Consider the following 111332-nt stretch of genomic DNA (forward strand, 5'->3'; position numbering starts at 1 on the left):
CAAGTAGAATAATATCGGAAGACTCTTTTGCAATATCAGTTGCAGTATCAACAGATATGCCAACGTCAGCTTCCCGTAACGCTACGGCGTCGTTAATGCCATCTCCCATATAACCTACAGTGTGTCCGTTTCCTTGTAATACTCGTATAATGCGAGATTTTTGCATTGGATTTAGTTTAGCAAAAACAGTTGTTTCTTCGGCTAGCTTTGCTAATGCTTTATCAGGTAAAGCATCGATTTCGTAACCAAGGATAGGCTCGCCAATATTTAATCCAACTTCTTTACATACCTTTTTTGTCACGATTTCGTTATCACCAGTTAAAATTTTTACTTGTACACCATGTTTTTGTAATGCTTGAATGGCAGTAGCGGCAGATGGTTTCGGTGGATCTAAAAAGCCAATATATCCAGCGAGAATCATATCATTTTCATCTTGTACGGCGTACTCTTTATTATTTGTTGGTCTATTTTTTTTATAAGCTACAGCAATAACGCGCATACCTTCACTATTCAAAGTCTCACTTAGTTGTTTTACATGTAAGCGCATGTCATCGGTAAGAGAAGCAATTTTGCCATCTATTTCAGTGTAGTTGCAAATAGATAAAATTTCTTCTACAGCCCCTTTACAGACCATTGTATGTTCACCTGAATTGTCTTTTACAATGACGGACATACGCCGACGAGCAAAGTCAAATGGAATTTCATCTAGTTTTTGAAAAACAGATGGATCAAATTTTTGCTTTTCTTCTGTATGTTTTATAACGGCTTTATCTATTAAATTTTTCAATCCTGTTTGATAGAAGCTATTTAAATAGGCAAAGTGTAATACACGATTACATGTATTACCATTAGGATCTAAGTGCCGAACAAGTACAACTTTATCTTCTGTTAAAGTTCCTGTTTTATCGGTACAAAGAATGTTCATAGCACCTAAGTTTTGAATAGAATTCAGTTGTTTTACAATTACTTTCTGTTTAGACATGTTAACGGCACCTTTAGCTAAATTAGCAGTCACAATCATTGGTAACATTTCAGGTGTTAGACCAACTGCGATTGCAATAGCAAAGAAGAAAGCTTCTTGCCAATCCCCTTTTGTGAATCCGTTAATGAGAAGAACGATAGGTGCCATAATAAGCATGAATGTAATTAAGAGCCAGCTTACTTTGTTTACACCTTTATCAAAGCTTGTTTCTACGCGCTTACCGATTACTTTATTTGCTAAAGAGCCAAAATACGTATCAGTACTTGTGGAGATGACAACCGCTCTTGCGCTACCACTTACAATATTTGTCCCCATGAAGCAAAGATTTTCCATATCGAGTGGATTGTAATTTTTTTTCGTGCTTTTCGGTAATAGATGTTTATTTTCTGTATGGTAGCAGTTTTCGTATTTTTCTACAGGAAGTGCTTCTCCTGTTAAAGAAGATTGGTTCACAAATAAATCTTTAGCCGATAAAATACGCACATCAGCTGGAACAATGTCTCCGGCTGAAAGTGAAATAATATCGCCAGGTACAAGTTCCTCAATTGGAATTTCCGTTGTATCAGTTTGTTTCAAAATTTTTACATTTTTTGTTTCGTGTACAAATCCATCTATTCTAAAGACACTCGCCGTTGTTCGAACCATAGCCTTTAACTGATCCGCAGCTTTTTGAGAACGAAATTCTTGTAAAAAGCGAATCGTTGCACTTAGCATTACCATTACAGAGACGACAATAGTTCCTTGTATGTCATCTGTGAAAAAAGAAAGTGCGCCGAGAGCTAATAAAACAAAAATAAATGGATTTTTAAATGCCAGTAGAAATTGAATGTACCACGGTGATGTTTTATTATGAGCTATTTCATTAAGGCCATATAAAGAAAGTCTACGAGACGCTTCTTCATTAGAGAGTCCATTTTTTGTTGTTTCTAAAAGTCGTAACGCTTTGTTTGCATCCTGCGTTGCGACTTCCACTAATAATTTGTTATTTGTTTTCATACAATCTTGATCGTATGAATGTTTCGTTTCTTGTCTTTGTAAATTTAACATCGGTAGTTCCTCCTTTTTCATGAAGGAGGAAACAAGCTGTTACTCGACTATTTAAAATTAGGAGGAACAGTTTCTTTCCTACCTACATGATGAAATATTAACGTAAAACATATGGGTATCTGGGCCGAATCATCAATTGCCAACTGTTCCTCACCTCCGTACAATTTAGTAGTTTCTGAATATGCTATGTTTGTTTCATAGTAAGGTGCATATAGACGTAAAAAGACCTTTACTCAAAACGAGTAAAGGTCTGAATTCGCAGTTAAAAGAGTCCACAACAAAGACTGATAGTAAGCATAAATCAAAACAGTTTTTGTGTATGACAAAATACATGCACCTCTCCCTCGTTGAGTTTTAGCACTGTATAGCATAGGTACTGAAACCAGCTACGTTAAAAAAGGCCTTCATTCCGACCTTTCTTGTTGACCCATTGGCGTCTCTCGACATTTTTGGGCAGCAGCGTTTCTCTATACAGGAGCCTCACCTAACAGAGACCATATTCAATTACAATTTGAATGTTAGCACTGTAAATTTATAGTGTCAATATATTTTTTTGAAAAATCAAATAGGTTTATGATGGCTATATAGTAGGAAATAAGCGGAGTTTTTTTGAAATAAGGTTGGAAAATAAATATTGTAATGAACATAAATAAAAAGCACTGATCACAGTGCTTTTTGTTATAGATTATGAGATTGTAGCATTTTCAAAAATAACAATCTCTGAACTGTTTGCAGTTGAAACGCGTTGTGCATAATATGTTAGAGCTGAAGAAATATATGTTGGTAACGAATCATTTGTATGTGTTGTTGTATATTCATGGATTAACTCTTTCAAAGTCGTCCATTCTAATTGTGCTGGGTGATCAGACACGAAAGAACTTACCCAGCGATCAAATGAAGATGAAAAATCAGTTTGTAAACGAAATGCTTCTTTCATAATAAAACGCTCCCTTAAAATGTAGTATAATCATTTTAACATAAAACACGAACGATATCCAAGTTTTTTGAGTATAATGTTCGTGATATATAGTTGTCTAGATGATTGGTTGTGTAAATTCGATTTGCCATTTGAAATAACATTCCGTAAGATGAAAGGTAGATTATATAAAGAGCTGGAGGAAAGAAAGTGGAATTTGTATTTTTAGGAACTGGTGCAGGTGTTCCTTCGAAAGGAAGGAACGTTTCAGCAATTGCTTTGCAATTGTTAGAAGAACGAGGACAAACTTGGTTATTTGATTGTGGCGAGGCGACGCAACATCAAATATTACATACATCAGTACGTCCACGCCGCATTGAAAAAATATTTATTACGCATTTACATGGTGATCATATTTTTGGATTGCCTGGCTTATTAGGAAGCCGTTCGTTTCAAGGAGGGACTACACCTTTAACAGTGTATGGACCAAAAGGAATTAAACAATTTATTGAAGTAGCATTATCAGTAAGTACGACACATGTAAAATACCCACTTGAAATTGTTGAGATAACAGAAGAAGGTACTGTGTTTGAAGATAATGAATTTCATGTGGAAACGAAAAGATTGTCACACGGTATTGAATGTTTTGGGTATCGTATTATAGAGAAAGATATACAAGGCGCCCTTTTAGTCGATAAATTGCTGGAGATGGGTGTGAAACCAGGTCCACTCTTTAAGCGTTTAAAAGATGGAGAAGTGGTTGAATTGGAAAATGGTACGATACTAAACGGACAAGATTTTATCGGCCCACCTCAAAAAGGAAGAATTATTACCATTTTAGGTGATACAAGATTTTGTGAAGCGAGTAGAGAGCTGGCACAAGACGCTGACGTACTAGTTCATGAAGCAACTTTTGCGGCAGAAGATGAACAACAAGCGTATGATTATTTTCATTCCACATCTAAGCAAGCTGCGAGTATTGCACTTCAGGCAAATGCAAAACGATTAATATTGACTCATATTAGTTCTCGTTATCAAGGGGATACGTATAAGGAATTATTGAAAGAGGCAAGAGAGCTATTTTCTAATACAGAAATAGCAACGGATTTAAAATCATTTCCAGTAGAAAGATAATAATGATATGAAAAAATGGCGACGAGAGGTTGCCATTTTTTTCGAAAAAAATAAAATAAAACTGTTATCATTTTATGCTTATATTAGATGAAACAGAAAGTTTTAATGATGTGAAGATATAGGATAAAAATACATAGTATCGATTATTTAGAAAAACTGTTATACAAGTCAGACGACATACGAATGATACAAATAGCAAAAACGGAATTTTATTCAGAACTTTTAAAATTCATTAAAAGTAAGCGTTTTATTAAAAACAAGTTATAATGAGGGCAGATTATAATTTATCCCACTTTAATGGGCAGTAAGACTCTACCTCAAAATTCGCGAATGCGAGGAATTTAGGCGAGAGATAACTGCTCGTAAAAGCACGATTGTTGTGGGCTAATAATTATTGGGAATGGACAAAACTCCCACTGATTATAGTTTCACTTGTTTATGCTATCCTTGTAAGTGGTTCTGTGTTAAACTTTGGATTGCTACCAGACTTTATTGTGGATTAGCTTATATTATTTTTAAATGAAGGTAATGCTAAGTTTCTTATTTATTATGACAACTAGTATTATTTCAGGATAGATTGTTTCATTGTTATTCAAAAACGATCCAATTCGTATAGCGGAACAAATTCGTAGTACAACTGGAAAAGCAACCGATTTGGTAGCTTAATAGAATAGTAAAAAATTTTTTCATAGAGGTTTAGGGGGAGTTATGATGAAGTATCGCTCAGTATTTGATATTATCGGTCCAGTTATGATTGGTCCATCAAGTTCACATACAGCAGGCGCAGCAAGAATGGGGCAAGTTGCTCGCCAGCTGTTTCGTCATGAACCAGAAAGAGTAAGCATTTCATTATATGGATCATTTGCAAAGACGTATCGTGGGCATGGTACAGATGTAGCGCTAATAGGTGGGATATTAGGGTTTGAAACAGATGACTTACGTATTCCAGAGGCGCTAGAGATAGCAAAAGAGCGCGAAATTGAAGTGGAATTCATTGAAGAGGATGCCAATGCACCTCACCCAAATACAGCGAGAATTCGTTTGTATAAAGGTGAAGAAGAAATTGAAGTTGTTGCTTGCTCAATTGGTGGCGGTAAAATTGAAGTTGTAGAATTAAACGGATTCGATCTTCAATTATCAGGCACGAGTCCAGCACTACTTATTGTAAATAACGATCGCTTCGGTGCTATTGCAGCAGTAGCTTCAATCCTTGCGAAACATGAGATTAACATTAGTACAATGAGTGTTTCTCGTAAAGAAAAAGGAAGAAGAGCGCTTATGGTCATCGAAACAGATGAAATATTAGCAGATGAAGTGATTGAAGAAATAAAAGCGCAACAAAATATTTGTCAAGTAACTATTATGGAATAATTGCAGGGGGGACACACCATGTTTCGGAACGCAGCGGAACTAGTGGCGCAAGCTAAAGAACAAAATGTAAAAATCGCAGAAATTATGATTCAATGTGAAATGGAAACAAGAAGTATTTCACGTGAAGAAGTAATTGCTGGTATGGAAAAGAACTTAGTCGTGATGGAGCAAGCGGTAGAACGTGGTATTCGCGGAGTGAAATCACCAACTGGTTTAACTGGTGGAGATGCTGTAAAAGTTCAGGCGTATATGAAGAGTGGAAAAGGCTTATCTGGAGATACGGTTTTGGACGCAGTGAGTAAAGCTGTTGCAACAAATGAAGTAAACGCAGCGATGGGAATTATTTGTGCAACACCAACAGCAGGGTCTGCTGGAACAGTGCCAGGTGTACTATTTGCACTAAGAGAAAAATTGCAGCCTACACGTGAAGAAATGATTGAATTCTTATTTACAGCGGGAGCTTTCGGTATGGTTGTTGCGAATAACGCTTGTATTTCTGGTGCAGCGGGAGGATGCCAAGCTGAAGTTGGTTCAGCAAGTGGAATGGCAGCTGCAGCTGCAGTTGAAATGGCTGGTGGAACACAAGAGCAAGCAGCTACAGCGATGGCAATTTCATTAAAGAACATGCTTGGTTTAGTATGTGATCCTGTTGCAGGACTTGTAGAAGTACCTTGCGTAAAACGTAATGCAGCAGGAGCTGCAAATGCGATGATTTCAGCTGATTTAGCATTAGCTGGTGTAACGAGTACTATTCCATGTGATGAAGTAATTGAGGCGATGTTTAGAATCGGACAAACGATGCCAGTAGCACTTCGTGAAACAGCTGAAGGTGGACTTGCAGCAACACCGACTGGACGCCGTCTGCAAGAAGAGATTTTTGGGAAGACGAATAACTAAAAATATATGTTTATAAAAAATGGAGCTCAAGTAAGATTGAGCTCCATTTTTTATTTTTCTTTTGTTAATTGTTCTAACGTTTTCCCAAGATTATGTGATCGTTGCGCTGCCTGTGTAATACAAGAAATAAGCGCTTGTTGAAATTGGTGTTCTTGTAATACTTCAATGCCCGCTTCGGTCGTTCCACCAGGAGAGGTAATTTCCTTTCGCAAAATAGACGGGTGTTTTTCACTTGCTTTTAGCATTTCAGCAGCACCAATCATCGTTTGGAGAATAAGTGACTTTGCAACATCTTCTTTTAAACCGATTTTTTTTGCAGCTTCTTCCATCGCTTCTACTACGTAATAAATATAAGCAGGCCCGCTTCCGGATAATGCAGTGACAGCATGCATATCTTCTTCCTCTACAACAGAGACGAGACCGATCGTTTCAAATAAAGCTATGGCAGTTTGAATATGTTCCTTTGTTGCATGTTTTGAAGGTGAGATAGCAGTAGCTGATTTTAAAATAGCTGCAGATGTATTTGGCATGGCACGAATAATCGGAACGTCTTTTTGAAGTAGATTTCTAATTGAATGAGTAGAAACACCTGCTAATAACGAAATAATAAGCAGGTTATTATGTATGTCTTCTTTAAAAGGGGTAAGCGCTTCTGCAACATCTTTTGGCTTCATTGCTAGAAAAAGAATATTTGTATTAGTAAGTAGTTCTTTTTTATTATGTGTACCTTTGACACCGTATTTGTTATGTAGCTCCTGTAACCTTGTCTCATTAGAACGATTACTTACAGTAATTTGTTCGCCTTTCACAACATTTGCATGTAACAAGCCACCAATAATCGCTTCGGCAATAGAGCCCGCACCGAGAAAGGAAATGTTTTGAATAGACATGATGTTCCTCCTTTAATTTTGGTTAGAAATTCTTATAAATGTACATACATTCGTTTTTTTCTAGGAAACACCTCTTTTTATCTGAAAATAATGACAAATATATAAGGAAGTTGTAAACTGAAGAAGTATTCATTTTTGAACCGGAAAGAGACAGGGGGGGCTAAGCATGACGGCGATTCACCGAATGGAGATTCCTGTGCCATTTGCAGTTGAAACTGTGAATGTGTTTTTAGTTGAGGGGGAGACATTAACATTAATTGATACAGGGACGAATACAGAAGAGGCAAGAAATGTGTTAGAAAGTCAGTTAGGTACATTAGGATATACGATAGAAGATATTAAAACAGTAGTTATTACGCATCATCATGCAGATCATTGTGGGCTTTTAAATATATTTTCTGAGAAGACGAACATTATTGGACACCCTTGGAATGAGCCGTGGATCACGCAAAATCCAGAATTTTTAAAGCGATATCATGAGTTTTTTAGAGAGACGGCTTTACAATTTGGTGTTCCAGCAGCATTTTTGAAAGACGAGGCTTTATTGACGACAAGGACACTGAAATATTCTTGTAATAGATCGCTAACGCATACTGTGAGAGAGGGAGATCGTATTGATTCAATGCCTGGTTTTACAGTAATTGAAACACCAGGTCATGCTTCCACTCATATTTCATTATATAGAGAATCTGATGGAATACTAATTGGAGGGGATGCTCTCATTAGTCATATTTCTTCGAATCCAATATTAGAACCACCATATGAAGGACAAACAGAAAGGGCGCGCCCGTTATTACAATATAATCAAACGTTAAAGCGTTTAAGTGAAATGAATATTTCACGCATTTTATCAGGACATGGAGAAGATGTTCTAAATGTGAAACAACTTATTGAAACGAGATTACAAAAGCAAGAAACACGTGCATTTAAAGTGCTTGAGTTATTAAAGGAAAAACCAATGACAGCATTTGAAGTATGTGTAAAACTATTTCCAGTATTGTATAAGGAACAATTGCCACTTACTATTTCAGAAACGGTTGGACAATTAGACTTTTTAGCATATAATCAACAAGTGATGATTGATGAATCTTCGCAACAATTGATTTATTATGCAAAGTAGGTGACAGCAATGACGGGACGTTTACAAAATAAAGTAATCGTCATTACAGGTGCTTCTAGTGGAATTGGAGAGCAAGTTGCAATGCAAGTTGCAGAGCAGGGGGCGACTCCAGTATTAATGGCTAGAACAGAAGAGAAATTAAAAGCGTTAGTAGACAAAATTAAAGAAACTTATAATACGCCTTGCTATTATTATGTATTAGATGTAAGTGCAGAGACGGAAGTACAATCTGTTTTTTCAAAAGTATTACAAGAGGTAGGACGTATTGATATATTAGTAAACAATGCGGGATTTGGTATTTTTAAAACATTTGAAGATGCATCAATGGATGAAGTGAAAGATATGTTCCAAGTAAATGTATTTGGATTAGTAGCTTGTACGAAAGCGGTACTACCTTATATGGTGAAAAGAAACGAAGGACATATTATTAATGTTGCTTCACTTGCTGGGAAAATTGCAACTCCGAAATCGAGTGCGTATGCAGCGACGAAACATGCAGTACTAGGATTTACGAATAGTTTACGCATGGAGTTATCTAGTACAAATATTTTCGTAACAGCGATTAATCCAGGTCCGATAGATACAAACTTTTTTGAAATAGCTGATCAATCCGGTACATATGTGAAAAATATGGGACGATACATGTTAAAACCAACATATGTAGCAGAGCAAATTGTAAAATCGATGCAAACGAAAAAGCGTGAAATAAACTTACCGAAATGGATGGGCATTGGTCCAAAACTTTATGCTTTATTCCCAGGTTTATTTGAGCGCGTAGCAGGCAAATCATTAAGTAAAAAATAGGAGATTTCCATATGGAAATCTCCTGTTTTTTTATTTTCCAGTTACATAATCGTAAACGATATCCTCAACCGCCTCGTATACATCAATTTTAGTATTTGAATGAATGATCGTTTGAATATGTTTAACAAGCATTTCCTGATCCTCATTTGACATAGGATTACATTGATATTGCTGAAAACTTTTTATAATCATTTTCTCAATTAATTTTTCATTCATGTTTTCCCCGCCTGTATGTACGTATGTATTGTTTTATTGTACTTGAAGTGAAATGAAAAAACTACTATGCAATATTTGTGTATAAAAATTCTGTTGTGTATATTGTTTTTCTAGTAAAATTAAGTTTTTTAAGTTTATGAAATTTATAAATATTTAATTGACTCTATAAATATACAATATTATAATCATACTTAATTTAAAGAATCGATATGAGGAGGAGCATATGAAAGTCGCGATTATTGGAGCAACTGGGTATGGAGGTATTGAGTTAATTCGGTTATTAGAGCAACATCCATATTTTTCGATAGCATCTCTTCATTCTTTTTCCCAAGTTGGCGAGTGTATAACAAATGTATATCCGCATTTTCAAAATGTTCTTGTTCATACGTTACAAGAAATTGATGCGGAGGAAATAGTGAAAGAAGCAGAAATTGTATTTTTGGCAACCCCGGCAGGAGTATCAGCAGAGCTAACTCCAAAATTATTAGCAGTAGGTTTAAAAGTAATTGACCTATCTGGAGACTTTCGTATGAAAGATCCTTTCATATATGAACAGTGGTATAAAAGGACAGCTGCAAAAGAAGGAGTCCTTAGGGAAGCTGTGTATGGGTTAAGTGAATGGAAAAGGTCCGAAATTCAAAAGGCAAATTTAATTGCAAACCCAGGTTGTTTTGCTACAGCTACATTATTAGCGATATTACCGTTAGTTCGTAGCGGCATAATTGAAGAAGATTCAATTATTATTGATGCGAAATCAGGAGTATCTGGAGCAGGCAAAACGCCAACAACGATGACTCACTTTCCTGAGTTATACGATAACTTACGTATTTATAAAGTAAATGAGCATCAACACGTTCCTGAGATCGAGCAAATGCTTGCGGAGTGGAATAGGGAGACGAAGCCAATCACGTTTAGTACACATTTAATACCGATATCACGGGGAATTATGGTTACACTTTATGCGAAAGTAAAACGAGAAATGGAAATAGAACAACTTCAAAAATTATATGAAGAAACGTATGAACAATCGCCTTTCATTCGAATTCGTACGCAAGGAGAGTTTCCAAGTCCGAAAGAAGTGAGGGGCTCAAATTATTGTGATATGGGGATAGCTTACGATGAAAGAACAGAAAGAGTGACCGTCGTTTCTGTTATAGACAATATGATGAAAGGTGCGGCTGGGCAAGCAATTCAAAATGCAAATATAGTAGCGGGACTAGAAGAAACAACTGGTTTACAACATATGCCGCTTTATTTATAAGGGGGACATGATGATTAAAGTAGCGTCTATTACAAAATTAGAAAATGGTTCGATTGTAACTCCAAAAGGTTTCTTGGCCATTGGCACTGCAATTGGTCTGAAAAAGGAGAAAAAGGATTTAGGGGCAATCGTTTGTGAAACACCAGCATCATGTGCTGCTGTTTATACAACAAATCAAATACAAGCAGCACCCTTGCAAGTAACGAAGGATAGTATAGCGACTGAGGGGAAATTACAAGCTATTATCGTTAATAGTGGAAATGCAAATGCTTGTACAGGAATGAAAGGATTACAAGATGCTTACGAGATGCGTGCATTAGGAGCAGAACATTTTGGATTGAAAGAAAATTATGTTGCAGTAGCTTCAACAGGTGTAATTGGTGTTCCACTGCCGATGGATATAATCCAAAATGGGATTGCTACTCTTATCCCGGCGAAGGAAGAAAGGGAAGCTCATTCTTTTTCTGAAGCGATCTTAACGACGGATCTTATAACGAAAGAAACTTGCTATGAAATGGTGTTTGATGGGAAGAAGGTGCTGATTGCTGGTGTTGCGAAAGGTTCAGGGATGATTCATCCAAATATGGCAACGATGCTAAGTTTTATTACGACAGACGCTCATATAGAGCATGACGTATTACAAACAGCATTATCACAAATCACAAATCATACATTCAATCAAATTACGGTAGATGGAGATACTTCTACGAATGATATGGTCATCGTTATGGCAAGTGGATTATCAGAAACGAAACCAATCAATATGGAACATGCAGATTGGGAAACTTTCGTATTTGCTTTACAGAAGGTATGTGAAGATTTAGCGAAAAAAATCGCACAAGATGGTGAGGGCGCTACGAAGTTAATAGAAGTAAATGTGTTAGGAGCTCGAACGAATGAAGAGGCAAAGAAAATTGCAAAGCAAATAGTCGGTTCGAGTCTTGTGAAAACAGCAATACATGGTGAAGATCCAAACTGGGGGCGAATTATTAGTAGCATTGGACAAAGTGAAGTCGCGATTAACCCAAATACAATTGATATTACTCTTCAATCTATTGCAGTGCTGAAAAATAGTGAACCTCAAATGTTTTCTGAAGAGGAAATGAAAATGAGGTTACAAGAACATGAAATTATGATTGATGTGTATTTACATTTAGGAGAAGAGACCGGATCAGCTTGGGGCTGTGACTTAAGCTATGAATATGTGAAAATAAACGCTTGTTATCGTACATAAGGAGAGGGAAGATGAGCGATTATATTGTAGTGAAATGCGGCGGTAGTATGTTGGATCAATTACATGATGTGTTTTTTGATTGTATAAAGAAATTACAACAGAAGTATAGAGTAGTGATTGTTCATGGTGGTGGCCCAGAAATTGATGCCAAATTAAAAGATTGTAACATCAACGTAGAAAAAAAAGATGGATTACGAGTAACACCAAAAGAAGTTATGGATATTGTTCAAATGGTGCTATGCGGAAGTACGAATAAAAAACTCGTAATGAATTTACAAAAGCATAATTTACTTGCGGTAGGTTGCTCAGGGTGTGATGGCAAGTTACTTCAAGTTCAACCTGTCAGTGAGGAGATAGGATATGTGGGAGAAGTAAGTTATGTCGAAACGGCCTTACTAAAAGGATTAATAAATATGAATTATATTCCTGTTATTGCTCCGGTCGGCATAAATGATAATGAGATTTATAACATAAATGCGGATACCGCCGCAGCTGGAATTGCGGCTGCATTATCTGCAAAAGAACTCATTTTTATTACAGATGTAGATGGGGTATTACATGAAGGAAAGTTACTAAAGAAAACGGATGAATTTGAAATTGTGAATTTAATAGAAAAAGGAGTTATTACCGGTGGGATGATTCCGAAAGTACAGGCAGCACTAGCATCATTAAAAATGGGAGTGCAAAAGGTTAGTATCGTAAATGGGACGAAGGATTTTACCGAGGTTACAGGTGAGTGTATCGGAACGACGGTAACGAGGGGTGTGAGTATTGTATGACAAGTCATCTTTTTCAAACGTATGGAAGAAGAAGGATTGAGTTTGTAAAGGGAAAGGGAACGAAAGTTATTGATCATAACGGTAAGCAATATTTAGATTTTACATCGGGAATTGGCGTATGTAATTTAGGGCATTGTCACCCTACTGTTATGAAAGCTGTACAAGAGCAACTGCATGAAATATGGCATATATCTAACCTGTTTACAAACAGCTTACAAGAAGAAGTCGCGTCATTATTAACAGAAAACATAGCATTAGATTATGTGTTCTTCTGTAATAGCGGGGCAGAGGCGAATGAAGCAGCTTTGAAGTTAGCCCGTAAGCATACTGGAAAATCTCTCGTCGTAACGTGTGAGCAGTCTTTTCACGGTAGAACATTTGGAACGATGAGTGCGACGGGGCAAAATAAAGTGAAAGAAGGATTTGGTCCATTACTTCCATCTTTTTTACATATTCCTTTTAACGATATTAAGGTATTGGAAGAGGTAATGAATGAAGAAGTTGCGGCAGTAATGGTAGAAGTTGTTCAAGGTGAGGGCGGAGTAGTCCCTGCTAATCTAGCCTTTTTGAAAGAGATTGAAATATTATGTAAGAAGTCCGGTTCCTTATTTATTATAGATGAAGTACAAACTGGAATTGGAAGAACTGGGACATTATTTGCTTACGAACAAATGGGAATAACACCTCATATCGTTACTACCGCTAAAGCGCTTGGAAATGGCATTCCAGTTGGAGCAATGATGGGCCGGAAAGAACTTGGAACATCGTTTCCTGCAGGATCACACGGTTCAACGTTTGGTGGAAATTATATTGCAATGGCTGCAGCGAAAGAAGTATTGCAAATAACTAAGAAACCATCGTTTTTAAAAGAAGTAAAGGAAAAGGGCGAATACGTATTACAGAAGTTGCAAGAGGAATTACGACATGTCGAATGTATTCAAAATATACGTGGTAAGGGGCTTATGGTTGGAATTAAATGTACGCATGAAGTTGCAAGTTTTATAGAACAACTAGAAAAAGAGGGACTTCTCGTATTACAAGCAGGGCCTAATGTTATAAGACTATTACCACCACTTATTGTGACGAATGAAGAATTAGAACAGGCAGTATATATGATAAAAAAAGTAGTTTGTACAAAAAACGTATCAATTATATAAGGGGGAAGTTTCATGTCAACTGTACAAGTACCGAAATTAAATACGAAAGACCTTTTAACTTTAGAAGAATTGACGCAAGAAGAAATCATTTCATTAATTGAATTCGCTATATATTTAAAAAAGAATAAGCAGGAGCCTTTATTACAGGGCAAAATATTAGGGCTTATCTTTGATAAACATTCAACTCGTACTCGCGTATCTTTTGAAGCAGGAATGGTACAGCTCGGGGGACATGGCATGTTTTTAAATGGGAAAGAGATGCAAATGGGAAGAGGAGAAACCGTTTCAGATACTGCAAAAGTATTGTCTCATTATATTGACGGGATCATGATACGTACATTCTCACACGCGGATGTAGAAGAGCTTGCGAAAGAATCGAGCATTCCTGTTATTAACGGTTTAACTGACGATCATCATCCTTGTCAAGCATTGGCAGACCTAATGACAATATATGAAGAAACAAATACATTTAAAGGAATAAAATTGGCTTACGTAGGTGATGGAAATAATGTATGTCATTCATTGTTGTTAGCGAGTGCAAAAGTCGGAATGCATATGACTGTTGCAACGCCTGTAGGATATGAACCGAATGAGAAAATTGTAAAAAAAGCGTTAGCGATTGCTGAAGAAACAGGAGCTGAAATTGAAATTTTGCATAATCCTGAATTAGCGGTGAGTGAAGCAGATTTCATTTATACTGACGTTTGGATGAGCATGGGGCAAGAGGGAGAAGAAGAGAAATATACTTTATTTCAACCGTACCAAATCAATAAAGAACTTGTTACGCATGCGAAACAAACATATCGTTTCTTACACTGTTTACCTGCCCATCGTGAAGAAGAAGTAACAGGAGAAATTATAGATGGACCACAGTCTATCGTTTTTGAGCAAGCTGGTAATCGATTGCATGCGCAAAAAGCATTATTAGTAAGTTTATTTAAAAATGTAGAAGAGCTTTCCTAAAGGATGTACACCCCAGTTGTTAGATATAAATAACTGGAGGTGTGCTTTTTTATATTGAAATGTCGTATGTATATTTGGTTAACCATCTTTATATCATTTATAATAAAAAGAGTAAACTAAATTTGTTTTTCATATCATGTAAGGACATACTAGATAAAAAAATATAGTTAAAGAGATGATGAATTTGAAAACAACTAAGAAAACATATTCGTTTTTTCAGCGGATGTGGAGAATATTAAAGTTTCAATATTATAAGTTGCTTCGATCACCAGAAGGAGCGAAGCAAGTATCGTTAGGTTTTGCGATTGGTTTTGGTTTAGAGATGTTGGTTATATATACAGCATCGCTCGTCTATTTAATATTTTATCCAATCGTCAGGTTAGCAAAGGGATCTTTTCCTGCTGCGGTGATTGGCAATATTATTGGGAAAATATCATTTTTACCGGTATTTTTATTTCCATTTGCTTATGCGTTAGGAAAAATGATTTATCCATTTCATGTACAAAAAATACATCATGAACCCTTTACGATATCGGACTTGTTTTCGAGTCACATTTTTACGATATTAAAGAGCTTATTACAGAGTGAAGTGTATGTATTAATTGGAATGACGATTTTAGGGGTTGTGTTTGGTGTAGTTTCATATTTTGTTGTGCATTATTTGTATGAAAAGAACCGTAAGTTACGTTTGAAGAATAGAAAGAAAAAAGTGAGAGAACCACTCGTACAAATATAAAGAATGGCACATTCATTTCCTACTTTGAATATGTTTAAGAAAAAGGGGGAGAGAATGAATGTATTATTACTATGTACCTCAAGTATACCCATATACAAATTATTATCCAGTAAATGATATGAGGCAGCAAGTTGGAGTGTATCAACAGCAACAATTTCAGCAAATACCACAACAACAGCCTACGCAAGAACATAAACCGTATTTAACGACATGGCCATATTCAAATGTATACTATGGTAATTATTACGAATCATAAAGCTGCTTCTATTTGAAGCAGCTTTATACGTTTGTTTTCAAAATTAAATTTTGAATGGTTTGAAGAGAGTGAATGAGTTTTTCACGTTCTTCCTCAGATAACGTTTGGAAATTTTCTTTTAATTTGTCTAAAATGAATTGTTGATACTGATTTACTAACAATTTCCCTTCAGCTGTCAGGGAAATTAAAATGACCCGTCGATCTTTTTCGCTATAATGACGCTCTATTAGTTCTTCTTGGATCAGTTTGTTTAATAGAGGTGTCATGTTAGGCCGTGAAATCGCTAGCCGCTTGCCGATTTCGGAAACTGCTAATGTGCCATTTTCATGCAGAAGCAGTAATACTTGTGTATGTGATGGCGGCATATGTCTTTGAGAAGAAAATTCTCCAGGAAGCATAAATTTGCGATAAAAAAGAGGCACTAGCGAAAGAAGATGATCAACAATACGTTCCCACTCGCGTGATTCCATATAAAGGCCCCCTTCCACTCTCATTGTAACAAAAAAGACATGTTATAAAAATAGAATTGTTTCATGCGGATTTTAATATTTGTAGGCCAACACTTTTTTTGTAAAGGAATCGGCAATAATCGAATAGCCTTTATCATTTGGGTGTACTTGGTCAAAGAGTAATTCTTTCTTATCATTCGATATTAATTTGCGAATTGGTAAAACGATAGATGGTTGATTTGCTTTTGCAATGGAATAAACGGATTCATTCCAGCCGTCTAAAAACATATCTGCATAACTTGCGATGGAGTCATCGAGTTGTAACGGGTTATAGAGTTCAGAAAGAATGAGTAAAGCATGCGGATTTTGATCTCGGACTGTCTTTACAATATTTTTTACATCTGCTTCAAAATGAGCTTTTTCTTTATTTAACATTTTAATACCGTCTATAACACCGACATCACGATTTAAGCGAAACAAATTATTTCCCCCAATATTAATTGTAATAATATTGGCTGCTCTAATTTTTTGCTTTACATCTTCTGATTGAACTTTTTTAGCGAGACGATCTGTTGTAAGGCCGTTTATTCCAAGGTTTTCTACAGTAATTGGTTTATGAATTTGTGCTTCTATTTGTTTAGAGGCTAATTCAGCAAATCCGCCTTGTGTCGATCCATATCCTTTGGCGAGCGAATCACCTAGTACGAGATGATAAAAGGAATCGTTTGTTTGCTTATCAATCCAACTTGGAGTAGATGTTTTTTCTGTTTTTTCTTCGGGTTCATTTTGTTTTGTCTCATCGTTCTTTTCAAAATAAGAATAAGAAATGATTAGAAGGAGGAGACAAACAATTGTTAAGATGACTTTTTTCATAAATTCATCCTCCTTGTAATTGGTAATTGTATCATATTCAGCAGTATTAACAATGTAAGGGCATATTATATGTTTATGAAAAGTTTACAATAACTTTACAGAAAATTTGTAGAAGTATGTCAAAAAATATTGACGATATGAAAGTACATTATATATGATAATGTCAGATAAGGTGAAATTTTAATTAGTAGGGCTTTATTTCCCGATGAGTAAAATCTCACCAATCGAGCGTTTAAGAGGACTACTCATTAGCGCAGGATGAAATGAAAATCTTATCTCCAATAGAAGAAAAAAGGTATGTGATTAGAGACGGATTCATTTCATTATTTTTGGTAATTGTATAAGGGGGATTTTTTGTGAAAAAGTCAAAAAAAATGCTAGCTGGAGCAACTCTTGCTATTGGTGTTATAGCGCCGCAAGTATTGCCAGCAACAGCTCATGCGGATGAGCAAACTGGGGAGAGTACGGTTAACTTACGAATTCTAGAAACATCAGATATTCACGTTAACTTAATGAATTACGATTATTATCAAACGAAAACAGATAATAAGGTAGGTCTCGTGCAAACTGCAACACTTGTGAATAAAGCGCGTGAAGAAGCGAAGAACTCTGTCCTATTTGATGATGGGGATGCATTACAAGGGACACCGCTTGGAGATTATGTAGCGAATAAAATAAATGATCCGAAGAAGCCTGTGGATCCTAGTTATACACACCCATTATATCGTTTAATGAATTTAATGAAGTATGACGTCATCTCTCTTGGGAATCATGAATTTAACTACGGTTTAGATTATTTAAACAAAGTAATTAGTAAAACAGAATTCCCGGTTATTAACTCAAACGTCTATAAAGATGATAAAGATAATAATGAAGAGAATGATCAAAATTACTTTAAACCATATCATGTTTTTGAAAAAGAAGTAGAAGATGAATCAGGTCAAAAACAAAAAGTGAAAATTGGCGTAATGGGGTTTGTTCCACCTCAAGTTATGAACTGGGATAAAGCAAATTTAGAAGGAAAAGTGAAAGCAAAAGATATAGTTGAAACAGCGAAAAAAATGGTGCCAAAAATGAAAGCAGAAGGTGCAGATGTTATCGTTGCACTAGCGCATTCAGGTGTTGATAAGAGTGGATACAACGTTGGCATGGAAAACGCATCGTATTATTTAACAGAAGTTCCTGGTGTAGATGCAGTATTAATGGGACATTCACATACTGAAGTGAAGGACGTATTTAATGGTGTTCCAGTTGTAATGCCTGGTGTCTTTGGAAGTAACTTAGGCATTATTGATATGCAATTGAAAAAAGTAAATGGAAAATGGGAAGTACAAAAAGAGCAATCGAAGCCGCAACTTCGTCCGATTGCTGATAGTAAAGGAAACCCACTTGTACAATCTGATCAAAATTTAGTTAATGAAATTAAAGATGATCACCAAGCGACAATTGATTATGTGAATACTGCCGTAGGAAAAACGACAGCGCCAATTAATAGTTATTTCTCATTAGTACAGGATGATCCTTCTGTACAACTTGTGACAAATGCACAAAAATGGTATGTAGAAAAGTTATTTGCTGAAAATGGACAGTACAGCAAATATAAAGGAATTCCAGTTTTATCTGCAGGAGCACCATTTAAAGCAGGTGGCCGAAACGGTGCTACATATTATACGGATATTCCAGCTGGAACGTTAGCAATTAAAAACGTAGCAGATTTATATGTATATCCAAATACGTTATATGCTGTAAAAGTAAATGGGGCACAAGTGAAAGAATGGCTTGAAATGTCTGCAGGTCAGTTTAATCAAATTGATCCAAAGAAAACAGAAGAACAGCCGTTAGTAAATATAGGCTATCCTACATATAACTTCGATATTTTAGATGGCTTAAAATACGAAATTGATGTAACACAACCGGCGAAATACGATAAAGATGGAAAAGTTGTAAATGCAAATACGAATCGTATTGTAAATATGACATATGAAGGGAAGCCAGTAGCTGACAATCAAGAGTTCATCGTCGCTACAAATAACTATCGCGGAAGCAGCCAAACGTTCCCAGGTGTAAGTAAAGGGGAAGTTGTATACCAGTCACAAGATGAAACGCGTCAAATTATTGTGAAGTATATGCAAGAAACACCAGTTATTGATCCAGCAGCAGATAAAAATTGGACGTTTAAACCGATTGTTGCCGATAAATTACATACAACATTCGATTCTTCACCAAATGCACAAAAGTATATAAAGAAAGATGGAAAAATATCATATGTTGGACCATCTGAAAATGAATTTGCTAAATATGCAATTGATATAACGAAGAAGAACGATGATGATAAGGAAACTGGTGGAGAGAATCCAACAACACCACCAACAGGTGAAGGAGATAATGGAGGAAATCCGACGACACCACCAACAGGTGAAGGGAATAACGGAGAGAATCCAACGACACCACCAACAGGTGAAGGAAATAATGGAGAAAATCCGACGACACCACCAACAGATGAAGGTAATAATGCAGGATCTGGACAAACTACAACGGATAATCAAAATGCAAAAGAAACAACAACTGTAAGTGAAAAGAAAGAAGAACGTGATTTACCGAAAACAGGTACAAGTGTTGCTTCTACAATTGGAGCTGGATTGGCATTTATTGGAGCTGGATTCCTTCTGTTATTTAGAAGAAAAAAAGCAAATAGATAGTGGAGAAATATAAAAAGGATTACCGATTCAGGTAATCCTTTTTAATATATTATGAAAGTGTTACTGCTTTTTCTTTCTTCCATGAAAGGCCAAATCCAGTAAAGCCGACGATAATCGTTACGACTGGACAAGCTAAGCAGAAGATTGCGAATGGAACGTAATCAAAAGTTGGAACGCCAAGGACGTTCGATAAGAACACGCCACTTACTCCCCATGGTACGAGCGGGTTAATAACTGTACCTGCATCTTCTAATACACGTGATAAATTACGACGTTCTAAACCGACTTCATCATATTTATTAGCGAATGCTTGTCCTGTTAAAACGATAGATAAGTACTGCTCACCAAGTAAGAAGTTCACACCGATTGCAGTTGAAGCAGTAGAAATAATTAAGCGTGTGCTAGTTTTTACGAAGCTAGAGATGATATTCATTAGCTGCGTAATAATACCCATTCCTTGTAATAATCCTCCCATACAAAGAGCTAGGAAAATAAGAGCGATTGACATCATCATACTTTGCAGGCCGCCGCGAGATAATAAGCTATCAATATCTTTCATACCAGTTTTAGAAACGTAACCGTCTTGCATAATTTTCATTAAATCAGTTAAAGAAGTACTAGGTTTAAATATAAAGAGGATAATGATTCCTACTATAATTCCAGCAAGTAATGTTGGAACTGCTGGAACTTTTTTAAATGCGAATAGGAACAGTAATAAAATTGGAATAAGTGTAAAGATAGAAATCGTTGCATTTTTCTCTAATGCGCTAATGAAGTTTGTGAAGTCAACGTCTCCACTAGTACCGCTTCCTAAAATGAAAAATGCGATAAAAGCAATAATGAAAGCTGGAACTGTTGTCCAAAGCATGTTACGAATATGCTCAAATAAATCTACACCCGTTACAGCTGGCGCTAAGTTTGTTGTATCAGATAAAGGAGACATTTTATCTCCAAAGAATGCACCAGAAATAATTGCACCAGCGATTAGAGCAGGATCGTATCCGAGAGCACTACCCATGCCCATAAAGGCAAGTCCTACAGTTGCGGCAGTTGTAAAGGCACTACCGATACTTGTTCCAACAATTGCACAAACAACAAAAACAGTTGGAATGAAAATTTTTGGAGATACAAGCTGGAAGCCGTATACCATTAAAGTTGGAATTGTTCCAGCAGCGATCCAAACACTAATTAATACGCCTACAAGTAAGAATATAAAAATAGATGGAATACCAGCTGAAATACTACTTATCATTCCTTTTTCCATCGTAGACCAATCAATTTTTTTCATAAATCCAAATGCTAATAAAAGAACGATACCAAATAAAATTGGGATGTGTGGTGAAACTTCTAATTTGATAACACTAAAGCCAATGCAGAAAAAGATAAATACTGTTAAAAGAACAGATTCAATTTTTGAAACCATTGTTTTCCCCTCCTAAGTAATCTAAAATAGCTCTTTTTTATATAAAATTCGCCAATATTGTTTATTTCCTTCTAAATTTTAGAATTTTGTGACAAATTACCGGTAATTGTTGTTTCTTTAATATGATACGGAAATGATTGGATAAAAAAACGTCCCTGCATATAATTATGCAGGGACGAAGAAATCGCGGTACCACCCTAGCTTGTGAAATGAATGTATCACAAAATAAAGGGTCGTATGGTATGCGCTAATAAAATAAAAACGCCCCTGCAATATATGCAGGGACGAAAAATTCGCGGTACCACCCTAAATTGTGAAACAGTGTCGTTTCACCACTCTTTAGATATAACGGTCTATAACCGTCTTTCACTACTCCTTACGTTTCGCAAAAGAAGCTCCAGGGGGTAATTCATAATTCGCTCTGTACTGGTTCGCACCGACCACCAGCTCTCTGAAATCAGAAATCGAAATACTACTAAATCCTATCAATGCCGATTCATATGATGTTAGTTAAATTTTTATCATATATTCGTCTCACATGTCAATAAAAATATTCAATAATTTTTTAGGGAAATAAAGGAGAACGATTTTAATCCTGGGAAAATGTGCGTTATAATGAATTTGAAAGGGGAGGAAAGAGTGAAGAAAAAAATAATTCTTTTTACCACTTTACTAGTCATTGGCGGAAGTGCTGGAATTTACACAGCTTTTGCAGCTGAATCAGAGCAGGCGAAGCAAAAGCAAATACAGCAGTTAGAAGTGAAGAAAGCGAAAGAAGCTGAAGAGAAGAAGTCGATGGAGAAAGCAGCTACGAAACTAGGGGTTTCTATGGAAGGGAAAACAAAAGAAGAGGTTGCGAAAGAAGTAAATACCGCAAGATTTGAGAAGCGCCATGATTTATTGATTGAACATGCAAAACAACTTGGAATTGAAACAGAAGGAAAAAAAGATGAAGAGATTATTTTAGAAATCGGAAAGATACAACATGGAAAGTAGAACAACTTATCGTATGATAAGTTGTTCTTTTTTAAGAACTACTTGATTTGAAAATAATTGACAGTCATTTAGTTTTAATGTTAACTATATTTATAAACTAGTTAACATTAGGGGTGACAATTGTGACTTTTAGTAAGAGTACGACTGACAAACCATCATATACATATGAAGAATTATCGGAGAAAAATAAAGCCTATGTATGGCATCCGTTTACACAAATGAAGGATTATTTAGAAGAAGATCCTGTCATTATTGAACGGGGAGAGGGAAGAAAGCTATACGATGTAAATGGAAACGAATATTGGGACGGTGTTTCGTCTATTTGGTTAAATGTTCATGGACATCAAGTACCGGAACTAGATGAGGCAATTCGTAAACAATTAAATAAAATTTCCCATTCTACTATGCTAGGGCTTGCTAACGTTCCATCTATTTTATTAGCCGAAAAAATAATTGAAGTTGTACCAGAAGGTTTGAAGAAAGTGTTTTATTCAGACTCCGGTTCTAGCGCCGTTGAAATTGCAATTAAGATGGCCTTTCAATATTGGCAGCATAAAGGAAAACCGAAGAAACAAAGATTTGTTACATTAAAAGAAGCGTATCATGGTGACACAATTGGAGCTGTTTCAGTAGGAGCAATAGACTTGTTTCACCAAGTGTATAGTTCGCTTTTATTTGAAGCAATTAAAATGCCTTATCCATATACATATCGTTCTCCTTATGGAAATAATAAGGAGGAAATTGTAAAAAAACATTTAGAAGAAATGGAAGAGCTGCTGAAAGATAAACATGAAGAAATTGCGGCGATTATTGTAGAACCTTTAATGCAAGGTGCTGGCGGTATGATTACAATGCCAAAAGGATACTTAAAAGGGCTACGTAATTTATGTACAAAATATAATGTTCTATTTATTACAGACGAGGTAGCGACTGGATTTGGGCGTACTGGAAAAATGTTTGCATGTGAACATGAAAATGTAACGCCGGATATTTTGACAGCCGGAAAAGGTTTAACAGGCGGATATTTACCAGTTGCAATTACTGTAACGACAGATGAAATTTATAAAGCCTTTTTAGGAGGCTATGAAGAACAAAAAACATTTTTCCACGGACATAGTTATACAGGGAATCCGTTAGGGTGTGCGGTAGCAATTGCGAATCTAGAACTATACGAGAAAACAAATTTAATAGAAGAGGTGGCACGTAAAACAGAATATGTGGCGACGCAATTAGAAGACCTCTTTGCATATAAACATGTAGGGGATATTCGTCAATGCGGGTTAATGGTTGGAATTGAACTTGTGAAGAATAAGGAAACGAAAGAAGCGTTTGAATGGACAGAGAGAGTCGGTGTTCAAGTATGTAAACGCTCAAGAGAGCTGGGTATGATTTTGCGCCCGCTCGGTAATACGATTGTATTTATGCCCCCTCTTGCTTCTACAATTGATGAGATTGATGATATGTTACGTATTTTGTATAAAGCAATCTCGGATGTTACGGAGGGAGAATAATGAGTGGTTTTTTTATAACAGCAACGGATACTGAAGTGGGGAAAACTGTTGTCGCCGGTGCATTAGCAGGTGTATTTAGAGAACTGGGATATAACATCGGGGTATATAAACCATTGCAAAGTGGACATGTTGCATCAAATCCAGAGGGAGATGCAGCAAGGCTAAAAGCATTATCAGGTGTACCGACAAAAGAAGATGAAATTTGCCCTTACTCTATTGAAGAGCCGCTTGCCCCGAGACTTGCTATGAAAAGAGCTGGAAGGACAGTAACGTTAAAAGAAATTATTCATCACTATAATGAACGATTGAAAGATTTTAATAGTCTACTTGTAGAAGGAGCAGGTGGGTTAGCTGTTCCATATACAGAGGACGCTTTAGTAATTGATTTCGCAAAAGAATTACAACTTCCACTTATTGTAGTAGCACGCCCTACATTAGGAACAGTAAATCATACAGTTTTAACGATCGCTTATGCAAAGGCATATGGTTTAACAGTAGCAGGTGTCATTTTATCTGGCTGCAAAGAATGCGAAATGGAAAGAGTGCATGAAAATAAAGAAATGATTGAAGAGCTAAGTGGGGTACCGGTTTTAGGTTTATTACCATTCTTTGCAGGTGAGTTTACAAGAGAAGAAGTCTTGGAATCTGCTAAAGAATATATAATGATTTCAAAATTAGAGGAGCTTATCCGAAATGAATCAAACGTGGCGCACACATCTTCAATCTAAATTGCAACAATTACATGAGCGAGGGCAGTATCGTAATTTGCATGTAACAGAACAAGCAGAAGAGACATGGCTTATTCGAGATGAGAAAAGGATGCTAAATTTAGCGTCAAATAATTATTTAGGGTTAGCTGGAGATGAAAGGTTAAAAGAAGCTGCTATCGCATGTACAAGAAAATATGGAACTGGGGCGACAGCATCAAGGCTCGTGGTAGGAAACTATTCACTGTATGAAGAGGTTGAGAGAAGTATATGCGATTGGAAAGGCACTGAAAAAGCCTTAGTTGTGAATAGTGGATATACCGCAAATATTGGAGTGATCTCTTCATTAGTGAGTCGTCACGATATTGTGTTTAGTGACAAATTAAATCACGCAAGTATTGTTGATGGAATTATATTAAGTGGAGCAGAGCATAAAAGGTATCGTCATAATGATTTGGATCATTTAGAGAAGTTGTTGAAAACAGCGTCACCTGAAAAGCGGAAATTAATCGTAACAGATACTGTTTTTAGTATGGATGGTGATACTGCGTATTTAAGGGAGTTAGTAGAGCTGAAAGAGAAATACGGGGCAATTCTTATAGTTGATGAAGCACATGCGAGTGGAATATATGGAATTGGCGGAGCTGGATTATCTCATATAGAAGAAGATCTTGCTCAAAAAATAGATATACATATGGGGACGTTTAGTAAGGCTTTAGGGTGTTATGGTGCGTATTTGACAGGTGATGCAATTTATATAGAGTATTTACACAATATGATGAGAAGTTTTATTTTTACTACTGCATTACCACCAGGAACATTAGGAGCGGTACAAAAAGCAATTGAAATTGTAAAAGAAGATAATGAAAGAAGAGAGAGACTTATAGAGAATGGAGCATATTTCAGAAACCATTTACGAGAAGCTGGTTTTGATATTGGAAATAGCTCAACTCACATTGTACCGATTGTAGTCGGTTCAAATGAAACAGCGTTACGGTTTAGTAAAAGGTTGCAACAGGTAGGGATTGCTGCAATTGCAATTCGTCCACCAACGGTTCCAGTTAATAGTTCACGGGTCCGTTTTGCAGTTACGTCCCAACATACAACAGCTGATTTGCAATGGGCTATTCACCATATTATACGCATTGGTAAAGAAGAGGGGTTTTTCGTATGAAAGAGCTAAAGATTATTTTTATTCCTGGGTGGGGAATGGAAGAAGGTGTTTGGACTTTAGTTCTGCCGTATTTTAAAGAGTATTCTGTTCAATGTATCAATTGGCGTAATGTGAAAGAACAAAGTGAATTTGCAGGGCGAATAATAGATGTAGCAAAGGATGAAAATGTCATTTTAGTTGGATGGTCACTAGGGGCGTTAGCGGCAGTTCAAGCACATAAAAAGATTCAGACAAAAGGTATTGTACTAATTGGTGGTACTCCCAAATTTACAAATACGAGCGACTATACGAGTGGATGGAATGCTTTGCATGTAGAGCGGCTGAAAAAGAATGTGGCGAGAAAGAAAGAAGATACGCTCAAGCGGTTTTATGAAAATATGTTTACAAAAGATGAGCTGAAAGAGAATACGAGTTTTGAAGAGATTGCGCTGAATTTTAAAGGAGACTCGATTCAGTCATTACAATTAGGCTTAGATTATTTAATAGAAGCAGATATGAGAAACGAATTAACAGATGTCAAAGTCCCGCTGTTACTTCTTCATGGAGAACAGGATGTGATATGTCCATTATCTGCAGCTCATAGTATGACAGAGAATGCGAATGCTAAGTTAAAAGTAGTAAGTGAGGCTGGACATGCATTATGCGTAACGAATTTCGAATATTGCGCAAATGAAATCATTCAATTTGTAGAGGGGATACGAAATGATCAACAAAACGTTACTACAAAAACGATTTAACGTGGCAGCTGTATCCTACGATCAATATGCAAATGTACAAAAAAAGATGGCGCATTCATTACTTTCTACATTGAATCGGCGATATAGTGCAAATTCATCGATACGTATTTTAGAACTTGGATGCGGGACAGGATATGTTACAGAGCAATTATCAAACTTATTTCCGAAAGCACAAATTACAGCTATTGATTTTGCTGAAAGTATGATTGCAGTTGCGAAAACTAGACAAAATGTAAACAATGTAACATTTTATTGTGAGGATATCGAAAGATTACGACTAGAAGAAACGTATGATGTCATTATTTCAAATGCCACATTTCAATGGCTAAATGATTTAAAACAAGTGATAAGAAATTTATTTCGTCATTTATCTATAGAGGGGATATTACTCTTTTCAACATTTGGGCAGGAAACATTTCAAGAATTGCATGCTTCGTTCCAGCGGGCGAAAGAAGAAAAAAATATACAAAATGAAACATCGATTGGGCAACGTTTTTATTCGAAAAATCAGTTGCGCCATATATGTGAGATAGAAACAGGGGATGTACATGTTTCTGAAACATGTTACATAGAGAGATTTACAGAAGTTAGGGAGTTTCTACATTCTATTCGTAAAGTAGGAGCGACCAATAGTAATGAAGAATCATATTGTCAAAGTCCCTCACTCTTTCGTGCGATGCTTCGCATATACGAAAGAGACTTCACGGGAAATGAAGGGATAATGGCAACGTATCATGCTTTATTTGTGCATATAACAAAAGAGGGGAAGAGATGAAATGAAACAAGTACAAACAAAAAGGGATTGGAAAAAACTTGCATACGACGTAGTAGAAGAGAAAGTGATTACGAAAGAAGATGCAATAGCGATATTAGAGGCTGACGATACAGAGATTTTAGAAATTATGAATGCTGCGTATATCATTCGCCATCATCACTTTGGTAAGAAAGTAAAATTAAATATGATTATTAATACGAAGTCTGGATTATGCCCTGAAGATTGCGGATATTGTTCACAGTCTATTATTTCAGAAGCACCGATTGATAAATATGCATGGCTAACGCAGGAAAAGATTGTAGAAGGGGCACATGAAGCAATTCGTCGTAAAGCGGGTACATATTGTATTGTAGCATCTGGTCGTCGCCCGACAGATAAAGAGGTGAATCACGTAATTGGAGCAGTTAAGGAGATTCGTGAAACGACAGACTTGAAGATTTGTTGTTGTTTAGGGTTCTTAAACGAAGATCAAGCAGGACGTTTAGCCGAAGCGGGTGTACATCGTTATAACCACAACTTAAATACACATGCGAATAATTACGAAAGCATTTGCTCTACTCATACGTATGACGATCGTGTTGATACAGTTCAAAAAGCGAAACAAGCCGGTATTTCACCATGTTCTGGGGCGATCTTTGGAATGGGAGAGACAATAGAAGAGCGAGCTGAAATTGCATTCGAATTACAACGTATAGATGCAGATTCAATTCCATGTAATTTCCTTGTTGCTGTAAAGGGTACGCCGCTTGAAGGACAAAAAGAGTTAACACCAGTAGAATGTTTAAAAGTGCTGGCGATGATGCGCTTTGTAAACCCAACGAAAGAAATTCGTATTTCAGGAGGGCGTGAAATCAATTTACGTTCTGTACAGCCAATCGGTTTATTTGCAGCAAACTCTATTTTTGTTGGGGACTACTTAACGACAGCTGGACAAGAACCGACTGCAGACTGGGGTATGATTGAAGATTTAGGATTTGAGATTGAAGAGTGTGCACTATAAAATAGAAAAAAGCAAACTTGTAAAAGAGTTTGCTTTTTTTTGTAAATAAAATGTAATAAATAGTTGTGAACGTTTGATACTAGTGGCTTTTGAGCGGAAAAAAGAATTTTGGTGGACGAATTTTCCAAGCACCAATTGTACATAGTAAATATGTAATTTATATTGGGTTGGAGGATTTTACATGCACAAATATATATTAGCGATTATGACTTGTCTCATTTTACTAAAAGCAATAAGTGCTGATCCAGTTAAGGCCGCCGAAAATCCTGAACAAAAAGAGATGCAACAACGAATTGAACAACATTTTCGAACGAAAGCTGAACATTTTGGATTGAAAACAGAAGGGAAAGATTTAAAGGAAGTACGAAAAGAAATTACTATTATAGAAGAAGCGAAGAAAAGAGAGAATGTATGGAGAACAGCACAAACGCTTCGTATACAAACAGAAGGAAAAACAATGGATGAATTAATAAAAGATGTACGGAAAAAAGTGAAGAAATAAAAAAGAGGCCGCAGCCTCTTTTTTATTTTTTTATGCCCATTGTTTTGATAAGTGAGCCATTTCAATCGCAGCAACGGCGGATTCATAGCCTTTATTACCAGCTTTCGTGCCTGCGCGTTCAATCGCTTGCTCAATTGTTTCAGTCGTTAATACACCGAAAATAACTGGGATGTCTGTTTGTAGTGATAAAGATGCAACACCTTTTGCTACTTCATTACAAACGTAATCGTAATGTGTTGTAGCACCACGAATGACAGTGCCTAACGTAATAACAGCATCATATTTCCCGCTATTCGCCATCTTTTTAGCGATTAAAGGAATTTCAAATGCACCAGGAACCCAAGCAACATCGATATCAGATTCTTCTACACCGTGACGCTTTAATCCGTCTAAAGCGCCGCCAAGTAATTTACTTGTAATAAATTCATTAAAACGTCCAACAACAACTCCAACTTTTAATCCTGTACCAACTAAATGACCTTCGAATACCATAATAAATCTCTCCTTTAATTATAAGTTTAGTAAATGTCCTAATTTGTTTACTTTCGTTTGTAAATACGTTTTATTCTCTTCTTTTGCTGGCATTTGCAACGGTACACGCTCGATTACTTCTAAATCGTAACCTTGTAAGCCTGCAATTTTTCGTGGGTTATTCGTTAATAATCGTAAATGTTGTAAACCTAAATCTTTTAATATTTGAGCGCCGATACCGTAATCACGAAGATCAGCAGGGAAGCCAAGCTTTTCGTTTGCTTCTACAGTATCGAAGCCTTCTTCTTGTAACTTATAAGCGCGAAGCTTATTAAGAAGGCCAATGCCTCGTCCTTCCTGTCTCATATAAAGAAGAACGCCTTTTCCTTCACGCTCAATTTGAGCAAGTGCAGCATGGAGTTGTGGTCCGCAATCGCAGCGGCACGAGCCAAATACATCTCCTGTTAAGCACTCTGAATGAACGCGTACAAGTACAGGCTCTCCTGTTGAAATATCACCTTTTACGAGTGCGATATGCTCTTTCGAATCTAAGGAATTAGAATAGCCAATCGCATGGAAAGTACCGAAATCTGTAGGTAATGTAATTTCCACTTCTCGCGTCACTAATGTTTCATGGTGGCGGCGATAAGCAATTAAATCTTCTATTGTAATCATTTTTATATCAAATTGTTTTGCGCACTGTAGTAAATCAGGTACGCGTGCCATCGTACCGTCCTCATTAATAATTTCACAAATGACGCCAGCTGGTTCTGCTCCGCAAAGCTGTGCTAAATCGACAGCAGCTTCTGTATGACCAGCACGACGCAGAACACCGCCTTCTTTCGCAATTAATGGAAAGATATGTCCAGGACGACTGAAATCCGCACCTTTTGATGCAGGATTTAATAATTCTTGTATCGTAGTTGCACGTTCGTGCGCGCTAATCCCAGTTGTTGTAGAAACATGATCAATGCTCACTGTAAATGCAGTATGATGCGAATCTGTATTATGAGCTACCATTGGTTCTAATTGTAAACGTTCTGCGTATCCTTCTGTAATTGGTACACAAACGAGGCCGCGCCCATGTGTAATCATAAAGTTAATTGTTTCTGGCGTAATATACTCTGCTAAAGCGATAAAGTCGCCTTCATTTTCACGGTTTTCATCATCACATACGATTACGACTTTTCCTTGTTTTAAATCTTCTAGAGCTTCTTCAATACGATGAAACATCATGCTTCCCCCTTATAGAAATCCGTTTTCTTGTAAAAAGCTTTCGGTCATTGAACCTGTTCGTTTTACTGGTTTAGAAATAAAGCGTTCGATATATTTACCAATCATGTCGCACTCAATGTTTACGATGTCACCGGCGTTCTTTTCCCCAATAGCAGATTCGCTTACTGTGTGCGGGATGAGTGAAATGGTAATGGAAGATTCGTCTATATCAAATATTGTTAAACTCGTTCCATCAACAGCAACGGACCCTTTATGCAAACAATAGCGCAGCAATTCATCAGAAATAGCTATTTTGTAATAGACGGCATTATAGTGTTGTTTTTTGTTTAATATCGTTCCAATGCCATCGATATGTCCTGAAACGAAATGTCCACCGAATCGTCCATTTGCCGCTATTGCACGTTCTAAATTTACTGTGCATTGCGGTTTAAGCATGCGGAGTGATGTTGATTGCATCGTTTCGGGCATTGCATCCACTGTGAATGAAGTTGTTGTGAAACTCGTTACAGTTAAGCAAATACCGTTAACCGCGATGCTATCACCTAAGTGAACATCTAATAAAATTTTATTGGCATGAATCGTTAACTTCATCGCTTCCCCGCTTTGTTGCATGTTTGCAATCGTTCCTAATTCTTCTACAATTCCTGTAAACATTCCGTCACCTCACTTCGGGCATGCGCAACAATTTTTATATCATCGCCAATTTGTTTCATCTTTTGAATTTCCAAGAAAAGTGCATCTTGTAATGTTGAAAAACCATTGCCCCCAAATAAAGTAGGGGCATCATTTCCACCAATTAATTTTGGACTTATATAAGTTATAATTTCATTGAAATACTTTGTTTGTAAGAAACTTGCATGAACGGTTTGCCCCCCTTCGACGAAAAGAGAAAGAATTTGTTTTTCGCCGAGTAGGTGTAAAACATCCTGTATTTCAATCTGTTTCGTTTTCATTTGGAATATAGCTATATTTTCAGATTCATAAGAAGCTATTTTCTTTTTATCTACACCATTACCGACAAAAATCCATGTCGGTGCTAAGCCATCTGTTATGACATGAGAAGATGGTGGCGTTCGTAAATGGGTATCTAAAATAATGCGTATAGGATTTTCCCCTCCGTTAGGAACTCTTGTTGTTAAATGCGGATTATCAGCTATAACTGTATTCACTCCAACGAGAATCGCATCATGTGTATGGCGGTATTGGTGAACATCAGCTCGTGCTTCTTCACCTGTAATCCACTTACTTTCACCGGTTACGGTTGCTGTTTTTCCATCTAAGCTCATTGCTGTTTTTATTGTTACAAATGGACGTTTCGTTTTCATGTAGTGAAAAAAGTAGCGATTTAATAAAATTGCTTCTGCTTCAAGAACACCAGTCGTTACTTCGATGCCAGCTTCTTCTAATCTCCTTTTTCCATTACCAGAAACGAGCGGATTACAATCAAGAGTAGCAATTACAACCCGTTTGACTCCTTTTTTGATGAGCAATTCACAGCAGGGTGGTGTTTTTCCAAAATGGCTACACGGTTCAAGTGTTACATAAACGGTAGCTCCTTTTGCTTTTTCACCAGCCATATGAAGAGCATAGACTTCTGCGTGTTCTTCACCAGCACGCAAATGAGCTCCCATACCGACGATGTTTCCATCTTTTACAACAACAGCACCAACCATAGGATTTGGACTTGTTTGTCCGGATGTTCCTTCTGCTAACTGTAGGGCAATCCTCATATATTCTTGATCTGTCATTCTCTTCACCTCTCCTGAAAAAATCAAAAAACCCCAAGGATTTTATATCCTTGGGGTTTGGGAGACGTGATTTCTAGAAATATAGTTCGAATACGAAAGTATAGGAAAGAAACCTAGCGATGATTGATATTTTGGCATAAGGAAAAAACCTAGCAAAATATCGAATTTTCAAACGCTAGTCGTATCTTTTTATTCCAGTATAGAAACATAAGTATACAAAATAAAACATATATATAGATTTGAATTGAATCTATAAAAATATGCATACTGAAATAAAAGTGTATTCGCTATATAAAATTACTAGAAAACATATCCTTCTCCCATCCAGACTATACTGTCGGCCCTAGAGTTTCACTAGATCCACCGTTTTCGAGTTGAAAACGGGTCACGGACTTAGAAGTTTGCACTTCATCACCGCCGGTTGGGAATTTCACCCGACCCCGAAGGATGTTGTTTGCTCAAATTATAGCACAAAAAAGAAAAAAGGCTAGTAAAAAATGTTCGAATGTGAAGAATTGTGTGAAAATATATGTATGCTGGCATGAGGGCAGAAGTATTAGAAATGTTGTAAGGAGAAGGGATGTAATGGAGTTGATCAAAAGAAAAAACATGCACAAAAAAATGTGCATGTCACATGTGAAATTATTCTGCCTCTGGTGCTCTAACAACAGATTCAAATTTTCCTTTATGCGAAGCATCGCAATAAGGCATATTTTTTGATAAACCACAACGGCATAAAGAAAATGCCGGTTTTGCTGGGAATACATTCCCTTGTGAATCAACTAATTCCACGTCCCCTGTAACGCGAAAAGAGCCATTATCATTTACTTTAATTTGTACTTTAGCCAACGCTATCCCTCCTTCCCAAACGCTTAATTTCATCATATAATCAAGAGAAGTACTTGACAATATGAAAAGAGCACTTTCTTTGGAAGAGAAGAGAGTGTTATAATGTTTTTTATAACTGACTAGAGTAAGGTGACGAAAGATGGATAAACAATTACGTACATTACGAAATATTGCAAATGAGCGCACATGGGCATCATTTTTGAATGATAATCATCCATATAGTTTGTTACATTGGTCCATTGCTGGTGTAGGACAAGAGTCAAAGGATGTTTGGTTACTGCAAGATGAGGTAACATTTCAAACGACAGAATTTCCCACGTTAGATGATGCAATAAAGTGGATTTCTGAAAATATGGAACAAGTTACAGACGTTTTAGCGCAATAAAAAAACAGGCTTATGCAAGCCTGTTTTTTGTTTCTTTTACATATGAGTTTAAAAATTGATCAATGGCTGCTTCATACTCTTCTTTATTTTCGTTATAAGAGCAAGCGTGTGCGCCGTGTTCTGCAATATAAAGCTGTTTATTGTTTTCTTTTGCTTCATAGAGTGCTTTCGTCATATCAGCTAAAATATAATCATCATCTTTACTATGAATAAAGAGGACGGGATTGTTAATGTTTTTTATACAATCGATTGGTGAAACTTCACGAATCGTATAACCGTCACGCACTTTTAAGAAAGCATTTGCTAAAGGTAATAAAGGCCATTTCGGTAAATGGAATTCAACCTTTAAACGGTGCTGTAATTGTCCGTAGAAATCAGAGAAAGGACAATCTGCAATATAGAAGTCAGCACCATCTTCTACAAGTCCTGCGTACTGAAGAAGTGTTGCAGCGCCCATCGATTCACCATGAATACCGAGTATTATATTTGTTCCAAAACGACCTTTTAGCCAGTCAACTACAGATTTTAAATCATGTTTTTCATAGTATCCATAGCTTGTTGTTTTTCCGCCAGTTTTACCATGACGACGATGATCATAAATAACGACATTATATCCTCTGTTTAAAAATAACCTTGCATATTTTACAGAGTTCATTTTATTTACAGTTACGCCGTGACAGAAAATCATAAACTTATTGGAATGACCAGCAGGAATGTAATATCCGTGAAGATCATATCCGAATTGCGAAGGAATATGAATTTCTTCTTTATGAAGAGCATCAAAATCCTCTATACGAAAATGTTTTTTCGTTTCTCTTTCGAGTATTTCTTCCTCTGTTTTTTTCTTTAAGTACATCACCTTATTTGTAAAGAAAATCCCAAGGGCAGTTATCGCACCTAGTATAGTAAACAATGCTGCAAAAAAACGTTTCATACTTTACCTCATCCTCCAAATACCGTTACATGTGATACACTTATATTGTATCACAAGGATAGAAAAGGGGAGAAATAGGAAATGGTGCATATACAAAAAATTACGCCAGCGATGAAGGAAACAATCCGAATGTTCATGTGTGAGAACTGGGGGAGTTCATTGATGGTTTCAGGTGGTAAGGAGCATCAATTAGAAGAGTTGCCAGGATTTGTTGCGCTCTCAGAAGACGGAATAATCGGAATTATAACATATGAATTGATCGGAAATATGTGCGAAATTGTATCGTTAGATAGCTTTGAAGAAAGAAAAGGAATAGGGACAAAACTTGTGGATTGTGTATTACGAGTTGCAGAAGAAGAACAGTGCAGGCAGGTTTGGCTTATAACAACAAATGATAATATGAATGCGTTACGTTTTTACCAAAAACGTAATTTTTTGATGACGAATTTATATGTAAATGCAGTTGAAGAGGCACGAAAAATAAAGAAAGAAATTCCACGCATTGGGTATGATAATATCCCGATTTTACATGAAATTCAATTAGAATATAGTTTAGTGTAATGATGTAACAATTTTCAGAAATATAAGTTATTAACCTTGACGAATATTGTAATTTAGGTTACCGTAAAATTGTAATCTATTACCATATTAAGGGGTGACGATGTGGCAACTATACGTGATGTTGCAAAATTGGCAGGTGTTTCAGTCGCAACCGTTTCACGAGTTATAAATGAAAAAGGATACGTTCATGAGGACACAGTAAAACAAGTAAAGGAAGCAATTGAGGAATTACATTATAGGCCAAATAGTGCAGCAAAGGCACTATTTAAAGAGAATTCAACGATAATTGCATTACTTGTAGATAATCTATATGACCCATCAAACATCACTTTGCTACATTGTATTGAGGAAATAGCGTATAAAGAAGGATATCAAATTATTGTTTGTAATATAGAGAATAAAGATAAATACATACATATGTTGAAGGAAAATAACGTTGCAGGTGTTATTTTGACAAGATCCGTTTTTAAAAGTATAGGAGAAATCCCACTTCCGTTTGTTGTGATTGATGAAAAAAAATCCCATGCAAATTATTATGAAAGTGGCCAAAGAGCGGTCTCTTTATTAAAAGAAAAAGGTTGTCACTTTCTTGCTTATTTCGGTGAGGGCGAAGATAGTGAAGAAATGGAAGAGTACATATCAGGATTTTTAGACGCTGTTTGGGAGGAAGGAATCTCTTATCGAGAAGAATGTGTACAAGGGTATACGAATAAACAGTTTGTTACGTTATTGCAAAACAATCCGTATGTAGATGGAATTGTAACTTCAAGTGATAAGATTACTTTTGAGTTAATTCGAGCAGCAAAAAAATTAAATATCCGTATACCGGATAAAGTGAAAATTATTGGAATGAACGGGAGTATAGACAGTGAATGGGCAGGTCCGTCATTTATGCAAATGGAAAGTTGTATCGAAGAAAATGGGAAAATAGCGTTGCAACAATTAAAAGGAAAAATAAAAAAGTAAAAGGTGCGTCTTATACGCACCTTTTATAATGTAATTGCGGCAATAAATCCGAATATAAGTAACGGTATATTATAATGCAGAAAAGTTGGTACACATGTATCCCATATATGATGGTGTTGACCATCAGCGTTTAAACCAGATGTTGGTCCAAGTGTACTATCTGATGCTGGAGATCCTGCATCTCCTAGCGCTCCGGCTGTACCGATAATTGCAATGGTGGCCATTGGACTAAATCCAAGCTGCATGCAAAGGGGTACAAAAATTGTTGTTAAAATAGGGATGGTTGAAAAGGATGAACCAATTCCCATCGTAACGAGAAGTCCAATTACAAGCATAAGAAATGCAGCGAGTGGTTTGTTGTTTCCAATTATATGTGCACTCGTTTGCACAAGAGATTCAACATGTCCTGTTTTTCGAAGCACAGCTCCAAATCCAGCGGCCGCAATCATAACAAAACCAATAAAGGACATCATGCGCATTCCGCTTGTTAATATCGCATCTGCTTCTTTAAGAGGTAGACTACCACTTACTGATAAGACGATAATCCCAGCTAAAGCACCGAAAATCATTGATTCTGTTGCTAATTGAACAGTTAATGTGGCTATGATAGATAATAATCCGAAAGTAATGCTACGTTTTGTATAGGGAACGATTTCATTTGCGGTAGTATGAATTTGTTCTGTTTCATACGTACGAGGTTTTCGGTACGTAATGAACACCGCTACACATAATCCGATAATCATACCGATTGCTGGAATCGTCATTGCTTTTGGAATAAGCGCGACATCAAATGTAAGACCGCTTTGCGCAGCATTTGTTTGCAATACGTCATGATAAATTTTTCCGAACCCTGCTGGAATCCACATATAAGGAGTAATTAATCCGAATGTAATAATACATGTAACAAGTCTGCGATCCACTTTCAGCTCATTTAATACTTTTAAAAGTGCTGGAATTAAGATGGGGATGAAAGCGATATGAACAGGAATCACATTTTGTGAGAAACAAGCCATCGTTAAAATGATGAATAGAATAAGTATTTTAGAATAAACTTGTTTTTTCGTGTCTTGTTCATTGCCAATCCATTTTAATGCAGTTTGAATCATGGCATCTGGAAGTCCTGTTTTGGAAAGAGAAATAGCGAAACCGCCAAGCATTGCATAACTTAAAGCGATTGGAGCACTATTTCCAAGACCAGTTGTAAAAGTGTTAATCGTTTCTGAAATACCGAGTCCGCCGATAATTCCGCCTGTTAAAGCTCCAACAATGATGGCGACAATGACCTGGACACGTAACAAACTAAGCAATAGCATAACTGCTACTGCAACGAGTACAGCATTCATAATAAATGTAATCTCCCCAAAATTTTATTGTGTTAAGGTAAGTAAATATGAAGCACCTTGCTAGATTTATACATAGTTGCGACATATTATTATAAATTGTTTTTTATGAAATGTAAAAGAGCCTTTTGTTACTAATGGTGAAAAGCTAGCTCTTGTTTAATGGATTGTAAAGAACGAGCGAATAATTCTGGCTCTTCTAAATCAGGAGAATGTGCTGAATTTGGGAACCAAATCATCTTTTTTATCGGTGCTTCTATTACATCACAATATTCCTGAACGAGTGCATAAGGAGTTTGATAATCATAGCGACCAGAACAAAAATAAACTGGAATAGATAAACTCGTAATAGAAGAAAAGAAATCGATTGTCAACATTTCTTCCCATAAAACGCCAGATTTTAAATTCCCTGCGAGAAACTTGAACCAATCTAATAGCGTATATTCAGGGGAAAAGAAGCCTTTTCGTATGAACGAAAAGGAAGATCCGTTTTGGATTGCTCCTCCGAATGTGCCAAGCCATTTTCTTTGAATAATAAGGCGTCTCGTATCTAAAAATGGCGGTTTTCCTAATTTTAAAAGGGACGCTAATGCTTTTTTATGATTATGTTTTTTTGCAGAACGAATTAAATGCTGATATAGTAATTCTTCGTTTTGTTTCATATGTACAATTTGCCCAATACCGATATAAGCCTCGATATATTGTGGATAATGGTGTGCTATGTTAAGCCCGATAATACTTCCCCAAGAATGACCAGCGAGAAATAGTTTCTGTTTACTGAACTTTTTAAGTACATATTGAATCACTTCTTTTGCATCGGAAATGAATTGTTCGATTGTAAAATTTGCTCCGAAATCTTTCATTGAAAAGGATTTACCTGCCCCGCGCTGATCCCAATTAATTACGATGAAGTGTTTCTCCAATTCTTTTTGAAAATGACGAATAAATCCGATTTGTGCCATGCCTGGTCCACCGTGACAGCATAATAAAATAGGCTGCTCTACGTTTTGCCCGCGCATAAGGAGAGTTTGTTTTTGGTTGTTAATCATAACGCTTTCCATCGTAGCGATACTATTAGGCATGAGTTTTTTATTTTCATTATAGAACTGCGGGGTATTGCTACGAAAAAGCATATTGAAAACCTCCTTTTCTAAAATCGTATGAATCGCACAGGCTATTCGTTTTGCATATACTGTTAGAAAATCATTGTAACATACCATACTAGTGTCATTTCAACACGGGAGGAGGGAAATTGTGACGATTGGAGAAATTATCGATTGTTTAAATAGGCGTGAATCCATCGCTATTATAGCAAAACGTCTTGAAATAAGCCCGTATACATTATCGAAGAAATTAAGATTGATTGGATACGAATATGATGGGGAACAGAAAAAGCGTATTTTTGTAGGAGATGGAGAAGAACCGCGTCACTTACAACTCCAAGAAGCGACAGCCCTTCAATATGCGAAAACGGATTATCAACTATTAATTTATGAACAATTACAAAGTATTTATGAGTTATTAAGAAAGAAAGAAGAAGTAATTGCGCCTATGATGAATATAAGTACAGAAAAAAAGAAACGTACCTTTTCTATTAATAAAGAAATATTAGCAAAACTAGACGTTATATCAGAATCGAAAGGAATTCAAAAATCTAAACTTGTAGAAGAGGCGTTACAACAATTTTTACAACAATATGATTTTAACAACACATCACATATTGATAACTAAAGAAAAGGATACTATGTTCATTGTAAGAACGAGTATCCTTTTTAGGTTTCACATATATGACGGATAAAAGGTTTATGTGTATCTTTTACGCTGAAAAATTAAGATTGTTTATTCGACTTTAATGGGCAGTAAGATCCCCATCTCAAAATTCAGTGAAAGCAAAGAAGTGAGGTGGGGGATGAAGAAAACCCCCACTGATTAAAGTTTCACTTTATTATGAGTGTACTTAATTTGTTTTTTGAATTCTACCATCGATAATTGGCTGAATAGGTTCTTTTAATTGTTTTACGTAATCGACTAGCGCTTCAAAGTCGTTTGGACCAGTTTCTGGATTTTTACCATTTTTAAATGATACAAATCCATCACCGCCAGAAGCTAAAAAGGCATTTGCCACTACGCTATACGTTTTAGATGGGGATAATTCTTCACCGTTTGTTAAACGTATATTTGTAACTTTTTCACCGTTTGGTTTATTTGCATCCCACGTATATTGAATACCTGAAATTTGAAGCATTCTCGTCGTACCTTTTTGCCATTGTTGATTTAAAATGTCACGAATATCTTGGCCTGTTAAATCTACTTTAATTAATTGGTTTCCAAAAGGCTGAATGCCATATAATTCGCCCCATGTAATATCGCCAGCATCTAAGTCATTACGAATGCCACCTGGATTCATAAGTGCGATTTGGGTTTGCATCGTTTGACGCTGGGCATCGGCAACTAAATTTCCAAGAGTGGACTCACCAGCATCATTTTGTTTACGGTCGATAGGTGCTGTAGATTTTCCGACAACTTCATTTACAAGCGGTGCGATTTTTTCCTTATATTGATCTAGTTTTTTCTTTACTTGTTTATCAGGTTCTACACCTTCATGGTATGTTGTAACAACTTCAGCTTTTTTCTTTACAATATCTTTTGTTTTACGATCAATTGTTACATCTACATCTGAGAAAGCCATTCCGTAAGAGTTCGCTTGGACGATTAGTTTATTATTTACAGTACCATTTACATACGTGTGACTATGCCCACCAAAAATAACATCAACTTCCGGATCTGTTTCATTTGCAATTCGAGTAAGGTCTCCATTTGTCACACCAGACTCATCTGTTGTCCCGCCGACATGAGCAAGGACGACAATGGATTTAACTCCAAGACGCTTTAATTGCTGTGTTGATTTATTAATTGCTTCTACTTCGTCAGTGATTTCTACATTTTTAAGCATAGTAGGCATCACCACATTTGGTGTATCAGTTGTAACTACGCCAATGAATCCTACAGGCACACCATTTACCATTTTTACAGTAAATGGCGGTAAAAATAAGCGACCAGTGGATTTATTATAGAAGTTTGCAGCAACATAAGGGAAATTAGCACCTTTGAAATTTCCTGTTTTTTCGTGATAGCCACCGTAAATGAGACGTTTCATTTCATCGATACCTTCATCAAATTCGTGGTTTCCGATTGTACCAACATCAAATTTTAAGTCATTTAAAAATTCAATCGTTGGTTCATCTTGCAATAATGCTGAAACTGGTGGACTAGCTCCGACAATATCACCAGCGTGTACGAGAAGTGTATTCGGGTTTTGCTTTTTACGTTCTTTTAAATAAGTAGCTAAGTAATCAGCGCCACCAGCTTCTTTGTTATTAACTTTTTTTACAGTATCTAGTTGTCCATGGAAATCATTAATACCAAGTATTTGTACGTCTATGTAGCGGTTTTGTTCAGCTGGAGCCTGGGATGGGGGAGCGGCAAATACGGTTGAAAAAGTAATGGTGCTTAAAACGGCAACAGCAGGAATAATTTTTTTCCACATAATATAATTCTCCTTTTTTATAATCTGACATCATACGACATAATTTTAATAGATTCATAGGATTATATCTATACAAAAAAATAGTTTTTTCGAAAAATTAACATATTTACAAAAAATGAATAATAGAGTAAAGAACCTTTTTTATTGTCGAGTTCATTGTGTATCTACTATAATGGAGAAAAAAGTAAAAGGTGAGTAGTATGAAGAAAAAGAAACAAAGACAAATGCAAAGACAATCGCAAGTGAATCAACAAAAGAAAGAGTCGCTTACATTAGGTGATCAATTAAATGATTCACTCATGCAGCAATTAAAGAATAAGAAGAAAGAGTTGCAAGTAAGGGAAGAGAAAAAAGAGGCAGCAGAACTGGAACGAAAGCGTCAAGAACAAAAAGAACGTGAAAAGAATAAATCATTTGAAGAACTGTTAAGTGAAAGTAACCTTACTTGGAAAGACTTTAAATAATAACGAAAATGATCAGTGAATAACGCTGATCATTTTTTTGACGAGCTTGTAAGAAAAGGGGAGTTAGAATGAGAAAAATTGTAGTTGTTCCGCATGAAAATCATTGGGGTGAAAAATTTCAAATGGAGGCTGAAAGATTAAAAGCCGCGATGCCAGAAAAGGTGAAGGTCCATCATATTGGAAGTACGTCGGTGCCAGGACTGGCAGCGAAACCAATTATAGATATGATTATGGAAGTAGAGAGTATCGACAGAGTAGATAGGTGGAATGAACGTTTTGAAGAGCTTGGCTATACCGTAAAAGGGGAGAATGGTATTTCAAGACGCCGTTATTTTATTCATGGAACGGAGGAAAAACGCTCGTATCACTTACACGTGTTTGAAAAAGGAAATCCTGAAATAGTAAGGCATTTAGCATTTCGTGATTATATGATGGCTCATTGTGAAGAAGCTGAGGCATATGCAACTTTAAAGAAAGAATTAGCTGAAAAGTATACATATGATGGTGCGTTATATTCGGAAGGGAAAACTGAGTTTGTACGTAATGTTGATGAAAAAGCGAAGAAATGGATAGAAAATACTGTGAATGAATGAGTTCGCATTATTTTAGAAAGTATATAAGTTTATTATGTAAACTGTACATATGTTTTGACTTTTTGGTTGAATCTTGTTCAAATAAAGTGGTGGCTTATAAAAAATGTAATAATGAAAGGGAGACGACTGTGCACATTCCAACAACTACACTTCATAATGGCGTGAAAATGCCGATGATTGGTTTAGGCGTTTATAAAGCGAAAGAAGGCGACGAAGTAAAACAAGCAGTAAAAACAGCGTTAGAAGTTGGATACCGTTCGATTGATACAGCAACTGTATATGAAAATGAAAGCGGTGTCGGGGAAGCGGTTCGTGAATCAGGGATTCCGAGAGAAGAGATATTTATTACAACAAAAGTTTGGAACGATGATCAAGGATACGAGGAAACACTTGAGGCTTTTGAGAAAAGCTTAAAAAAATTACAAATGGACTATGTAGATTTATATTTAATACATTGGCCAATAAGAGGGAAGTATGTTGATACGTACCGAGCGTTAGAAAAGCTGTATGAAGAAGGTAAAGTGCGCGCGATTGGTGTTTCTAATTTCCATAAACATCATTTAGAACTGCTATTACCAAATTGCAAAGTAAAGCCGATGGTAAACCAAGTGGAACTTCATCCAATGTTAACACAATTTGAATTGCGTAATTTCTGTCAAGGTGAGCAAATTCAAATGGAAGCATGGAGTCCGTTAATGAGAGGCGGAGAAGTATTTCAGCACCCGATTATTCAGGCTATTGCTACTAAATATGAAAAAACACCTGCGCAAGTTATATTAAGATGGGATATTCAAATCGGGGTTGTGACGATTCCTAAATCTGTTACACCATCTCGCATTCAGGAGAATTTTTCTATCTTTGATTTTTCACTAACGGAAGAAGAGATGACTCAAATTAATACGTTAAATCGTAATTTACATGTAGGAACGAATCCTGATAAATATGATACGTTATAAAAAGACGCTACCAGTATGGTAGCGTCTTTTTAACGGTGTAATGCGTACGTATCACATTTTACAATTTGCTGAAGCTGTGTATATTCTGCTGTTGTTAACTCTATTTGTTTACTAGACTGTACATTTTCTCGTAATTGTTGAATAGAGCTTGCACCAGGTATAACAGCTGCAACAGTTTCGTTATGTAAGCAATATTGAATAGCTGTTCCAGTTAAGGAGTTTTCTCCAATTATTTCTTTTACATTCGTAAGCGTCGCATATAATTCATCGTAAGAATAAGAAAGGTAATCTTTTTCTTTTACTCTTTCTATCTTTCTTGTATTGTTATCAGTTAATATTCCTTTCGCAAGTGGTCCGCGAGCAATGACACTAATTTGATGTTCATTAAGAAGCGGAAACCATTCTTCAGGGCGACGATTCAAAAGGCTATATTCCATTAGAACACTAACGATATTTGAACGCTTTGCATACTCACGGATGACATTTGGACGTATAGAAGAAATACCGTAATGGCGAATGATACCTTCTTGTTTCAATTCTTCAAAGGCTTCAATTACTTCATCTATAGGATCTTCAATCGTCCCGCCGTGAAGTTGATAAAGATCAATATAATCAGTTTGAAGTCTACGTAAACTTTCTTTCACTTCAGCCTTTATGTAATTTTTAGAAGGATCCCAAGACCAGCCGTTTTTTTCTTCTGTCCATCGATTTCCAACCTTCGTTGTAAGAACAATTTGGTCTCGTTTTCCTTTTAAGGCTTTTCCAACAAATTCTTCGTTTAATCCATAATTATATAAATCTGCTGTATCAAAAAAATTGATTCCTAAATTGATTGCTTCATCGATAATACGCAGGGCTTCTGTTTCAGATGTACCGAGAGACATACAGCCAAGTCCCATTTCTGTCACAAATAAATCTGAGTTTCCTAATTGACGTTTTTTCATAAGTCAACCTCCTTCTCCTTATTCTTATTGTACGCAAGGGAAAAGAGGTTGACAAACGTTTACTTTTTAGTTGCTGTAATCCACTCTTGTACAGTTGTATACTCTTTGCCATATTGTTTTAGCTTATGGCGAATTTGCCATGCTTTTCCGACTAAAGTGACGCGATTTGGTAAAATATAAACTTTCATTTCTATCACGCTCCTTTCAATGTGGTAAAATGTATGAGGAAAGAATAGGAAATAGAACAGGGAGATGAAGTAGTATGAGTAATCTTGCAGAGAGAACAATAAAAACTGAGCCGATTTTTGATGGTAGAGTTATAAAAGTTCGTGTTGATGATGTAGTATTACCAAATGGAGCAATGAGTAAACGTGAAATTGTAAATCACCCTGGTGCAGTTGCTATTATTGCTATTACTGATGAGGGGAAAATTGTACTTGTTGAGCAGTATCGTAAAGCGCTTGAAAAGGCGATTATAGAAATTCCGGCCGGCAAGTTAGAACCAGGTGAAAAACCTGAGGTGACAGCAGTTCGTGAATTAGAAGAGGAAACAGGTTATGTATGTGAAAATATGGAGCTTATTACTTCTTTCTATACATCTCCAGGATTTGCAGATGAAATTTTATATGTATATAAAGCGACAGGTTTGACGAAAAAAGAAAATAAGGCTGCGTTAGATGAAGATGAGTTTGTGGAATTAATGGAAGTATCATTAGAAGAAGCAACTACTCTTATGAAAGATCTGCGTATTCACGATGCGAAGACGATGTTTGCAGTACAATATTTACAACTACAAAAATAAACACTCGCCAAAGGCGAGTGTTTTTAATTAATTTTTGCATATACGCGTGCATCACGTAAGCTACCATCTGGTGCTATGAAATCATTTTCCATTGTACCTTCTAGAATAAATTCTAAACGTTCTGCTAAGTTACATGCATTTGTATTTGTTGCATCAATACGAATTTCAATTCTTCGAGCGCTTAGCTTATCAAAGGCAAATTGAATGGCACCTTTCACAGCTTCGGTCATATAGCCTTGTTTTGTATAAGCGCTATGTAGCCAGAAGTGAAGTGAAAACTTTGGAATATCCCAGTTTTCAGGCTTGAGCGTTATAGCTCCGATGAATGTACCAGATACTTTATCGTATAAGTGAAAATCAAGTGTTTCACGAAGTAAAAACTGTCCGTGAGCGTTACGAACGATTTCTTCAGCACTTTCTTCTGTTTCAGCGTTAATTGGCATCCACGGTACTAAGTCTTCTAGAGAAGCTTGTATTGCTTCATACACTTCTGCACCATCACCTGGAAATGGCTTACGAACCTGTAAGCGTTCAGTTTGAAATAATGTTGGAAAATCTAATAATAATGGTTTCAAGAGAAATCCCTCCTATTCTCTACTTTTTAGTTTAGCAAAGTAGAGCGGAATTTCAATGTTAATTCGTCATACTTTTTTCTTTCTTTCATACATTTTTAGTAAGAGTGTGAACGGAGGGAAGAAAAATGTGGAGAAAAACTTGGCAAGACCGTGTAATGTCTCACATACAGGAAAACTCTTCATTATATATATTTAACGCTGTTTTGTTATTGATGGGAGTAATATTTGGAGCGATTCTTGTAAATAGTTTACAATTAAATCAAAAACAAGATTTATCATTTTATTTGCAACGTTTTTTTGGACAAGTTTCTAAAGGAGAATTTGCTATTGCAGGCGAAATGTTTCGAGAAAGTTACTTTTCACAATTAAAATACATTGGATTTATTTGGATTTTAGGGATTTCAATTATTGGATTGCCACTTATTTTTATTTTATTATTTGCAAAAGGAGTAGTTGTCGGATTTACAGTAGGTTTCTTAGTAAGTCAGCATGGATGGAATGGATTATTATTAGCATTCGTTTCTGTATTGCCACAAAATCTCATTATCATCCCAGTATTTCTCGTTATGACAACAATTGCCGCAAGCTTTTCTTTACGCATGATTAGGCATCAATTTATACGAAAAATAACCGAGCCACTATTACCATTATTAATTCGTTATACATGCTTCTTTCTTATCATTGGAGCGGTGCTAGCTCTTGCTTCTAGTGTGGAAGCTTATGCATCACCATTTTTAATGAAAGAAGTCGTTGAGGCTATTAATAAACAATAAATACTTTGTGAGAATAATTATCAATTTGTTTTTATTGTTTTTCTTTTGACAGAAGCCCTTCTTCTGATATAATGGTGTAAGAGTGGCGAGGAGGGAGTAGTACCGAATGGAAGAAAGAATTGAACGAATTAAGAAGCAATTACATGCAGCGAGCTACAAATTAACACCGCAACGTGAAGCAACAGTTCGTGTGCTGCTAGAAAATGAAGAAGATCATTTAAGCGCAGAAGATGTTTACCTCCTTGTAAAAGAAAAGTCGCCAGAGATCGGATTAGCAACCGTCTATCGAACTTTAGAACTATTATCTGAGTTAAAAGTTGTCGATAAGATTAACTTCGGAGACGGTGTTTCACGCTATGACTTACGCCAAGAAGGTGCGCAGCGTTTCCACCATCATTTGATTTGTACACAATGTGGTGCTGTACAAGAAATACAAGAAGATTTACTTGGTGAAGTGGAAAGGAAAGTAGAACATGACTGGAGCTTTAAGGTGAAGGATCATCGTTTAACATTCCATGGGATTTGTAAAAATTGTCAAGAAAATGAAACGGATGAAAAATAACCTTTTCCTATTTAACTAGGAAGAGGTTTTTTATTTGAATAAGGTATAAATTGGTGAAAGCTTGGCATATGTTGTAATAACTTATATTTTGGAGGAATTTACAATGCGCCGAGCTTTAAAATTAACTTTTGATGGGATAAAAGTATTTTTATTATTTACAAGTTGTACGATTTTGTTTTATTTCGCTATACTATGGATAAATGAAGAATATGAAAGCTATCATCGTTATGAAAAGCCAAAAGAAGAGACTGTAGAAAAAGTATCAGGGAATGAAGAGCCGGCAAAGGATGCTTTCGTAAATAGAATGATGTTTTTCTATGAAAATGGGGAGTAGTGTAGATTGGAAGATCAATTAAAAGATTTTATTCATTATATGGTTGTCGAAAAAGGGCTAGCGAAAAATACGGTAGTATCTTATGAACGTGATTTGAAAAGTTATGTAAAGTATTTGCAAAATGTAGAACAAGCGAAAAGCTTTCATGAAGTGACACGCTTGCACATTGTTAATTTTCTGCAGCACTTAAAAGAAAACGGAAAATCTTCGAAAACATTAGCACGTCATATTGCATCGATTCGTTCGTTTCACCAATTTTTACTTCGTGAACGAGCAGTAGAGCACGATCCATCCGTACATATTGAAACGCCGCAAGGTGAACGGAAATTACCGAAAGTATTGTCAGTTGATGAAGTAGAGGCGTTACTGCAGACACCAAAAATGACGAGCGCTTTTGGGGTTCGTGATAAAGCGATGCTAGAGTTATTATATGCAACAGGACTTCGTGTTTCAGAATTAATTGCATTAAATTTAGAAGATGTACATTTAACGATGGGATTTGTTCGATGCATAGGGAAAGGGAATAAAGAAAGAATTATTCCACTAGGAAGTTTAGCGACGGAAGCGATTCAAAAGTATATTGAAAAGGGAAGAAGAGAATTGATGGGGAAAAAAGTAGTAGATGCACTCTTTTTAAACCATCATGGAAATCGATTATCAAGACAAGGATTTTGGAAAATTTTAAAACGATTAGCGAAAGAAGCAAATATTGAAAAAGAGCTTACACCTCATACGTTGCGTCATTCTTTTGCTACGCATTTATTAGAAAATGGTGCAGACTTACGTGCTGTGCAAGAAATGCTTGGACATGCAGATATTTCAACAACACAAATCTATACGCATGTTTCAAAAACTAGATTAAAAGATGTATATAAACAGTTTCATCCGAGAGCATAGATACTATGCTCTTTTTTCATAGATTCAAAAGGCTATAGCACTTCACAGAAACTTCACAAACATTTCGTACATTGTTTTCAGCAGAAGACTAGAATATTACAATGTTTTTCCTCTATACTAAATAAAGTATGAAGGAGGAAATGATGATGAAAAAACTTATTATGACTTTATTTATCGCGATGCTAGCATTGGCTGGCTGTAATACAAACAAAGAAGAACCGAAAAAAGAACAGAAACTAGAAGCTGTAAAAGTAGCAGTTCAAACAAATCCGAAAGAAATTAAACCTGGTGAAAAAACAGAAGTACAAGCACTTGTTACACAAGGAAAAGAAAAGGTAACAGATGCTGATGATGTAAAGTTTGAAATTTGGAAAGCTGGCGACGAAAAGCACGAGATGCTAGAAGGTAAGCATAAAGGAAAAGGTGTTTATGCTGTAGAGAAAACGTTCGAAACGGATGGAGTATACCACATTATTGCTCACACAAATGCACGTGAAATGCATGTTATGCCAGAAGTAAAAGTGGCTGTAGGAAATGCGAAGGTAGAAGATGCGAAAAAAGAAAATAGTGATCATGGTGCAGGACATGGCGATCATAAAAGCGATACAATGATCCACCTTATGGCTGGTGACATAAAAGCAAATGCTGAATCAACAATGAAAGTTCACTTAAAACAAAAAGAAGAAGCGTTAACTGGTGCTGAAGTCCAACTTGAAATTTGGAAAGATGGTGTTGAAAAACACGAATTTATTCCAGCGAAAGAAGGAAATAAAGGGGAGTATGAAACGAAACATACTTTCAAAGAAAACGGTTCTTACAAAGTGAAAGTTCATGTTAAAAAAGGCGAATTGCATGAACATAAAGAAGAAACAGTAGAAGTAAAATAAAAAGGTAGCTCTTTAGAGCTGCTTTTTTTATTTTTATCCTGAAAATGATCAGTGGGAAAGAACAAAACCGCCATTGATTAAAATTTCACTTTATATGAAGAAATAAATCATAAAATGATTAGCACTTCTGTGCATAATGGATTACAATAGAAGTGTGAAGAAAATGAGAAATTCTACGAAAATGTATTAAAAAGAAAGCGTAAACATGTTATGATATCAGTATCAGATGTCTGACATCTGACTTAGAAAAAACTAGAAATGTTTTTGCGTCGTTTCAAGGTAAACGAAATAGGTTAGAGAATGATTTAAAGAAGTACTGTTTGATAATGAGAACGAAAGATAATTCTTATGGAGAACAGTTTCACTTTATAGCGTTTTGAACATACTACAAGAAGTAGAACTGAACTTATAGGAGGTCGCAGTTATGAATAAATATAAACGTATATTCCTAGTCGTAATGGACTCTGTTGGAATCGGTGAAGCACCAGATGCTGAACAATTTGGTGATTTAGGATCTGACACAATTGGTCACATTGCTGAACATATGAATGGGTTACAAATGCCTAACATGGTGAAATTAGGTCTTGGTAACATTCGTGAAATGAAAGGCATCTCTAAAGTAGAAAAACCACTTGGATATTATACAAAAATGCAAGAAAAATCTACTGGTAAAGATACAATGACAGGCCACTGGGAAATCATGGGTCTTTACATTGATACACCATTCCAAGTGTTCCCAGAAGGATTCCCAAAAGAATTACTTGATGAATTAGAAGAAAAAACAGGCCGTAAAATCATCGGTAATAAACCAGCTTCTGGAACTGAAATTCTTGATGAACTTGGTCAAGAACAAATGGAAACAGGCTCTTTAATTGTTTACACTTCTGCTGATAGCGTACTACAAATCGCAGCACACGAAGAAGTAGTGCCGCTTGATGAGTTATATAAAATTTGTAAAATTGCACGTGAATTAACGTTAGATGAGAAGTACATGGTAGGCCGTGTTATTGCTCGTCCATTCGTTGGTGAGCCTGGAAACTTTACACGTACACCGAACCGTCATGACTATGCATTAAAACCATTCGGCCGTACAGTAATGAATGAATTAAAAGATAGTGATTATGATGTGATCGCTATCGGTAAAATCTCTGACATCTATGATGGTGAAGGGGTAACTGAATCACTTCGTACGAAGTCTAACATGGATGGAATGGATAAGCTTGTAGATACATTAAATATGGACTTTACAGGTCTTAGCTTCTTAAACTTAGTTGACTTTGATGCATTATTCGGTCACCGTCGTGATCCACAAGGATACGGAGAAGCTCTGCAAGAATATGATGCACGTCTTCCAGAAGTATTCGAAAAACTAAAAGAAGATGATTTATTATTAATTACAGCAGACCACGGTAATGACCCAGTGCATCATGGTACTGATCATACACGTGAATATGTACCGTTATTAGCATATAGCCCAAGCATGAAAGAAGGCGGAAAAGAGTTACCACTTCGTCAAACATTTGCTGATATTGGTGCAACTGTAGCAGAAAACTTCGGTGTGAAAATGCCAGAATACGGAACAAGCTTCTTAAACGAGCTAAAGAAATAGGGGGATAAACAAATGAATCGTGAACTTATTACAAAATCAGCTTCATATTTAAAAGAGAAATTTCAAGAGACACCACAAGTAGGACTAATCCTTGGATCTGGACTAGGTGTATTAGCAGATGAAATCGAGAACGCAGTAACAGTACCTTACAGTGAAATCCCTGAATTCCCAGTTTCAACTGTAGAAGGCCATGCAGGTCAACTAGTATTCGGTACACTTCAAGGTGTAACGGTAGTAGCAATGCAAGGACGTTTCCACTTCTATGAAGGATACGATATGCAAAAAGTAACATTCCCAGTTCGTGTTATGAAAGAACTAGGGGTAGAAACAGTTGTTGTAACAAATGCAGCTGGTGGTGTAAATACATCATTCGAACCAGGCGATCTTATGTTAATTTCAGATCACATTAACTTCATGGGTACAAATCCATTAATCGGACCAAATGATTCTGAAATGGGTGTACGTTTCCCTGATATGTCTACATCATATACAGTAGAGCTTCGCGAAATGGCGAAACAAGTTGCAGCAGACTTAAATATTAAAGTACAAGAAGGTGTATACGTTGGAATGACAGGTCCTGTATATGAAACACCTGCTGAAATTCGTATGCTTCGTACACTTGGCGGAGATGCAGTTGGTATGTCAACAGTACCTGAAGTAATTGTAGCGCGTCACGCTGGTATGAAAGTACTTGGTATTTCTTGTATTTCAAATATGGCAGCTGGTATTTTAGATCAGCCACTTCACCACGATGAAGTAATCGAAACGACAGAACGTGTTAAAGCTAACTTCTTAGCATTAGTAAAAGCAATCGTAAAACAAATGAAGGGGTGACCTCACAATGAGAATGGTGGACCTAATTGCAAAAAAACGTGACGGACATGCATTAACGACAGAAGAAATTAACTTTATTGTTGAAGGATATACAAATGGTGATATTCCTGATTATCAAGTAAGTTCACTTGCAATGGCAATTTTCTTCCAAGATATGAACGATCAAGAACGTGCAGATTTAACGATGGCAATGGTAAATAGCGGTGATACAATCGACTTATCAGCTATTGAAGGAGTAAAAGTAGATAAGCACTCCACAGGTGGCGTTGGTGATACAACAACACTTGTATTAGGTCCATTAGTAGCCGCTTTAGGTGTACCGGTTGCAAAAATGTCTGGACGTGGTCTAGGACATACTGGTGGTACAATTGATAAATTAGAAGCAGTTCCAGGATTCCATGTTGAAATCGAAAATGATGAATTCATGCGTCTTGTAAATGAAAATAAAATCGCAGTTATTGGTCAAAGTGGAAACTTAACACCTGCGGATAAAAAATTGTATGCACTTCGTGATGTAACGGCAACAGTAAACTCAATTCCGCTTATTGCAAGCTCAATTATGAGTAAAAAAATTGCTGCTGGTGCAGATGCAATTGTTCTTGATGTAAAAACTGGAGCAGGTGCATTTATGAAAACAGATGAAGATGCAAAACGTTTAGCAGAAGCAATGGTACGCATTGGTAATAACGTTGGTCGTAATACGATGGCTGTTATTTCTGATATGAGTCAACCACTTGGTGAGGCTATTGGTAACGCACTTGAAGTACAAGAAGCAATTGATACGTTACAAGGTAAAGGACCGAAAGATTTAGAAGAGTTATGTTTAACGCTTGGAAGTCAAATGGTATACCTTGCTGGACAAGCTTCATCTCTAGAAGATGCACGTGAGAAATTAATTGAAGTAATGAACAACGGTAAGGCGCTAGAATCATTTAAAACGTTCTTATCAGCGCAAGGCGGCGATGCATCTGTTGTTGATGATCCTTCTAAATTACCACAAGCACAATTTAAAATTGAAGTGGAAGCGAAGGAAGACGGTTATGTATCAGAAATCGTTGCAGATGAAATCGGAACAGCAGCAATGCTTTTAGGAGCAGGACGTGCGACGAAGGAATCTGAAATTGATTTAGCAGTTGGCTTAATGCTTCGTAAAAAAGTAGGGGACAGCGTGAAAAAAGGTGAATCCCTTGTTACCATTTACGCAAACCGTGAAAATGTAGAAGACGTAAAAGCAAAAATTTATGAGAACATGAAGATCTCTAAAGAGCATGTAGATGCACCAACATTAGTGCACGGCATCGTTACTGAATAATAAAGAAGGGCCAGGGAGTATTTCTCCTTGGCTTTTTTTACTATTTTTTGTTTATAATAATAATGGGTGAAAATATGATTAGAATTTGTGCAATAACAAAAACAGATGAAGTATTATATGATGTTTCGCTAGAGGAAACAAAGAAAGACCATATTGTATGGTATTGGCTAGATTTATATAAGCCAACGAAAGAAGAGTATACATACATTTTGCAAGATCATTTTAAGTTCCATCCCCTTGCAATTGAAGACTGCATAGAATATGTACAGAGGCCAAAAGTTGATTTTTATGATGGATATAACTTTTTAGTTCTTCATGCATTTGGTGAGGATGGATTAGAACCGCACGAGATTGATTTATTTATTAGTGATCGTTATATTGTTTCTTTCCATTTTTCTCATAACAATGCAATTGAAAGAGTATGGAAAACGCTTGGAGAAAAGAAGCGTATTAAAAATAGTCCTTTACACGTAGCGCATACAATTATCGATCAAATTGTAGATGACTATTTTGCGCCTGTATATTACATTGAGGATCATTTAAATGCAATTGATGATAATTTAACGGGTGAAACGGCAGGAAGTGTACTAGAAGAAGTATTTGATATACGTGCAGATTTATCGAAGTTAAGACGTACAATTATTCCGATGCGTGATTTATTGTATCGTATTTTAAATTCGACTCGTTTTTACGGTATAAGTGATCATGAAATTTATTTTAAAGATATACATGATCATTTGCTTAAACTGACCGAAATGATTGAAGCAAGCCGGGAGTTAACAGCAGATATTCGAGATAGCTATTTTTCATTAAACTCGCATCATATGAATAACATTATGAAAACATTAACTGTATTCTCGACTATTTTCATGCCATTAACATTTATTGCGGGAGTATATGGAATGAACTTTACGCATATGCCAGAGCTCGGTGGACAATATAGTTATTTTATTTGTTTACTTATTATGGCACTAATTGGCGGCGGCATGATGGCTTGGTTTTATAAAAAAGGATGGTTTAAGTAAAAAACACCGAGGGAAAATTCCTCGGTGTTTTTACTTAACCAATAGCATGTAATACGAACATGGCTAAGAATAAGCATGTAATGATATACATAGACGGTGCGACTTCTTTACGCTTTCCAAGAGCAACTTTTAAGATAGGATAAGCAATAAATCCGAACGCAATGCCATCAGCTATACTATATGTGAGCGGGATCATGACAATAATTAAGAACGCTGGAAATCCTTCTGAAAAATCGTTCAGAGGAATTTGTTGAATGCTTGTAATCATCAGGCCGCCAATAATAATTAAGATTGGTGCAATGGCACTATCAGGAATTAGTTTGACAAACGGAAGTGCAAACAGTGATGCAAAGAATAACAACCCTGTAACGATAGACGTCAGACCTGTCTTTCCGCCTGCAGTAATACCTGCGGCACTCTCTACTGTTGATACGGTAGGGCTTGTGCCAAATAGACCACATGTCATTGCTGAAATTGCATTGGCTTGGTAAGCACGTGGGAATTTACGGTCATCTTCTAATAAACCGTGCAGAAGTCCCATGTTCTCAAAAATAAGCACCATGCTTAAGGAGAATGTTGCAATCCAAAATGGTAAGGAAGAAAGTTTGCCAAATGACATAGCCCCAAACACATCGCCGTAACTCGCGAATGAGAATGAACTATTTCCGATTTGACTTGTATCAACAAGGCCAAATAGCCATGCAATACCAGTTCCTATTGCAATCGTCCATAAAAAGTTTCCACGTACGTTACGAATAAATAATACGAGTGCAACGATAAGAGTAAGCAAGGTCGCAAGAACGACAGGGCTACTTAATTTACCCATTGCAACAGCAGTATTTGGATTCGAAACGACTAAACCACCTTTTTGCAATCCGATAAATGCTAAAAATAATCCGATGCCGACAGTGATAGCTTCCTTTAGTGACTTTGGAATCGATACTGAAAGCACGCGAGCGATTGGTGTAAACGCAGCAATTGCAAAAATAATACCAGAGATGAAGACAGCTGCTAATGCTTCCTGCCAAGTTAATCCGAGCGTATGCACAGCAGTGTACGTGAAGAATGCATTTACACCCATACCAGGGACAAGAATAGCAGGTGCATTTGCCCAAAATGCCATGAGCAGACATCCGACAAATGAACTGAAAACAGTTGCTAAAATTCCAGCTTCAAGAGGAATGCCAGCATCGGATAAAATGGATGCATTTACAATCATAATATATACGATCGTAAAAAATGACGTAACTCCAGCTAAAACTTCTTGTTTCGGTGATGTTTCGTGTAAACCTAATTTAAATGTTCTTTCAAGTATTCCTTTCATGTTAAACCTTCTTTTTCATATCCCTCTCCCACCCGTGATATCTCTTTTGTAAGAGCTCACCGTCCTTTATTATATCAGAACATCATGTTTTTACAACAAGGAAAATGATAACGTTTACTTATAAATGAAATTATTTATAAATACGTAAAAATCGCTCGTATTGTAGAAATGATCTCTAATTCTCCCGATTGAATGGGAGGAGCTGCTTGTGCATGTAAAGCAGCATAGGATGCAACTTCCCGTGGTAATTGAGCAGATTCTTCAACGAATGAGAGTGGAACAGGATTAATGTTTAAATTGTATGTACTCGCAATAGCACGAGCTTTTTCTACCGCTTGTTGCAGAGCTTGAATGAGAGCTTGCTCATAATATTTATTTGGGTGAGATATTCTAAAACGTAATCCTTTTGCTACGTTTGCTCCATTTGAAACGGCTATATCATATACTTCCCCTGCTTTTTGTACATTTAAAACGGTAATTTCATACAAATGTTCCACACGATATCCTTGTAGTAATGCTTTCTCATTTATATATTCGTATTGAGGCGTAATCGTATATGAAATGGTTTCTATATTTTTTTCAGCAATACCTAGTTGTTTCAGTGCATCTAATAATTGTTTTGATTGCACCGCATTTTCTTCTTGTGCCTGTTTTACATTTTTATGATCTGTACGAATACCGATTGTTAATATAACGACATTTGGTTTTGCTTTCACAACGCCTTCACCTTGCACCGTAATGGTAGCTTCTTTACCAGTATTTGCTGTACGTACGTTGTGTAAATAAGGGTTCATTCCACCTTGCATCTTCCATCACCATCCTTTTTATATGTATATGTGTGAACAAAAAAGAAATTTGTATGAAAAAGTTACATAAATGGGAATGTTAAAGAAAGAAAGCATATACAACGAGGGTATTTATAGATTATAATATGTGTAAATATGATAAAAAAGGGACGAGGCTAGTGAACGAAAAAAGAGAAACATTGATTTTAGAGTTATCCGGATCATTTAGAAAGATGATACGTTTATTACAAAATGATATTAATACACGTTTTGCAGAACATATGCCATATAATGAATTTTCTGTATTACGCGCATTATTTTTAAAAAGTCCACAGATGGCTTCGCAAATTGCGAGTGAAGTAAACGTAACCTCCAGTCATATTACAGCTGTTACTGATCGTCTCGTACGAAAAGGGTTTGTAGAAAGAAAACGTTCAAGTTCAGACCGTCGTATCGTGTACTTAGAAATTACAGAACACGGAAGAGAAGTAACTGAAAAACTTGAAGCTGTGCGTAAAGAGTATTATAAAGAGAGATTTAAAGGTTGGAGCGACCAAGAAATAGAAATGGTGTTAGAGCTATTTGGCCGCGTATTATAATAAATGAGGATAGGGAGCGACAGCTTTCCTATCCTTTTTCTTTTGAATAAAAACATTTTGAAACTCCGATACTTTAATTAAAAGATCGGAGGAAAGATTATGAAATATATTGCTGCACTTACCATTTTATTTGGTGGTTTTTTCTATTTTCAAACATTCACGTACGCAGATACGCCTATCCAAGTGGTGCGAAAAGAAGTGAAGTACATTGAAAACGATAATACAGTCTTATATTCAAAATTATGGGTTCGTTCTATGCAAAACACAGTATTATTCCACCATAGCGATAATATTCGTAATCAGGACACATTACGTAATGTAACAAGTTCATCGCTTGTTAAAGCGAAGCAACTATCTTTTCAGAAAGCAGCACTCTATATACCGAGACTATCGCAATACGTATCAAAAATAGGAAAAGAAAATATTCAAGTGTACTACATTGCGATTCACTATAATGTGAAAAAAGAAAATGCATATCAATTAGATGGCATGAACTATTTTCTACAAGTATTTGTGAAAGAGCGTGGGGAATGGAAAATTGCTGAAAGTGTAGTTGCACCGACAGAGCAAATTGTGCAAAATGGTGATGGATTTGGGATGAAAGAAGAGATGGTGTATGGGGATAGGAGAGAGAATGTGAAATAACCTCCTCATCGAGAGGAGGTTATTTTATTTGAAATTCCAAGATACTTTCCATTTTAATATTTTAGGTAGGAAGAAATACGTAATGAAACTAGTCACTAAAAATCCGATGTAAAAGCTGGACAATGAGTGCGCTCGACTTAGTATTAAACCTCCAACGATCCCACCAAAGAAAATCGCACAAGCTAAAACTACTTTTTGTAGTTTTGGATATAATAAGTAGTTACCATTTCGCTCATTGACTGAACGAGCATATAAATATATACCGAGTGGTAATAAAAGAATAATATGTGCAATAGGTCCAATCAATGTTTTTGCCGGTGGAATCTTTGTAAAGTTTGGTTCGTTATGACGTACTCCATTTTGATCAGTATAAGCGCTTTGTGGATCATAATTAAAGTAAATACGAAAATCTTCTGCTGGGCTAGAGATACGTATGTTTTCCATCACATCATGTATAAGACTGTTGTCTTCATGAAATTCAGTGTTTGAGTGAACAGCAATGACTCCGGAGATAAGTGATGGAAGTAAAGCTGGAAAGATTAATATAGCTGTAGTGAGAAATCCTTGCGATATAATATTCCCTGTCATTGTACCTACACATAAGGTAATTGTATAAATAGCGATTAATACAATTAACATGTATATAAAATAACTATGAAAGGGAGAGAATACTTGATATTTATTATGAAAAGTTAACTTTTTCATAATAGCAAATAGCCCCCAGTTTAAAATGACAACTGCGACGATATTACAGATTCCAAATAACCACTTTGTTATATAAAGGTGCGAACGTTTAAAGGGCATAGACCATAACAAGTCGCTAGCGTTATTTTGTCTTTCCCATCCAATTAACGTACAAGCTAGAACGATAAGTACACTACCTAACAGCAGAACAGGATCTAGAAGTGTTAAATCAAAATGGTAATGATATACATAGTTCCACTTTTTATTGTCATTTAGAAATTGTTGCTCTTGAATAGAAGTCATATAGTATTGATATGACAAAGTATAGAAGCTGACGAGCCAAAATAACCATACAACATATTTACTTTGTTGATACGTTCTTAGCCACAGTGCTTTTTGAAACATAGGATCTCTCCTTTAAAAAACTTTATAATTTGTTAGGCGTGATAATATAACATAAGTAATGATTCCGGTTAGAAACAAACCGATATAGTAACTAGGTAAGAAATTTAAATGGTTTATTTTATAGCCGCCTAGTAATGCAAAGTAAATGGTTGAGCCCCATATCCATATCGGTAAACTCTTTTGGAACATAAATATCTTCTGAGTGTTTTCATTTGGTGATCTTGTATATAAATATGTTCCAAGTAGTAAGTAAACTAATGTATAAAAAATCGGGACTAACATTGATTTTGCTGAATAATATATATGAGATGCTGGATCTCTTAAAGCAGTTGGATTGTTCTCGATCTTACGGGATTCCGGATCATAGTAATAATTGATAGAAAAATGACTAATTGGTGCAGCTGTATTTGTTTTTTGATTGATTTCATAAAGTTGTCGATATAAGTTTTCATTTTTAATATTTGCAGCGTATAAATGGTTAGTTGTAAAAGTGTATAGTAATGTAATAAATGTAACTCCTGCTAGTAACCATGGAATACAAAAAATAATCTGCGAAACGATGCTTCCAGTAAAAGTACCGATACATAAGGCAGCTGTATAGACTGCAACATAAGAAACTATCGCATAAAGAAAGTATCGATGAAACGGACTAAAAGATTGATAATCAAAATGAATAGTTGTTCTATAAATAACATACATAAGAACCCAATTGATAAGTAATGAGCCCACAATACAAAATGAACCGAAAGCCCATTTAGATAAGAAAACATCTTTTCTTTTAAATGGCATTGTCATAAGTAGTGTATTAGATTGGTAGCTGCGTTCCCATCCTATCAATAAGCAGGCTAAAGCGATAATAAGAACAGTTAACCAAAAACTATTACTTTCTCCTGAAGAAAAAATATAAAAATAATAATACTGTTTCCCCTTTTCTTGTAATTCATAATACGCATCAAGTTGTTGCTGAGCACTTCTATAGTAGCCAAAAGGTAACAAGTAAAGCGAACTAAAGAAGAATAGTAACACAGCATATTTTCCGCGCTTCCAATTCCACATCCATAACGCTTTATGAAACATACCCATCCTCCTCCAGTGTCGTAACGAAGACATCTTCAAGCGACATTGTTAATTCTTCAATGAGCAGTGGTTGTTCTTTATAAAACTTTTCCAGTGTTGTAGCCACATTTCCTTCAATTAAGATTGTATATACTTTTCCTGTTTGATTTAATATTTTAATATTGCTTAAGTTTTCTAGTTTTTGAGGTAATGAACGTTCGTAAGCTACTTGGATTTTAGCAAATCGTGATTTTGCATCGTCTAGTGATGTAATAGAAGCTATAGTATGGCCTTTTAATATAATAATTGTATCTGCAATTTGTTCCACTTCATCTAAATGGTGAGTTGAGATGAAAATGGTAATTTCTTTTTCTGCAACTTCTCCAACGAGAAATTGGAGGATCTGCCGTTTAACGATAGGATCAAGCCCATTTGTCGGTTCATCTAAAATGATATATTCTGCCTTTGTAGAAACGGCTAAAATGATAGCAAGCAGTGCTTTCATTCCTTTTGAATAACTACGAATTCGTTTGTTTGGTAAGTTAAAACGTTTTAACAATTCATAGAAATATGCTTCATCAAATGCGGCATAAACTGATTTATAAAACTTTACAATTTCTTTTACCGTATAGCCGTTCAGTATGTTAGTAGAATCCGGAACATATACGATTTTTTGTTTCGTTTCAGGATTCTTATGAATGTCGGTATCCTCATATGTAACACATCCTTCATCAGGGTCTAAAATGCCGACCATCGTTCGTAATAAAGTTGTTTTTCCCGCACCGTTTCTTCCGAGTAGTCCGATGATACTCCCTCTTTGCAATGTGAAAGAAACATCGTCTAAAATCGTTTGATTATCAATTGTTTTCTTCAAGCTTGTCACTTTCAGCATCTGTATTTCCTCCAATCTCTTTATAGTATGAATCTATCCAATCATGAATTTTATCTTTCGTAACACCAAGATAAGAGGCTTCTAATAGTAATTGATGAAATTGCTTTTCAACCATAGCGATTTTCCTTTCGTCTAATGTTGGGGTAATCGATTGGGATACAAATGTTCCTTTTCCTCGTAATGTTTCAATAATCCCTTGTCGCTCTAACTCTTGATACGCTTTACTCACTGTATTTGGATTTATAACGAGTAAAGAAGCGAGTTCGCGTACAGAAGGTAGTTTGTCACTTGGAGCTAACATGTTCTTTAATACGAGTTCTTTTATATTTTGAACAATTTGTTCCCATATCGGAGTGTTGCTTCTTGGATCAAGTTGAATATGCAAGAGCAATGTCTCCTTTCTGACTTGTATTAAGTGTACTACTATGTGTAATACACTTAATACAATAAAGGTGATGAATGTGTTTGTCAACTGAAAATGTTAGAAAAATATGGTATTAAAAAACAGTGAATTGGAAAAAATAGGTTTGATATAGAATGGAGGGTTAGTCATGAAGCGAGTTTTTGGAATACTTGTTTGTTTCATGTTATTGCTTTCTGGTACTTCAGTTAGTTTCGCACAATCTGAGAAGACGAAGCAGGAGAAAACAGAAGAAACAACACCGAAGTTAGCGGAACAAGCGTCATCAGCAATTGTAATTGAACAAGATACAGGTAAAGTTTTGTTTGATAAAAATCCAAATGAGAAGTTACCACCTGCTAGTATGACGAAGATTATGACAATGCTATTAATTATGGAACAAGTTGAAAAAGGAAAACTAAAACTGACCGATAAAGTGAGAGCAAGTGAGCATGCAGCTTCAATGGGTGGATCACAAATCTTTTTAGAGCCTGGAGAAGAGATGACTGTAAATGAAATGCTAAAGGGTATTGCAATTGCATCTGGAAATGATGCGTCTGTTGCAGTAGCGGAGCATATCGCTGGTTCAGAAGAAGGTTTTGTAAATATGATGAACAAAAAAGCGAAAGATTTAGGACTGAAAAATACTCATTTTCAAAATCCGACAGGTCTTCCGGCTAAAGATCATTATTCAACAGCAAATGATATGGCTATAATGGCGAAAGAATTGATGAAGTACCCACTTATTCGCAAATACACAGGAAAATACGAAGACTATTTACGTGAAGATACGGATAAGAAGTTTTGGCTCGTTAATACGAATAAGTTAGTGCGTTTTTATCCTGGAGTAGATGGTGTAAAAACGGGCTTTACGACAGAAGCAAAATATTGTTTAACAGCATCGGCTGAAAAGAATGGGATGCGTGTTATTTCAGTTGTTATGGGAGCACCTACATCAAAAGAACGGAACAATCAAGTAACGAAGCTTCTTGACTACGCATTTGGTCAATATATGACAAAGAAATTGTATACACGAGGCGAAAAAATTAAGACTGTCCAAGTAGGAAAAGGGAAGAAAGAAAAAGTAGATTTAGTTGCGTCAGACAATGTATCTCTTCTTATGAAGAAGGGCGAAAACATGGACAAGGTAAAGCAAGAAGTAATTGCTGAAAAGAAAGTGAAAGCGCCGATTAAAAAGGGCGATGCACTTGGTACACTTGTTATTAAAAAAGATAAAGATGTTTTATTAAAACAAACAATTGTAGCAAAAGAAGATGTTGCTGCAGCGAGCTGGTGGGAGTTATTTAAAAGAAGTTTTGGGATGTTTTCAACATCAAAATAGCGGCAAACATTTTGCCGCTTTTCTATTCGTATGTAAGTAAATAATTGCTGAATGGTTTCACTTTATGGCGAAATAGTTCTTCTTTTGTCAGTAGGAAGGATTCTTATGTTGTATCACGAAAATCTTTATGTATGTAAATGAGTAAAGTTTGAGCATAAGGAGGAAATCGTGTGAGTCTTTCCATGCAATTAGAAGTAAAACGTGACGTCCTATGTGTGAGGCTAGCGGGTGAATTAGATCATCATACTGCTGAAGAGTTGCGAACGAAAGTAACAGATATGATTGAGACACATGGTGTTCATCATATTGTTTTGAGCCTAGAGAACTTATCGTTTATGGATAGTTCTGGTTTAGGTGTTATATTAGGCCGATATAAGCATGTAAAGGGATTAGGTGGAGAAATGGTTGTTTGTGCAATTTCACCGCCTGTTAAACGTTTATTTGAAATGTCGGGCTTATTTAAAATTGTTCGCTTAGAAGAAAGTGAAGCGCATGCGCTCGCGACGTTGGGGGTGGCATAAATGAGAAATGAAATGAACCTTCAATTTTCAGCATTAAGTCAAAATGAATCGTTCGCTCGCGTTACAGTAGCTGCTTTCATTGCACAACTAGATCCTACGATGGAAGAACTTACAGAGATTAAAACAGTTGTGTCAGAAGCGGTTACGAATGCAATTATTCATGGGTACGAAGGAAATGCAGAAGGTGTTGTTTATATTTCTGTAATTTTGGAAGAAGCAATGGTGAAACTCACGATTCGAGATGAAGGGATTGGCATCTTTAATTTAGATGAAGCGAGACAACCCCTTTTTACAACTAAACCTGAATTAGAGCGTTCCGGAATGGGATTTACTATCATGGAAAATTTTATGGATGAAGTAGAAGTTATTTCAAACGAATCTTTCGGGACAACAATCCATTTGACAAAATACTTATCAAATAGTAACGCTCTATGCAATTAAGGAGAATAGCCTATGGACATAGAGGTCAAAAATGAGAAGAAGAAACCTCAGTTAAAGGACCACGAGCTAAAAGCGTTAATTCAAAAAAGTCAAGATGGAGATCAACAAGCAAGAGATACAATTGTTCAAAGTAATATGCGTCTCGTATGGTCGGTTGTGCAGCGTTTTCTTAATCGCGGATACGAACCAGACGATTTGTTTCAAATTGGATGTATTGGACTCTTAAAATCGGTAGATAAATTTGATTTATCTTTCGACGTGAAATTTTCAACATATGCAGTTCCCATGATTATTGGCGAAATACAACGATTTTTACGTGATGATGGATCAGTGAAAGTAAGTAGGTCTTTAAAAGAAACAGGAAACAAAATTCGAAAGATGAGAGACGAGCTTTCGAAAGAATTCGGAAGGGCTCCAACGATTAATGAGGTAGCTGAAGCGTTAGAACTAACGCCAGAGGAAGTGGTTCTGGCGCAAGAAGCGAGTCGTGCCCCTTCATCCATACATGAAACGGTGTATGAAAACGACGGAGATCCAATTACTATTTTAGATCAAATTGCAGATCAATCTGAAACGAAATGGTTTGATAAAATTGCTTTAAAAGAAGCAATTAGAGAATTAGATGAGAGAGAGCGTTTAATTGTATATTTACGCTATTATAAAGACCAAACCCAATCAGAAGTAGCAGAGCGAATAGGCATTTCGCAAGTACAAGTTTCAAGACTTGAAAAGAAAATATTAAAACAGATGAAAGATCGAATAGATGAATAGCTATCTATTCGATCTTTTTTTATGACTTTAATAGGAGGAGATTGTAAACTTTCTTAAAAATTAACAGAATTTATTGATAATTTAGTAAATTTAAAATATAATCCAATTATGAACTTGTCACAAAGGGGGAAGAAAATATGGAAACGAGGCAACAATGGGGCACGAGGGCTGGATTCATTTTTGCAGCGGTCGGCTCTGCCGTTGGATTAGGAAACATATGGCGTTTTCCTTATACGGCGTATGAAAATGGAGGAGGCGCATTCTTTTTACCGTACTTATTCGCATTATTAACGACTGGGATTTCATTATTGGCGTTTGAATTTGCTCTTGGGCATCGTCACCGTGGTTCAGCGCCACTTACGTTCTTTCGTATTCATCCGCGTGCTGAATTCATCGGATGGTGGCAAATGTGTGTAACGTTTATCGTTTCAACATATTATGCAGTAATTATTGCTTGGTCTATTTCTTATACGTATTTTGCAATTACTGGCGCATGGGGGAAAGACACGGAATCATTTTTATTTAAAGAGTATTTACATGTTGCAGATAAACCTGGACAGTTTGGAGGGCTCGTACCGGAAGTATTAATTCCACTAGCTCTCGTTTGGATTATTGTGCTTGGTGTTGCTTTTAAAGGAGTTAAAAAAGGAATCGAAGTTGTGAACCGTATTTTCATCCCTTTACTAGTTGTTATGTTCCTTATTATCGTAGTTCGTGCAGTGACGATGGAAGGTGCGATGCAAGGATTAGATGCATTCTTTAAACCAGATTGGAGTCGTATTTTTGACGGAAAAGTATGGCTTGCTGCTTACGGTCAAATCTTCTTTAGCTTATCTTTAGCATTTGGAATTATGATTACGTATTCTAGTTATTTACCGAAAAACTCAGATACAACAAATAACGCTTTTATTACTGGATTTGCAAACTCAGGATTTGAATTATTAGCAGGGATTGGGGTCTTTGCGGCTCTTGGATTTATGGCAAACAATATGGGAGTACCAGTTGATAAAGTAGCAAGTGCTGGTGTAGGGCTTGCTTTCGTAGTATTCCCGCAAATTATTAATGAATTACCGATGTCACCTTTATTCGGCGTATTATTTTTCTTATCATTAACGGTTGCTGGAATTACATCCCTCATCTCGCTTGCGGAAGTATGTTTTGCTGCCGTATCTGAAAAGTTTAGCTTAAGCCGCCAGAAAACAATTGGAATTATGGGGACGCTTCTCGTACTCGTTTCTCTCGTTTTTGCGACACGTGGCGGGCTTATGTTCCTAGATGTTGTGGATTACTTCGCTAATAACTTCGGATTAATTACAATTGCTCTAGCGGAAGTAGTTACGATAGGACTCATTTTACGTCGTTTACCGGTTTATCAAAACCACGCAAACTTCGTATCTGATATTAAGTTAGGGACGTTTTGGAGAGTGAGTTTACTCGTTATTACTCCGCTTATGTTAGGGTACATGTTAATTGATGGTACAATCCAAAATATTAAAAAGAACTATGGAGGGTACCCAACGGAGTTTGTTGTAACATATGGTTGGTCAATTGCAGCAGCGTTCCTTATCATTGCGCTAATCATTAGTTTAAAGAAATGGAATGCACAAATACATTCAGATTCTGCTAAGCTTGAAAAAGAATGGAAAGATCGAGGTGTTTCATAATGAGTGGATCAGCGATTATGATGATGGTTATTGGAATAGTAGTCATTTGGGGAGGGCTCGCATTAAGCATTGCAAATTTATTTAAGAAAAAAGCATAAACTAAAAAACATCTGTACCGAAATGGTACAGATGTTTTTTTATGAAAAAATTGTATTAGAAAAAAATTGAATAACCATACTACAACTACGAGGAAGAGTGAAGAGGTGAATGGAAATTGGAACAAACAATTTATATTAAAATGCGTAATCGATTAAAAGTTTCTCCTACGTATGAAGTAAAGCTGGGAGATGTTGCTCAACTTGCCGGAGATGCTGTAGTAGTTCAGTCGTTACAGGATGAGGTAATTTATAAAATTACAGCGCGTGATAAAACGCATGTTGTAATTGATGTTATGAAAATAATTGAGATTATTAGGCAAAAAGCTGCTCATATACAAATTAATTTACTCGGTTCTGGACAAACTCTTGTTGAAATTATATATGAAAAAAAGAAAGTACATCCGATTTTTTTCGGACTTGTATGGTTGTTACTTTTCATTGGAGCAGCTCTTGCCATCATATATTTTCATGAAGATGTAAGCATGCAACAAGTGCACCAACGGTTATATTACATGATTACGGGAGAATTTAAGGCGCAACCACTTTTATTTCAAATTCCTTATTCATTAGGTCTTGGATTAGGTATGGTTTTATTTTTTAATCATGTATTTCAAAAGCGTATTAATGAAGAACCGAGTCCGTTAGAAGTGGAGATGTTCCAATACCAGCAGTCACTTGACCAATATGTAATTGTTCATGAAAACAAGGATAATATGAAACAACTTACCGATGATTGAGTCTGGATTCGTTATTTTAATTGCCTTAGCAGGAGGAATTGCTGTAGGTAGCGGATATGTTGCATTTTTAGCTGTGCTTGGTATAATCCCTCGTCTAGCTCAATTAACGAGAAGTGGAAAGCACATTCAATATTTTGAGTGGGCAGTTATTGCAGGTACATTAACAGGAGCTTGGTGTAGTTTGAAAAACATTACATTTCAAACGTCGCAATATTGGCTTGTTATATTAGGAATATTTTGTGGCACATTCATTGGAATGCTCGCTGCCGCATTAACAGAAGTGTTAAATGTTTTACCTATTTTAGCGAAACGAGTAGGGGTAGAGGGGAAGATTGTTGTTTTACTCGTTGCTCTTGTACTTGGAAAAGTAATAGGCTCGTTGTTTCACTGGATTTATTTCGTAAAGTAGGAGGCAATATATAAATGACAGGGCGAAAACTAAAGGACGATTACGTAAATAAAGTGAAGGAATACCATCCGAAGCCAAATTATTTTATAAATTGTGTTAAGGCATTTTTTGTAGGTGGACTCATTTGTACAATCGGAGAAGTATTGATGAAATTTTATATACATTATTTTCATTTTAGTGAACAAGAGGCAGGGAATCCAACCGTCGCAACTCTTGTACTATTATCGGCGATTTTAACAGGTTGTGGTGTATATGATAAAATCGGTCAATTTGCTGGAGCAGGGTCGGCCGTACCTGTTACGGGATTTGCGAATTCTATGGCAAGTGCTGCGCTAGAGCATAAGAGTGAAGGAATTGTGCTTGGGGTTGCTACAAACATGTTTAAGCTAGCGGGAAGTGTAATCGTTTTTGGTGTTGTCGGGGCATACATTATTGGGTTAATAAGATATACTTTTAAAATTTTTATGTCTTAAAGGAGGGGCTAGTATGAGGTTGACAGGAAAACAAACGTGGGTATTTCAAAATGATATTTATGTGAATGCAACCGGTACTGCCGTCGGTCCAAAAGAAGCTGAAGGCCCTCTTGGAAAGGAATTTGATATTTCATATGATGATTTACATTGCGGAGAGGAAAACTGGGAGCTTGCTGAACGAAGATTAATGTCAGATTCTATTCAACAAGTCATGCAAAAAGCAAATGTAGAAACATCACAAATTGATTTCTTTTTAGCGGGTGATTTATTAAATCAAACAGTAACAGCAAATTACGTTGCGCGTAAGTGGGGAATTCCCTTTTTAGGCATGTTTAGTGCTTGTGCGACCTCGATGGAGACTTTAGCGGTCGGATCAGCCTTTATAGACGGTGGATTCGCAAATCGTGTTTTAGCGACGGTAAGTAGTCATAATGCAACAGCTGAAAGACAGTTTCGTTATCCAACAGAGTATGGGGGACAAAAACCAGGAACAGCAAATTCCACTGTTACAGGTGCGGGATCCATATTAATTAGTAAAGAAAAAAGTGCCATTAAAATTACGTCGGCTACGATTGGAAAAGTACAAGATTTAGGAATTGCGAATCCATTAGATATGGGATCGGCGATGGCGCCGGCTGCGGCTCATACAATTCAGCAACATTTTGAAGATTTGAAGAGAAGTGCCAATGATTATGATGTGATTGTTACCGGTGATTTATCTGCTATTGGGACACCGATCGCGAAGCAACTGTTACTGGAAGAAGGTTATGATATTGGGCATATATATAATGATTGCGGATTAATGATTTATGATTCGGGTCAAGAAGAAGTATTTGCAGGTGGTAGCGGTTGTGCCTGTTCAGCTGTTGTCACATATGGTCATTTATTAAGCGAGATGCAAAAAGGGAATTTACAACGAATTTTTGTCGTTGCTACTGGCGCGTTATTAAGCCCGATGATGATGCAGCAGAAAGAAACAATTCCAACAATTGCACATGGTGTCGTATTTGAGAGAGTGAAGGGAGAGTGAATTGTGGATTTTATATATGCATTTCTTGTAGGAGGCGCTATTTGTCTAGTTGGACAAGTATTGTTAGATTTTGCAAAGTTAACACCAGCTCATTTAATGGCTACCTTTGTGGTGATAGGAGCAGTTTTAGATGGATTTGGATTGTACGATAAGCTTATAAAGTTTGCTGGTGCTGGGGCAACAGTTCCTATTACAAGTTTTGGACATTCCTTATTACACGGGGCAATGCATGCGGCGGAGAAACACGGATATATAGGGATTGGTATGGGTATGTTTAGTTTAACGTCTGCAGGCATTTCTGCAGCGATATTATTTTCATTTTTTATAGCACTTATATGTAAACCGAAAGGATAAATCAAATGAGACGAAGGGTTGTTTTGGTCACAGATGGAGATGAATATGCAAAGCGAACAATTGAGCTTTTAACGAAGGAATTTGGGGGAAGGTGTATTTCAGCATCACAAAGCAATCCAACCAAATTAACAGGGAAGAAAGTTGTTGAGCTTATTATGCAAACGCCATATGACCCTGTATTTGTCATGTTTGATGACAGTGGATTTATTGGAGAAGGATCTGGTGAAAAAGCTTTAAAATATGTAGCCACGCATAAACAAATTGATGTACTTGGGATTTTGGCAGTAGCGTCTAATACACATCATTGGGAATGGGCACGTGTAGATGTAAGCGTGGATCGAAACGGGAATTTAACGGAATATGGCGTTGATAAGTTTGGACTCCCAGATGGTGAAATTGGCAGAATTAGCGGAGATACAATTTATTGTCTAGATGATTTGAATGTTCCTGTCATTGTTGGAATTGGTGATATTGGTAAGATGTGTGGAAACGATGAATGGGAGAGAGGTTCACCAATTACTAAAAAAGCAATTCAGTTAATTTTGGAAAGGAGTGGGTTTTATGACGAAGCCTAAAAAAATAGATATTCCTATTTCAACTTTCATAAGTGACAATGAAAATTATTTAAAACAAACGGTTGGATTAGGCGTTACATTTGATGTTGGTATTCGTAAATTTCAAGTTTTGAATAAAGAAATTGCTGTGTTATTCGTAAATGGACTTTGTGATACAAATTATATCATTCCTATTTTAGAAGAAGCTGTGGATACGAATGAAATAAGGGATGTTGAAGAAGATACAGTAAAGCTTTTAGAGAATCGTTTAATTCATCAGCAAGTAAGTAAAGTGAAAACGATGGATGAAGTAATGGTTCAAGCGTTATCAGGGCTTATTATTATATTTGTGGAGGGTGAAACAGAAGCGTTTGCGATAGATGTTCGTAGCTATCCAGGGCGAACACCGACAGAGCCAGATACCGAAAAAGTAGTGCGCGGTGCGAGAGATGGATTTGTTGAAAATATCGTTGTGAATACAGCATTAATTCGTAGGAGAATTCGAGATCCACGTCTTCGAAACGAAATTATTCGAGTAGGAGATAGATCGCAAACGGATATTTGTATTACATATGTACAAGATGTTGCAAATCAAGATTTAGTAAAGATTATAAAACAAGAATTAAATAACATTGATGTTGATGGCATTACGATGGCGGATAAAACAGTGGAAGAATTTGTTGTAAAGCAAAGCTATAATCCATTCCCGCTTATTCGATATACAGAAAGACCGGATGTAGCAGCCAATCATTTATTAGAAGGACATGTTCTAGTACTTGTTGATACATCACCGAGTGCTATGATTACGCCAACAACATATTTCCATCATTTACAGCATGCAGAAGAGTTTAGACAAAATCCAGCTGTCGGTACATTTTTACGCTGGGTACGCTTTTTAGGTGTTTTATTCTCCTTGTTTTTACTACCATTTTGGTTAGTGTTTGTATTTGATCCAACTCTTTTACCAGAAAATCTTGCTTTTATTGGACCGACTAAGATGACACATTTACCAATTTTATTACAAGTATTAATGGCAGAGGTCGGGCTTGAGTTTTTAAGGATGGCTGCCATTCATACTCCAACGCCGTTATCGTCTGCAGCAGGATTAATTTCCGCTATATTAATTGGTCAAATAGCAATCGATGTAGGTTTGTTTGTACCAGAAGTTATTTTGTATGTAGCAGTTTCTATGATCGGTGCTTATGCAACACCGAGTTATGAATTAGGGCTAGGGAATAAGGTTGGAAAATTATTTGTTATTATTTTAACAGGTCTCTTCCATGAGATGGGCTTTGTAATTGGTATGACGATATTGATTTTATTTTTAACGTCTATAAAAAGTTTGCAAACACCTTATTTATGGCCGTTTTTACCATTTGATTGGGGCGCATTAACAAAAATTCTACTCCGTCCGACGATGTCTAGTTTAAAAGTACGACCAAGTATTGTAAGACCTCAAAATGTAAAAAGACAAAAATAAACGGGATTATACACCCGTTTATTTTTTTAGCAAAAATTTATTGTTTTTTAACAAAAATCAAACATTTTTTGTGTACACTTAGAGTAGATATTGTGTATGGAAGGGGAAGAGGACATGATTAAATTATTTGTAAGTGATTTAGATGACACGCTCGTTTACAATGTGAATGATATGCAAAAAGAAGATGAACGTGCAATTTGTTGGTTAGCTGAAAAAGGGACAAATATTTGTTTTGCCTCAGGCCGCTTTACTCATCGAATTGATGAAGTCGTAAATAGGTTTGCATTCCCGTATTACACAACGAGTTTAAATGGAGCGACGATGTTACTACCGGATGGGAAAATATTTCATGAATCAAGTTTTGAAGATGGGATTGCCCAGGAAATATATCGATATATCCATAAAAAGGGACTAGCAGATATTGTTTGTGCAAATGAGCAACGGTATACAAAAAGAAAAAATGAACATCATCATAATTTTGAAACGTATATGGGCGTGCATATCGCTGAAATAGAAGCATTAGAAGAGGAATTTGGTAAAACTGTACATCCTGCGAAATTGTTTGTTTTTGGGGAAGAAGAGACAATTGAAGCATTAGACCAAGAATTACGAGATACCTTTCAGAATGAAGCGGAAGTTTTTATGTCTGGTAAACGCTATGTTGACATTATGCCAAGGGGAGTAAGTAAAGGGAGTGCTTTAAGACGACTAATGGAACATTTGCAAATTGAAGCAAATGAAGTTGCATGCATTGGAGATTCTTTCAATGATATTTCTATGTTTGAAGTAACCCCGCATTCATTCACTCTGCATCATGCTCATCCATATGTCAAGGAGAAGGCAAATCATATAGTTCGTTCGGTTGAAGAAGCTATTATGAAATTGCCGTTACTTGTATAAAAAAGAAGCTCGTCACTGACGAGCTTCTTTTTACTTGAATAAAGATTTAACAAAATCAATGATACTTGAGAAGAAATCTTTCACTTTATCTAGGAAACTTTGCCCTTCTTCAGATCCTAAAAAGGCAGAAACATGTTCTTTTGCTTTATTTAACTGACTGCCAACTTGATTCCAATCGATGTTAAGATTTTTCATTTTATCAAATAGCGCAACTAAGTTATCTAACTGTTCATCCGTTAATGTAATACCAAGTTGATCCGCAATTTTTTTAATTAATGAACGTAAATCTTCAGTTGTTTTTGGCTGCTCTTTGGCAATTTCTTCTTTAATTTTCGCAACAAGTTGAACCGCTTTTTCTTCACCAATTTTATCACCGAGCTGGGATGTTTGCACCATTTCTTCATTGGCTACTTTTTTTACTTCCTCAGGAATTGCTTTGTTTGATGTCGTTTCATAGGCTTTCATTAAGCCAGTTAAAGCAGCAGTTCCAGAAACTTTAAATGGTGCAGTAATTTGAATTTCTGCATCTTTCACACCTGCTGTAATAAGTGCGTTTGTGTACATTGCATCTGTTATTGAATTAATGTTTTTTGAACGTACAATGAGACCAGAACCTGGCTTTGTGTATGTGATCATAGAAGAAGAAATTGCTCTCGTACCAATTTGAGCTTTTGGAACAATCCCTTCTAGAAATTTATGTTCTTCCGCATTAGACACAGTAATAATTGTAGCATCTTTTGGTGCTTTCATTTCTTTTAACAGATCTTGTTTTTGTTGTTCAGACAAGTTTTCTCCTAGTGTAACAATTGATTCTCCTTCGATGATGTCTGCAAACGAAGCTGTTGGCATAATAAATACTGCGACAGCTAATAGCAGAGCTAGTAATTTCGTTTTCACGAAAAATCGCTCCCTTTCTCTTTCTAAAATTTTCGGGCAACACAGTTATTATAGTATATATTTCTTATTTGTCACCTAGCTTTTTCCACATTTCAAAAAAGAAGTATGTAGATTGTCGGATTCTTTTTGTTTCTAGTCATGAATGTGGTAATATAGTGCTGAGATAGTTGAAAGGAGACATATACGTATGAAAACTTTAGGATACATATTAATGGAAAATGGTGAAAAAATCGATTTAGAATTTTTCCCAGAAGAGGCACCAAAAACAGTAGAAAACTTTAAAAAATTAGCAGAGCAAGGATTTTATGATGGTGTGACATTCCACCGCGTTATTCCTGGCTTCGTAAGCCAAGGTGGAGATCCAACAGGAACAGGTGCGGGTGGTCCAGGTTACTCTATCCCATGTGAAACTGATGGAAATCCTCATAGACACCTTGTAGGATCACTTTCTATGGCACATGCTGGTCGTAACACAGGCGGTAGTCAATTCTTTATCGTTCATGAGCCACAGCCACACTTAGATGGTGTACATACTGTATTTGGTAAAGCAACAAGCGGTATTGAAACAGTATTAAACATGCGTCAAGGTGATGTAATGAAAGAAGTTAAAGTTTGGGAAGAATAAGTGAATGAGAAAAGAGAGCTATTGCTCTCTTTTTTTTAATAGGAATGGGTATTTTGTTTACGGTACATGATACAAGTAGTAATGTGACTGTAGTGAAAATAAGTCGCTTATGAGAACAAAATATTAACAAATTACATAGAATACATTAGATTACACGTTTCAATAAAGATTTTTTGTTGCATTCATTTTGCTAGAATTCATCTGCTCTAAGGTGATGAATAGTGAAGTGATAATGAGCGGTGGATGTTTCTTTTCATTTTCATATAACAGCGTTTCTTCTTTTATCTACTTAACAAAAATAGTAATGAAATGTATATTTGACTTTCTTCTTTTCGCTTTGTATGATTATCAAGTTGTTTTAAGCTCTTCTCACTCTGTTGAAAATATTGTAAAATGAATGTGATATGAAAAGAGTGATTGAGGGGATTTAATAGTTTGTAACTTTTGTAAGAAGGGATAAGGGTTATGTTAATTCGTTTTAAAAAAAGTTATGAAAAGATTGCAATGGGGCTTCTTTCATTTATGCCAACTGAAAAAGATGTGAAAACATTACAATTGACTATGAAAGATTATGAAGCAAAGGATGATTGGCAATTGTATTTGTGGAAACAAAACGAAGATTTTGTTGGGATAATGGGGATTGTAAAAAAAGAGAATCAAGTTTTGGAAATTCAGCATTTGAGTGTGAACCCATCTCACCGTCATATGGGTATTGGGACGAAGATGGTTCAAGAGTTAAAGAGTAAATTTCTTGAGTTTACAATTTGCGGAAATGAGCAAACAGCAAGTTTTTGCAAAAAGTGTAAAGGGCTTGAACAAAATATACATTCGTGAAAGCAGAGATAAGTAGTTTATTATCTCTGCTTTCTTTTTTGTAATTGTTCGTTTCGTTCAGCGATGACTTCTGTTCGATCACGTAATGTGTGCTTATGTATTATAAATTCATTAGAAGTAGCATTCACGTCTTTCCAAGGAAGGTTTTGTTTCTGACATAATTCTATGCAGTACTTTTCTAATGTTGTATCCGACAATGGTAAAAATAACGGTGTAAAACCTTCTTCTTTCTGGATAGATTGCAATTTATCTTTGAGTAAGAACAGAAGTTGTGTCTCATTTATTCCTAAACGAAGTAAATGTGCACTGTTTTTTTCTAAAATCGTTATGGCGCTTTTCATCATCTTCTCTGCGCCATTCCAGTTAGAGCGTCTGTGATGGTATAAAGAAACTGCAATTTGAATGAGGCCGACTAAATAATGATCCCGATTTCCTCTTGGTTTTGTTTTCCAATATTCTTCCAGTATTTCGTGGCATTCAAAATAATCATAATCTCCGTGAAAATGAATTAAAAACTGTATGTATTCCGTAGGATACATTTTCTTCGCCCCTATCTAACGGTTATAAGTATAAGTTTATCATAGAAATATGAACAATAAACGACTAGGGAATTTCTCCCTAGTCGTTATTGTTCATATTAGCAGAAGCAAGCTGCCCCTACAATAATTAGTAAAATAAACAATACAACAAGTAATGCGAACCCACCGCTAAAACCACAATCAACGTGACCCATAGTTTTTTGACCTCCTACATTGTTCTTACTACACTGTTATCATATGAAGTGGTGGGCATGATGCCATAGGCATAGGTCTATTTTTAATTAAATTTCTTAAAAAGGTTGGATAGAACATGAGTATGCTCTATACTTATGTTGTTATAGAAAAAATGTGGTGGGATGCTTTGTGCAGTATAATTTTAAAGTAGAGGCTTTTGAAGGGCCTTTAGATTTATTGTTACATTTAATACATCGTTATGAAATTGATATATATAATATTCCTGTAGCGGAAATTACAGAGCAATATTTATCTTATGTTCATACGATGAAAGAACTACAATTAGATGTTGCAAGTGAGTATTTAGTAATGGCTGCAACGTTATTACAAATTAAAAGTAAAATGTTGTTGCCGAAACATGAAGAAGATGTACTTGATAACGGTGATGACTTTATAGATGATCCTCGTCAAGAATTGATGGAGAGGTTAATTGAATATAAGAAATATAAGCAAGTTGCTACTGAACTAAAAGAAAGAGAACAAGAAAGAGCACAGCTATATACACGTCCGCCAATTGATTTTACATCATTGCAACAAGAAGAGGAGACAAACTTGCCTCTTGATGTTACGTTATATGATATGCTAGCGGCATTCCAAAAATTAATGCGCCGTAAAAAAGCAAAGAAACCTGTGACAACACGTATTACTCGTCAAGAAATACCAATTGAACAGCGTATGACGGATATTTTAAAGCAGTTAGAAATACAAGGTGGTCGTCAAAGTTTTTATGATTTGTTTGTTGATGATGAACGGGAAATAATGGTTGTAACATTTTTAGCGGTTCTTGAGCTTATGAAAAATCAACAAATCGTAATTGAACAAGAACATAATTTTGATGAAATTTTCGTATCAAGCTATACTAAATCTGCATAGAGTTAGTATGGAAAATGGGATAGAAATAGTATATCTCATGCTAGGTTTGAATGTATCGTTTGGAACAAGAGAAAAAATATTGAACCGAACGCATTGATTGTGATTCGGTTTTTTTGATGTGTATTTTTATGGGAAAAATAGGAGGAAGGAGCTCGTAAGATGGATAGAACAGAACAGAAATCAATCATTGAAGGGCTTTTATTTGTTTCTGGTGATGAAGGGATTTATCCTGAACAAATAGCAAAAGTCCTTGAAATTGAAGGAAACGAAGTAATAGATATTTTAGAAGAAATGCAAAAAGAATGTGAAGGTGCACACCGAGGTTTGCAAATTGTACAGTATGCAAAAGTATATCGTTTTGCTACAAAGAAAGAACATGCGTCGTACTATCAAAAACTAATAGATATCCCAACAGCTGCTTCACTCTCTCAGGCCGCGCTAGAAACGTTAGCAATTGTTGCGTATCGTCAACCCATTACAAGAACTGAAATGGAAGAGATTAGAGGAGTAAAAACTGATAAGGCGTTGCAAACGTTAGTATCACACTTACTTATAAAAGAAATGGGAAGAGCAGAAGGACCTGGGCGTCCTATTTTATATGGAACGACGAAAGAATTTTTGGACACGTTTGGATTAAAAACATTAGATGATTTACCTCCGCTTTCTGAAGAAAACGAACAAATGAATGAAGCGGATTTATTCTTTGGTTCTTTACAAGAGATATCGAAATAAAAGCTTAGCATTTTGCTAAGCTTTTTTTGTATATCAATTATATACCGTGCCATACTAATTGAAAAAAGGAGACGAGTTATGAGCGGTATACGAAGTGTTTTATTATTAGTTTCTGTTTTGTTATGCTTTTCTTTAAATAGTGCATCGGCCCAAAGGTATATGATGTCTATTCATACTGCGTCTCCTTTACATATGCAGCGGCAACATTTTGGTAAAATGAAAGTGAGTTTCTTAAAAGTTGGACAAGGTGATGCAACACTTATTATATTGCCAAATGGACAAACGATGTTAATTGATGGAGGACCTTATGAAGCTGGTGAGGTTATCATCCAAAAGCTAATTGAAAAAGGAATTAACCATTTAGATGCTATCGTCAGTACTCATCCTGATATGGATCATATTGGAGGGCTCATTCCGATTGTAGAGCAAATGCCGGTATCACTTATATTAGATAGTGGAAAAACATATAGTTCTCTTACTTATCATACGTATCGAAATCATATAAAGAAAAGGGGAATCCCTTTCATTTCAGTAAAAGAGGGCCAATACATACCGCTAGATCCGCATGTTTCCATACAAGTATTAAACAATGGGAAGTCCAAAGATGAAAATAATGAATCTTCAATTGTATTAAAGGTTCGGTATGGTAAGGCAGATTTTTTACTAATGGGTGATGCTGATGTGCGGACGGAAAATGAAATATTAAAGCAATTTGATGTACATGCAGATGTGCTAAAGGTGGGACATCATGGCTCATATACTTCAACAAGTGAAAGGTTTATAAAGAAGGTAGAACCACAGTTCGCGATTCTTTCTTATGGTAGCAGAAATCCGTATGGACATCCTCATCAAAGTGTAGTGAGACGATTAAAACAGCGTGGTATAATGATGTATGGAACAAATAAGCGTACAGTAGAAATGGAAACAGACGGCGAACATATTACAATTGGGTCTAGCGGATTAATGCCATTACTTAAGTGATTCATACGATAGATGATATTGTTCCTTTTTGGAAAAAATGAATAACATATATTATAATTGCGAGAGACGTACTAAGCTTCCTTTTTGTTAAACAAAGAGGAAATTTCAATAGAATGTATAGACAACTACTCGTGCATATATTAAGATGGAATTAGGCGAATAAGGTAATAATAACAAGTAGGTATTTCATGGGAAAGGATCGATGAAAATGAAAACGCAAGTTGTCATCAATGCCAAAATTTATACAGGTCAAGAAGTAGTGGAAAACGGATTTATTCGTTACACAGAAACAATTAAAGAAATTGGTTTGATGGCTCAATATGTATCACAAGAAAATGAAGCGGTTTTAGATGCGGCAGGAAAAATTGTGATTCCAGGTATGATTGATGTTCATATTCATGGTGGATACGATATTGATGCGATGGATGCAAATAGCGATGGGTTAGTAACTCTAGGTAAAGAAATGTTAAAAGAAGGAGTTACAACTTACTTCCCAACAACAATGACACAAGCTCCAGAAGCAATCGAAGCAGCACTACATGCTGCGAAGGAAGCGAAAGAAAAAGGAGCACATTTCGAATATATTCACTTAGAAGGACCGTATGTTTCAAAGAAACGTGCGGGTGCACAACCACTTGAACATATTGTTCCTGCGAATATTGAACAATTTAAACAATGGCAGGAAGCAAGCGGAAATTTAATTAAATTAGTAACATATGCACCTGAAGAAGAAGGTGCGTTAGAGTTTGAGCAGTATCTTGCTGAAACTGGTGTTGTTGGCACAATGGGACATACCGATGCAATTGATGCACAACTAAAAAATAGAAACATTACACATGCAACGCATTTATATAATCAAATGCGTGGATTACATCACCGTGAACCAGGAGTTGTTGGTCATGTGTTATTAAATCCAGATGTAATGGTTGAAGTAATTACAGATGGTATTCACATTCACCCTGATATGGTGAAATTAGCATATAAATTAAAAGGACCGAAAAAAGTAAGTGTTATTACTGACGCAATGCGTGCAAAAGGTCTTGAAGATGGATTATATGAGCTTGGCGGACAGCCAGTACATGTAAAAGATGGTAGTGCTCGATTAGAAGATGGAACGTTAGCTGGTAGTATTCTAAAAATGGATCAAGCTTTCCGAAATGTAATTGAATTTACAGGTTGTTCAATCGAAGAAGCAGTACTAATGACATCAGTGAACCAAGCAGAAGAGTTTGGATTAAATAATAAAGGTGCATTAGCGGTAGGAAAAGATGCAGACTTTGTTGTGATGAATGAAGATTTACATGTATATGATACGGTTCGTTTAGGAATTCATATGAAGGAAGGGAAGTAATGAAATGAATATTCTTGTTGTAAAAACTCCAGAAGAACTAGCAGAAGCAGGTTATAAATTAATTGAAGAAGTTGTAAAAACAAAAGAAAATCCAACATTAGGAATGGCTACAGGAAGCTCTCCATTAGGTATTTATGCAGAAATGCGAAAAAATAAACTTGATACAAGCCGTGTAACCACTGTAAACTTAGATGAGTACGTAAATTTACCACATGAAGATAAAAACAGCTATCACTATTTCATGCAAGAACAGTTGTTTGATCATCTTCCATTTAAACAAACTTATGTACCAAACGGGATGGCAAGTGATTTAGAGGAAGAGTGCAAACGTTACGAGGGCATTCTAGCTGCTAACCCAGTTGACCTACAGATTCTTGGAATCGGTGAAAACGGTCACATCGGATTTAACGAACCAGGAACACCGTTTAATTCTCCAACAAACATTGTTGAATTAACAGAATCTACACGCCAAGCAAACCTTCGCTTCTTCGAAAAAGAAGAAGATGTGCCAACTCATGCAATTACAATGGGAATTGGGAGCATTATGAAAGCGAAACAAATTCTACTTGTTGCTATGGGTTCTAAAAAGGCAGAAGCAGTTAAAGAATTATTGCAAGGTGCATATAGTGAAGCGTGTCCTGCTACAGTTTTACAACGTCATCCGAATGTAACCGTAATCGCTGATCAAGAAGCTCTATCTTTATGCAGTGAGGCGATTGCTGATGAACATCGACAAGTATTCACCATTTCCGATCTATTATCAGATTCAAGAGTGGGTGAAACAGCTAATTGAGGACGGCGAATGGAAGCCGGGAGATAAAATCCCATCTGAGAATGAACTTTGCGATAAGTTCGAAGTGAGTCGTATGACAATCAGACAGGCGATTAATAATTTAGTGGAACAAGGTTATTTATATCGGAAACGTGGAATCGGTACGTTTGTCCAACTTCCGAAAGTGGAACAAAAATTGCAAGGAATGACAGGATTCACAGAAGATATGATTTCTCGTGGGATGAACCCAAGTAGTCAATTATTAAGTTTCCGCCTCGTTCCAGCTACTGCGAAAATAGCAGACCGGCTGAGAATACAGGAGGGAGAGTCGGTTTATGAAGTGAGGCGTATTCGCTTAGCTGATGATGAACCGATTGCTTTTGAGACGACATATTTGTCGCCAGCTCTTGTAAAAGATATTAACGAAGAAATATTGCAACAATCTTTATATGAACATTTAGAGAAAAAACTGGGCTTCAAACTTGTTAGCGCTACTCAATCAATTGAAGCTTCAATTGCAACGGATAATGAAGCGGAACATCTGCATATTCCTAAAAAGGCGCCAGTGCTTGTCATGCGTCAATGGTCATATTCAGAAGGTGAAGTACCGTTAGAGTATGTGAAATGTATTTATCGTGGAGATCGTTATAAGTTTATTACAAACATCGCACGTAACAAATAATATATTTCAGTTTGTGAAGTACAGTAAATGTCAAATTGTTTAACATGTAAAGAAAAAATACGACTCATCCTTACAAGGAGTGAGTCGTATTTTTATTATGAGCAATTACGTGGTTAACAGCATCTTTAACTGTATTTACTACATAGTGAGCGTGTTCTTTTACTGCGTCATCTGCTTGAGCCATAGCAAAACTGTGAGGAGTTAAAGCAAACATTGGAATATCATTATAAGAATCTCCTATGCAAGCAACTTCCTCTGGTTGTAATTGAAACTCCTTTAATAAAACAGAAATAGCAGAACCTTTACTAATATTAGGTGGCATTACATCTAAGCATTGTTCTGCTGAAATGAACGTACTAACTTTTCCATGAAATTTTTCATCAATTTTTTTCTGAAGAAGTTGTAAGCTCTCCTTTGTTCCACCGACAGAAATTTTATTCGGGAAAATTGTATCATCTATTTTCTGTAATAAATTTGGTTCTTCGACAGAAGTCATCGTTACTTGTTGCTCAAGTTCATGAATAAACGGTGTTTTTTCTTCAATGTAGTAATTATGTTCATCACTAACATAACGGAAATAAGGCTCTTCATTCGTCATGTGTAACAACTCAGGAAGAATGCTGGAATCAAAAGTTGCAGATAATAGCTGCTTATTTTCATTTGTATATACAAAAACACCATTAACACTAATGCGGTGGAAATTTGTATTTACAGCTTTCATTAAGTCTGCAATTTCATTATCAAGTCGGCCAGAAGCGAAACAAAGAATCACATTTTGTTCAGCAAGACTACGAAGTGCTACAATATCCTGTTCGTCAATTAAACCTCCGTGTTGCATCATTGTACCGTCGATATCACTTACAAACATTTTAATCATGTTGCTATCTCCTTTCTATGTACAGTTGCTCTTACATTATACGCATCATATATAAACATGTCTAAAAAATGAATTTTTATGAAATGGTAGATGTTTTACATTGACGACAAAGAAGAATGTTCTGTAACATAAAAGCAGGCTATTTAAGTACGAGGGTGGTGTTATATGAGTAATTATCTAGAAATTAAAAAAGTTTTAAATAATAATGTCATCATTGCTAGCCATCCTGAACATGAGGAAGTAGTAGTGATTGGTAAAGGAATTGGATTTGGGAAAAAAGCGAAAGATGTATTGGAGCAAGAACAAATTGAAAAAATGTTTGTTCTAAAAAATGAACGTGATCGTGAACAATACAAACTGCTAGTTCCACATGTGAGTGAAAAGTTAATTGAATTAATGAATGATATTATGTTCTATATTCAAGAAAAAGCAAAATCGCCATTGAATGAACATATTCATATCGCTTTAACAGATCATATTTCTTTTGCGATTAAGCGTTTAAAACAAGGACTTACAATTGATAATCCTTTTTTAGTTGAAACGAAAATGCTCTATCCAGAGGAATATGAAATTGCTGAAGGTGTTGTAAACCTTTTAAATTCTCGTTTGCAAATTACATTGCCAGAAGGAGAAATTGGGTTTATTGCACTCCATATTTACAGTTCACTTACAAATTCAGATTTATCTTCAGTTAATCAAAACTCTCGTCTCATTGCACAGCTTGTATCTTTAATTGAGACAAACTTACAAATTACATTAGACCAAGAAAGTATTCACTATTTACGCCTTATTCGTCATTTGCAGTATGCTATTGAACGGGTGAAAAAAGGGGAGAAAGTAGAGGAATCACAAAGTTTTGCTGATTTATTAAAGGCGGAATATCCTGTCTGTTATAATTTAGCTTGGAAGCTAGTTAAGGTCATGCAAAAAGAGCTGCAACTTCCTGTTTATGAAGCAGAGAGTATATATTTAACGATGCACCTGCAGCGCTTAGTGAAGGCAGAGCATGTGTAAATAGCCATATATTTTTGTCGAAAATGAAAACGTTAAAAAAAATCATTGAATCGCTTACAATAGTTATGTATAATAACTATTGCAAAGTTATACAAATTTCGACAAACACATTAAGGTATAAAACGAAAACGTTTGCCTTAATTATAGTGAACTTATACGTAAACCTATTTTTGACACGTGTTACTGATTCGATCAGGCATGAGTGGAGAAAAGTAAGGAATGTAAGCTAGAGAAAGGGATATACTACCCTTTGTATAGCTATCGTTCTATCTTTTTTTCCTCATGCCTTTTTGGCGTTTGTCGGAAGGTATCAATATAGATAAGAGAGGAAGGGTTTCCATGTTTAAGAAGATCTTTGGTGTTCTTCAAAAAGTCGGAAAAGCGCTTATGCTTCCAGTAGCGATTTTACCGGCAGCAGGTATTTTACTTGGATTTGGTAATGCATTTCAAAATCCACAGTTAACAAATGTTATTCCTGCTTTAAAGGCAGATTGGTTCGTAATGGTAGCAAAAATTATGGAACAATCTGGTGATATTATTTTCGCTAACCTTGCATTACTATTCGCAGTTGGGGTAGCAATTGGTTTAGCTGGTGGAGACGGAGTAGCTGGTTTAGCAGCATTCGTCGGCTACTTAATTATGAACAAAACGATGAGTGTGTTCTTAGAAGTAGATAAGCTAGTGAAAGTAACAAGTTCTGGAGCAGACCCAGTAAAAATTGGATTTGCAGATCCAGCGTATGCAAACGTATTAGGAATTCCAACGCTACAAACGGGAGTGTTTGGTGGTATTATCGTCGGGATAGTAGCGGCATATTGTTACAATAAATACTTCAACATTGAATTACCATCATACTTAGGTTTCTTTGCAGGTAAGCGTTTCGTACCGATCGCAACTGCAACATTCTCTTTAATAGTAGGTATTATCATGTGCTTCGTTTGGCCATACATTCAAGGTGGCTTAAATACGTTCTCACATCAAATGATTGATGCAAATAGAACGCTAGCAGCATTCATATTCGGTTTAATTGAACGTTCATTAATTCCATTTGGATTACATCACATTTTCTATTCACCGTTCTGGTTCGAATTCGGTCAGTATACAAATGCGGCTGGCGAATTAATTCGTGGTGACCAAAAAATCTTTATGGCACAGTTAAAAGACGGTGTAGAATTAACGGCAGGTACATTTACAACTGGTAAGTATCCGTTCATGATGTTCGGTCTTCCAGCAGCAGCCTTAGCAATGTACCATGAAGCACGTCCAGAAAACAAAAAATTAGCAGCTGGTATTTTAGGTTCTGCTGCATTAACATCTTTCTTAACAGGTATTACAGAGCCACTTGAATTTTCATTCTTATTCGTAGCACCAGTATTATTTGGAATTCACGCAGTATTCGCTGGTCTATCATTTATGACAATGCAAATTTTAGGTGTTAAAATTGGTATGACATTCTCTGGTGGTTTAATCGACTTCCTATTATTCGGTGTACTACCAGGCCGTACGGCATGGTGGTGGGTAATTATTGTTGGTCTTGTACTAGCAGTTATCTACTACTTCGGATTCCGATTTGCAATCCGTAAATGGGATTTAAAAACACCTGGTCGTGAAGTTGCAAATGCGAATGAAGGTGCAGGAAAAGCAGAAGCTGGTGAACTTCCTCGTGAAGTATTAGTAGCACTTGGTGGTAAAGAAAACATTGCTTCTTTAGACGCTTGTATTACTCGTTTACGTGTTCAAGTTAACGAACAAAAGAATGTAAATAAAGATCGCTTGAAAGAGCTTGGAGCAGCTGGTGTACTTGAAGTTGGAAATAACATTCAAGCTATTTTCGGACCGAAATCTGACACATTAAAATCACAAATTCATGATATTATGTCAGGTCGTACACCTCATGTTGAAAAAGAAGAGCCTGTAAAAGTAGAAGAAGCTCCTCAAAAAGTTGATGAAAACGAAACAATCGTTTCACCAATTGAAGGAAAAATCCTACCGATTACAGAAGTACCGGATCAAGTATTCTCAGGAAAAATGATGGGAGATGGATTTGCAATTGAGCCAACAGAAGGAACAGTAGTTTCTCCAGTTAATGGTGAAATTGTCAACGTATTCCCTACAAAGCATGCAATTGGTATTCAATCTGAAGGTGGAAAAGAAATTTTAATCCACTTCGGTATTGACACTGTAAAATTAAATGGTGAAGGTTTTGAAGCACTTGTAGCACAAGGTGACAAAGTGAAACAAGGACAACCATTATTAAAAGTAGATCTTGCATTTGTAAAAGAAAATGCACCATCTATCATTACACCAATTGTATTTACGAATTTACAACAAGGGCAACAAGTCGAATTGAAAAAAGATGGAAATGTTAAGAAGGGCGAAAACGCTATTATTGACATTCAGTAGGAATTTGACGCAAAATGTTTATAATTATAATAGGCGATGTGGTTGACCGAACATCGCCTATTATATACAATAGATGATGTAGTACTCACGTCTATACAACTAAAAAATACTGTAATTTAAAGGAGATAAATTATCATGGAAAAAATCTTTAAAGTAACTAGCGACTCAGGAATTCATGCTCGTCCAGCAACTCTACTTGTAAACACTGCAAGCAAATTTGGTTCTGACATTAACTTAGAGTATAACGGAAAGAACGTTAACTTAAAATCAATCATGGGCGTTATGTCTTTAGGTATTCAACAAGGCGCAGAAATTAAAATCACTGCAAATGGTGATGATGCAGCTCAAGCACTAGCAGCTATCGAAGAAACTATGAAAAACGAAGGATTAGGAGAATAATGACTCTTAACATTCAAGGGATCGCTGCATCAAGTGGGATTGCTATTGCAAAGGCTTTCAGACTTGAAAATCCTGAATTTAACATCGAAAAGAAATCAATTACAAACGAAGCTGCAGAAATTGCACGCTTAGAAGCTGCGCTTGAGAAAGCAAAAACTGAATTAGAAGCTATTAAGGACCACGCTTTTGCTGAGCTAGGTGCTGACAAAGCTGCGATCTTTGAAGCACATTTATTAGTGTTAAATGATCCAGAACTAGTAAACCCAGTAAAAGATAAAGTAAATAGTGAAAAAGTAAATGCTGAATTTGCAATGGATGAAGTTGCATCAATGTTTATTTCTATGTTTGAAAACATGGATAACGAATATATGAAAGAACGTGCTGCGGACATTCGTGACGTAACAAAACGTGTTCTTGCACATTTACTAGGCATTAACTTCTCAAATCCTGGTACAATTTCTGAAGAAGTAATCATTATTGCTGAAGATTTAACACCATCTGATACGGCTCAGTTAAACCGTAAGTATGCAAAAGGTTTTACAACTGATATCGGTGGACGTACATCTCACTCTGCAATTATGGCTCGCTCTATGGAAATTCCAGCTGTTGTTGGTACGAAAGTTGTTATGGAGAAAATCCAAAACGGCGATATCGTAATCATCGATGGTTTAGATGGAGAAGTAATTGTTAATCCATCAGAAGAAACTCTTCGCTCGTTTGAAGAAAAGAAAGCGAAATTTGAAGAGCAAAAAGCTGAATGGGCAAAATTAAAAGACCAAGCTACTGTAACAAGTGATGGACATCACGTTGAGCTTGTTGCAAATATCGGAACACCAAATGATGTACAAGGTATTATCGATAATGGCGGAGAAGGCGTTGGTTTATACCGTACAGAATTCTTATACATGGGCCGTGACAATCTTCCAACAGAAGAAGAGCAGTTCGAAGCGTATAAAGCAGTTCTTGAAGGTGTAAAAGAAGGTCAACCTGTTGTTGTTCGTACACTTGACATCGGTGGAGATAAAGAGCTTCCATACTTACATTTACCAAAAGAAATGAACCCATTCTTAGGATACCGTGCAATTCGCTTATGTCTTGATGAGCAAGATGTGTTCCGTACACAACTTCGTGCATTACTTCGCGCTAGCGTATACGGTAACTTAAAAATTATGTTCCCAATGATTGCAACTCTTGATGAGTTCCGTCAAGCGAAAGCAATCTTATTAGAAGAAAAAGCGAAACTTGTAGAAGCGGGTACAACTGTTTCTGATTCTATTGAAGTTGGTATGATGGTTGAAATTCCAGCTTCAGCAGTATTAGCAGATCAATTCGCAAAAGAAGTTGATTTCTTCTCTATCGGAACAAACGACTTAATTCAATACACAATGGCTGCAGACCGTATGAACGAACAAGTATCTTACTTATACCAACCATATAACCCATCTATTTTACGTCTTGTAAAAATGGTTATCGATGCTGCTCATAAAGAAGGCAAATGGGCTGGTATGTGTGGTGAGATGGCGGGCGATTCACTTGCTATCCCATTATTATTAGGATTAGGTTTAGATGAGTTCAGTATGAGTGCAACATCTATTCTTCCTGCAAGAACACAACTAAGCAAGTTGTCAAAAGCAGAAATGGAAACATTAGCAGAAAAAGCATTAATGATGTCAACTGCTGAAGAAGTTGTTGAACTAGTTAAAAGCATATAATCAATAAAAAAACCTGAGTCGATTTGAAATCGGTCTCAGGTTTTTTCTATGAGAAAAGTAAATCTTATTTTTTTACTATAGAGGATAAGGAACAGAATTAGATAGCGATAGCAACGATATCAGTTGGGCATACACGTAAAATACCAGTAAAAGTATTACGGTTTTGATTGTTCTTATCGTCTTTATTGTTATCTTTGTTGTCTTTGTTATTACGAGCTAAAGCAGAGAAAAGAGCAACACCGTTAGCGAAACCTTCAAAAATTACATTGTTGAAAGTGCCATTACCTCTAATGCTTAAAAGAGAAAGCTCTGTTCCAACTGAAATGTTAGCAAGTACGTTACATACAGCTGGTTGTTGTGGTCTAACTACTTCTCTCTCTTTCTCTTTCTCATGATGTCTGCACTCTCTTTCATGATGATGACAGTCTCTAAAGTTATCACAGCATCCAAATGATCCAAACATAATCCTCATCACCCCCTTCACACTTATAATCTATGTAAGTTCGGTAGTGAGTGACTGGACAGAGAGTGGAATTTTTTCTAGGGGAATTTCTCATTTTAAAAGACTAGCTGGGTGTTTATTATGGAATGATGTTTAAAATAGGATAGATATCACAAAAAAGTGCAAAGACCACCGAAATGAATGAAATAGGTAGCCTTTACACTTTTTTGCTTTTATATAAAACGATGATATATACAGGAAGAGCTAACAGTAGCGGTACAATGGATCGTGCAGTATGTTTTTCTGATTCTAAGTGGAATGCTTCTTCTTTTGGAAATTGTAAAACTGAAATATTTGCAGCATCGCCAATAAAATATAGAAGCAGTACAGTTACTATGTAACATAAAAGTGCAATAAAGCTTCCGTATGAACTCAATGAAAATCCCTCTCTTGTTATCTATTTGTTATCATTGTATCATAATTGTAACAAAAACACACGGTTATATTTCGATACTTTAACAAAATTCGACACGAAACGTCATTTATGTGTATGCGAATAGCATGAAATTTACTGTTTTTTATGTGCGGATGTCGAATCATACATTTTAGTATTACGGATGTGTGACAGAATAAAAAAGAAACGAAGGTAATGAAATTACCTTCGTTTCTTTTTTATTCGTATGAAAGGACAGTAAAACCCTTTCATTGATTCAAGTTTCACTTTATTATTTTGCCCATTCACTCACTTGTTCTACGCTCATTCGTGGTGCAGGGTGGCCTTTTAAAGTTGATTCACCAATTGTAATAAGCATAATTGGTACGTAGCGAGATGAAACATTGAATTCTTCTGTAAGTGCTTGTGGGTTGAAACCACCAATCGCACAAGTATCCCAGCCAGTTGCTTTAGCTGCAAGCATAAGTTGCATTGCTGCTAAAGATGCATTTGAAAAGGCTGCATCTCTTGGGAATTGCTCACGGGCATATGCAGACTCAATATTTTTAGCTAAGCGCTCTTTTGCTTCTTCTTTCATAAATCCTTGTTCTACAATTGGACCATAAACTTGTTCAACATTTTTATAAGCTTCTAAATCACCTAAAATAGCGACTACAGCAGAAGCATCAAGAATTTGTTGTTGGTTATAAGCAATTGGATGTAATCGTTTCTGTACATCTTCACCTTGGAATACGAGGAATTTCCAGTGCTGTAAGTTCCAAGCAGAAGGTGCTTGAGCAGCTCCCTTTAAAATCTCGTGTAACTCTGTAGATGAAATTTCTTTCTCTGGGTTGAATGCACGTGTAGATGTGCGTTCATATAAAACATTAAAAAAGTTTTCGTTTGTCATTATATATCCTCCAAATTACATATCAAATTATGAAAAAAATACATATAAAATATTCTACTTACATTTTGTAAGTTATCGAATTTAAGAATATAATATCTTTATTTTAATTGTCAAGTTTTAAAGCGGAAGCTAGGGCATTCATACAAACGATACAATTCCTATAATCATACACTAAAAAAGGAATTTATAGAGTGAAAAACGAAGAGAACATTCTCAATTAGCTTGTTAACATGTATCCCTCACTCATTAAAGTTTTTAGAGAACAGTTTTTTATAAAATGTTTGTGAGGAATTCTGTAGAACAAGATATATGAAGTGAGTGAAGACTAGTGATGAACATACTACATTTTTTATTAGAGAATACGGTTTTCCAAAATGTATTACAAGATCTTCAGTTAAATGTCCTTTATATAGAAAATGGATGCACACATCAACAAACGATAGAAAATATTCATCCAAAATGTATGTTTATAGCAAATAGTTTTGAAGAAGGAGAAGTATTATTTCAGAGGACTAAACCACATATTGTAATTATGTATGTAACAGATTTTTCTCAAATAAAATATATAAAGAATATGTATAATCCACAGAGTACATTTATTGTCATTTGGGATCAACAAATAACAAGCGAGTTTGCAGAGGTGCTTACGTTAGGAATACGTAATATTGTGATAGCCCCTGTGACTCCACAAATGGTGTTAGAGGAAGTAAATAAAAGTTTATATCAGCTTTCTTTAGTGCGGCAAGTAAGTTTGCAACAAGAACTACTTCAAACGATGTTTGATTTTCGAAATGATCTATTATTTATAGTAGAAGACGATGAGATTGTTGATTGTAATACAAATTTTTTAGAGTTTTTCGGATATGAAAATTTGTTTGCGTATCGTGAGCAACATTTAGTATTTGCTGAACATCTTATTAGAGAAAATGGATACTATTCAACAACTCATGATATAACATGGTTAGATGATACATTATCATATGATAGAAGAATTAAGATGTCCAACTATGAAGGGGAAGTGTCAACTTTTTTATTGCGTGCGACACCATTGCCAGAAGATTTATCAAGATTTATTGTGAAGTGTACAGAGATTACCGAATTAGATGAAATCTATCAAGAACAAGAAAGACTTGCTATGATAGATTCGTTAACAGAGATTTATAATCGTTTGAAATTCCAACAAATACTCGAGGCAGAATGGGATAATGCGATGCGTAATAATGAAAACATAGCACTTATTTTATTTGATATAGATAATTTTAAAGCAGTAAATGACACATATGGCCATGATTTTGGTGACTTAGCATTAATTGAGCTTGCAGAGCTCATGAAATCTAAAGTGGAGCAGCAACATGTATTTGCTAGGTGGGGAGGAGAAGAGTTTATTATTTTAGTAACAAATACGGTAGAAAAAGAAGCATTTCAAGTTGCGGAATCATTACGATTTTTCATTGAAACAAAGCAATTCTCAGGAATTTCGAAATTAACAGCGAGCTTTGGAGTTGCATTATATGAAAAAGGGATTACAAGAGAAGAATTAATGCAACGAGCGGATATTGCATTATATGAAGCGAAAAAAAATGGGAAAAATCAAGTGTGTGTATATAGAAAAGAAAAAAAGTGATTTTTCGCAACAAATTGTTGCGATTTTTTTTTATTACTTGATAATAGAGTGTAGGGGGGATTTTGAACGAAGGAATTATGGAGGAACAATATGATGAAAAAAATAATGATGATAGTTTTAATATGTGCTGTAGTTTGTGGAGGAGTATACTATTTTCTCTATAATCCTAATATAAAGGAAAGTAAAGAATTAACAACTAAGGTGAATCCTGCTGTTGAATCAGAAGTACAAGAGAATATAGAAGAAGAAAAAAAAGAAAAGCAAATTGATTATGCTAGCATATCTCAAAAATTAGATCAATATTTAGTCGGAAAGCAATTCAATGGAACAGTTTTGGTAACAGATAAAGAGCATGTTATATTGAATAAAGGATATGGGTATGCTGATGTTCAAAATAAAATAGAAAATACGCCTCACACAAAATATCGTATCGGTTCTATTACGAAAACAGTTGTGGCTACATCTATTTTACAACTGCAGGATCAAGGGAAGCTAAATATTCAAGATAATGTAAATAAATATATTCCTTCATTTCCGGAGAATAAAAATATTACGTTATATCATTTATTAACGCATACCTCTGGTTTACCTGAACACGCAAAAGGCAATGTTAATGCTGCCTCCCGTTTACAGTTAATGAATTGGATTGGACGTCAAAATTTAGAATTTCCTGCAGGAACAGGTTGGAGATATACAGATTATAATTATATGGTGCTTGCCTATATAATAGAACATATATCGAAAAAACCTTTAGGAGATTATATAAAAGAAAATATATTTGCAAAAGCAGATATGCATGAATCTGGTATGGGAAATATGGTACCTGGAGATAAAAATTTCACAAAGGGTTATGTGAAAAAAAATCAAGAGCTTGTACCAGCGCAGAAGGTAGGCATGGATTGGCTATATGGTTGTGGTGAGATGTATACGACAGTTGGAGATATGAAGAAATTAGACGAAGCAATTATAAATGGGAAACTTCTTTCTGAACAAAGTATACAAGCGATGTTTTCACCTTCAACAGAACGAAAATATGCATTTAGTTTTTACATATATCCGGATTATTTTCATAACCATGGTGTACTATCTGGGTGGAATACTTTCAATAATTTTAATAAAGAAAAAGGGACTTTTGTTATTTTATTTTCAAACGTGAAAAATAGTATGGATGATGACTTTAATAAAGATTTCCGAAAGATGGTAAGTGATTTATTAGAACAAAGGGGATGAGAAAATGAAACATAAAAATGTATCAATTGGTTTCATTGGTATTGGTGTAATGGGAAAAAGTATGGTGCGTCATTTAATGCAAGACGGTCATACAGTATATGTATATAATAGAACAAAATCGAAAACAGACTCTTTAGTGCAAGATGGTGCAAATTGGTGTGATACACCGAAAGAGTTAGTAAAGCAAGTTGATGTTGTAATGACTATGGTTGGGTATCCACATGATGTAGAAGAAGTGTACTTTGGGATAGATGGAATTTTGGAGAATGCAAATGAAGGCACAATCGCAATTGATTTCACGACATCTACACCAACATTGGCAAAACGTATTAATGAAACTGGTAAAAGTAAGAATGTATACACGTTAGATGCACCTGTATCTGGAGGAGACGTTGGTGCGAAAGAAGCAAGACTCGCAATTATGGTCGGTGGAGAGAAAGAAATATATGATAGATGTTTACCGTTATTTGAAAAACTAGGAACAAATATTCAGTTGCAAGGGCCTGCTGGAAGTGGACAACATACAAAAATGTGCAATCAAATTGCGATTGCTTCCAACATGATTGGAGTATGTGAAGCTGTTGCTTATGCGAAAAAGGCTGGATTAGATCCTGATAAAGTATTGGAGAGTATTTCAACGGGAGCAGCAGGTAGCTGGTCATTAAGTAATTTAGCTCCTCGAATGTTAAAGGGAGATTTTGAACCAGGTTTTTATGTAAAGCATTTTATGAAAGATATGAAGATCGCGTTAGATGAGGCTGAAAGATTACAATTACCAGTACCAGGTTTAAGTTTGGCGAAGGAATTGTATGAAGAGCTAATAAAAGATGGGGAAGAAAATAGCGGAACACAAGTGTTATACAAAAAATACGTAAGGGGGTAAATGAGATGGATCTTCAAAAATTTGATGAGATGATTGATACTGTACAAAGAGCAACATGTATACAAATTAATGAAAAACAAAAAGAAGCTTTTAAACAAAAATATGATTTTGAACCGAATTTCGAATATGGAAGAGATGAGAAAGGGCATTACGTTATTCGAACTTCAAAAAAGATGCTAGAAGAAATGGAATTTTATTTGGCATTGAAATATGATCGAGATGGAGTTGACCTTTACATGGAAGCGGAGATTGATGGTATATATCATGTATCTGTTAGCTATAGTGAAGACGCTTTGCATCTACAAGAATTGTTTCAATTTCTAGAAGAAAATAAATAAAAGTCCTCATTTGAGGACTTTTATTTTTAATTTTGTAATTATAAGCTAGAAGCCCGGCGGCATCGTTCGATTGGGAATGGAATCACTTGCGCGATGTGATTAGGACCAAATTGTTTTGTACGAGCATGGCGTACTATATAAAATGCACAGAGAATTGAAACAGGAATAGCACCGAATAAACCAAAAAGTAAAGCGCTTACACAAGATGCAACAAAACCTAAAACACCAACTTCTAACTCTTCCATAATGGCTCCTAAAATAACAGGAAGTGCTCCACACATAACTCCTAGTATAAGTGCGATAAGTAAACTCATGATTATCCCCCTCTGTTTGCGATTTTCTTTTCCTTCTTAGTTAATTGTAGTATATCATATACAAAACAGAATTTTCAGAAAAAATTCAAAAAAAGTTCAATAAATGTTCAAAAAATATTAATAAATATACTTGAAAAATTGAAGGGAGAGATTGTACTGAACGGAAGGAAGAATACGGTTAGAACAATAAAAAATCAGGCTTATTTCATTTTTTGAAATAAGCCTGCTCCATAGGAGGATGTATATATGTAGAGTGAATAAAAGGTTGGAAAAGGGGGTCCAAGGCCTTTTATTCAACTAACTACCTTAATAGATTGGAACCCAGCCTTCAGTTGTAACAAAAATACGAATAGCTACAACTTGACGATCATCTTGCAAAGTAAAATAATGTCTTGCATTTTCAGGAACAGATATGAGATCGCCTGGCTCAAGTTCAACGTCAAAGAATGTCCCATCTTTTCCTTCAATGGCAAAGATGCCATGACCACTAACAATAAAGCGAACTTCATCATCAGTATGATGGTGTTCTTTTTGGAAATTAATTAATAGTTCGTCAAGGTTAGGTGTGCTATTTGAAAGTGAAATTACATCATGTGCTTTATAACCTCGGCGTGATGAAACATCCGCAATTTCTTTTGAAAACACAGCTAATATTTCAGCCTTGTTTTCATCTGTTAAAGAATAATTTTCATTTAAATGAGGAGGAAGTTTAGAAATATTCCATTTCTCATATAAAACACCTTCCTCTTGTAGAAATTTACATACTTCCACTTCATTTTCAATGCGAGTATTTACTTCATGAATACGAATTTGCGCCATTAGAAACGCCTCCTTGAATTGATAATAGTTTTATATGAAATTGGAATAAAAACTCATAAGCTTCTAATCTTTTCTTTGCATCAAAGCTATCTCGGCCCCATACGGTAATACCATGGTTCCGGATCAATACTGCTCCCGAATCTCCTTGTATATGTTTTCGGAAGTTTTCTCCAAGCGTTGGGATATGGGCATGGTTTTCGATAATAGGAATGTTTATTGTTGCACCTTCTTCCCAAATATCGAGAGCTTTAATAATTTCTTGATTTTGAAGTGTGACTGCATCGCTATATAAATTTGTGATGACATTATTATCGGTTGTATGAACATGAAGGACGCACCCGGCATTCGTATTGTTATAAATATGTGTGTGCAAAATTGTTTCTGCTGAAGGACGTAATTCAGTCTCTAATACGGGTACCCCTAGATGATCTACTAATAGAAAATCATCTGGAGTCGTTTTTGTTTTATCTTTACCACTTGCTGTAATGAGAAAAGTGAGTGGTTCATGACTAACCTTTATAGAAATATTACCACTCGTTGCTGGAAACCAATTTCGTATCGTTAATTCTTTTTTTATCTCGCTTAAGTCATACCATTGACGAAAAAGTTGTTTCATAATTTCACCTCCAACAAATGTTTTAATTCAGCTTGAACATCGTGAAACGATTCAAATGGTGTATAAGAAATATGATTTTCTTCACACTTTGTAATAAGGAAATCACGAGCGAACACTTTATCCGCTTGTTTCGCAGCTTGTAAATCAGTAATTGAATCTCCAATTACAATATGGAAGTCATTCGTATTACTTAATTTACGGATGAGTGATGATTTACATAATCCGCAATGATTTTGACAATGATGATCACAAGGGTGAGGCCAATTCACTGTAATGTATTTATTTGAAAAATCTGTTTTATTACAGTAGATTTGCTCTTTTGGAATGAGTCCTTGTAAGAGTGGATAGACGAAGAAATCCATTCCACCTGATATAACATAAAAGGAAATATTATTTTCATTTACAAATTGTATAAATTCATGAAAACCATTACGGATTTCAGCAGTCTCTATTAAAAATTGAATAATCTCATCGTGCAGATTAGTAGGTATGAATTGAAATAATTGAGAAACACCTTCTTGAATAGATAGCTCTTGTGATAAAATTCTATTCTTTACTTCTTCAGCTTCTGGTGGTGCAAATTTTTCCATAATGGACATAATGTTATCATTATTTGTAATCGTGCCATCGAAATCACAAAATACTTGAATACTCATAATTTCACCTCATGAGAGGGATTTCCCCATATTTGTAGTGCGCTATGCAAATTTATGTCATCTACTTCATGGAGTGGTTTATTTTGCAAAGTAGCATCAATTGCAGCACGGAAAGCTTTACCGCCGCCCTGCGCCCCATTTGGATGTCCATGTATTCCGCCACCAGCATTAATAACAACATCTTTACCGAAATCTCGTACAATAAAGGGAACGAAACCAGGGTGAATACCAGCAGACGGAACAGAAAAGCTCTTCTTGAAAAATGCATCGTCTTCAGTTAAATATTTTGAGATAGCAAGAGCTTCCTCTTTTTCTAGCGCAACACTTCCGTATGGAGATGGGAATAATGAAAAGTCAGCCCCAGCATAACGGAGTAGCTTTCCGAGTAATAATGGAGATGAAACTCCATATAACTTAGATGCAGAATAAGCACCACTTACAGCAGGGTGTGCCATAATAGGAACAGGGATTTCATCATCTTCTGCAAGTGATTGTAGTACATCTAGTCCGTAAGAGAATACGTTAAATAATAGAATATCAGCTCCAGCTTGCACTGCACGTTTCGCATTTTCTTTTAAATCAAAAGTTCGTCCTGTTAAATTTACGGCATATAACGTTTTATGTCCGTATGTTTCATATACGGATTGTAAAACTTCTTTTCCAGATACGATGCGTTTCGTAAGTGGTGTTAATGCATTTTCGAATAATATTTCATCATCTTTTACGATATCTACACCACCAATTGCTTGATCGCGTAATTGCGTTTTTAAATACCCGATATTTCGTCCAATCATTCCTTTAAAAATACTCATTAAAAGGGGACGATCATGTACTTGTAAAAGATTTCGAATACCATCTATCCCGAATTTTGGACCAGGAAACTGTTTTTTTAATTCGTCTGAAAAAGTTAAGTCAATTAATTTTACTTCGCCATCAAGTGATAGCTTTCCGAATGTAGTCGTTAAAATTGCTGGTAAATCTGGACTGAAATTTAATAACGGATATTCGATTTTAATAATTCCGCGTTTCACTTTTTTACGTAAATACGAATTGGTATGTTCATGTTCAGCTAATTCCTCAACATGAATGACGTTGCCTTTATGCTGCTTTAATTGTTCTTGCAATAAATGCGGCAAATGAGTCCAAGAGCCAATTGTTAAACCGAGTGCAATTTGCTCAGCTTTTTTTTCTAAGTTATGTGAATCATCATGGATTAAATATGTCGCTATAATTCCGCTCATTGTTATAACCTCCTAGTTAAATAAAAAAACCTCTCAGCTAAGGAGAGGTTTTTTTACAACCAGCTCCTTATCTGTCAGCGTAATGCTGCGAGAATTAGCACCGTGTCTACAATTGTAGATCGGTTGCCGGGTTTCGTCGGGCTCGTCCCTCCACCTGCTCTTGATAAGAAGTATTTAGAAATGTTTAAATTTTTAAGATAACTGAATTTTGTCAGATATTTTTCATGTTGTCAATTACTTTTTGAAAAAATTTAATTTATCAATTCGATTAATGGCTTCTCTTAATCTATCTTCTGTATGTAAGAGACCAACACGGACATACCCTTCGCCATGCTCACCAAATCCAACACCCGGAGCAACTGCGACATGTGCTTTTTCTAGTAAAATATTAGAAAATTGCTCAGAAGTATATCCTTTTGGAACAGGAAGCCATGCAAAGAATGATCCTGTTGGAATGTTTACATTCCAACCAATTGAGTGACAAGCTGAAATAAGAGCGTTTCGTCGAGATTCGTAACTATTTACAAGGTCTATTACGCAAGACTGTGAACTTAATAGTGCTTCGCGGGCGGCATCTTGAACTGCACCGAAGATGCTAACATACATATGATCTTGTAATAGGTTGATTGTTTCAATCACACTTTCATTCCCTACAGCAAAAGCGATGCGCCAGCCAGCCATATTAAAAGTTTTCGATAATGTGTAAATTTCGATTCCTGTATCTTTGGCACCGTCTGCTTGTAAGAAACTAACTGGCTTTTGACCGTCGAATCCTATAGCACCATAAGCAAAATCATGAACAACTAATATATTGTGTTTATTGGCAAAATGAATCGTTTCATCAAAAAAATCTTTTGATGCAGTAGCACCTGTAGGATTATTTGGATAGTTTAAAAACATTAATTTTGCACGCTCGGCAATAGAAACATCAATTTTCGCATAATCTGGTAAAAAGTTATTTTCTGCAATAAGTGGCATTGTTTCAAATTTTGCTTTTGCTAAAGCGACACCTGATAAATAATCTGGATAACCTGGATCGGGAACGAGAATCGTATCACCAGGGTTTGTAAAGCAAACTGGTAATTCTACTAATCCAGCCTTTCCACCAAACAGAATAGCAACTTCAGTTTTCGAATTTAATTCTACGCCGTATTCACGTTGATAGAATGTTGCTACAGCTTCTTTTAAGCTTTCGTGTCCGCGAAATGGCGGATATTTATGATGAATGGTCTTTTCAGCAGCATCTTGCAAAGCTTTTACGATATGCTGCGGTGTTGGTTGATCTGGATTACCTTGACCTAGATTAATAACATCGTGACCAGCTGCAACGACTTTGTTAACTTTTGCAACAAGTGAAGCGAAAAATTGTGTTGGCAATGATGTTACTATCTCAGAAGGTTGAAATGATTTCATACTTTCCACCTCTTTTGAAAGTTGTTACAATTCTAGTGACAAATGATATAATCTTTCCAGTATTTTGTAAAGAAAAAAATGAGAATGGGGCTGAAAAAATGAAAGTTGCATGTATTCAGATGGATATTGTCTTTGGAGATGTAGAAAAAAATATTGAGAATGCTAAAAATAAAATAAGCGAAGCGATGAAGGAAAGACCAGATGTTATCGTCTTACCAGAACTATGGACAACAGGTTATGATTTAACGAGACTCTCTGAAATTGCAGATAGGGATGGATTGGAAACGAAAGAAAAGTTGATAGAATGGTCGAAACAATATGGTGTACATATTGTTGGTGGTTCTATAGCAAAGCAAACGGAGCAAGGTGTTACAAATACAATGTATGTTGTAACGAATAAAGGAGAACTAGTCAATGAATATAGTAAAGTGCATTTATTTCAGCTTATGGATGAACATAAATATTTAATCGCTGGAAATCGTACTGGTGAATTTAAGTTAGATGATGTAGAGTGCGCTGGCACAATTTGCTATGATATTCGTTTTCCGGAGTGGATGCGCGTTCATACTGCTAAAGGTGCAAAAGTTTTATTTGTTGTAGCTGAATGGCCATTAGTTCGTTTAGCACATTGGCGTTTGCTATTACAAGCAAGAGCAGTTGAAAACCAGTGTTATGTTGTAGCATGTAATAGGGCAGGGCAGGATCCAAATAATGAGTTTGCCGGCCATTCTTTAATTGTCGATCCTTGGGGCGAAGTTGTTGTAGAAGCAAATGAAGAAGAATCAATTCTATTTGGAGAGCTTACATTTGAGAAAATTAAAGAAGTCCGCAAAGGAATTCCAGTTTTTGCGGATCGACGTCCAGAATTATACAAATAAAATGTTGACAAGTGATTTTTATTCTTGGTATAGTCTTCAACATAAAGTTAAAAATTCTAAAAAATTATACAACTCTTATCAAGAGCAGGTGGAGGGATTTGGCCCGATGAAGCCCAGCAACCGACCGTAATACCATTGTGAAATGGGGCGTTTATTTACGCCAAAAGGCACGGTGCTAATTCCAGCAGAAAGTAAAACTTTCTGGCAGATAAGAGGGGAGAAGATAAACTTCAAACCTCTTTCTTAGTGGAAAGAGGTTTTTCTACGTCAGAAAAACCTCTGAATATAAAAAAGGGGGAGAAGACGATGGGATATTATGCATTAACTGAAACAACAGCTATACAATATGCGAAAGAACACGGTTATTTTGAAAAGAAAGCAAATGTAGTTTGTCATGAAATTGGAGATGGAAATTTAAATTACGTGTTCAAATTAGATGATGGAGAGAAATCTATTATAATAAAACAGGCACTGCCATATGCGAAAGTAGTTGGTGAAAGCTGGCCGTTATCTATAAAAAGAGCGACAATTGAAAGCAAGGCACTGAAAATTTTTGCGAAGTATGTACCGGATTATGTTCCGGTAGTGCACAGTCATGATGAAGAGTTAGCAGTAACAGTAATAGAAGACTTATCAAGACTAATAATTACAAGAAAGGGATTAATAGATGGAGAAGAATATCCACTTTTATCCCAACATATCGGTCGTTTTCTAGCAAATGTTTTATTTTATACTTCAGATTTTGGTTTACAGTCAGAAGAGAAAAGGGTACTAGAAGGTACGTTTGTAAACCCAGATCTCTGCAAAATTACAGAAGATTTAGTGTTTACAGATCCGTTTGACCATTACGATACGAATGATTATGAGCCGGAGTTACAATTGGCTGTTGATGAACTTTGGAGTGATAAAACTCTAAAATTAAAAGTGGCTCAATGTAAATATAAGTTTTTAACGAAAAAAGAAGCGCTTATTCATGGTGATTTACATACAGGTAGTATTTTTTCATCACCTTCTGAAACGAAAGTGATTGATCCAGAATTTGCAACGTACGGTCCAATTGGGTTTGACATCGGTCAATTTATTGCAAATCTATTATTAAATGCTTTATCTAGAGAAGAAGAACAGAGAAGTATATTATTTTTCCATATAGAGAAGACATGGAGTTATTTTGTAGAAACTTTTACGAAGTTATGGATTGGAGAAGGTGTAGAGGCATATACGAAAGAGAAACAATGGTTGCCAATTATTTTGCAAAATATTTTTACGGATGCCGTTGGATTTGCTGGGTGTGAGCTTATCCGTAGAACAATTGGCCTAGCGCATGTAGCTGATTTAGAAGAAATAACAAATAAAGAAACGAGAATTCAAACTAAGAAACAAGCGTTATCCTTAGGTAAAGAACTAATAAAATATGAATCTAAAAACGCTGATATTCAACTGTTCCGAGTATTATTCCAACAGACAGTTTCTGGAGGGGTAAAAGCATGAGTACAATTGTTACGATTCCGAGGTCTGTCAGTTGGAAAGGGGATGCTATTGCAGTATTAAATCAAACAAAGTTGCCGCATAGCACAGAATACAAAACATTAACGACGATTGAAGAGGTATGGAAAAGTATTGTCATGCTAGAAGTACGAGGAGCACCGGCAATTGGAATTGTAGCTGCATTTGGCTTGGCGCTTGCAGCAAAAAAATATACTACTTTACATATTGAAGAATTTCAAAAGAAGTTTAATAGAGATTGTAATTATTTAGGAACGTCACGCCCGACAGCAGTCAATTTATTTTGGGCAATCGATCGTATGAGAGAATCCATTCAAGAAATTATTTCAATAAAAGAAGCGCAAAAAATATTAGAAGAAGAAGCGCTTCGTATTCAGCAAGAAGATGAAGCGGTATGCCGAAGTATTGGAGAACATGCATTATCATGCTTTAAAGACGGTGATAACATTTTAACAATTTGTAACGCTGGCAGTATTGCAACTGCTAAATATGGTACTGCACTAGCACCGTTTTATATTGGGAAAGAAAAAGGTGTACATTTACATGCATATGCATGTGAAACGAGACCAGTTTTACAAGGCGGACGCTTAACGACCTGGGAATTAAAACAGGCACATATTGATGTAACACTTATTACAGATAATACAGCAGCTCATGCTATTCAAACGAAAGAAATCAACGCAATTATTGTAGGAGCGGACCGGATTGTCGCAAATGGAGATACAGCAAATAAAATCGGAACAATGAATTTAGCTATATTAGCAAAGTACTTCGGTATCCCATTCTACGTTGCAGCTCCGTTATCGACATTTGATATTACGAAACAAACAGGAGCTGAAATTGTTATTGAAGAAAGAGATGAAACAGAAGTTACGAAAATTTTTGGGAAACAAGTAACGCCAGTTGGAACTACTGTTTATAATCCTGCATTTGACGTAACACCGAATGAATTAATTACAGGTATTATTACTGAGGAAGGTATTATACGTGGAGATTATAAGCGAGAAATTGCATCATTGTTTGAAAAAACAAGCTAATACATAATAGCTTGTTTTTTTATGCCTAAATATGTTCTTTTCTCTTATTTATATAATGAAAGGAGGGAAAAAGAATGGAAGAGTGGATCAAGATGATAGGTAATGTAGGGTTTCCGATTGTTGTAACATTATATTTACTCCATCGAATTGAAAGCAAATTAGATGGGGTAATTGTTGCAATCGAGAAACTCCCTAAACAATTACTAAAGTAGGAAGATCCCCGGGATAAAAAATAAAGTTTGCTCTTCGTGAGCAAACTTTATTTTTTATTGAGCAGTATAACCACCATCGATAACGACAGCTTGCCCGGTTATACCTTTCGCTTTTTCGCTCGCTAAAAACATTGCATAATCAGCGATTTCTTGTACTTGTAATAAGCGTTTTTGCGGTACAAGTGGATAAATGACTTCCTCCAAAACATTTTCAAGTGGTACATTTCGTGTAGTAGCTAAGTCTTGTAGTTGATTACGTACAAGAGGGGTATCGACATAACCAGGACAAAGTGCATTTACAGTAATACCATGCGTAGCGCCTTCTAAAGCAGCAACTTTTGTTAATCCAATTACGCCATGTTTCGCGCTATTGTAGGCGGATTTCCCTGCAAATCCAACGAGGCCATTAATGGAAGCGACATTAATAATTCGGCCATATTTTTGCTTTTTCATAATGGGGAAGGCATGCTTAATTGCGATAAAAGGAGCGATTTGCATAATTTTAATTAGTAGCTCAAACTTTTTGGTTGGAAAATCTTCAATTGGTGAAACGTGTTGCATGCCTGCGTTATTAAGTAATATGTCTAATGAACCGAAATGATTAACAGTTTGGGAAATGGATGCTTCTATTTCTTCTTCGGATGTAACATCACATTTTAAGCCGATAGCTTGAAAGCCCTCTTTTTGTAGTTGTTCAGCAGCTTCTTTTGCACGTTCTTCAAGACGATCGGTAATAACAACTTTTGCACCTTCTTTTGCAAAAGCGTTTCCCATTTCATAACCAATACCACTTGCAGCACCTGTTAAAAAGACAACTCGATTTGTAACCATGATGAAAAACATCCTTTCGTAATAAAGTTCTCCTATTGCTCTATTTAGAGAGTGGATAATAAAAATCCTGCAAAGATTTGGAAAAATATTGTTAACTATCTTGTTTTGCAAAATAGTCTCTGCTATACTATTTTGTAAAGCAAGATACTTAGGCTTATCTATCTTGTAAAGCAAGATAGTGGGAGGATTTGAATTATGTCGACAAGTCAAATGCTGAAAGGGATTTTAGAAGGATGCTTACTTGCTATTATTTCTGAAGGTGAAATATACGGTTATGAAATGAGTGAGAAGCTAGCAAAGTATGGCTTTACAATGGCAAGTGAAGGAAGTATTTATCCGTTATTAATACGAATGCAAAAGGAAGGGCTAATAACAAGTGTAATGAAGGAATCTCCATCTGGCCCAAAGCGAAAATATTATACATTAACAGAAAAAGGCGAGGAAGCACTAGATGAATTTATGGATCGCTGGGAAGCGATGCAAAGTAGTGTGGAGCGTCTACTTGAAGGGAAGGGGAGAAGAAAATAATGCTATCAAATGAAGCGCGAAAGTTTTTATTAGATATGAGATTGTTTTTGACTGCAAAGGGTATGAAAGAAAGCGATATGGAAAGCTTTATTGAAGACGCAGAACTTCATTTAATAGAAGGTGAGATTGATGGAAAAAGCGTAGAAGAAATTTTCGGAAGCTCACCGAAAGAATACGCAAATGAACTTGTAAAAGTGATGGAAAGAGATAGACAGGAAACGTGGAAGCAAATTGGTTTTACAGTAATGAATATCGTATCGTTTTGGATTATTGCTTCTATCCTAATAGTGAATAACGGATTATTACAGATGTCACTGATTCAGTGCGTGGGGTATAGTTTGTCATTGATTTTAGTTGTTATAGGTCCTAATTTTCTACTTCGCAAAATGACCTTCGTAACAAGTTTTACAAAAACGTGGTTTTCTATGTGGTTTTTAGTTATGATCGCGCCAATGTTTTTAATGGGAGTTGTTACAGTATTAGATGTGATCTATCCTACAAAACTGTTTACATTCACTCAAATGCAAAGTTATATATTAGCTGGTGGGATTTTTATTATTACAGTAGCAATAAATATATATTTTGATGGATGGTTTAAAAACTTATATTTAATCATTCCACTTTCAATTATGTTACTGTTTAAAACATTTACATCAGAAGATCTTGTGCCGATGTTATTTCAAATTATATGTTTATACGGAAGTTTGTTTATTTTAATTTTCCTTGAAATTATGATGAAGACGAATAGAAGAGAAACGGTTTAATAAAGGAGGGATTATTATGAAGATTTCTAAAGAAGGGGAAAAGTTTTTAATTGATACGAAAGTATATTTAATAACAAAAGGAATGAAAGAAGAAGATGTGGATGCCTTTCTAGCAGATGCAGAACTTCATTTAATAGAAGGTGAGAAAAAGGGAAAGACGGTAAGCGATATATTTGGTGATTCGCCAAAAGAGTATGCGGAAGAATTGGCGAAAGAGATGGAGAAGGATAAAAGCGGGAGTATAAAGACTATTTTAGGGATGATAATTGGAATAGGTGGATATTGGCTACTTACAAATATTTTATTTGAAAGTCCGAATCATGAATTTACATTAACGAATGTACAATTGATTGGATACCCAATTGTTTTAATGATTACGATTGTAGGGACTATTTTTGCCTTTAAAATGTCATCATTTAAAAGTAAAATAAAAGAATTTAGTATTATTTATGTAGCAGCTTTGTTACCAATTTTATTACTAGTATTATTATTGTTTATGAATAAATGGTATGGAACACCAGTATTGCAATTAACGACTATGCAAAGTTATATACTAGCTGGAGTTATCTTATTAGTACTGTTAATTGGGGAGGCGTACATACTTGGTTGGATTGGGATATTAGCTGTTATTGTCCCGCTATTAATTATGTTTGTATTTAAAGAATTAGGGAAGCAAAACCTGTATTTGGGAATGTTAGAGCCTTTACTTCTGTACGGAAGTTTATATGGATTAATGAGATGGTCTTTAAAAATTGAAGAGAGAAAAAGTGTAAACTAGTTGAATGCTAATTTTTATTAAGAGGAAAACAAACATGCAAAGTATATTTCTAGGTATATTGTCTATTATATTTTTAGGTTTAACGATTTTGGGGCTATATACTACCTTTTCAAAAAAGGTACACGATAACTATTTCGATACTTTATTAGATGATACATCGGGTTATGTTTGTTCTTCGGCTTAATAGGTAAAGGGCTGCTCTGGATATGCAAAAAATTATTTCCAAAGAAATATTATATAGAGATTTTTAGAGTAATTGTATTTATGTTTAGTTGTATATTTGCATCCGTTGCAGCCGGAATTTGGTTTATTGATTGGAATATATTGTTTTAAACAGTAACAAAGTCGTTACTGTTTTTTTCTTTGCAATAAAGCACTTTGTAAAGAGAGTGCTTTTTGTTCGTTCGTTAATAGGGATTGAATATGGACATTTTCAGGACGAGGTACGATAGGGTACATAAGATTTGTTGGAGAAGGATGGTGCTCGGAGCCAGTTGGGGAATGAGGATCAGCGTGAGTAAGTTTTCCGTGAACACGTCTTGTAAATAAAATATGACCGATTTCGTGAGCGAGCGTATATATATTTTTCATGGGGGCAGCTGAATTTGTTAAAACGATATAGCCAGTAAGTTGCTGTTGTTTCGCTAAAGAGTAAGCACAGGCAATGACTGCTGTTTCTTTGAAATAATCACTGCCAATATAACAAATATAAAGGTCGCATTCAGGAGCTTCATTTACACATGTTTGGAAAAAGGATGCTAATTTTTCCTGACTTTGAATAGAATTTTTATAACTAATTTCGCGGTCAGAAAAACGAAAAAGTTCATTTAAAATAATTACTTCTTTAATTTGAAATGTAATCGGGTGCCAAATTGACTCTGCAACTGCTAAATCTTTTGCTATACGATCATTAGAAATATCGGCGCCTGGCGTAATGCAAATACATATATTGACGTATGGATCCATAAGGAACACCTCAACTGAAAAATTCTTCCTATAATATATGTTGGGAAAAGACTCTATGTATGGATAACCGCCTTGTTTATTACAAGTCGAAAAAATTTCATAGTTCTATAACGTAGTGTGATCATCTTTTTGATATAGTAAAGAAAAGGGGGAGAATATATGTATACATTAAAAATCGTTTCAGACAGAGAAGCTCTTTATCAATTTGCAAGTTATGTAAGAGTTGTACAAGGGGTGGAAGATGTATATGTAGAGGTGGGAGAACCTTTATATGAACATCCATTAATGAAATTTTATGTACATATTAAGCTTGAGGAAACATATGAGCAACAGAAAGCGTTACAAGAAATAGCACGATTAGTAGAATTAGGGCGTTTTACATATGTCCATTATCGTAATGATGAAATTGAAGAAGCTTTTGAAGCTGTAAAATATGAAAGTTTTAAGAAATAAAGTGAAACTTTAATCAGTGGGGGGGCTTCATCTCCCACTGATTATTAGTTGAACGCCCGACCCCCACCTAACTTCTTTGCTTTCGCTGAATTTTGAGGTGGGGGTCTTACTGCCCATTAAAGCGGGATAAAGGTGAAAAAAGGAGGCGAAAGCTTCCTTTTTTTCTTTAAAATTACATCAACAAAAGGAGAAAAATTTTGTTATGATAAGGAAGGGTGAGGAAAGGAGAGTTTACATATTGGGGTATATTGAAGAGTTACGCAAAGTCGTTGGTACAAGGCCGCTTATTCTAGTAGGGTCAGCAATTATTATCTTAAATGATAATCAAGAAGTATTGCTTCAATATCGTTCAGATACATATGATTGGGGTGTACCCGGCGGGGCGATGGAGCTAGGAGAAACGACAGAAGAAACTGCTCGCAGAGAACTGTTTGAAGAGACGGGACTAAATGCGAAAATTATGCAATTTATCGGGGTTCTTTCGGGAAAAGAAGTGTACTTCCAATATCCAAATGGAGATGAAATTTTTAATGTCATACATCTGTATCAGGGGCATCATGTGAGTGGAGAATTAAGGCTTGACCATGAAGGATTACAGCTTCAATATTTTCCGGTAGATAAGTTACCGAATTTGAATAAAACAACAGAGAAGATTTTACAAAAATTCCTATATGCATTAACAGAATAGAAGGTTAATTCCTTCTATTTTTATTATATTAAATATTTTGATTTTTTAGTATGTTTATAGTATGATAGATGTAGACATACATCTTATGGAATTTCACCTAAAAACTGACTAGGGTACATAAGAGAGGGGCAAGTGCAAAATGCATAATGTTGTTATTACAGCTGCAGTTCGTTCGCCAATTGGAACTTTTGGGGGAGCGCTAAAAAATGTAACGCCAGTAGAATTAGCTGTTCCTGTACTTCAGGAAGCTGTAAAACGAGGCGGGGTAGAACCACACGAAGTTGATGAAGTAATTTTAGGTCATTGTATTCAAAGAACTGATGAAGCAAATACGGCGAGAACGGCTGCATTAGCGGCAGGATTTCCTGACACAGTTACGGGCTATACAATCCAACGCCAATGTTCTTCAGGTATGCAAGCAATTATGTCGGCTGCAATGCAAATTCAATTAGGTGTAAGTGAAGTTGTCGTTGCAGGTGGAGTAGAAGCAATGAGTTCAAGCCCTTATGCATTGAAACAACACCGCTGGGGACAACGTCTACAACACGGAGAAATTCGTGATACGGTGTGGGAAGTATTAGAAGATCCGATTCATCATATTATGATGGGGGAAACAGCGGAAAATTTAGTTGAACAATATGAAATTACAAGAGAGGAACAAGATGAAGTTGCGCTTCGCAGTCATACATTGGCGCTAAAGGCAATTGAGTCTGGATACTTTGACGATCAAATTGTTCCTATTACGATAAAAGAACGTAGAAAAGAAGTAGTATTTTCAAAAGATGAACATCCACGTGCTGATATTACAGCAGAAAAATTAGCTGGATTAAAACCAGCTTTCCGTAAAGACGGTTCAGTAACTGCAGGGAATGCATCTGGCCTGAATGACGGAAGCGCGGTTTTAGTATTAATGAGCGAAGAAAAAGCGAAAGAAAAAGGCTTACAGCCGTTAGCTAGAATTGTTGGATATTCAGTAGCTGGAGTAGATCCGAAAATTATGGGTATTGGACCAGCACCAGCAATTCGTAAAGGATTAGAAAAAGTAGATTGGTCATTAGAAGATGCAGATTTACTGGAAATTAATGAAGCTTTCGCTGCGCAATACTTAGCTGTAGAGAAAGAATTAGGTTTAGATCGTGAAAAAGTGAATGTAAACGGTAGTGGTGTAGGACTTGGACATCCAATTGGTTGTACAGGAGCTCGTATTACTGTAAGTTTAATTCATGAATTAAAGAGACGCGGATTAGAAAAAGGAATTGCCTCTCTATGCGTCGGCGGCGGTATTGGGGTAGCATTATTTATAGAAGCACTATAAAAAGAAGCAGCAATCGCTGCTTCTTTTTTTTAAGAATCAAATAAATGATGAAATAATCGATCACGATTTTCAAAGAAAAGCTTCGTCGTTTGGTAATGCTCGGTGTCTTCTAAGGCGGATTCGTGAATTCCTTCTTGTGTTAAAGAGTATATAGTGGATTCAGGATAAGCCATTAAAATAGGAGAATGCGTCGCAATAACAAATTGTGAACCTTGTTCCGCTAGTTCGTGCATTCGAATGAGCATAGAAAGTTGTCTCATTGGTGATAGGGCGGCCTCGGGCTCATCTAAAATGTATAAACCTTGTCCTGAAAAACGATTCATAAATAAGGAGAAGAATGACTCACCATGTGATTGTTCGTGTAGTGAGGTACCACCATACGAGTCAATAATTGGATTTCCACGTGCGTATGAATCGGCATCCATTTCATCAATATAAGAAGCAACGTTATAAAACGATTCAGCACGAAGAAAGAAACCGTCGTTTGGTGTATTGAAACTTTTGGAAATTCGAAGATATTCATGTAAAGATGAATGGGAATCGTTTGTGCTAAAGCGGAAATTTTTCGTTCCACCTTCTGCGTTAAATCCTAAAGCAATTGCAATCGCTTCGAGTAATGTTGACTTACCCGTTCCGTTTTCTCCAATAATGAATGTTACATTTGGATGGAAAGCTAGTGATTGTAATGTTCGGATAGCGGGTAAGCAGTAAGGGTATGCGGAGAAACTAGGGATATTTTCTTTTTTTAATGTGACATTTTTTAAAAAAGGTACGTCAATCAATATATAAACCTCAATTCATAACGGATTTTGATTCTAAAAAGGCAGCAAATACAAGGGTAAGACAACTTGCAAATAGTATTGTATATTGAAGTGCGCCAAAGCCAAGCCCTTCCCAGCCGAAAGTCATCCTCTTCCATATAAAAATGAAAAGAACGCTCATAAAGCCAACGAAAGCGGGCGTGTATTTTATAATTTTTAAATGATTCCATAGAAAAAATCCAATGTATGTACTTAAAAACAAGGTAAAGAGAACAAGAAAAAAGACAAGTGTTAATGACACATGAATCCCTCCTTATTTTCTGAATATTTCATGTGGATTATATCATTTAAACTATCATATTCCAATGTGAAAATAAATATTGCATGGAGATTATTCATGTCGTTATGATAGTATGTAATCTATTGTAATTCTGAAAAGGAGCTAAAACATGCCGTTTACATTTGCACATCCAGCAGCAGTTCTTCCTTTTGTGAAAAAGCATTCTAAACATATTTCAGTAACGGCTCTTATATTAGGGAGTATGGCGCCTGATTTTGAATATTTTTTACACTTTAGACCGTATGGTATTATTGGCCATACATGGCTTGGGTTCTTATATTTAAATTTACCACTTGTATTTCTGCTCGCATATATGTATCACTACATTTTAAAAAAGCCGTTTATAACACATTTACCTAAACCATTTGCTGGCTATTATACATATACAGTAGACAAGAGGTGGGGGCTTCATACATGGGAGGAGCTTTTTGTATTTTGCTATTCAGCAGTATTCGGTATGTTAACGCATATTGTTTGGGATGCATTCACTCATAAGACAGGCTATTTTGTTATGAAAATACCATTATTGCAAAGAGAATTACATAGTATTCCAGTGTATAAATATATGCAACACGGGAGTACATGTGTCGGTTTATTATTGCTATTGTACGTACTATGGAAGTATAAAGATGAAACAGGAAAAGATATGATGATAGCTTCAGAAAAAAGAAAGTATTGGATTTCGGCAATCATTGTGGCAGTTCTTATATTTGTCGTTCACGCTTTCGTAGATCCCTATTTTCATATTTTCCAAATAGGGGGTATAATAGTATCTGGACTGACAAGTTCGTTTTGTGGACTTCTCATTGTTTCTATAGTTTACAAAGCAAAGGACTAATTAATATTAATGAATGATAGTGTTAGGAGAAATTATATGATGAAAGCATGGAAAAGTATTTTTGTTTTATGTAGTTTTCTTCTTATGTTAAGTGGTTGCTTCCATCAAGAAGAAAAGAAAGCTGAACCGAAGAAGAAAGAATCTATTCCTGAAACAAAAGAATATGGTGGGCGTGAGCTGAAAAAAGTAGGACAAAAAGTGAAAGAAACAGGATGGGGTACTTTTAAATTAGAACAAATTCATTCTGTGAATCAAACATTTGAAGTAGCACCAATGAAAATTCACGTACAAGATGTGAAAGTAATCTCTTTATCGCAGATGAGTAAAGATGCAAAAAATACATTAAAAGTATATACGGCATTAACTCCTGAAGAAGTAAAGCGTAGATTAGGAGATAAAGTCAGTCAAGAAGATGCGGAGTTATATGCATCGCTAAGTGGTACAGAGATTAGTGATACGATTCGTTACGTTGAAATTACATATAAGGTGGAAAATAGCGGGAATAAAAATATACAATTTTTCTCTATGAATGATGTTGCGATTAATGATAAACAACATTTTAAAGTAGCAACGCAAAACTTTTTATATGATGAAGATACGCTCGTTGGTACAAAAAATGTATCAAGGGAAGACTATAAGCCTGGTGAAACAAGAGATGGTATTATCGGCCTAATACTTGATGATGGAAAAGAAAAGGTAAAGGATATTAAATTTACAACAGATAATGTAATCGTAGCAGATACAGAAACGCAAGATGTTGTAAAAGAGCCACAAACTTTTAACATCTCACTTTCTGAGTAAGTTGTTTTTAAATATATGCAAGAAAAAACAGTCAGCGCTCAAACTATTATGCTGACTGTTTTTTCTGTTCCTCTATGTATGAATCTACACTTTGAAAAGGCACCTTAATTTTAAACGCATCTTTTTGTTCATTAAATTGCTTTTCATTATAGGGGCCAAAACGTTTATTATGCTTTACGTCAATAATCCAATAATGCTCGCTTTTTTTATTTGCAATTGCTGCGTCAGGATTATTCGGATCTGACTTTTCCTCAGTTTGTTTTGCAATAATGTATTTATCATCCCAGGCTATGTCTGTAATTTTTGCAGGAATGTATTGTGTGGCATATACAGCATCTTGCGTGGGGAAAAGTTCAAATGCATTTCCAGAAGTACGTATGAGCTCGTATTCATCGTTAATCGTATATGTTATATGATTTGTATTTCCAGCACAACCGGCTAATAGGAATGCGACGAATAGGATTATCCATTTTTTCAATATGGGAACCTCCTTTACAATGCTGTTGTAACACATTGTACAAGAAAAGTAAGAGAAACGCTAGTTTACAATGTTTTTTAGAAGTGGTACGATGAGACGGGTAAAGAAGGATATGAAGGAGTCGACATAAAAATGAAGTTAAAGATGCATCGTCCAGCGCTTGTAATGAATCGCATAGGTGCCTCCCTAATTGACATGTTTTTAATCTCGGTTATGTATGGTGCAGTAGTAGCTGTTATGACTGGAAATTATAGTGCTATTTTTAATCGCTTTAATATTAGTTTTGGCGATTATAGATATGATCTTGCAGTAGTTTTTATATTAATGGCGATATATTTTATTTTGCTACCCTTTATTTGGAACGGTGTAACACTTGGTAAAAAGGTAACGAGAATAAAATTAATTTCATTGAAGAGTGAAAAGTTAACATTACAAACATTAACGATTCGATTTTTTGTATTGTTATTACCGAACATATTACTGCTTGGAATTCCGATATTATGTAACGTATATATGATGTTATTCCGCAAAGATAATTGTGGTTTTCAGGATTTAATTACAAAAACGAAAGTGATAAGTCTTGTATAACAAAAAGAGACCTTTTTATATAAAAAGGTCTCTTTTTGTTATACAAATATATTTTAATGGATATATAATAGGGAAAAAGTTAATCTATATCATTTTTGAATTAAATAGATTGAAAATTAAGAAAATGTTATAATGATTAAAATAATATGTTTATATAATAAGGGGGAAATTGAAATGACTGGAGGTAGCGTAATCTTTTGGGGGATTTTAATTTTCATCGGTTTAGTTTTCGATCAGCGTAATAGTAAGAAAAAAGAAGGAGTAAAAAAGTAATCGCTTACAAATGAATAAGCAACTTTTCTTGCTTGCAGACTAATCTCATAAAGGAGTATACTGAATGACGGTAAGACTTATAGAAGGGGTAATGAAAATGAAGCTTGCAGGAAAAGTTGCTATCGTAAATGGCGGTGGCATCGGTATTGGACGTAATACAGCTCTTTTGTTGGCTAAACAAGGCGCAAAAGTAATTGTGACGGACATCGATCAAGAAAGTGGACAAGCAACAGTGGAGGAAATTACGAATCTAGGCGGAGAAGCACTTTTTGTATCCTATGATATGGAAAAACAAGGAGATTGGCAACGCGTAATCAGCATTACTTTGAATGCATTCAGTCGCATTGATATGCTTTTTCAAAATGCTGGTTTATATAAAATAGATTCTATATTTTCACGCCAACAAGAGAACGATTCCAATGTACTTTGTATTAATGACGTATGGATAGAGATAAAACAATTAACGTCATCTTTTATGAAACAGCAAGAAGAAGTGGTGCTAAGTGACTTACCGATTTTCGGTATTATTAGCACGAAAGGACAATCATTTCATACAGTAGAAGCCCTCGTATAATAGTGAAAACCGCCCTCAATATATGTGGACGGTTTTTTTGTATGAAAATTATTTTTTAACGAATGCGTTGTTCGGTTTGACTATCAAAGAAATGCGCTTTATTCA

Annotated in this window: 130 protein-coding genes, 2 pseudogenes, 4 riboswitches and 1 other annotated feature (2 of these 137 only partly in view); of the genes and pseudogenes, 88 read left to right on the top strand and 44 right to left on the bottom strand. The window is 35.8% G+C overall.

Translation table 11 applies throughout. The features are described 5' to 3' along the window. Both mgtA and ACTFRS_RS14770 read right to left on the bottom strand, forming a co-directional pair. A protein-coding gene (gene mgtA, locus ACTFRS_RS14765) for a magnesium-translocating P-type ATPase (RefSeq protein WP_440024771.1) crosses the window boundary here: on the bottom strand, positions 1-2029 show its 5' portion. The gene continues 677 nt to the left of window position 1, outside the view; only the first 2029 of its 2706 coding nucleotides appear in the window; the start codon lies at positions 2027-2029; its stop codon lies off the left edge, out of view. A 331-nt stretch (positions 2030-2360) separates the two neighbouring features. After that, positions 2361-2528: riboswitch (M-box (ykoK) riboswitch) on the bottom strand. 186 nt (positions 2529-2714) lie between these two features. Next, the gene (locus ACTFRS_RS14770; protein WP_000656492.1) at positions 2715-2966 is read right to left on the bottom strand and encodes a DUF3932 family protein; all 252 of its coding nucleotides are present in this window, start codon (positions 2964-2966) and stop codon (positions 2715-2717) included. Positions 2967-3155: 189 nt separating this feature from the next. Between ACTFRS_RS14770 and rnz the strand changes: the two genes are divergently transcribed. From rnz to sdaAA, 4 genes and pseudogenes are all read left to right on the top strand, one after another. Next, positions 3156-4079 carry a ribonuclease Z gene (rnz, locus tag ACTFRS_RS14775; RefSeq protein ID WP_000397447.1) on the top strand — a complete coding sequence of 308 codons (924 nt, stop codon included), beginning with the start codon at positions 3156-3158 and terminating at the stop codon, positions 4077-4079. Positions 4080-4453: 374 nt separating this feature from the next. Continuing rightward, positions 4454-4711 (top strand): annotated as a pseudogene (locus ACTFRS_RS14780) (hypothetical protein). 79 nt (positions 4712-4790) lie between these two features. Next, on the top strand, positions 4791-5450 hold the full coding sequence (gene sdaAB / locus ACTFRS_RS14785; protein WP_000877446.1) for an L-serine ammonia-lyase, iron-sulfur-dependent subunit beta: 660 nt from the start codon (positions 4791-4793) through the stop codon (positions 5448-5450). Positions 5451-5468: 18 nt separating this feature from the next. Then, a complete protein-coding gene (gene sdaAA, locus ACTFRS_RS14790; RefSeq protein ID WP_440024768.1) occupies positions 5469-6347 on the top strand; it encodes an L-serine ammonia-lyase, iron-sulfur-dependent, subunit alpha in 879 nt (292 codons plus the stop codon). A gap of 50 nt (positions 6348-6397) precedes the next feature. Here sdaAA and proI read toward each other — a convergent pair whose 3' ends face one another. Further along, complete coding sequence (proI, locus tag ACTFRS_RS14795) at positions 6398-7237, bottom strand: pyrroline-5-carboxylate reductase ProI (protein WP_044793839.1); 840 nt, start codon at positions 7235-7237, stop codon at positions 6398-6400. A 166-nt stretch (positions 7238-7403) separates the two neighbouring features. Here proI and ACTFRS_RS14800 point away from each other — a divergent pair, with 166 nt between their 5' ends. Both ACTFRS_RS14800 and ACTFRS_RS14805 read left to right on the top strand, forming a co-directional pair. Next, on the top strand, positions 7404-8357 hold the full coding sequence (locus ACTFRS_RS14800) for an MBL fold metallo-hydrolase (protein ID WP_242294240.1): 954 nt from the start codon (positions 7404-7406) through the stop codon (positions 8355-8357). 9 nt (positions 8358-8366) lie between these two features. After that, positions 8367-9161 carry an SDR family NAD(P)-dependent oxidoreductase gene (locus tag ACTFRS_RS14805; RefSeq protein ID WP_242294239.1) on the top strand — a complete coding sequence of 265 codons (795 nt, stop codon included), beginning with the start codon at positions 8367-8369 and terminating at the stop codon, positions 9159-9161. A gap of 30 nt (positions 9162-9191) precedes the next feature. Here ACTFRS_RS14805 and ACTFRS_RS14810 read toward each other — a convergent pair whose 3' ends face one another. Beyond that, positions 9192-9377, bottom strand: coding sequence for a YqzH family protein (locus tag ACTFRS_RS14810; RefSeq protein WP_046197857.1), 186 nt, complete (start codon positions 9375-9377; stop codon positions 9192-9194). 223 nt (positions 9378-9600) lie between these two features. Here ACTFRS_RS14810 and argC point away from each other — a divergent pair, with 223 nt between their 5' ends. The 7 genes from argC (at position 9601) to ACTFRS_RS14845 (ending at position 15763) form a co-directional block, all read left to right on the top strand. Continuing rightward, the gene (gene argC, locus ACTFRS_RS14815) at positions 9601-10638 is read left to right on the top strand and encodes an N-acetyl-gamma-glutamyl-phosphate reductase (RefSeq protein ID WP_439195106.1); all 1038 of its coding nucleotides are present in this window, start codon (positions 9601-9603) and stop codon (positions 10636-10638) included. A 10-nt stretch (positions 10639-10648) separates the two neighbouring features. Beyond that, positions 10649-11872 (top strand): bifunctional glutamate N-acetyltransferase/amino-acid acetyltransferase ArgJ, encoded by a 1224-nt coding sequence (argJ, locus tag ACTFRS_RS14820; RefSeq protein WP_440024765.1) that lies wholly within the window; start codon positions 10649-10651, stop codon positions 11870-11872. 11 nt (positions 11873-11883) lie between these two features. Then, positions 11884-12651 carry an acetylglutamate kinase gene (argB, locus tag ACTFRS_RS14825; RefSeq protein WP_139866754.1) on the top strand — a complete coding sequence of 256 codons (768 nt, stop codon included), beginning with the start codon at positions 11884-11886 and terminating at the stop codon, positions 12649-12651. Continuing rightward, positions 12648-13808 carry an acetylornithine transaminase gene (locus tag ACTFRS_RS14830; protein WP_440024762.1) on the top strand — a complete coding sequence of 387 codons (1161 nt, stop codon included), beginning with the start codon at positions 12648-12650 and terminating at the stop codon, positions 13806-13808. Before argB ends, ACTFRS_RS14830 begins: the two co-directional genes overlap by 4 nt. 12 nt (positions 13809-13820) lie before the next feature. Further along, entirely contained in the window at positions 13821-14771 is a 951-nt protein-coding gene (gene argF / locus ACTFRS_RS14835) for an ornithine carbamoyltransferase (protein WP_439195110.1), read from the top strand. Positions 14772-14946: 175 nt separating this feature from the next. Continuing rightward, positions 14947-15507 (top strand): DUF2062 domain-containing protein, encoded by a 561-nt coding sequence (locus tag ACTFRS_RS14840; protein ID WP_439195111.1) that lies wholly within the window; start codon positions 14947-14949, stop codon positions 15505-15507. A 58-nt stretch (positions 15508-15565) separates the two neighbouring features. Beyond that, positions 15566-15763, top strand: a complete 198-nt coding sequence (locus ACTFRS_RS14845; RefSeq protein WP_100634243.1) for a hypothetical protein — start codon at positions 15566-15568, stop codon at positions 15761-15763. 23 nt (positions 15764-15786) lie between these two features. On the opposite strand, the gene ACTFRS_RS14850 is transcribed toward ACTFRS_RS14845, so the two are convergent. Both ACTFRS_RS14850 and ACTFRS_RS14855 read right to left on the bottom strand, forming a co-directional pair. Further along, complete coding sequence (locus tag ACTFRS_RS14850) at positions 15787-16233, bottom strand: MarR family winged helix-turn-helix transcriptional regulator (RefSeq protein WP_000445819.1); 447 nt, start codon at positions 16231-16233, stop codon at positions 15787-15789. A 72-nt stretch (positions 16234-16305) separates the two neighbouring features. Further along, positions 16306-17085, bottom strand: coding sequence for a GDSL-type esterase/lipase family protein (locus ACTFRS_RS14855; protein WP_139866762.1), 780 nt, complete (start codon positions 17083-17085; stop codon positions 16306-16308). 356 nt (positions 17086-17441) lie between these two features. On the opposite strand from ACTFRS_RS14855, the gene cpdB reads away from it, so the two are divergent. Then, the gene (gene cpdB, locus ACTFRS_RS14860) at positions 17442-19784 is read left to right on the top strand and encodes a bifunctional 2',3'-cyclic-nucleotide 2'-phosphodiesterase/3'-nucleotidase (protein ID WP_318159113.1); all 2343 of its coding nucleotides are present in this window, start codon (positions 17442-17444) and stop codon (positions 19782-19784) included. Between the two features lie 49 nt (positions 19785-19833). Here cpdB and nhaC read toward each other — a convergent pair whose 3' ends face one another. Beyond that, a complete protein-coding gene (gene nhaC, locus ACTFRS_RS14865; protein WP_000253747.1) occupies positions 19834-21207 on the bottom strand; it encodes a Na+/H+ antiporter NhaC in 1374 nt (457 codons plus the stop codon). A 277-nt stretch (positions 21208-21484) separates the two neighbouring features. Then, positions 21485-21705 (bottom strand) — a binding site (T-box leader). 141 nt (positions 21706-21846) lie between these two features. On the opposite strand from nhaC, the gene ACTFRS_RS14870 reads away from it, so the two are divergent. The 8 genes from ACTFRS_RS14870 to ACTFRS_RS14905 all read left to right on the top strand — a co-directional run bounded on the left by ACTFRS_RS14870 (position 21847) and on the right by ACTFRS_RS14905 (position 28609). Beyond that, complete coding sequence (locus ACTFRS_RS14870; protein WP_139866766.1) at positions 21847-22203, top strand: hypothetical protein; 357 nt, start codon at positions 21847-21849, stop codon at positions 22201-22203. A gap of 122 nt (positions 22204-22325) precedes the next feature. Continuing rightward, positions 22326-23714 carry an adenosylmethionine--8-amino-7-oxononanoate transaminase gene (bioA, locus tag ACTFRS_RS14875; protein ID WP_242294452.1) on the top strand — a complete coding sequence of 463 codons (1389 nt, stop codon included), beginning with the start codon at positions 22326-22328 and terminating at the stop codon, positions 23712-23714. Further along, complete coding sequence (bioD, locus tag ACTFRS_RS14880) at positions 23714-24442, top strand: ATP-dependent dethiobiotin synthetase BioD (RefSeq protein ID WP_139866770.1); 729 nt, start codon at positions 23714-23716, stop codon at positions 24440-24442. Before bioA ends, bioD begins: the two co-directional genes overlap by 1 nt. Next, positions 24408-25595, top strand: coding sequence for an 8-amino-7-oxononanoate synthase (bioF, locus tag ACTFRS_RS14885; RefSeq protein WP_242294450.1), 1188 nt, complete (start codon positions 24408-24410; stop codon positions 25593-25595). The genes bioD and bioF overlap by 35 nt, the downstream gene beginning before the upstream one ends. Then, positions 25592-26332 (top strand): alpha/beta fold hydrolase, encoded by a 741-nt coding sequence (locus ACTFRS_RS14890; RefSeq protein WP_139866774.1) that lies wholly within the window; start codon positions 25592-25594, stop codon positions 26330-26332. The genes bioF and ACTFRS_RS14890 overlap by 4 nt, the downstream gene beginning before the upstream one ends. Further along, a complete protein-coding gene (gene bioC / locus ACTFRS_RS14895; protein ID WP_139866776.1) occupies positions 26298-27107 on the top strand; it encodes a malonyl-ACP O-methyltransferase BioC in 810 nt (269 codons plus the stop codon). The genes ACTFRS_RS14890 and bioC overlap by 35 nt, the downstream gene beginning before the upstream one ends. A gap of 1 nt (position 27108) precedes the next feature. Then, positions 27109-28107: a biotin synthase gene (gene bioB, locus ACTFRS_RS14900; protein WP_000815866.1), complete on the top strand. Its 999-nt coding sequence runs from the start codon at positions 27109-27111 to the stop codon at positions 28105-28107. Positions 28108-28288: 181 nt separating this feature from the next. Next, entirely contained in the window at positions 28289-28609 is a 321-nt protein-coding gene (locus ACTFRS_RS14905; RefSeq protein WP_000549778.1) for a hypothetical protein, read from the top strand. Between the two features lie 30 nt (positions 28610-28639). Here ACTFRS_RS14905 and ribH read toward each other — a convergent pair whose 3' ends face one another. From ribH to ACTFRS_RS14930, 5 genes are all read right to left on the bottom strand, one after another. Further along, positions 28640-29101: a 6,7-dimethyl-8-ribityllumazine synthase gene (gene ribH / locus ACTFRS_RS14910; RefSeq protein ID WP_000230898.1), complete on the bottom strand. Its 462-nt coding sequence runs from the start codon at positions 29099-29101 to the stop codon at positions 28640-28642. A gap of 18 nt (positions 29102-29119) precedes the next feature. After that, positions 29120-30313: a bifunctional 3,4-dihydroxy-2-butanone 4-phosphate synthase/GTP cyclohydrolase II gene (gene ribBA / locus ACTFRS_RS14915; RefSeq protein ID WP_087954366.1), complete on the bottom strand. Its 1194-nt coding sequence runs from the start codon at positions 30311-30313 to the stop codon at positions 29120-29122. Positions 30314-30325: 12 nt separating this feature from the next. After that, positions 30326-30970: a riboflavin synthase gene (gene ribE, locus ACTFRS_RS14920; protein ID WP_440024756.1), complete on the bottom strand. Its 645-nt coding sequence runs from the start codon at positions 30968-30970 to the stop codon at positions 30326-30328. Beyond that, positions 30952-32064, bottom strand: coding sequence for a bifunctional diaminohydroxyphosphoribosylaminopyrimidine deaminase/5-amino-6-(5-phosphoribosylamino)uracil reductase RibD (gene ribD, locus ACTFRS_RS14925; RefSeq protein WP_440024754.1), 1113 nt, complete (start codon positions 32062-32064; stop codon positions 30952-30954). Before ribD ends, ribE begins: the two co-directional genes overlap by 19 nt. Before the next feature lie 308 nt (positions 32065-32372). Then, a riboswitch (FMN riboswitch) is annotated at positions 32373-32516 on the bottom strand. Between the two features lie 190 nt (positions 32517-32706). After that, a complete protein-coding gene (locus ACTFRS_RS14930) occupies positions 32707-32913 on the bottom strand; it encodes a CDGSH iron-sulfur domain-containing protein (RefSeq protein WP_001151582.1) in 207 nt (68 codons plus the stop codon). Positions 32914-33052: 139 nt separating this feature from the next. Here ACTFRS_RS14930 and ACTFRS_RS14935 point away from each other — a divergent pair, with 139 nt between their 5' ends. Then, a complete protein-coding gene (locus ACTFRS_RS14935) occupies positions 33053-33298 on the top strand; it encodes a YqkC family protein (RefSeq protein WP_000360809.1) in 246 nt (81 codons plus the stop codon). A gap of 10 nt (positions 33299-33308) precedes the next feature. On the opposite strand, the gene ACTFRS_RS14940 is transcribed toward ACTFRS_RS14935, so the two are convergent. Beyond that, positions 33309-34232 carry an alpha/beta hydrolase gene (locus ACTFRS_RS14940; RefSeq protein ID WP_242294445.1) on the bottom strand — a complete coding sequence of 308 codons (924 nt, stop codon included), beginning with the start codon at positions 34230-34232 and terminating at the stop codon, positions 33309-33311. A gap of 81 nt (positions 34233-34313) precedes the next feature. Here ACTFRS_RS14940 and ACTFRS_RS14945 point away from each other — a divergent pair, with 81 nt between their 5' ends. Together ACTFRS_RS14945 and ACTFRS_RS14950 are read left to right on the top strand one after the other, a co-directional pair. Continuing rightward, on the top strand, positions 34314-34793 hold the full coding sequence (locus tag ACTFRS_RS14945; protein WP_139866787.1) for a GNAT family N-acetyltransferase: 480 nt from the start codon (positions 34314-34316) through the stop codon (positions 34791-34793). A gap of 102 nt (positions 34794-34895) precedes the next feature. Further along, the gene (locus ACTFRS_RS14950) at positions 34896-35759 is read left to right on the top strand and encodes a LacI family DNA-binding transcriptional regulator (RefSeq protein WP_139866789.1); all 864 of its coding nucleotides are present in this window, start codon (positions 34896-34898) and stop codon (positions 35757-35759) included. A gap of 23 nt (positions 35760-35782) precedes the next feature. Here ACTFRS_RS14950 and ACTFRS_RS14955 read toward each other — a convergent pair whose 3' ends face one another. Continuing rightward, positions 35783-37102 (bottom strand): Na+/H+ antiporter family protein, encoded by a 1320-nt coding sequence (locus tag ACTFRS_RS14955; RefSeq protein WP_000994827.1) that lies wholly within the window; start codon positions 37100-37102, stop codon positions 35783-35785. Between the two features lie 131 nt (positions 37103-37233). Next, complete coding sequence (locus ACTFRS_RS14960) at positions 37234-38232, bottom strand: alpha/beta fold hydrolase (RefSeq protein ID WP_103626103.1); 999 nt, start codon at positions 38230-38232, stop codon at positions 37234-37236. Positions 38233-38353: 121 nt separating this feature from the next. On the opposite strand from ACTFRS_RS14960, the gene ACTFRS_RS14965 reads away from it, so the two are divergent. After that, positions 38354-38830, top strand: a complete 477-nt coding sequence (locus ACTFRS_RS14965) for a ribbon-helix-helix domain-containing protein (RefSeq protein WP_000151911.1) — start codon at positions 38354-38356, stop codon at positions 38828-38830. A 226-nt stretch (positions 38831-39056) separates the two neighbouring features. On the opposite strand, the gene ACTFRS_RS14970 is transcribed toward ACTFRS_RS14965, so the two are convergent. Continuing rightward, positions 39057-40646: a bifunctional metallophosphatase/5'-nucleotidase gene (locus ACTFRS_RS14970; protein ID WP_242294443.1), complete on the bottom strand. Its 1590-nt coding sequence runs from the start codon at positions 40644-40646 to the stop codon at positions 39057-39059. A gap of 200 nt (positions 40647-40846) precedes the next feature. On the opposite strand from ACTFRS_RS14970, the gene ACTFRS_RS14975 reads away from it, so the two are divergent. The 3 genes from ACTFRS_RS14975 to ACTFRS_RS14985 all read left to right on the top strand — a co-directional run bounded on the left by ACTFRS_RS14975 (position 40847) and on the right by ACTFRS_RS14985 (position 42659). After that, complete coding sequence (locus tag ACTFRS_RS14975) at positions 40847-41110, top strand: YqkE family protein (protein ID WP_139866793.1); 264 nt, start codon at positions 40847-40849, stop codon at positions 41108-41110. 68 nt (positions 41111-41178) lie between these two features. After that, entirely contained in the window at positions 41179-41703 is a 525-nt protein-coding gene (locus ACTFRS_RS14980) for a GrpB family protein (protein WP_139866795.1), read from the top strand. 128 nt (positions 41704-41831) lie between these two features. Next, positions 41832-42659 (top strand): aldo/keto reductase, encoded by an 828-nt coding sequence (locus ACTFRS_RS14985; RefSeq protein WP_139866797.1) that lies wholly within the window; start codon positions 41832-41834, stop codon positions 42657-42659. A gap of 29 nt (positions 42660-42688) precedes the next feature. On the opposite strand, the gene ACTFRS_RS14990 is transcribed toward ACTFRS_RS14985, so the two are convergent. Beyond that, positions 42689-43603 carry an aldo/keto reductase gene (locus ACTFRS_RS14990; protein ID WP_139866799.1) on the bottom strand — a complete coding sequence of 305 codons (915 nt, stop codon included), beginning with the start codon at positions 43601-43603 and terminating at the stop codon, positions 42689-42691. A 59-nt stretch (positions 43604-43662) separates the two neighbouring features. Then, a complete protein-coding gene (mciZ, locus tag ACTFRS_RS14995; RefSeq protein ID WP_000870299.1) occupies positions 43663-43791 on the bottom strand; it encodes a Z-ring formation inhibitor MciZ in 129 nt (42 codons plus the stop codon). Positions 43792-43865: 74 nt separating this feature from the next. Here mciZ and ACTFRS_RS15000 point away from each other — a divergent pair, with 74 nt between their 5' ends. Beyond that, complete coding sequence (locus ACTFRS_RS15000; RefSeq protein WP_139866801.1) at positions 43866-44405, top strand: NUDIX hydrolase; 540 nt, start codon at positions 43866-43868, stop codon at positions 44403-44405. A 23-nt stretch (positions 44406-44428) separates the two neighbouring features. On the opposite strand, the gene ACTFRS_RS15005 is transcribed toward ACTFRS_RS15000, so the two are convergent. Continuing rightward, entirely contained in the window at positions 44429-44980 is a 552-nt protein-coding gene (locus ACTFRS_RS15005) for a GNAT family N-acetyltransferase (RefSeq protein ID WP_000803491.1), read from the bottom strand. A 155-nt stretch (positions 44981-45135) separates the two neighbouring features. Between ACTFRS_RS15005 and spoIIM the strand changes: the two genes are divergently transcribed. From spoIIM to corA, 9 genes are all read left to right on the top strand, one after another. Further along, positions 45136-45753: a stage II sporulation protein M gene (gene spoIIM / locus ACTFRS_RS15010; protein ID WP_240795792.1), complete on the top strand. Its 618-nt coding sequence runs from the start codon at positions 45136-45138 to the stop codon at positions 45751-45753. Positions 45754-45859: 106 nt separating this feature from the next. Next, positions 45860-46315, top strand: a complete 456-nt coding sequence (gene fur, locus ACTFRS_RS15015) for a ferric iron uptake transcriptional regulator (protein WP_000392655.1) — start codon at positions 45860-45862, stop codon at positions 46313-46315. Positions 46316-46418: 103 nt separating this feature from the next. Next, on the top strand, positions 46419-46649 hold the full coding sequence (locus ACTFRS_RS15020) for a YqzK family protein (protein ID WP_001250432.1): 231 nt from the start codon (positions 46419-46421) through the stop codon (positions 46647-46649). 6 nt (positions 46650-46655) lie between these two features. After that, entirely contained in the window at positions 46656-47546 is an 891-nt protein-coding gene (gene xerD / locus ACTFRS_RS15025) for a site-specific tyrosine recombinase XerD (RefSeq protein WP_000390084.1), read from the top strand. A 143-nt stretch (positions 47547-47689) separates the two neighbouring features. Beyond that, the gene (locus ACTFRS_RS15030) at positions 47690-48433 is read left to right on the top strand and encodes a FixH family protein (protein WP_061183923.1); all 744 of its coding nucleotides are present in this window, start codon (positions 47690-47692) and stop codon (positions 48431-48433) included. A gap of 424 nt (positions 48434-48857) precedes the next feature. Continuing rightward, positions 48858-50042: a phosphopentomutase gene (gene deoB / locus ACTFRS_RS15035; RefSeq protein ID WP_001046082.1), complete on the top strand. Its 1185-nt coding sequence runs from the start codon at positions 48858-48860 to the stop codon at positions 50040-50042. A gap of 12 nt (positions 50043-50054) precedes the next feature. After that, positions 50055-50876 carry a purine-nucleoside phosphorylase gene (locus ACTFRS_RS15040; RefSeq protein ID WP_001078446.1) on the top strand — a complete coding sequence of 274 codons (822 nt, stop codon included), beginning with the start codon at positions 50055-50057 and terminating at the stop codon, positions 50874-50876. A gap of 7 nt (positions 50877-50883) precedes the next feature. Beyond that, positions 50884-52188 (top strand): pyrimidine-nucleoside phosphorylase, encoded by a 1305-nt coding sequence (locus ACTFRS_RS15045; RefSeq protein ID WP_001243079.1) that lies wholly within the window; start codon positions 50884-50886, stop codon positions 52186-52188. A 62-nt stretch (positions 52189-52250) separates the two neighbouring features. Then, a complete protein-coding gene (gene corA, locus ACTFRS_RS15050) occupies positions 52251-53213 on the top strand; it encodes a magnesium/cobalt transporter CorA (RefSeq protein WP_001998197.1) in 963 nt (320 codons plus the stop codon). A gap of 34 nt (positions 53214-53247) precedes the next feature. On the opposite strand, the gene ACTFRS_RS15055 is transcribed toward corA, so the two are convergent. After that, a complete protein-coding gene (locus tag ACTFRS_RS15055) occupies positions 53248-54537 on the bottom strand; it encodes an NCS2 family permease (protein WP_139866805.1) in 1290 nt (429 codons plus the stop codon). A gap of 134 nt (positions 54538-54671) precedes the next feature. Beyond that, positions 54672-55343, bottom strand: a complete 672-nt coding sequence (locus ACTFRS_RS15060) for an SIMPL domain-containing protein (RefSeq protein WP_139866807.1) — start codon at positions 55341-55343, stop codon at positions 54672-54674. Between the two features lie 158 nt (positions 55344-55501). Here ACTFRS_RS15060 and ACTFRS_RS15065 point away from each other — a divergent pair, with 158 nt between their 5' ends. Together ACTFRS_RS15065 and ACTFRS_RS15070 are read left to right on the top strand one after the other, a co-directional pair. Beyond that, the gene (locus tag ACTFRS_RS15065; RefSeq protein WP_440024747.1) at positions 55502-55921 is read left to right on the top strand and encodes a MarR family winged helix-turn-helix transcriptional regulator; all 420 of its coding nucleotides are present in this window, start codon (positions 55502-55504) and stop codon (positions 55919-55921) included. Between the two features lie 99 nt (positions 55922-56020). After that, complete coding sequence (locus ACTFRS_RS15070) at positions 56021-56566, top strand: hypothetical protein (protein ID WP_000873780.1); 546 nt, start codon at positions 56021-56023, stop codon at positions 56564-56566. Between the two features lie 24 nt (positions 56567-56590). On the opposite strand, the gene ACTFRS_RS15075 is transcribed toward ACTFRS_RS15070, so the two are convergent. From ACTFRS_RS15075 to ACTFRS_RS15090, 4 genes are read right to left on the bottom strand one after another with little or no spacing between them, the layout of a single operon-like run. Next, on the bottom strand, positions 56591-57655 hold the full coding sequence (locus tag ACTFRS_RS15075; RefSeq protein ID WP_139866809.1) for an ABC transporter permease subunit: 1065 nt from the start codon (positions 57653-57655) through the stop codon (positions 56591-56593). A 12-nt stretch (positions 57656-57667) separates the two neighbouring features. After that, positions 57668-58732, bottom strand: coding sequence for an ABC transporter permease subunit (locus ACTFRS_RS15080; protein WP_440024745.1), 1065 nt, complete (start codon positions 58730-58732; stop codon positions 57668-57670). Beyond that, complete coding sequence (locus tag ACTFRS_RS15085) at positions 58722-59603, bottom strand: ABC transporter ATP-binding protein (RefSeq protein ID WP_139866814.1); 882 nt, start codon at positions 59601-59603, stop codon at positions 58722-58724. Before ACTFRS_RS15085 ends, ACTFRS_RS15080 begins: the two co-directional genes overlap by 11 nt. After that, positions 59569-59988: a GntR family transcriptional regulator gene (locus tag ACTFRS_RS15090; protein ID WP_000548040.1), complete on the bottom strand. Its 420-nt coding sequence runs from the start codon at positions 59986-59988 to the stop codon at positions 59569-59571. Before ACTFRS_RS15090 ends, ACTFRS_RS15085 begins: the two co-directional genes overlap by 35 nt. Positions 59989-60154: 166 nt before the next feature. Here ACTFRS_RS15090 and dacF point away from each other — a divergent pair, with 166 nt between their 5' ends. From dacF to ACTFRS_RS15160, 14 genes are all read left to right on the top strand, one after another. Then, positions 60155-61345, top strand: coding sequence for a serine-type D-Ala-D-Ala carboxypeptidase DacF (dacF, locus tag ACTFRS_RS15095; RefSeq protein WP_000831992.1), 1191 nt, complete (start codon positions 60155-60157; stop codon positions 61343-61345). A gap of 170 nt (positions 61346-61515) precedes the next feature. Continuing rightward, complete coding sequence (gene spoIIAA / locus ACTFRS_RS15100; protein ID WP_000059133.1) at positions 61516-61866, top strand: anti-sigma F factor antagonist; 351 nt, start codon at positions 61516-61518, stop codon at positions 61864-61866. Then, positions 61867-62307 (top strand): anti-sigma F factor, encoded by a 441-nt coding sequence (gene spoIIAB, locus ACTFRS_RS15105; protein ID WP_001243400.1) that lies wholly within the window; start codon positions 61867-61869, stop codon positions 62305-62307. A 12-nt stretch (positions 62308-62319) separates the two neighbouring features. After that, positions 62320-63078, top strand: coding sequence for an RNA polymerase sporulation sigma factor SigF (gene sigF, locus ACTFRS_RS15110; protein ID WP_000350729.1), 759 nt, complete (start codon positions 62320-62322; stop codon positions 63076-63078). Positions 63079-63215: 137 nt separating this feature from the next. Further along, positions 63216-64742 carry a sodium-dependent transporter gene (locus tag ACTFRS_RS15115; protein ID WP_000450064.1) on the top strand — a complete coding sequence of 509 codons (1527 nt, stop codon included), beginning with the start codon at positions 63216-63218 and terminating at the stop codon, positions 64740-64742. Continuing rightward, on the top strand, positions 64742-64840 hold the full coding sequence (locus tag ACTFRS_RS15120; RefSeq protein WP_000016826.1) for a methionine/alanine import family NSS transporter small subunit: 99 nt from the start codon (positions 64742-64744) through the stop codon (positions 64838-64840). The genes ACTFRS_RS15115 and ACTFRS_RS15120 overlap by 1 nt, the downstream gene beginning before the upstream one ends. A 116-nt stretch (positions 64841-64956) precedes the next feature. Then, positions 64957-65577 (top strand): stage V sporulation protein SpoVAA, encoded by a 621-nt coding sequence (gene spoVAA, locus ACTFRS_RS15125; protein ID WP_074606896.1) that lies wholly within the window; start codon positions 64957-64959, stop codon positions 65575-65577. Then, positions 65570-65986: a stage V sporulation protein SpoVAB gene (gene spoVAB / locus ACTFRS_RS15130; protein ID WP_000572932.1), complete on the top strand. Its 417-nt coding sequence runs from the start codon at positions 65570-65572 to the stop codon at positions 65984-65986. Before spoVAA ends, spoVAB begins: the two co-directional genes overlap by 8 nt. Before the next feature lie 14 nt (positions 65987-66000). Beyond that, a complete protein-coding gene (gene spoVAC, locus ACTFRS_RS15135) occupies positions 66001-66459 on the top strand; it encodes a stage V sporulation protein AC (RefSeq protein ID WP_000147736.1) in 459 nt (152 codons plus the stop codon). A gap of 13 nt (positions 66460-66472) precedes the next feature. Next, entirely contained in the window at positions 66473-67489 is a 1017-nt protein-coding gene (gene spoVAD, locus ACTFRS_RS15140) for a stage V sporulation protein AD (protein ID WP_001241152.1), read from the top strand. Positions 67490-67492: 3 nt separating this feature from the next. Then, positions 67493-67843, top strand: coding sequence for a stage V sporulation protein AE (gene spoVAE, locus ACTFRS_RS15145; protein WP_000345905.1), 351 nt, complete (start codon positions 67493-67495; stop codon positions 67841-67843). Positions 67844-67848: 5 nt separating this feature from the next. Further along, entirely contained in the window at positions 67849-68418 is a 570-nt protein-coding gene (locus ACTFRS_RS15150; protein WP_001254414.1) for a stage V sporulation protein AE, read from the top strand. Then, the gene (spoVAF, locus tag ACTFRS_RS15155) at positions 68405-69877 is read left to right on the top strand and encodes a spore germination protein SpoVAF (RefSeq protein ID WP_440024741.1); all 1473 of its coding nucleotides are present in this window, start codon (positions 68405-68407) and stop codon (positions 69875-69877) included. Before ACTFRS_RS15150 ends, spoVAF begins: the two co-directional genes overlap by 14 nt. A 96-nt stretch (positions 69878-69973) precedes the next feature. Then, positions 69974-70777, top strand: coding sequence for a Cof-type HAD-IIB family hydrolase (locus tag ACTFRS_RS15160; RefSeq protein WP_061183918.1), 804 nt, complete (start codon positions 69974-69976; stop codon positions 70775-70777). 30 nt (positions 70778-70807) lie between these two features. On the opposite strand, the gene ACTFRS_RS15165 is transcribed toward ACTFRS_RS15160, so the two are convergent. Beyond that, a complete protein-coding gene (locus ACTFRS_RS15165; protein ID WP_000850502.1) occupies positions 70808-71674 on the bottom strand; it encodes a DUF1002 domain-containing protein in 867 nt (288 codons plus the stop codon). A gap of 187 nt (positions 71675-71861) precedes the next feature. Here ACTFRS_RS15165 and ACTFRS_RS15170 point away from each other — a divergent pair, with 187 nt between their 5' ends. The 3 genes from ACTFRS_RS15170 (at position 71862) to ribT (ending at position 73133) form a co-directional block, all read left to right on the top strand. Then, positions 71862-72299, top strand: coding sequence for a peptidylprolyl isomerase (locus tag ACTFRS_RS15170; protein WP_000853783.1), 438 nt, complete (start codon positions 71862-71864; stop codon positions 72297-72299). Positions 72300-72513: 214 nt separating this feature from the next. Then, positions 72514-72696, top strand: a complete 183-nt coding sequence (locus ACTFRS_RS15175) for a hypothetical protein (protein WP_087954393.1) — start codon at positions 72514-72516, stop codon at positions 72694-72696. A 68-nt stretch (positions 72697-72764) separates the two neighbouring features. Next, positions 72765-73133 (top strand): GNAT family N-acetyltransferase RibT, encoded by a 369-nt coding sequence (gene ribT, locus ACTFRS_RS15180; RefSeq protein ID WP_000908397.1) that lies wholly within the window; start codon positions 72765-72767, stop codon positions 73131-73133. 20 nt (positions 73134-73153) lie between these two features. Here ribT and ACTFRS_RS15185 read toward each other — a convergent pair whose 3' ends face one another. Together ACTFRS_RS15185 and ACTFRS_RS15190 are read right to left on the bottom strand one after the other, a co-directional pair. Then, positions 73154-73672: a DUF309 domain-containing protein gene (locus tag ACTFRS_RS15185; protein ID WP_429679618.1), complete on the bottom strand. Its 519-nt coding sequence runs from the start codon at positions 73670-73672 to the stop codon at positions 73154-73156. Between the two features lie 98 nt (positions 73673-73770). After that, positions 73771-73866 carry a YjcZ family sporulation protein gene (locus ACTFRS_RS15190; RefSeq protein WP_000510194.1) on the bottom strand — a complete coding sequence of 32 codons (96 nt, stop codon included), beginning with the start codon at positions 73864-73866 and terminating at the stop codon, positions 73771-73773. A gap of 169 nt (positions 73867-74035) precedes the next feature. Between ACTFRS_RS15190 and scpA the strand changes: the two genes are divergently transcribed. From scpA to phnF, 6 genes are all read left to right on the top strand, one after another. Then, positions 74036-74779 carry a segregation/condensation protein A gene (gene scpA / locus ACTFRS_RS15195; protein ID WP_001199759.1) on the top strand — a complete coding sequence of 248 codons (744 nt, stop codon included), beginning with the start codon at positions 74036-74038 and terminating at the stop codon, positions 74777-74779. Positions 74780-74938: 159 nt separating this feature from the next. Next, on the top strand, positions 74939-75511 hold the full coding sequence (scpB, locus tag ACTFRS_RS15200; RefSeq protein WP_000376224.1) for a segregation/condensation protein ScpB: 573 nt from the start codon (positions 74939-74941) through the stop codon (positions 75509-75511). A 78-nt stretch (positions 75512-75589) separates the two neighbouring features. Next, on the top strand, positions 75590-76492 hold the full coding sequence (locus tag ACTFRS_RS15205; protein ID WP_139866819.1) for a ComEC/Rec2 family competence protein: 903 nt from the start codon (positions 75590-75592) through the stop codon (positions 76490-76492). Positions 76493-76700: 208 nt separating this feature from the next. Continuing rightward, positions 76701-77843 carry an N-acetylglucosamine-6-phosphate deacetylase gene (gene nagA, locus ACTFRS_RS15210; RefSeq protein WP_440024953.1) on the top strand — a complete coding sequence of 381 codons (1143 nt, stop codon included), beginning with the start codon at positions 76701-76703 and terminating at the stop codon, positions 77841-77843. 4 nt (positions 77844-77847) lie between these two features. Then, positions 77848-78636: a glucosamine-6-phosphate deaminase gene (nagB, locus tag ACTFRS_RS15215; protein ID WP_001024206.1), complete on the top strand. Its 789-nt coding sequence runs from the start codon at positions 77848-77850 to the stop codon at positions 78634-78636. After that, complete coding sequence (phnF, locus tag ACTFRS_RS15220; RefSeq protein WP_002194085.1) at positions 78566-79297, top strand: phosphonate metabolism transcriptional regulator PhnF; 732 nt, start codon at positions 78566-78568, stop codon at positions 79295-79297. Before nagB ends, phnF begins: the two co-directional genes overlap by 71 nt. 70 nt (positions 79298-79367) lie before the next feature. Here the strand turns inward: phnF and ACTFRS_RS15225 are convergent, their stop codons facing one another. Beyond that, positions 79368-80174 (bottom strand): HAD family hydrolase, encoded by an 807-nt coding sequence (locus ACTFRS_RS15225; protein ID WP_139866821.1) that lies wholly within the window; start codon positions 80172-80174, stop codon positions 79368-79370. Positions 80175-80339: 165 nt separating this feature from the next. Between ACTFRS_RS15225 and glcT the strand changes: the two genes are divergently transcribed. The 4 genes from glcT (at position 80340) to ptsP (ending at position 85702) form a co-directional block, all read left to right on the top strand. Then, positions 80340-81188 (top strand): glucose PTS transporter transcription antiterminator GlcT, encoded by an 849-nt coding sequence (gene glcT / locus ACTFRS_RS15230; protein WP_087954397.1) that lies wholly within the window; start codon positions 80340-80342, stop codon positions 81186-81188. A gap of 339 nt (positions 81189-81527) precedes the next feature. Next, positions 81528-83591: a PTS glucose transporter subunit IIABC gene (gene ptsG / locus ACTFRS_RS15235; protein ID WP_000473182.1), complete on the top strand. Its 2064-nt coding sequence runs from the start codon at positions 81528-81530 to the stop codon at positions 83589-83591. Between the two features lie 135 nt (positions 83592-83726). Further along, positions 83727-83990 (top strand): phosphocarrier protein HPr, encoded by a 264-nt coding sequence (gene ptsH, locus ACTFRS_RS15240; RefSeq protein WP_000411079.1) that lies wholly within the window; start codon positions 83727-83729, stop codon positions 83988-83990. Continuing rightward, on the top strand, positions 83990-85702 hold the full coding sequence (ptsP, locus tag ACTFRS_RS15245; protein WP_000174221.1) for a phosphoenolpyruvate--protein phosphotransferase: 1713 nt from the start codon (positions 83990-83992) through the stop codon (positions 85700-85702). Before ptsH ends, ptsP begins: the two co-directional genes overlap by 1 nt. A 97-nt stretch (positions 85703-85799) precedes the next feature. Here the strand turns inward: ptsP and ACTFRS_RS15250 are convergent, their stop codons facing one another. The 3 genes from ACTFRS_RS15250 to ACTFRS_RS15260 form a co-directional block, all read right to left on the bottom strand. Next, on the bottom strand, positions 85800-86165 hold the full coding sequence (locus tag ACTFRS_RS15250) for a DUF3915 domain-containing protein (protein ID WP_000468015.1): 366 nt from the start codon (positions 86163-86165) through the stop codon (positions 85800-85802). Positions 86166-86361: 196 nt separating this feature from the next. Further along, entirely contained in the window at positions 86362-86580 is a 219-nt protein-coding gene (locus ACTFRS_RS15255; protein ID WP_000100486.1) for a hypothetical protein, read from the bottom strand. 289 nt (positions 86581-86869) lie between these two features. Next, positions 86870-87487: a nitroreductase family protein gene (locus tag ACTFRS_RS15260; RefSeq protein WP_000180605.1), complete on the bottom strand. Its 618-nt coding sequence runs from the start codon at positions 87485-87487 to the stop codon at positions 86870-86872. 331 nt (positions 87488-87818) lie between these two features. On the opposite strand from ACTFRS_RS15260, the gene ACTFRS_RS15265 reads away from it, so the two are divergent. The 4 genes from ACTFRS_RS15265 to ACTFRS_RS15280 all read left to right on the top strand — a co-directional run bounded on the left by ACTFRS_RS15265 (position 87819) and on the right by ACTFRS_RS15280 (position 91562). Next, positions 87819-89111 carry a GGDEF domain-containing protein gene (locus tag ACTFRS_RS15265; RefSeq protein WP_001023204.1) on the top strand — a complete coding sequence of 431 codons (1293 nt, stop codon included), beginning with the start codon at positions 87819-87821 and terminating at the stop codon, positions 89109-89111. Between the two features lie 90 nt (positions 89112-89201). After that, positions 89202-90341, top strand: a complete 1140-nt coding sequence (locus ACTFRS_RS15270) for a serine hydrolase domain-containing protein (protein WP_139866822.1) — start codon at positions 89202-89204, stop codon at positions 90339-90341. Positions 90342-90345: 4 nt separating this feature from the next. Beyond that, on the top strand, positions 90346-91224 hold the full coding sequence (locus tag ACTFRS_RS15275; RefSeq protein WP_139866823.1) for an NAD(P)-dependent oxidoreductase: 879 nt from the start codon (positions 90346-90348) through the stop codon (positions 91222-91224). A gap of 5 nt (positions 91225-91229) precedes the next feature. Continuing rightward, on the top strand, positions 91230-91562 hold the full coding sequence (locus ACTFRS_RS15280; protein ID WP_000365614.1) for a DUF3909 family protein: 333 nt from the start codon (positions 91230-91232) through the stop codon (positions 91560-91562). A 38-nt stretch (positions 91563-91600) separates the two neighbouring features. On the opposite strand, the gene ACTFRS_RS15285 is transcribed toward ACTFRS_RS15280, so the two are convergent. The 6 genes from ACTFRS_RS15285 to ACTFRS_RS15310 form a co-directional block, all read right to left on the bottom strand. Then, a complete protein-coding gene (locus ACTFRS_RS15285; protein ID WP_098921516.1) occupies positions 91601-91876 on the bottom strand; it encodes a hypothetical protein in 276 nt (91 codons plus the stop codon). 306 nt (positions 91877-92182) lie between these two features. After that, positions 92183-92695, bottom strand: coding sequence for a cupin domain-containing protein (locus ACTFRS_RS15290; protein ID WP_139866824.1), 513 nt, complete (start codon positions 92693-92695; stop codon positions 92183-92185). Further along, complete coding sequence (locus ACTFRS_RS15295; protein ID WP_098344938.1) at positions 92673-93311, bottom strand: methylthioribulose 1-phosphate dehydratase; 639 nt, start codon at positions 93309-93311, stop codon at positions 92673-92675. Before ACTFRS_RS15295 ends, ACTFRS_RS15290 begins: the two co-directional genes overlap by 23 nt. Further along, on the bottom strand, positions 93308-93967 hold the full coding sequence (gene mtnX / locus ACTFRS_RS15300; protein WP_139866826.1) for a 2-hydroxy-3-keto-5-methylthiopentenyl-1-phosphate phosphatase: 660 nt from the start codon (positions 93965-93967) through the stop codon (positions 93308-93310). Before mtnX ends, ACTFRS_RS15295 begins: the two co-directional genes overlap by 4 nt. Further along, positions 93964-95208: a 2,3-diketo-5-methylthiopentyl-1-phosphate enolase gene (gene mtnW, locus ACTFRS_RS15305; RefSeq protein ID WP_139866828.1), complete on the bottom strand. Its 1245-nt coding sequence runs from the start codon at positions 95206-95208 to the stop codon at positions 93964-93966. Before mtnW ends, mtnX begins: the two co-directional genes overlap by 4 nt. 64 nt (positions 95209-95272) lie before the next feature. Continuing rightward, a riboswitch (SAM riboswitch) is annotated at positions 95273-95378 on the bottom strand. A gap of 64 nt (positions 95379-95442) precedes the next feature. Further along, a complete protein-coding gene (locus tag ACTFRS_RS15310) occupies positions 95443-96621 on the bottom strand; it encodes a pyridoxal phosphate-dependent aminotransferase (protein WP_139866830.1) in 1179 nt (392 codons plus the stop codon). A gap of 14 nt (positions 96622-96635) precedes the next feature. On the opposite strand from ACTFRS_RS15310, the gene ACTFRS_RS15315 reads away from it, so the two are divergent. The 4 genes from ACTFRS_RS15315 to ACTFRS_RS15330 all read left to right on the top strand — a co-directional run bounded on the left by ACTFRS_RS15315 (position 96636) and on the right by ACTFRS_RS15330 (position 100251). After that, positions 96636-97499, top strand: a complete 864-nt coding sequence (locus ACTFRS_RS15315) for a carbon-nitrogen family hydrolase (RefSeq protein ID WP_139867107.1) — start codon at positions 96636-96638, stop codon at positions 97497-97499. Between the two features lie 72 nt (positions 97500-97571). Continuing rightward, positions 97572-97714, top strand: a riboswitch (SAM riboswitch). 91 nt (positions 97715-97805) lie between these two features. Next, entirely contained in the window at positions 97806-98987 is a 1182-nt protein-coding gene (mtnK, locus tag ACTFRS_RS15320; protein ID WP_139866832.1) for an S-methyl-5-thioribose kinase, read from the top strand. Next, the gene (gene mtnA, locus ACTFRS_RS15325) at positions 98984-100039 is read left to right on the top strand and encodes an S-methyl-5-thioribose-1-phosphate isomerase (protein ID WP_139866834.1); all 1056 of its coding nucleotides are present in this window, start codon (positions 98984-98986) and stop codon (positions 100037-100039) included. The genes mtnK and mtnA overlap by 4 nt, the downstream gene beginning before the upstream one ends. Positions 100040-100113: 74 nt before the next feature. Then, complete coding sequence (locus tag ACTFRS_RS15330) at positions 100114-100251, top strand: YvrJ family protein (protein WP_000393326.1); 138 nt, start codon at positions 100114-100116, stop codon at positions 100249-100251. Between the two features lie 54 nt (positions 100252-100305). On the opposite strand, the gene ACTFRS_RS15335 is transcribed toward ACTFRS_RS15330, so the two are convergent. Continuing rightward, the gene (locus ACTFRS_RS15335; RefSeq protein ID WP_242294200.1) at positions 100306-101082 is read right to left on the bottom strand and encodes a 3-hydroxybutyrate dehydrogenase; all 777 of its coding nucleotides are present in this window, start codon (positions 101080-101082) and stop codon (positions 100306-100308) included. Between the two features lie 195 nt (positions 101083-101277). Between ACTFRS_RS15335 and ACTFRS_RS15340 the strand changes: the two genes are divergently transcribed. The 4 genes and pseudogenes from ACTFRS_RS15340 (at position 101278) to ACTFRS_RS15355 (ending at position 103485) form a co-directional block, all read left to right on the top strand. Beyond that, the gene (locus ACTFRS_RS15340; RefSeq protein ID WP_000107977.1) at positions 101278-101610 is read left to right on the top strand and encodes a PadR family transcriptional regulator; all 333 of its coding nucleotides are present in this window, start codon (positions 101278-101280) and stop codon (positions 101608-101610) included. Further along, on the top strand, positions 101610-102374 hold the full coding sequence (locus tag ACTFRS_RS15345) for a DUF1129 domain-containing protein (protein WP_139866838.1): 765 nt from the start codon (positions 101610-101612) through the stop codon (positions 102372-102374). The genes ACTFRS_RS15340 and ACTFRS_RS15345 overlap by 1 nt, the downstream gene beginning before the upstream one ends. A gap of 16 nt (positions 102375-102390) precedes the next feature. Further along, complete coding sequence (locus tag ACTFRS_RS15350) at positions 102391-103152, top strand: DUF1129 domain-containing protein (RefSeq protein ID WP_139866840.1); 762 nt, start codon at positions 102391-102393, stop codon at positions 103150-103152. 34 nt (positions 103153-103186) lie between these two features. Next, positions 103187-103485, top strand: a pseudogene (locus ACTFRS_RS15355) (DNA-binding protein). 15 nt (positions 103486-103500) lie between these two features. Here ACTFRS_RS15355 and ACTFRS_RS15360 read toward each other — a convergent pair. Beyond that, positions 103501-104118, bottom strand: a complete 618-nt coding sequence (locus ACTFRS_RS15360) for an ImmA/IrrE family metallo-endopeptidase (RefSeq protein ID WP_000371624.1) — start codon at positions 104116-104118, stop codon at positions 103501-103503. Between the two features lie 159 nt (positions 104119-104277). Here ACTFRS_RS15360 and ACTFRS_RS15365 point away from each other — a divergent pair, with 159 nt between their 5' ends. The 3 genes from ACTFRS_RS15365 to ACTFRS_RS15375 all read left to right on the top strand — a co-directional run bounded on the left by ACTFRS_RS15365 (position 104278) and on the right by ACTFRS_RS15375 (position 106574). Next, positions 104278-104571: a DUF3928 family protein gene (locus ACTFRS_RS15365; protein ID WP_000288328.1), complete on the top strand. Its 294-nt coding sequence runs from the start codon at positions 104278-104280 to the stop codon at positions 104569-104571. Between the two features lie 238 nt (positions 104572-104809). Then, positions 104810-105259, top strand: coding sequence for an NUDIX hydrolase (locus tag ACTFRS_RS15370; protein WP_000540524.1), 450 nt, complete (start codon positions 104810-104812; stop codon positions 105257-105259). A 139-nt stretch (positions 105260-105398) separates the two neighbouring features. Next, positions 105399-106574 (top strand): acetyl-CoA C-acetyltransferase, encoded by a 1176-nt coding sequence (locus tag ACTFRS_RS15375; protein WP_000552083.1) that lies wholly within the window; start codon positions 105399-105401, stop codon positions 106572-106574. A gap of 29 nt (positions 106575-106603) precedes the next feature. Here ACTFRS_RS15375 and ACTFRS_RS15380 read toward each other — a convergent pair whose 3' ends face one another. After that, on the bottom strand, positions 106604-107356 hold the full coding sequence (locus tag ACTFRS_RS15380; RefSeq protein ID WP_440024730.1) for an AAA family ATPase: 753 nt from the start codon (positions 107354-107356) through the stop codon (positions 106604-106606). 10 nt (positions 107357-107366) lie between these two features. Beyond that, complete coding sequence (locus ACTFRS_RS15385; RefSeq protein WP_139867109.1) at positions 107367-107636, bottom strand: hypothetical protein; 270 nt, start codon at positions 107634-107636, stop codon at positions 107367-107369. A gap of 148 nt (positions 107637-107784) precedes the next feature. Here ACTFRS_RS15385 and ACTFRS_RS15390 point away from each other — a divergent pair, with 148 nt between their 5' ends. Both ACTFRS_RS15390 and ACTFRS_RS15395 read left to right on the top strand, forming a co-directional pair. Next, entirely contained in the window at positions 107785-108513 is a 729-nt protein-coding gene (locus ACTFRS_RS15390) for a DUF4184 family protein (protein WP_139866843.1), read from the top strand. 36 nt (positions 108514-108549) lie between these two features. After that, positions 108550-109314, top strand: coding sequence for a hypothetical protein (locus tag ACTFRS_RS15395; RefSeq protein ID WP_440024728.1), 765 nt, complete (start codon positions 108550-108552; stop codon positions 109312-109314). Positions 109315-109360: 46 nt separating this feature from the next. On the opposite strand, the gene ACTFRS_RS15400 is transcribed toward ACTFRS_RS15395, so the two are convergent. Continuing rightward, positions 109361-109792, bottom strand: a complete 432-nt coding sequence (locus ACTFRS_RS15400) for a DUF3997 domain-containing protein (RefSeq protein ID WP_139866845.1) — start codon at positions 109790-109792, stop codon at positions 109361-109363. 132 nt (positions 109793-109924) lie between these two features. On the opposite strand from ACTFRS_RS15400, the gene ACTFRS_RS15405 reads away from it, so the two are divergent. The 3 genes from ACTFRS_RS15405 (at position 109925) to ACTFRS_RS15415 (ending at position 111227) form a co-directional block, all read left to right on the top strand. After that, the gene (locus ACTFRS_RS15405; protein ID WP_000769088.1) at positions 109925-110380 is read left to right on the top strand and encodes an RDD family protein; all 456 of its coding nucleotides are present in this window, start codon (positions 109925-109927) and stop codon (positions 110378-110380) included. A gap of 174 nt (positions 110381-110554) precedes the next feature. Further along, positions 110555-110653: a hypothetical protein gene (locus ACTFRS_RS15410; RefSeq protein ID WP_000145657.1), complete on the top strand. Its 99-nt coding sequence runs from the start codon at positions 110555-110557 to the stop codon at positions 110651-110653. A 64-nt stretch (positions 110654-110717) separates the two neighbouring features. Further along, complete coding sequence (locus ACTFRS_RS15415; protein WP_139866847.1) at positions 110718-111227, top strand: SDR family NAD(P)-dependent oxidoreductase; 510 nt, start codon at positions 110718-110720, stop codon at positions 111225-111227. Positions 111228-111282: 55 nt separating this feature from the next. On the opposite strand, the gene ACTFRS_RS15420 is transcribed toward ACTFRS_RS15415, so the two are convergent. Continuing rightward, positions 111283-111332 carry the 3' end of an ABC transporter ATP-binding protein gene (locus ACTFRS_RS15420; protein ID WP_440024726.1) on the bottom strand. 1051 nt of this gene lie beyond the right edge of the window, so only the last 50 of its 1101 coding nucleotides appear in the window; its start codon lies beyond the right edge, outside the window — the gene reads right to left on this strand; the stop codon is at positions 111283-111285.

It is taken from the genome of Bacillus cereus group sp. MYBK139-1, assembly GCF_051916915.1.
GTDB lineage: Bacteria > Bacillota > Bacilli > Bacillales > Bacillaceae_G > Bacillus_A > Bacillus_A pacificus.

What these genes read in the sequence shown, in the direction of transcription:
- ACTFRS_RS14770 (WP_000656492.1), bottom strand. Translation starts at nt 2,966, where the DNA reads ATGAAAGAAGCATTTCGTTTACAAACTGATTTTTCATCTTCATTTGAT.
- sdaAB (WP_000877446.1), top strand. Translation starts at nt 4,791, where the DNA reads ATGAAGTATCGCTCAGTATTTGATATTATCGGTCCAGTTATGATTGGT.
- sdaAA (WP_440024768.1), top strand. Translation starts at nt 5,469, where the DNA reads ATGTTTCGGAACGCAGCGGAACTAGTGGCGCAAGCTAAAGAACAAAAT.
- proI (WP_044793839.1), bottom strand. Translation starts at nt 7,237, where the DNA reads ATGTCTATTCAAAACATTTCCTTTCTCGGTGCGGGCTCTATTGCCGAA.
- ACTFRS_RS14800 (WP_242294240.1), top strand. Translation starts at nt 7,404, where the DNA reads ATGACGGCGATTCACCGAATGGAGATTCCTGTGCCATTTGCAGTTGAA.
- ACTFRS_RS14805 (WP_242294239.1), top strand. Translation starts at nt 8,367, where the DNA reads ATGACGGGACGTTTACAAAATAAAGTAATCGTCATTACAGGTGCTTCT.
- ACTFRS_RS14810 (WP_046197857.1), bottom strand. Translation starts at nt 9,377, where the DNA reads ATGAATGAAAAATTAATTGAGAAAATGATTATAAAAAGTTTTCAGCAA.
- argC (WP_439195106.1), top strand. Translation starts at nt 9,601, where the DNA reads ATGAAAGTCGCGATTATTGGAGCAACTGGGTATGGAGGTATTGAGTTA.
- argJ (WP_440024765.1), top strand. Translation starts at nt 10,649, where the DNA reads ATGATTAAAGTAGCGTCTATTACAAAATTAGAAAATGGTTCGATTGTA.
- argB (WP_139866754.1), top strand. Translation starts at nt 11,884, where the DNA reads ATGAGCGATTATATTGTAGTGAAATGCGGCGGTAGTATGTTGGATCAA.
- ACTFRS_RS14830 (WP_440024762.1), top strand. Translation starts at nt 12,648, where the DNA reads ATGACAAGTCATCTTTTTCAAACGTATGGAAGAAGAAGGATTGAGTTT.
- argF (WP_439195110.1), top strand. Translation starts at nt 13,821, where the DNA reads ATGTCAACTGTACAAGTACCGAAATTAAATACGAAAGACCTTTTAACT.
- ACTFRS_RS14840 (WP_439195111.1), top strand. Translation starts at nt 14,947, where the DNA reads ATGATGAATTTGAAAACAACTAAGAAAACATATTCGTTTTTTCAGCGG.
- ACTFRS_RS14845 (WP_100634243.1), top strand. Translation starts at nt 15,566, where the DNA reads ATGTATTATTACTATGTACCTCAAGTATACCCATATACAAATTATTAT.
- ACTFRS_RS14850 (WP_000445819.1), bottom strand. Translation starts at nt 16,233, where the DNA reads ATGGAATCACGCGAGTGGGAACGTATTGTTGATCATCTTCTTTCGCTA.
- ACTFRS_RS14855 (WP_139866762.1), bottom strand. Translation starts at nt 17,085, where the DNA reads ATGAAAAAAGTCATCTTAACAATTGTTTGTCTCCTCCTTCTAATCATT.
- nhaC (WP_000253747.1), bottom strand. Translation starts at nt 21,207, where the DNA reads ATGGTTTCAAAAATTGAATCTGTTCTTTTAACAGTATTTATCTTTTTC.
- bioD (WP_139866770.1), top strand. Translation starts at nt 23,714, where the DNA reads ATGAGTGGTTTTTTTATAACAGCAACGGATACTGAAGTGGGGAAAACT.
- bioF (WP_242294450.1), top strand. Translation starts at nt 24,408, where the DNA reads ATGAATCAAACGTGGCGCACACATCTTCAATCTAAATTGCAACAATTA.
- ACTFRS_RS14890 (WP_139866774.1), top strand. Translation starts at nt 25,592, where the DNA reads ATGAAAGAGCTAAAGATTATTTTTATTCCTGGGTGGGGAATGGAAGAA.
- bioC (WP_139866776.1), top strand. Translation starts at nt 26,298, where the DNA reads ATGATCAACAAAACGTTACTACAAAAACGATTTAACGTGGCAGCTGTA.
- bioB (WP_000815866.1), top strand. Translation starts at nt 27,109, where the DNA reads ATGAAACAAGTACAAACAAAAAGGGATTGGAAAAAACTTGCATACGAC.
- ACTFRS_RS14905 (WP_000549778.1), top strand. Translation starts at nt 28,289, where the DNA reads ATGCACAAATATATATTAGCGATTATGACTTGTCTCATTTTACTAAAA.
- ribH (WP_000230898.1), bottom strand. Translation starts at nt 29,101, where the DNA reads ATGGTATTCGAAGGTCATTTAGTTGGTACAGGATTAAAAGTTGGAGTT.
- ribBA (WP_087954366.1), bottom strand. Translation starts at nt 30,313, where the DNA reads ATGTTTCATCGTATTGAAGAAGCTCTAGAAGATTTAAAACAAGGAAAA.
- ribE (WP_440024756.1), bottom strand. Translation starts at nt 30,970, where the DNA reads ATGTTTACAGGAATTGTAGAAGAATTAGGAACGATTGCAAACATGCAA.
- ribD (WP_440024754.1), bottom strand. Translation starts at nt 32,064, where the DNA reads ATGACAGATCAAGAATATATGAGGATTGCCCTACAGTTAGCAGAAGGA.
- ACTFRS_RS14935 (WP_000360809.1), top strand. Translation starts at nt 33,053, where the DNA reads ATGGATAAACAATTACGTACATTACGAAATATTGCAAATGAGCGCACA.
- ACTFRS_RS14940 (WP_242294445.1), bottom strand. Translation starts at nt 34,232, where the DNA reads ATGAAACGTTTTTTTGCAGCATTGTTTACTATACTAGGTGCGATAACT.
- ACTFRS_RS14945 (WP_139866787.1), top strand. Translation starts at nt 34,314, where the DNA reads ATGGTGCATATACAAAAAATTACGCCAGCGATGAAGGAAACAATCCGA.
- ACTFRS_RS14955 (WP_000994827.1), bottom strand. Translation starts at nt 37,102, where the DNA reads ATGAATGCTGTACTCGTTGCAGTAGCAGTTATGCTATTGCTTAGTTTG.
- ACTFRS_RS14960 (WP_103626103.1), bottom strand. Translation starts at nt 38,232, where the DNA reads ATGCTTTTTCGTAGCAATACCCCGCAGTTCTATAATGAAAATAAAAAA.
- ACTFRS_RS14970 (WP_242294443.1), bottom strand. Translation starts at nt 40,646, where the DNA reads ATGTGGAAAAAAATTATTCCTGCTGTTGCCGTTTTAAGCACCATTACT.
- ACTFRS_RS14975 (WP_139866793.1), top strand. Translation starts at nt 40,847, where the DNA reads ATGAAGAAAAAGAAACAAAGACAAATGCAAAGACAATCGCAAGTGAAT.
- ACTFRS_RS14980 (WP_139866795.1), top strand. Translation starts at nt 41,179, where the DNA reads ATGAGAAAAATTGTAGTTGTTCCGCATGAAAATCATTGGGGTGAAAAA.
- ACTFRS_RS14990 (WP_139866799.1), bottom strand. Translation starts at nt 43,603, where the DNA reads ATGAAAAAACGTCAATTAGGAAACTCAGATTTATTTGTGACAGAAATG.
- mciZ (WP_000870299.1), bottom strand. Translation starts at nt 43,791, where the DNA reads ATGAAAGTTTATATTTTACCAAATCGCGTCACTTTAGTCGGAAAAGCA.
- ACTFRS_RS15000 (WP_139866801.1), top strand. Translation starts at nt 43,866, where the DNA reads ATGAGTAATCTTGCAGAGAGAACAATAAAAACTGAGCCGATTTTTGAT.
- spoIIM (WP_240795792.1), top strand. Translation starts at nt 45,136, where the DNA reads ATGTCTCACATACAGGAAAACTCTTCATTATATATATTTAACGCTGTT.
- fur (WP_000392655.1), top strand. Translation starts at nt 45,860, where the DNA reads ATGGAAGAAAGAATTGAACGAATTAAGAAGCAATTACATGCAGCGAGC.
- ACTFRS_RS15020 (WP_001250432.1), top strand. Translation starts at nt 46,419, where the DNA reads ATGCGCCGAGCTTTAAAATTAACTTTTGATGGGATAAAAGTATTTTTA.
- ACTFRS_RS15030 (WP_061183923.1), top strand. Translation starts at nt 47,690, where the DNA reads ATGATGAAAAAACTTATTATGACTTTATTTATCGCGATGCTAGCATTG.
- deoB (WP_001046082.1), top strand. Translation starts at nt 48,858, where the DNA reads ATGAATAAATATAAACGTATATTCCTAGTCGTAATGGACTCTGTTGGA.
- ACTFRS_RS15040 (WP_001078446.1), top strand. Translation starts at nt 50,055, where the DNA reads ATGAATCGTGAACTTATTACAAAATCAGCTTCATATTTAAAAGAGAAA.
- ACTFRS_RS15045 (WP_001243079.1), top strand. Translation starts at nt 50,884, where the DNA reads ATGAGAATGGTGGACCTAATTGCAAAAAAACGTGACGGACATGCATTA.
- corA (WP_001998197.1), top strand. Translation starts at nt 52,251, where the DNA reads ATGGGTGAAAATATGATTAGAATTTGTGCAATAACAAAAACAGATGAA.
- ACTFRS_RS15055 (WP_139866805.1), bottom strand. Translation starts at nt 54,537, where the DNA reads ATGAAAGGAATACTTGAAAGAACATTTAAATTAGGTTTACACGAAACA.
- ACTFRS_RS15060 (WP_139866807.1), bottom strand. Translation starts at nt 55,343, where the DNA reads ATGCAAGGTGGAATGAACCCTTATTTACACAACGTACGTACAGCAAAT.
- ACTFRS_RS15070 (WP_000873780.1), top strand. Translation starts at nt 56,021, where the DNA reads ATGAAATATATTGCTGCACTTACCATTTTATTTGGTGGTTTTTTCTAT.
- ACTFRS_RS15075 (WP_139866809.1), bottom strand. Translation starts at nt 57,655, where the DNA reads ATGTTTCAAAAAGCACTGTGGCTAAGAACGTATCAACAAAGTAAATAT.
- ACTFRS_RS15080 (WP_440024745.1), bottom strand. Translation starts at nt 58,732, where the DNA reads ATGTTTCATAAAGCGTTATGGATGTGGAATTGGAAGCGCGGAAAATAT.
- ACTFRS_RS15085 (WP_139866814.1), bottom strand. Translation starts at nt 59,603, where the DNA reads ATGCTGAAAGTGACAAGCTTGAAGAAAACAATTGATAATCAAACGATT.
- dacF (WP_000831992.1), top strand. Translation starts at nt 60,155, where the DNA reads ATGAAGCGAGTTTTTGGAATACTTGTTTGTTTCATGTTATTGCTTTCT.
- spoIIAB (WP_001243400.1), top strand. Translation starts at nt 61,867, where the DNA reads ATGAGAAATGAAATGAACCTTCAATTTTCAGCATTAAGTCAAAATGAA.
- sigF (WP_000350729.1), top strand. Translation starts at nt 62,320, where the DNA reads ATGGACATAGAGGTCAAAAATGAGAAGAAGAAACCTCAGTTAAAGGAC.
- ACTFRS_RS15115 (WP_000450064.1), top strand. Translation starts at nt 63,216, where the DNA reads ATGGAAACGAGGCAACAATGGGGCACGAGGGCTGGATTCATTTTTGCA.
- ACTFRS_RS15120 (WP_000016826.1), top strand. Translation starts at nt 64,742, where the DNA reads ATGAGTGGATCAGCGATTATGATGATGGTTATTGGAATAGTAGTCATT.
- spoVAB (WP_000572932.1), top strand. Translation starts at nt 65,570, where the DNA reads ATGATTGAGTCTGGATTCGTTATTTTAATTGCCTTAGCAGGAGGAATT.
- spoVAC (WP_000147736.1), top strand. Translation starts at nt 66,001, where the DNA reads ATGACAGGGCGAAAACTAAAGGACGATTACGTAAATAAAGTGAAGGAA.
- spoVAD (WP_001241152.1), top strand. Translation starts at nt 66,473, where the DNA reads ATGAGGTTGACAGGAAAACAAACGTGGGTATTTCAAAATGATATTTAT.
- ACTFRS_RS15150 (WP_001254414.1), top strand. Translation starts at nt 67,849, where the DNA reads ATGAGACGAAGGGTTGTTTTGGTCACAGATGGAGATGAATATGCAAAG.
- spoVAF (WP_440024741.1), top strand. Translation starts at nt 68,405, where the DNA reads ATGACGAAGCCTAAAAAAATAGATATTCCTATTTCAACTTTCATAAGT.
- ACTFRS_RS15160 (WP_061183918.1), top strand. Translation starts at nt 69,974, where the DNA reads ATGGAAGGGGAAGAGGACATGATTAAATTATTTGTAAGTGATTTAGAT.
- ACTFRS_RS15170 (WP_000853783.1), top strand. Translation starts at nt 71,862, where the DNA reads ATGAAAACTTTAGGATACATATTAATGGAAAATGGTGAAAAAATCGAT.
- ACTFRS_RS15175 (WP_087954393.1), top strand. Translation starts at nt 72,514, where the DNA reads ATGAATAGTGAAGTGATAATGAGCGGTGGATGTTTCTTTTCATTTTCA.
- ribT (WP_000908397.1), top strand. Translation starts at nt 72,765, where the DNA reads ATGTTAATTCGTTTTAAAAAAAGTTATGAAAAGATTGCAATGGGGCTT.
- ACTFRS_RS15185 (WP_429679618.1), bottom strand. Translation starts at nt 73,672, where the DNA reads ATGTATCCTACGGAATACATACAGTTTTTAATTCATTTTCACGGAGAT.
- ACTFRS_RS15190 (WP_000510194.1), bottom strand. Translation starts at nt 73,866, where the DNA reads ATGGGTCACGTTGATTGTGGTTTTAGCGGTGGGTTCGCATTACTTGTT.
- scpB (WP_000376224.1), top strand. Translation starts at nt 74,939, where the DNA reads ATGGATAGAACAGAACAGAAATCAATCATTGAAGGGCTTTTATTTGTT.
- ACTFRS_RS15205 (WP_139866819.1), top strand. Translation starts at nt 75,590, where the DNA reads ATGAGCGGTATACGAAGTGTTTTATTATTAGTTTCTGTTTTGTTATGC.
- nagA (WP_440024953.1), top strand. Translation starts at nt 76,701, where the DNA reads ATGAAAACGCAAGTTGTCATCAATGCCAAAATTTATACAGGTCAAGAA.
- nagB (WP_001024206.1), top strand. Translation starts at nt 77,848, where the DNA reads ATGAATATTCTTGTTGTAAAAACTCCAGAAGAACTAGCAGAAGCAGGT.
- phnF (WP_002194085.1), top strand. Translation starts at nt 78,566, where the DNA reads ATGAACATCGACAAGTATTCACCATTTCCGATCTATTATCAGATTCAA.
- ACTFRS_RS15225 (WP_139866821.1), bottom strand. Translation starts at nt 80,174, where the DNA reads ATGATTAAAATGTTTGTAAGTGATATCGACGGTACAATGATGCAACAC.
- glcT (WP_087954397.1), top strand. Translation starts at nt 80,340, where the DNA reads ATGAGTAATTATCTAGAAATTAAAAAAGTTTTAAATAATAATGTCATC.
- ptsG (WP_000473182.1), top strand. Translation starts at nt 81,528, where the DNA reads ATGTTTAAGAAGATCTTTGGTGTTCTTCAAAAAGTCGGAAAAGCGCTT.
- ptsH (WP_000411079.1), top strand. Translation starts at nt 83,727, where the DNA reads ATGGAAAAAATCTTTAAAGTAACTAGCGACTCAGGAATTCATGCTCGT.
- ptsP (WP_000174221.1), top strand. Translation starts at nt 83,990, where the DNA reads ATGACTCTTAACATTCAAGGGATCGCTGCATCAAGTGGGATTGCTATT.
- ACTFRS_RS15250 (WP_000468015.1), bottom strand. Translation starts at nt 86,165, where the DNA reads ATGTTTGGATCATTTGGATGCTGTGATAACTTTAGAGACTGTCATCAT.
- ACTFRS_RS15260 (WP_000180605.1), bottom strand. Translation starts at nt 87,487, where the DNA reads ATGACAAACGAAAACTTTTTTAATGTTTTATATGAACGCACATCTACA.
- ACTFRS_RS15265 (WP_001023204.1), top strand. Translation starts at nt 87,819, where the DNA reads ATGAACATACTACATTTTTTATTAGAGAATACGGTTTTCCAAAATGTA.
- ACTFRS_RS15270 (WP_139866822.1), top strand. Translation starts at nt 89,202, where the DNA reads ATGATGAAAAAAATAATGATGATAGTTTTAATATGTGCTGTAGTTTGT.
- ACTFRS_RS15275 (WP_139866823.1), top strand. Translation starts at nt 90,346, where the DNA reads ATGAAACATAAAAATGTATCAATTGGTTTCATTGGTATTGGTGTAATG.
- ACTFRS_RS15280 (WP_000365614.1), top strand. Translation starts at nt 91,230, where the DNA reads ATGGATCTTCAAAAATTTGATGAGATGATTGATACTGTACAAAGAGCA.
- ACTFRS_RS15285 (WP_098921516.1), bottom strand. Translation starts at nt 91,876, where the DNA reads ATGAGTTTACTTATCGCACTTATACTAGGAGTTATGTGTGGAGCACTT.
- ACTFRS_RS15290 (WP_139866824.1), bottom strand. Translation starts at nt 92,695, where the DNA reads ATGGCGCAAATTCGTATTCATGAAGTAAATACTCGCATTGAAAATGAA.
- ACTFRS_RS15295 (WP_098344938.1), bottom strand. Translation starts at nt 93,311, where the DNA reads ATGAAACAACTTTTTCGTCAATGGTATGACTTAAGCGAGATAAAAAAA.
- mtnX (WP_139866826.1), bottom strand. Translation starts at nt 93,967, where the DNA reads ATGAGTATTCAAGTATTTTGTGATTTCGATGGCACGATTACAAATAAT.
- mtnW (WP_139866828.1), bottom strand. Translation starts at nt 95,208, where the DNA reads ATGAGCGGAATTATAGCGACATATTTAATCCATGATGATTCACATAAC.
- ACTFRS_RS15310 (WP_139866830.1), bottom strand. Translation starts at nt 96,621, where the DNA reads ATGAAATCATTTCAACCTTCTGAGATAGTAACATCATTGCCAACACAA.
- mtnK (WP_139866832.1), top strand. Translation starts at nt 97,806, where the DNA reads ATGGGATATTATGCATTAACTGAAACAACAGCTATACAATATGCGAAA.
- mtnA (WP_139866834.1), top strand. Translation starts at nt 98,984, where the DNA reads ATGAGTACAATTGTTACGATTCCGAGGTCTGTCAGTTGGAAAGGGGAT.
- ACTFRS_RS15330 (WP_000393326.1), top strand. Translation starts at nt 100,114, where the DNA reads ATGGAAGAGTGGATCAAGATGATAGGTAATGTAGGGTTTCCGATTGTT.
- ACTFRS_RS15335 (WP_242294200.1), bottom strand. Translation starts at nt 101,082, where the DNA reads ATGGTTACAAATCGAGTTGTCTTTTTAACAGGTGCTGCAAGTGGTATT.
- ACTFRS_RS15340 (WP_000107977.1), top strand. Translation starts at nt 101,278, where the DNA reads ATGTCGACAAGTCAAATGCTGAAAGGGATTTTAGAAGGATGCTTACTT.
- ACTFRS_RS15345 (WP_139866838.1), top strand. Translation starts at nt 101,610, where the DNA reads ATGCTATCAAATGAAGCGCGAAAGTTTTTATTAGATATGAGATTGTTT.
- ACTFRS_RS15350 (WP_139866840.1), top strand. Translation starts at nt 102,391, where the DNA reads ATGAAGATTTCTAAAGAAGGGGAAAAGTTTTTAATTGATACGAAAGTA.
- ACTFRS_RS15360 (WP_000371624.1), bottom strand. Translation starts at nt 104,118, where the DNA reads ATGGATCCATACGTCAATATATGTATTTGCATTACGCCAGGCGCCGAT.
- ACTFRS_RS15365 (WP_000288328.1), top strand. Translation starts at nt 104,278, where the DNA reads ATGTATACATTAAAAATCGTTTCAGACAGAGAAGCTCTTTATCAATTT.
- ACTFRS_RS15375 (WP_000552083.1), top strand. Translation starts at nt 105,399, where the DNA reads ATGCATAATGTTGTTATTACAGCTGCAGTTCGTTCGCCAATTGGAACT.
- ACTFRS_RS15390 (WP_139866843.1), top strand. Translation starts at nt 107,785, where the DNA reads ATGCCGTTTACATTTGCACATCCAGCAGCAGTTCTTCCTTTTGTGAAA.
- ACTFRS_RS15395 (WP_440024728.1), top strand. Translation starts at nt 108,550, where the DNA reads ATGATGAAAGCATGGAAAAGTATTTTTGTTTTATGTAGTTTTCTTCTT.
- ACTFRS_RS15405 (WP_000769088.1), top strand. Translation starts at nt 109,925, where the DNA reads ATGAAGTTAAAGATGCATCGTCCAGCGCTTGTAATGAATCGCATAGGT.
- ACTFRS_RS15410 (WP_000145657.1), top strand. Translation starts at nt 110,555, where the DNA reads ATGACTGGAGGTAGCGTAATCTTTTGGGGGATTTTAATTTTCATCGGT.
- ACTFRS_RS15415 (WP_139866847.1), top strand. Translation starts at nt 110,718, where the DNA reads ATGACGGTAAGACTTATAGAAGGGGTAATGAAAATGAAGCTTGCAGGA.